This is a genomic window from Streptomyces sp. NPDC015130, assembly GCF_043080005.1.
Classification (GTDB): domain Bacteria; phylum Actinomycetota; class Actinomycetes; order Streptomycetales; family Streptomycetaceae; genus Streptomyces.
Genome location: NZ_JBIBVC010000001.1, coordinates 321,608 through 432,499 on the forward strand (window position 1 = coordinate 321,608; position 110,892 = coordinate 432,499).

Below are 110,892 nucleotides of genomic sequence, written 5' to 3' on the forward strand. Positions count from 1 at the left end.
AGCTGCTGACGCCCGAGGGAGAGCGCGTCCAGCACCCCGATTACGACATCGATCTGAGCGCCGAGGAACTGCGCGGTCTCTACCGCGACATGGTTCTCAGCCGTCGCTTCGACGCCGAGGCCACCGCGCTCCAGCGCCAGGGCGAGCTGGGCCTGTGGGCCTCGCTGCTCGGCCAGGAGGCAGCCCAGATCGGCTCCGGCCGCGCGCTGCGGGACGACGACTACGTCTTCCCCACCTACCGTGAGCACGCCGTCGCCTGGTGCCGCGGGGTCGACCCCACCAACCTGCTCGGCATGTTCCGCGGTGTGAACAACGGCGGATGGGACCCCAGCACCAACAATTTCCACCTGTACACGATCGTTCTCGGCTCGCAGACCCTGCACGCCACCGGCTACGCCATGGGCGTTTCCAAGGACGGCGCGGATTCCGCCGTGATCGCGTACTTCGGTGACGGTGCCTCCAGCCAGGGCGACGTGAACGAGTCGTTCGTCTTCTCCGCGGTCTACAACGCCCCGGTCGTGTTCTTCTGCCAGAACAACCAGTGGGCCATTTCCGAGCCCATCGAGAAGCAGACCCGCGTCCCGCTGTACCAGCGCGCCGCCGGCTTCGGCTTCCCCGGTGTCCGCGTCGACGGCAACGACGTCCTCGCGTGCCTGGCCGTCACCCGGTCGGCGCTGGAGCGCGCCCGCCGCGGCGAGGGCCCGACGCTCATCGAGGCTTACACCTACCGCATGGCCGCCCACACCACTTCCGACGACCCGACCCGCTACCGCCGGGACGCGGAGCGCGAGGAGTGGGAGGCGAAGGACCCGATCCAGCGCCTCAAGACGTACATGGAGAACGAGGGCCACGCCGACGCGGCCTTCTTCGAGGAGCTGGAGGCGGAGAGCGAGGCGCTCGGCAAGCACGTCCGCGAGGTCGTCCGCGCCATGCCCGTCCCGGAGCACATGGCGATCTTCGACAACGTGTACGCGGACGGGCACGCGCTCGTCGACGAGGAGCGGGCTCAGTTCGCCGCCTACCAGGCGTCCTTCGAGGGCGGAGAGGCCGAGTAATCATGGCTGTTCAGAAGCTTCCCCTCGCGAAGGCGCTCAACGAGTCGCTGCGCAAGGCCCTGGAGACCGACCCCAAGGTCCTGATCATGGGCCTGGACGTCGGCAAGCTCGGCGGCGTCTTCCGGATCACCGACGGCCTGCAGAAGGACTTCGGCGAGGACCGGGTCATCGACACCCCGCTCGCCGAGTCCGGCATCGTCGGTACCGCGATCGGCCTCGCGCTGCGCGGCTACCGCCCGGTCGTGGAGATCCAGTTCGACGGCTTCGTCTTCCCGGCGTACGACCAGATCGTGTCCCAGCTGGCGAAGATGCGGGCCCGTTCGCTCGGCACCGTGAAGATGCCGATCGTCATCCGCATCCCGTACGGCGGCGGCATCGGCGCCGTCGAGCACCACTCCGAGTCCCCCGAGTCGCTCTTCGCGCACGTCGCGGGCCTCAAGGTCGTCACCCCGGCGAACTCCAACGACGCCTACTGGATGCTCCAGCAGGCGATCCAGAGCGACGACCCGGTCATCTTCTTCGAGCCCAAGCGCCGCTACTGGGACAAGGGCGAGGTCGACACCGAGGCCATCCCGGGCGAGCTGCACAAGGCCCGGGTCGCCCGCGAGGGCACGGACCTCACCCTGGTGGCCTACGGCCCGATGGTGAAGACCTGCCTGGAGGTGGCCGAGGCCGCCGCCGAGGAGGGCAAGTCGATCGAGGTCGTGGACCTGCGCTCGATCTCGCCGCTCGACTTCGACACGGTCCAGGCCTCGGTCGAGAAGACCGGCCGTCTGGTCGTCGTCCACGAGGCGCCGGTGTTCTTCGGCTCGGGCGCGGAGATCGCCGCCCGCATCACCGAGCGCTGCTTCTACCACCTGGAGGCCCCCGTCCTGCGGGTCGGCGGCTACCACGCGCCGTACCCGCCGGCGCGCCTGGAGGAGGAGTACCTGCCGGGCCTGGACCGCGTGCTCGACGCCGTCGACCGCTCGCTGGCGTACTGAGGAGAGCACCGTGACGATCCGCGAATTCAAGATGCCCGACGTGGGCGAGGGCCTCACCGAGGCCGAGATCCTCAAGTGGTACGTCCAGCCCGGTGACACCGTCACCGACGGCCAGGTCGTGATCGAGGTCGAGACGGCCAAGGCCGCCGTCGAGCTGCCGATCCCCTTCGACGGCACGGTCCACGAGCTGCGCTTCCCCGAGGGGACGACCGTCGACGTCGGCGAGGTCATCATCTCGGTGAACGTCGGCGGCGGCGCCGCTCCCGCGCCCGAGGCCCCGGTGGCCGAGGCCGCCCCGGCGGTGGCGGCCCCCGCCGCCCCGGAGGCCGAGGACGAGGAGCCCAAGGGCCGTCAGCCCGTCCTCGTCGGCTACGGCGTGGCCGCCAGCTCCACCAAGCGCCGGGCGCGCAAGGCCCCCGCGGGTGCCGCCCCGGCCGCCCCGGCCGCCCCGGCCGCCCCGGTCCAGGCGGCGCCCGTCGCCGTCTCCGTACCGGAACAGCTCAACGGGCACGCGACGGACGGTTCCCGCCCGCTCGCCAAGCCGCCGGTCCGGAAGCTCGCGAAGGACCTCGGCGTCGACCTGGCGACGGTCACCCCGACCGGCCCGGACGGCATCATCACCCGTGAGGACGTCCACGCGGCGGCCGCACCGGTGGCCGCCCCGGCGCCCGCGCCGGTCGTCGAGGCCCCGGCCCCGGTCCAGGCGCCGGCACCCGTGGCGGCCTCGGCCCCCGCGGTGTCCTCGGACGTGCGGGAGACGCGGGTTCCGATCAAGGGTGTGCGGAAGGCGACGGCGGCGGCGATGGTCGGTTCGGCCTTCACCGCTCCGCATGTCACCGAGTTCGTGACCTTCGACATCACGCGCACGATGAAGCTGGTCGAGGAGCTGAAGTCCGACAAGGACATGGCCGGGCTGCGGGTGAACCCGCTGCTCCTGATCGCCAAGGCCGTGCTGGTCGCGGTGAAGCGGAACCCGGAGATCAACGCGGCCTGGGACGAGGCGGCGCAGGAGATCGTCCTCAAGCACTACGTGAACCTGGGCATCGCCGCGGCCACGCCGCGCGGTCTGATCGTGCCGAACATCAAGGACGCGCACGCCCAGACCCTGCCCGAGCTCTCGAAGTCGCTGAGCGAGCTCGTCGCCACCGCCCGGGAGGGCAAGACCACCCCGGCGGCGATGCAGGGCGGCACCTTCACCATCACCAACGTCGGCGTCTTCGGCGTCGACACCGGTACGCCGATCCTGAACCCCGGCGAGTCCGCGATCCTCGCGGTCGGTGCGATCAAGCTCCAGCCGTGGGTCCACAAGGGCAAGGTGAAGCCGCGTCAGGTCACCACCCTCGCGCTCTCCTTCGACCACCGCCTGGTCGACGGCGAACTCGGCTCCAAGTTCCTCGCCGACATCGCCGCGGTCCTGGAACAGCCGAAGCGCCTCATCACCTGGGCGTGACCGTCGGGCGTAACACCCCGATGTGACCGTTTCACGTGAAACAGGCCCGTCCGCGATGCGGACGGGCCTGTTTGTTGTACCTGTGTTGTATCTATGCTGTGCGCATGCCATCAGCGCCAGCCGGTCCCGCCACCCAGCCCCCCAAGCAGGCCCCCGCCGCCGACCGCGTGTACATGCACGTCAAGCAGGCCGTACTCGACCGGCGCTACGAGGGAGGCACCCTCCTCACCGAGGGCGAACTCGCCCAGGCCGTCGGGGTGTCCAGGACCCCCGTCCGCGAGGCGCTGCTCAAGCTGGAGATGGAAGGGCTGCTCAAGCTCTACCCGAAGAAGGGCGCCCTCGTCCTGGCCGTCTCCGCCCAGGAGATCGCCGACGTCGTCGAGACCCGGCTGCTCGTCGAGGAGTTCGCGGTCCGCCGGGCCGTGCCCGCCTCTGCCGCGCTGATCGAACGCCTCGAAGAGCTCCTGGAGGAGCAGAAGCGCCGCGCGGAGGCCGGTGACCTCGCCGAGGTCGCGGTCACCGACCGCTGCTTCCACGCCGAGATCGTCCGCCACGCCGGCAACCAGATCCTCTCCCGCCTCTACGACCAGCTCCGCGACCGCCAGCTCCGCATGGGCGTCGCCGTGATGCAGTCGCAGCCGGACCGGATCGCCAAGAACATCACCGAGCACGCCGAGATCCTCGACCGGATCCGCGCGGGCGACGTGGAGGGCGCGGCCCACTGCGTCCGCCAGCACCTCAGCTGGGTCAAGGTCCTGGTCCGGGGTGAGGACCGGTGAGCAGGTCCTACGGCTCCGCCGTCACCCTCCCCGGCGACCCGCCCGGCGGCCGCCGGGCCGCCCTCGTCTGGGGCGTCGGCGTCGCCGTCTACTTCGTCGCCGTCATCTTCCGCACGTCCCTGGGCGTCGCCGGACTCGACGCCGCCGACCGCTTCGACGTCAACGCCTCCGCGCTCTCCACCTTCTCCATACTCCAGCTGCTCGTCTACGCGGGCATGCAGATACCCGTCGGGCTCATGGTCGACCGCCTCGGCACGAAGAAGGTCCTGGTCATCGGGGTCCTCCTCTTCACCCTCGGCCAGCTCGGCTTCGCGCTCTCGCCCACCTACGGCACGGCGCTCGCCTCCCGCGCGCTCCTCGGCTGCGGCGACGCCATGACCTTCATCAGCGTCCTCCGCCTCGGCAGCCGCTGGTTCCCCGCCCGCCGCGGCCCGCTCATCGGCCAGGTCGCCGCCCTCTTCGGCATGGCCGGCAACCTCGTCTCGACCGTCTTCATCGCCCGCGCCCTGCACGGCCTCGGCTGGACGACCACCTTCGTCGGCAGCTCGCTCGCGGGCGTCGTCGTCCTCGTCCTGCTGCTGCTCTTCCTCAAGGACCACCCCGAGGGGTACGAGCCCGAGCCTGCCCAGCACGCCGGCGCCGCCTTCGTCCGCCGCCAGATCGCCGAGTCGTGGCGGGAGCCCGGCACCCGCCTCGGCATGTGGGTCCACTTCACGACCCAGTTCCCGGCCATGGTGTTCCTGCTGCTGTGGGGACTGCCGTACCTCGTCGAGGCGCAGGGGCTGTCCCGGGGCACGGCGGGCGAGCTGCTGACCCTGGTCGTGCTCTCGAACATGGTCGTCGGCCTCGCGTACGGGCAGATCATCGCCCGCCACCACAAGGCCCGGGCCCCGCTCGCCCTCGGCACGGTCGCGGCCACCGCGCTGCTGTGGGGGACCACTCTCGCGTACCCCGGCGACCGCGCCCCGATGTGGCTGCTGATCACCCTGTGCCTGGTCCTCGGGGCCTGCGGACCGGCCTCGATGATCGGCTTCGACTTCGCGCGCCCGGCCAATCCGCCGGAGCGTCAGGGGACCGCCTCGGGCATCGTCAACATGGGTGGTTTCGTCGCCTCGATGACGACGCTGCTCGCCGTGGGCGTGCTGCTCGACGCGACCGGTGACAACTACCGGATCGCGTTCTCGTCGGTCTTCGTGCTGGAGGCGGTCGGCGTCGTGCAGATCCTCCGCCTCAAGGCCCGTACCCATCGCAGGGAGCGGGAACGGCTCGTCGCGAGCCGCGTGGAGGCCGTCCACGTACCGGCCTGACGGATCAGCGGGGCGTCACCGGCTCAGCGGGGCGTCACCGGCTCAGCGGGGCGTCACCGCGAAGTTGTCGAGGATCGCCCGGGCCAGGCCCTCGTCGCCCTCCACCTTGACGCGGTCGGCGACGTCGGCCGGCCGGACGCGGCCGCAGGCGAGCCGTACGAACGTCTCCCAGTCCGTCGCGAGCGTCACCGCCGGGCCCAGCGAGGGCGCGCCGTCGACCGTGCCCCGGCCGTCCGCGTCGACCCGCACGGTCCGCAGGAACTCCACCGGACCGGTCACGTCGAGCACCACCGCCGAGGAGGCGGGCGCCCCGGCGTCCTTGGCGACGACCTTCGGGAGCGCCTCCAGGAGCACGTCGCGGGTGACGTGCGCGCCGGCCGAGTCCAGGTTGCCCGGCACGCCCAGCGCGGTCCGCAGGTCCTGCTCGTGCACCCACACGTCGAAGGCGCGCATCCGGTAGGCCAGTTCGAGGGACTGCTCGGCGCCGAGGGGGGCGCGGATCAGGTGTTCGGGGGAGCGGTTCTCGTTGCGGAGCTGCCGGGCCCGGCGGATGAGGATGTACTCCAGCTCCGAGGTCATCTCCGGCGCGGTGTGGTGCCGCCGCACATCGACCTGAACCTCCATGTAGCGGGCGAAGTCACTGCGTACGTGGTACAGATCGCGCGGCAGGGAGTGGATCGGGCGGGGGTCGCCGAGCATCTCCGTCTCCATGCCGATGACGTGGGAGACGATGTCCCGAACCGACCAGCCGATGCACGGAGTCGGCCGGTTCCACTCGCCCTCCACAAGCGGCTGCACCAGCTCGGCTATCGCCTCGATGGAGTGGGTCCAGGCGTCGGCGTAGTTCTGGAGGCTGGGATGGACGGTCACGGGACCCCTCGGCGGTTCTTCGGTGCGCGGGCTGAAAACACGACTGGGTGGGAGGCTCGGACGCTAAGTTACGCTGCCCGAAGGCACCCCGGCAGTGCTTTCGTGTGACGATCGTAGGCCGGTGTTGACGGCTCGAATGCCAGGACGGTGGTAGTGTGCGCGCCTCGCTGATCCAGATCGCGGTAGACCCGGACGAACCGGTCGACGCCAGGCGGGCCCGCGCGGCCCGTCTCGTACGGGAGGAATCCGGCCACGCCGACCTCGTCGTCCTGCCGGAGCTGTGGACCGTCGGCGCCTTCGCGTCCGACCTGTTCGCCGCCGAGTCCGAGCCGCTGAACGGCCCGACGCACCGGGCGATGGCCGAGGCCGCGCGGGACGCCGGGGTCTGGCTGCACGCCGGCTCCTTCGTCGAGGCGGAGGGCGGCGCCCTCTACAACACCTCGCTGGTCCTCTCCCCCGACGGCGAACTCGTCGCCTCCTACCGCAAGATCCACCGCTTCGGCTTCGACAAGGGCGAGGCGGTGCTGATGGCCGCCGGCGAGGACCTGGTCACCGTCGACCTGCCGCACCTCACGCTCGGTGTCGGCACCTGCTACGACCTGCGGTTCCCCGAGCTCTTCCGCGGCCTCGTCGACGCGGGCGCCCAGGCCTTCGTCGTCCCGGCCGGCTGGCCGGCGCTCCGCCGCGCGCACTGGACGCTCCTCGCCCGCGCCCGGGCGGTCGAGAACCAGGCCTACGTCCTCGCCTGCGGCACCGCCGGCACCCACGCGGGCGTCGAGCAGGCCGGGCACTCGATCGTCGTCGACCCGTGGGGCGAGGTCCTCGCGGAGGCGGGCCCGGACGAGGAGGTCCTGCGGGTCGTCCTCGACCCGGCGAAGGTGACGGCGACCCGCGAGCAGTTCCCGGCGCTCAAGGACCGCGTCCTGGGCGTCGCGGCGCCGCGCGTCCGCCGCCCCTGAGCCCCACAGGAGAGGCCACACCTTCGTGAACGACCAGGAGAGGGCGGCTCTCGCCGCCTTCGCGGAACTCTTCGGACCGCCGCCCGAGGCACCCGCCCCGCCCGTCGACTGGGACGCGGTCGAGGAATGGCTCGGTTTGCGGCTGCCCGCCGACTACAAGGCGATAGCCACCGCCTACGGCCCGCTCGACATCGGCGAACGGCTCTGGCTGCACACGCCGTTCGCCGAGTACGGCGGCCTGTTCGACTACGGCCGGTTCGTCGAGAACGGCCGCCGCGCCCACCCCGGACTCGTCGCCTTCGGCGCGACCCGCATGTCCGACACCCTCTACTGGGACACCGCGGTCTCCGACGACTCCGACCGGTGGCCCGTCGTCGTCCACGTGCAGAACCTCGCGAACGCCGGCAAGGACCCCTGGCTCCGCCCCGGCACCACCCTCCTGCCCACCCTCACCGGCTTCGTCTCCGACGGCCTGCGCCCCGCCATCACCCGAAGCCGCCTTGCCGGCGACGAGGCCTACGCCTGGACCCCGCCGCCCCGACGCCCCGAAACGACCCCCGAGCGGCACGCCGCCTTCAGCGGGGGCAGCGGCCTGGAGACCCTCACCGCCCTGGTCCCGCCCCCGGCCGAACCGCTCCTCGGCGAGCAGAGCTGGGAGTGGCTGTACGAGCGCCTCGGCACCCGGCTCCCCACCGAGTTCGTCGCCCTGATGGAGACGTACGGGGCGGGCGACTTCTGCGAGTGGCTGCGGTTCGGCCTGCCGCTCGGCACCGGGCACTACGACCTCGCGCCCTCCGCCGAGTGGTTCGGCGCCGCCTACCGGGACCTGCGGGCCGCCCATCCCGAGTACCAGCCGCTGGCGGTCTGGCCCGAGCCGGGCGGCTTCCTCAACTTCGCCGACACCATCGACGGCGACGAACTGTGCTGGCTCACCGAGGGCGACGACCCGGACGCCTGGCCGCTGATCGTCATTCCTCGCCATGCCGACCAGGGCCCGCCGCTCACCGGCACGCTCACCGAGATCCTGCTCGCCTGGCTGCGCGGCCGACTGGCCACGGAAGGGTTCCCCCCTCTCGTACGCCAGGGCCAGGACCCGGCGGAGGCCCTGAAGTACGTCGAGTTCCACTCGTACGGGGCGAACGCGGGCCAGGCCGACCCGTAGGGGTCAGGACTGGCTCTCCGCCCAGAGCTGCGTGACGCGGGAGAGGCTCGCGCGGACCGCACCGCCGCGGGTGAGCGCCGCGCGGTCCACCCCCGCGAAGATCAGCGCCAGGGACAGGTCCGCGGCCCCCGCCCGGCCCGCGACCGTCACGTCCAGCTGCCGCCGCTTCCCGCGTACGGACACGGTGACGCCCGGGTCCTCGGCGTCCGCCTCCCGGGCGAGCACCCAGGAGCGCCGGTTCACGGCCCACAGCCGGTAACGGTCCCCGCCGTACCGCAGGTTCAGCCCGCGCTGCCGGGCGGTCGCGCCGAAACGGTTCCGCGACACGTACACATGGGCGTCGCCGACGCGGAGGGTCGCGCGGTTCAGGGTCGGCAGCCGGATCGCGTCCGTGTGGACGCCCCGCGTCTCGTACGAGGCCGGCGGGAGGAGCCCGCCCCGCAGCTCCGACATCACCACCTGCGGCACCGTCTGGCGCAGCGGCGCCTCCACGGTGATCTCGCCGAACTCGGCGGACGCGCCCCGCCAGCCGGCCTTCCGCTCGTACCCCTTGCCCTCGCGCCATGGGAGCAGCGTGAACGGTGTGACGGTCGTGTGCATGGCGCCCCCTCGGCCTCGTGTGCTCTTCAGACGACGATCGCATGGAGCGCCGCACGCTCCGGCTCCGGGCCCGGCGCGTACTCCGCCCAGGCCGCCGCCAGCCTCCGCACCGCCTCCGTCAGGACCTCGGGCGGCGCGAGGAAGTGGAGCCTGAGGTGGCGGAGGCTGCCGCCGAGGGCGTCGGCCGTGGCGCCCGGGAGGACGGCGACCCCGTGCCGGAGGGCGAGTTGGGCGAAGGACACGCCGTCGCCGTGCGGCAGCCGTACCCACAGCGTCTGGCCGCCCGTCGTCGGCGCGCAGGACCAGGAGGGCAGCCGCCGCGCGAGCTCGGCCCTGAGGTGGTCGTGGCCCGCGCGCACCGCCGCCGTACGGGCGGCGAGGACGGGTGCGAAGTCGTCGAGGAGGCGGACCGCGGCCAGTTGGGACGGGAGGTCGCTGCCCAGGTCGTGGAGGGCCTTCAGCCGGGCGAGGCGGGCGATCAGCGGCGCCGGCCCCCGGACCCAGCCGATCCGCAGCCCGCCCCACACCACCTTGCTCAGCGAGCCGACGGAGATGACCTCGCCGTAGGAGGAGAGGGACGGCTCCTCCGCCGCTCCGGTGTCGAAGGCCAGGTCGGTGAGGACCTCGTCGTCGACGAGCGGCATGCCCACTGCGTTCGCCGCCTCGACGAGCCGGCGGCAGGCGAGCGGCGGGAGGACGGTCCCGGTCGGGTTCTGGAAGCGGGGCACGACATAGGCGAGGGCCGGACGGTGACGCTCCATCACCCGCACCGCCTCCGCCACGTCCACACCGTCGGGGCCCACCGCCACCGGCAGCGGCACGGCCGCCGCCTCCCGGAAGAGGTCGAGCGCCCCCGGATACGTCGGCGCCTCCACCAGGACCCCGTCACCGGGCGCGAGCAGCAGCCGGGTCAGCAGCGAAAGCCCCTGCTGGGCGCCGGTGGTGACCAGGATCCGCTCCGGGCCGGTCGGCACGCCCCGGGCCTCGTACCGCGCGGCGACAGCCGCCCGCAGCGCCGGGAGCCCGGCCGGGTGGTAGCCGAGGTCCGCGTCCGGCAGGACGAGGGAGCGGTACGCCTCCGCCAGCTCGGGCGGCGGCTGCGAGGGGGCGGCGCAGCTCAGCAGGATCACGTCGTCGGGCGACTCCAGGAGGTGCAGGAAGAGCGGGTTCGAGGTCTCGGTCACCCGGGGCCGGTCCGGCGCGAGCGCCGCCCGGGCGACCCGGGTCCCGCTGCCCTGGCGCCGTACGAGCCGGCCTTCCTGACGGAGCGTGTCGTAGGCGGCGACGACCGTCGTGCGGCCCACGGAGAGCGCCGTGGCGAGCCGCCGGTCCGGGGGCAGCGAGGAGCCCGGCGGCAGCGTCCCCTCGTCGATCAGCCGGCGCAGCCGGGCGGCGAGCAGGAGGTAGAGCGGGCCGCGTCCGGCGGACCAGCGCCCGAGGCGGGCGACCAACGCGTCGATCGTGTGGGGGGAGAGGGGGATCGGCTCCATCGCCGAACCAATCTGCCGGGATTGGACCTGGGAAGGCAAACGCCCTGTCCGGAGACTGACGGCATGAGCCAAGCCGACTCCGCTCCCGCGTCCGCCCCGACGTCCTCACCCGCCGAGCCGACCGGCCCCGCGGCAGCCCTCCCGGAGCCGACCGGCCCCGGGCCGGTGCTCCCCGATCCGACCGGCCGCCCCGTCGCCGCGATCCGACCGGAGACCCTCGCCGACCCGACCGGCCCCGTCGCCGAGATCCGCCCCGAGACCCTCGCCGTGCACCCGCCGCACGTCGAGGTCACCGGCAGCCGGCCGCTCGGCGTCCCGCTCCACCAGGGCCACGTCTTCGCCTTCGACTCGGCCGACGCCCTCGCCGAGGCCTTCACCTCCCCCGACACCTTCCTCTACAGCCGCCTCGGCAACCCCACCGTCCGCACCCTGGAGGACGCCGTGGCCCGCCTCGAAGGCGGTGCGGCCGGCCTCTCCTTCGCCTCCGGCATGGGCGCGATCAGCGGCGTCCTCCACGCCCTGCTCGGCAGCGGAGGCCACGTCATCGCCCAGACCTGCCTGTACGGCGGTACGTACGCGGTCCTCACCGACCTCGCCGCGCGCTGGGGCGTCGACGTCACCTACGTCTCCGGCACGGACCCGGAGGAGGTGCGGGCGGCCCTGCGCCCCGAGACCCGGCTCCTCTACCTGGAGACCATCGCGAACCCGACCACCCGTGTCGCCGACCTGCCCGCGCTCGCCGCCGTCGCGGGCGGGGCGGGAGTGCCGGTGGTCGTCGACAACACCTTCGCCTCCCCGCTGCTCTGCCGGCCCCTGAGGCACGGCGCCGACATCGTCGTCCACTCCGCGACCAAGTACCTCGCGGGCCACGCGGACGTCCTCGGCGGCATCGCCGTCTTCAAGGACCCCGAGGTCCACCGCCGGGTTCGCCGCCACACGGTCGAACAGGGCGCGTCCACCGACCCGTTCGCCGCCTGGCTCACCCTGCGCGGCATGCAGACCCTGTCGCTGCGCATCGAGCGCCAGTGCGCGAACGCCGCCGAGCTCGGCGCCCGGCTCGCCGCGCACCCGGCGGTCGCGGCGGTCCGGCACCCCGCGCTCGCGAGCCACCCGGACCGGGAGATCGCCGAGCGGCTGCTGCCGGCGGGCGGCGGCGGGGTGATCTCGGCCGACCTCGCGGGCGGCCGGGAGGCGGGCCGGATCTTCGTCGAGGCGGTACGGGTGGCGTCGCTGAGCGTCTCGCTGGGCGATGTGAAGACCCTGGTCATGCACCCGGCCTCCACCTCGCACCACCAGCTCGACGCCGAGGCCCTGGCGGCGGCGGGCATCGGCCCGGGCACCGTCAGGATCTCGGTCGGCATCGAGCACGTCGAGGACCTGTGGGCGGACCTGGAGCAGGCCTTGGCCAAGGCCGGATGACCCACCCGTGGGCGGGACTCAGTCCTCCCGCTCGGCCATGCGGATCACGCACACGGCCACGCCGACGAGCAGGGCCGCGTCCGCGTCCTCACGGACCACGTTCACCGCGTACGTGTCACGGACGCGGAACCACTGCCGGGAGATGTGGGCCAGGAGCTCGCCGTCGTACTCGACGGTGAACTCCCGGTCCAGGATCCGCCCGCTGACGTCCAGCTCGGTGCCCTCGGCGAGCGTCACCCGGTAGTGGTTGCGCAGGAGCGAGAGCCGCTTGCGGCGGATGGTCGCGAGGGGTTCCCCGCCCCGCTCGATCGTCATCGAGTCCCGCAGGCTGAACATCTTCTGGCGCAGGGTGACGAGGACCTGCCCGTCGGGCCCCTTCAGCTCCAGGGTGTCGCGCAGCCGCATGGCCTTGCCGTCGACGAGGAAGGCGTGACGGCCCTGCTCGTCCTCGATCCAGTAGTCGTCGCCGATCGAGAAGATCTTGTCCCGTACGAGGTATTTCATGCCGGTATGCGTGCCCCGAAGTCTCGCCCCTCACGCGGGGGATCCCCGACGGATGGCAAGCTTGAAGCATGAACGATGCCGCCCCGGCGCCCACCCCCGCGCCCGCGCCCCGCCGTGCCCGTGTCCGTGCCCCCGAGCTGATCGGCAAGGGCGGCTGGCTGAACACCGGCGGGGAGGAACTGACCCTCGCCGACCTGCGCGGAAAGATCGTTCTTCTCGATTTCTGGACCTTCTGCTGTGTGAACTGCCTGCACGTGCTCGACGAGCTGCGTGATCTGGAGGAGAAGCACCGCGACACGCTCGTGATCGTCGGTGTGCACTCGCCGAAGTTCGTGCACGAGGCCGAGCACCAGGCCGTCGTCGACGCGGTCGAGCGGTACGAGGTGCATCACCCCGTCCTCGACGACCCGGAGCTCGCGACCTGGAAGCAGTACGCCGTACGGGCCTGGCCGACGCTCGTCGTGATCGACCCCGAGGGGTACGTCGTCGCGCAGCACGCCGGTGAGGGGCACGCCAACGCGATCCGGACGCTCGTCGAGGAGCTGGAGGCCGAGCACGAGGCCAAGGGGACGCTGCGGCGCGGGGACGGGCCCTACGTGGCGCCCGAGCCCGTCGCCACCGATCTGCGGTTCCCCGGCAAGGTCGTCACGCTCGGCGGCGGGAACTTCCTCGTCTCCGACACCACCCGCCACCAGCTCGTCGAGCTGACCGCGGACGGCGAGACCGTCGTGCGGCGCATCGGCGATGGGGTGTTCCGGGAGCCCCAGGGCCTCGCGCTGCTGCCCGACGGCAAGGTCGTCGTCGCCGACACCGTGAACCACGCCCTGCGCACGTACGACCCGGAGACCGGCGCGATCGAGCGCGTCGCCGGCACCGGGAAGCAGTGGTGGCAGGGGTCCCCGACCTCCGGCCCGGCCCTCGACGTCGACCTGTCCTCGCCGTGGGACGTCGCCTGGTGGCAGGGCAAGGTGTGGATCGCCATGGCCGGCGTCCACCAGATCTGGACCTACGACCCCGCGAGCGGGACCGTCGAGGTCGCCGCCGGTACGACGAACGAGGGGCTCGTCGACGGCCCGGCCGCCGAGGCCTGGTTCGCGCAGCCCTCCGGGCTCGCCGCCACCGAGGACCGGCTGTGGATCGCCGACTCCGAGACCAGCGCCGTCCGCTGGATCGACACCGACGGGCTCGTCCACACCGCCGTCGGCACCGGCCTCTTCGACTTCGGCCACCGCGACGGCGAGGCCGGCCAGGCCCTGCTCCAGCACCCGCTCGGCGTGACCGCCCTCCCCGACGGCTCGGTCGCGATCAGCGACACGTACAACCACGCCCTGCGCCGCTACGATCCCGCCACCGGCGAGGTCAGCACCCTCGCCACCGACCTCCGCGAGCCCAGCGGCGCGGTCCTCGTCGACGGCGACATCGTCGTCGTCGAGTCCGCCCGCCACCGTCTCACCCGCCTCCGCCTCCCCGAGGAGGCCGTCCAGGTCGAGGCCGTCGCCCACCGCACCCGCCGCGAGGCCACCGAGGTCGCTCCGGGCCGGCTCCGCCTCGACGTCGTCTTCCAGGCCCCGACCGGGCAGAAGCTGGACGAGCGGTACGGCCCCTCGACCCGCCTCCTGGTCTCCTCGACCCCGCCGGAGCTGCTCCTCGCCGGCGAGGGCACGGGGACGGATCTCTTCCGTGAGCTGGAGATCGACCCGGCGATCACCGAGGGCGTGCTGCACGTCTCCGCGATGGCCGCGTCCTGCGACGATCCCGCTGGGGGCGCCCCCTCTGGGGGAGAGTACCCGGCCTGCCACGTCCACCAGCAGGACTGGGGCGTCCCGGTGAAGGTCACGGAGGCGGGCGTCAGCCGTCTCCCGCTGATCCTCGCCGGCCTCGACGCCTGACGCCGACCGCCGACCGCCGACCGCCGACCGCCTGACGCCGACCGCCGACCGCCGACCACCGACCGCCGACCGGCGGACGGTGGACGGCGGCCGGCTGACCAGGGCCTGTCCGGCGCGCTCAGTCCAGCAGGCCCTGGTTTCCGGACGGGCGGCCCGCCGCCCCGTCCAGGCATCCGGCGACCCAGGCCGCCGGGTCGTGGGCGGCCCGGTCGCCGCCCATCCCCTGCCGCTCCATGAGCGCGCACTCCCCGGCGAGCAGCGCCTTGGTGCGCGAGCCGTCGACGTCGTACCCGCGGATGCGGGACCCCAGGATGTAGCCGCCCTCGTACGCGATGTCCGTGGCCCACGGCGGCCGGTCGTCGAACGTACTGATCAGAAAGCCCGCCGCCGTCACGGCGAGCGTGACGGCGGCGGTGACTCCCGCGATGAACTTCCCTGGTGACGGGCCCTCGTGACGGTGCATGAGGAGGACGCTGTCAGGCGGGGGCTTTCGCGGATGTTTCGCGGACCCCGGAGTCCGTGTCCGGCGTGTCCGTCAGCCTTCCAGGAAGGCGACCAGCGCGTTCGCCAGGAGGTACGGGTCGTCCGCGCCGCACAGTTCGCGGGCGCTGTGCATCGAGAGGATCGCGACGCCGATGTCGACCGTCTTGATGCCGTGGCGGGCGGCCGTGATCGGGCCGATCGTCGTGCCGCACGGCATGTCGTTGTTGGAGACGAACGACTGCCACGGCACGCCCGCCTTCTCGCAGGCGGCGGCGAAGACGGCCCGGCCGCTGCCGTCGGTGGCGTACCGCTGGTTGACGTTCACCTTGAGGATCGGGCCGCCGTTGACGCGGGGGTGGTGCGTCGGGTCGTGGCGCTCCGCGTAGTTGGGGTGGACGGCGTGGCCGGTGTCGGAGGAGAGGCAGACCGTGCCGGCGAAGGCGCGGGCCCGGTCCTCGTAGGAGCCTCCGCGGGCGTAGACCGAGCGCTCCAGGACGTTGCCGAGGAGGGGGCCCTGGGCGCCGGTGTCGGCCTCGGAGCCGTTCTCCTCGTGGTCGAAGGCGGCGAGGACCGGGATGTACGGGAGGTCGTCGCGGCCCGCGAGGGAGGCGAGCGCGGCGACGGAGGCGTGGACGGAGAGGAGGTTGTCCATGCGCGGGCCGGCGAGGAGCTCGTGGTCGCGGCCGAGGTAGGCGGGCGCCTCGACGGGGTGGACCATGAGGTCCCAGCCGGTGACGTCCTCGGCGTCGACGCCGGCCTCGGCGGCGACGAACTCGATCAGGTCGCCCTCGTGGACCTTGCCCAGGCCCCACACGGGCTGCATGTGGCGCTGGCGCTCCAGCTTGAGGCCGTCGTTGGCCTGGCGGTCGAGGTGGATGGCGAGCTGCGGGACGCGCAGCAGCGGCCGGTCGACGTTGACGAGGTGGTGGCTGCCGTCGCGGAGGGTGAGGCGGCCCGCGAGGCCGAGGTCGCGGTCGAGCCAGGTGTTGAGGAGGGTCCCGCCGTAGATCTCGACGGCGACCTGGCGCCAGCCCTGGGCGCCCATGTCGGGGCGGGGCTTGACGCGCAGGTTCGGGGAGTCGGTGTGGGCGCCGACGATGCGGTACGGGGTGTGGGCGGCGGCGCCCTCGGGGACGTACCAGGCGATGATCGCGCCGCCGCGCGTCACGTACTTCCCGCCGCTCGTCCCGTCCCAGGCGGCCGTCTCCTCGACGTGGCGGAAACCGGCCTTCTCCAGGCGGTCGGCGGCGCTCGCCACCGCGTGGTACGCCGACGGCGAGGCCGTCAGGAACGAGATGAGGTCATCGGTGTGACCGCGGTCGAAGGGGCCGGCCGTGGGGCGGGAAGCTGCGCTGCTCATGGGCTCCACCTTAGCCAGGGGCCGGAATTCGAGGTCGGGACCCCGCTGTTCGACCGTCGGTATGCGGTGTCACGCGCCCGGTATCCGGTGTCCGGCGGAAGGCGGAAGGCGGAAGGCGGAAGGCGGAAAAGGCGGAAGACGGTCGGCGTCGGCTGACTGGCGGCCGGCGTCGGCTGCCTGGCGGCCTGCGGCGGAAAACAGCACGGGCCCGCCCCCCTCCCCGGGGACGGGCCGTGCCGGCAGGACGAGAGGGCGTTCCTTAGAACGCGGCCTCGTCCAGGTCCATCACCGAGTTGTCGACGGCCTCGGCGAGCGCGCGTTCGGCGGAGACGCCCGGCAGGATGTTGGCGGCGAAGAACTTCGCGGCCGCGATCTTGCCCTGGTAGAAGGCCGCTTCCTTGGCGGACTTGTCCGCCGCGCCGGCGGCGAGCTTCTCGGCGGCGACGGCGGCACCGCGCAGGAGCAGGTAGCCGACGACGACGTCGCCGGAGGCGAGCAGCAGGCGGGTGGTGTTCAGGCCGACCTTGTAGATGTTCCGGACGTCCTCGCCGGTGGCGGTGAGGTCCGTGATCATCGTGCCGACGATGGCCTCCAGGTCGACGGCGGCCTTGGCGAGCGCGTCACGGGCGCCGGCCAGGTCGTCGCCGCCGGTGCCGACCGCGAGGAACTTCTTGATCTCCTCGGAGAGGGCGTTCAGGGACGCGCCCTGGTCGCGGACGATCTTCCGGAAGAAGAAGTCCTGGCCCTGGATGGCCGTGGTGCCCTCGTAGAGGGTGTCGATCTTGGCGTCCCGGATGTACTGCTCGATCGGGTACTCCTGCAGGAAGCCGGAGCCGCCGAAGGTCTGGAGCGACTGCGCGAGCTGCTCGTAGCCCTTCTCGGAGCCGTAGCCCTTCACGATCGGGAGCAGCAGGTCGTTCAGGCCGTGGAGCGCCTTGGCGTCCTCGCCGGCCGCTTCCTTGATCGCGATCTCGTCCTGCACGGAGGCCGTGTAGAGGACGAGGGAGCGCATGCCCTCGGCATACGCCTTCTGCGTCATCAGCGAGCGGCGGACGTCGGGGTGGTGCGTGATGGTGACCTTGGGCGCGGCCTTGTCCATGAAGTTGGCCAGGTCGGTGCCCTGGACGCGCTCCTTGGCGTACTCCAGGGCGTTGAGGTAGCCCGTGGAGAGGGTGGAGATCGCCTTCGTGCCGACCATCATGCGGGCGAACTCGATGATGAGGAACATCTGGCGGATGCCGTCGTGCTTGTCGCCGATCAGCCAGCCCTTGGCGGGGTGCCGGTCGCCGAAGGTCATCTCGCAGGTGTTGGAGGCCTTGAGGCCCATCTTGTGCTCGACGTTGGTGGCGTACACGCCGTTGCGCTCGCCCAGCTCGCCGGTCTCCCAGTCGAACTCGTACTTCGGGACGAGGAAGAGGGAGAGGCCCTTGGTGCCGGGGCCGGCACCCTCGGGGCGGGCGAGGACGTAGTGGAGGATGTTCTCCTCCATGTCGTGCTCACCGGACGTGATGAAGCGCTTCACGCCCTCGATGTGCCAGGAGCCGTCCTCCTGCTGCACGGCCTTGGTGCGGCCGGCGCCGACGTCCGAGCCGGCGTCGGGCTCGGTGAGGACCATGGTGGAGCCCCAGCGCTTCTCGACGGCGATCTGGGCGACCTTCTTCTGCGCCTCGTTGCCCTCGTTGTAGAGGACGCCGGCGAACGCCGGGCCGGAGGAGTACATCCAGACGGCCGGGTTCGAGCCGAGCAGGAGCTCCGCGTAGGCCCAGACGAGGGAGCGGGGGGAGACGGTGCCGCCGATGCCCTCGGGGATGCCGAGGCGCCAGTACTCGGAGTCCATGAAGGCCTTGTAGGACTTCTTGAAGGAGGCCGGTACGGGAGCGGTGTTGGTCTCCGGGTCGAAGACGGGCGGGTTGCGGTCGGCGTCGGCGAAGGAGTCCGCGAGCTCGTTCTCGGCGAGGCGGCGGATCTCGTCGAGGATGCTCTTGGCGGTCTCGACGTCCATCTCCTCGAACGGACCGGTGCCGTACACCTTGTCGCGGCCGAGCACCTCGAAGAGGTTGAACTCGATGTCGCGGAGATTCGACTTGTAGTGCCCCATGGCGACGGCTCCGTTAAGGCTCGGGGAGGCGGGATCTTCGTACACGTACCAGCGAGTAGCAACACGCTCTCTCCGATGATGCTACCCACCGGTAATAAGAAGCAACCCCTATCCGGCGATCTGTGACGCAGTAGGCTCAGTGGCCATGTACGGCTACGACCAGAATCCGGGTGCCCAGCAGCAGTACGCGCCGCCCCCGCAGGGGCAGTACGCCCAGCAGGCGCCCCCGCAGGCCGGCGGGTACGCGCAGCAGCAGGCCCCGCTCTACCCGGAGCCCTCGCCCCCGTCCCTGGCCGACGCCGTACGCGCCTTCACGACCGGCACGCTCGCCCCCGAGGACTTCCAGCAGATCTTCGCGACGTCGAAGGTCTACTGCCCGCGCGGCGACAACCCCGGCTTCCTGGCCCTGCACAACACCCAGCAGCCGGTGATCCCGATGTTCACCACGCTCAAGGAGCTGCGGCGGTACGCGGGCAAGGAGTCGAAGTACTTCGTCATCACCGGCGCCGAGGTGATCGACCTGCTGCCGACGGGGTACGGCTTCGTCCTCGACATGGAGGGCGACCACCGCATGGTCTTCGACGCCAAGGCCGTGGAGCAGATGGTCGACTACGCGATGCGCCGGATGTACGGCTGACCGAGGTTGGGTACGTGTGGGAGCGCCCGGGAGGAATTCCTCCCGGGCGTTCCGCGTTCCAGGTGGCAGGAAGTTCATCGTTCAACTAAAGTGGACGTACAAGGTCGCACCCAAGGAGGTCCGGTCATGCCCGCTGTGACTGTCGAGAACCCGCTCACCCTGCCGCGCGTCGCCGCTCCGGCCGACGCCGTCTCCCGCCCCGTGCTCGCCGTCACCACGGCCCCGCAGGGCTTCGAGGGCGAGGGCTTCCCGGTCCGCCGGGCCTTCGCCGGAATCAACTACCAGTACCTCGACCCGTTCATCATGATGGACCAGATGGGCGAGGTGGAGTACGCCCCCGGCGAGCCCAAGGGCACGCCCTGGCACCCCCACCGCGGCTTCGAGACCGTCACCTACATCATCGACGGGATCTTCGACCACCAGGACTCCAACGGTGGCGGCGGCACCATCACCAACGGCGACACCCAGTGGATGACGGCAGGCAGCGGTCTGCTGCACATCGAGGCCCCGCCGGAGTCCCTCGTCGTCAGCGGCGGCCTCTTCCACGGCCTCCAGCTGTGGGTGAACCTGCCCGCCGCCGACAAGATGATGGCCCCGCGCTACCAGGACATCCGCGGCGGCCAGGTCCAGCTGCTCACCTCCCCCGACGGCGGCGCGCTGCTCCGCGTGATCGCGGGCGAGCTCGGCGGCCACGAGGGCCCCGGCATCACCCACACCCCGATCACGATGATCCACGCCACCCTGCGGCCCGGCGCCGAGATCAGCCTGCCGTGGCGCGAGGACTTCAACGGCCTCGCGTACGTCATGGCCGGCCGCGGCACCGTCGGCGCCGAGCGCCGGCCCGTCCACACGGGCCAGACGGCCGTCTTCGGCAAGGGCGGCGCGCTCACGATCCGCGCGGACGAGAAGCAGGACGGGAACACCCCGGACCTGGAGGTCGTGGTCCTCGGCGGGCAGCCGATCCGCGAGCCGATGGCGCACTACGGCCCGTTCGTCATGAACACCCAGGCCGAACTCCGCCAGGCCTTCGAGGACTTCCAGGCGGGCCGCCTCGGCACGATCCCGGCGGTTCACGGGATGGGCGAGTAGCCGGGAGCCGGGAGTCAGGGGCAGGGGCCAGGTGTACGGGTGTACGGGTGGTGTCCCGCGTGCGCCCGTACGCCTGTACGCCTGTACGCCGGGGCGTGGCGCCCTGACAGGTTCTCCTGACGGACCGTCGCCCGTACGGCCGTCAGCGCGCGACGACACGCCGACGGGCGTGGTCCGGTGGACAGGTGCAGACGACCGGAGCGCCGCTCCTCCCCGAACCCGCCCGTCGCTTCGCGGCCTGGTGCGTCGTCCTGCTGCTCGCCGCGGGGCTCGCCGCCGTCGGCATCTGGCTGTGCATCGTCTTCCAGACCGCCGTCACCCCCGTCCTCCTCGCGATCCTCGGCACCGCGCTCCTCCGGCCGCTCTACCGCCGCCTGCTCCGGCTGAGGGTGCGCAAGTCGCTCGCCGCCGCGCTCACCGTCGCCGCCGTCGTCGCGGTCGTCGGCGGTGCCACGTACATCGTCGTCCTCGCGCTCATCGAGACCGGCGACCAGATCGTCGCCTCGCTGCGGCAGGCCGCCGCCGACATCGCCCAGCACCTCGGCGCGGCCGGGACCTCCCTCGACGACATCGCCAAGAACGCCGAGAGCCTCCTCAAGCGCTTCGGCGGCACCGCCGCCTCGGGGGTGATCAGCGGGCTCAGCGTCGTCGCCGAGACGATGGCCACAGCCGTCCTCGCCCTGCTCCTGATCTTCTTCTTCCTGAAGGACTCCGACCGGGCCATGGGCGCCCTGCGCTCCCTCGCCCCGCGCGCCACCGGCGACACCGCGGAGGCCATGGCCCGCCGGGCCTTCGGGGCCGTCGAGGGGTACATGCGCGGCACGACCTTCGTCGCCCTCGTCGACGCGGTCATCATCGGCATCGGACTGCTCGTCCTGCGCGTGCCCGGCGCGGTGGGGCTCGCCGCGCTCGTCTTCGTCACCGCCTACATCCCCTACCTCGGCGCCTTCCTCTCCGGTGCCGTCGCCGTCCTCGTCGCCCTCGCCGACCGGGGCTTCGTCATCGCGCTGTGGGTGCTCGGGGTGGTCCTCGCCGTCCAGGTCCTGGAGGGCAACGTCCTCCAGCCCTTCGTCCAGAGCAAGACCGTCCAGATGCACCCGGCCGCGGTCCTCCTCGCGATCACGGCCGGCGCGTCCGTCGCGGGCATCCTGGGCATGCTGCTCGCCGTACCGCTGACGGCCGCCGCGACCGGCGTCCTCGGCGAACTGCGCGCGCGGTACGGGACACCCCGCGGCGACCGGGCCCCCCGCCCGGACTCCTAGGCGGTCGCCATCCCGCCCGGCTCGAAGGAGGCGAGCAGCTGTTCCAGGGCCGCCTGGTCGGGTCCGACGAACGGGTCGGAGTCCGGGGCCATCGCGATCGTCTCCAGCATCCGGTCGGTCATCCGCACGGCCGGCGGCAGATGCGTGCACAGCACGATCTCCGGGTTCATCTCCCGCAGCGGAGCGATCGTCGCCCGGAACTTCTCCGCGTCCACGACGTGCACCCACGGGCTGTCGAGCGTGGCCCACAGCAGCTGCGCCCCCTGGAGCTCCTCCGGCTTGAGGTCGCTCGCGTGCCCGCTCTCCGCGATCTCCTGGCTCGGCATGGGGCCGCCGAAGCAGTCGGAGCTGAAGCAGATCCGGGTCCTGTCGTCGTAGAAGCCGACGGTGGCGGGGTTGTCGAAGAGCGGCGGCCGGAAGGCGTGCAGGCTGCGGTCGCCGACGTCGAGGGACTGCCCCGGGTTGAGGAAGTACAGGCGGTCCATGGGCAGGGCCCGCTCGGTCGTCATGATGCCCGCGCCGACGAAGGTCGTGATCACGCGTGCGTCCGGGGCCGCGTCGAGGAGGTCGAAGATCCCGCCCGTGTGGTCGCGGTCGGGGTGGGTGAGCCAGATCCAGCGCACGTCGGCCGGGTCCATGACCTCGCCGAGCGCCGCGACGAAGTCCCGGTCCTCGACGGACAGCCCGGTGTCGACGACGACCGGCTCGGCGGCGGTCAGGACGTAGGCGTTGACGGGGATGTGGCCGATCCCCGGGATTTCGAGGCTGTCGGCCAGCACGGTGGTGTCGCTGCCGACCTTGTGGGTGTCCATGGCACGCTCCGTGGTCCCCCCGGCGGCCGTACGACACCAGTCTGCGCCGTACGGCGCAGCCGCGCGCGACGGAGAATCCGCCGGCCCGGTCGCTCGGCATCCGCCGGCCCGAAGGCGCAGGAGCCGCCCGGCCCGGTCGCTCGGCATCCGCCGACCCGGTCGCTCGGCATCCGCCGACCCGGTCGCTCAGAAGGTGGCGGCCCGGTCGCTCAGAAGGTGGCGGGCGGCAGCGGGAGGGGCAGTCCCGGCAGGCCGTCGATGCTCTGCGCGATGTGCTCCTTCTTCGCGAAGTACGCGCTCAGCGAGGCGTCGTCCTCGCGCGCGAAGCGCCTGCCGTGCAGGTCGCGGTCGGCGTCGTACGACATGAAGGGCACCCCGTACCCGCAGGAGTCGCGGACGAGCTCGGCCGTCACCACGATGATCGCGCGCAGCCCGTGGAGGCTCGGGTCGATGTCGGGGAAGTGGGCGAGCAGCTCCGTGAAGCGCGGGTCGTCGCGGAAGACGGGCTCGCCGCGGCCGTGCACCCGGACGATGTTGGGCGGTCCCTGGAAGGCGCACCACATCACCGTGATGCGGCCGTTCTCCCGGAGGTGCGCGACGGTCTCGGCGGTGCTGCCGGCGAAGTCGAGGTAGGCGATCCGCTGCTCGTCGAGCACCGCGAAGGAGCCCTTGAGGCCCTTGGGGGAGAGGTTGACCGTGCCGTCGCCGTCCAGCGGGGCGGTCGCGGTGAAGAAGACCGGCTGCTGCTCGATGAAGGTGCGCAGGCGGCCGTCGATGCGTTCGTAAGTCTTTCCCATGTCTAAGGATTATGTTACTTAACTCTTCGGTTGTCTAACGATCGGTCGTCGGCTCGTTCAGCTCGAACCAGATCGACTTGCCCTCGCCCCGCGGGTCAAAGCCCCACGCGTCCGCCAGCATCTCCATCAGCAGCAGCCCGCGGCCGCTCGACGCCATCTCGCCCGGGTGCCGCTTGTGCGGCAGCTCGTCGCTCTGGTCGGAGACCTCGACCCGCAGCCGCCGCGACTTCTCCCCGCACGCGACCTCGGCGACCAGCAGCGCGTCGCCGTCCGTGTGGACGAGGACGTTCGTCACCATCTCGGAGACCATCAGGACCGCCGAGTCGAGCTGCTCCTCGTCCGCCCAGTCGTGCAGCAGCTGCCGCACCTGCTCGCGGGCCTCGGCGATCCGCTCCGGCTCCGCCTGGGCGATCGTCATCAGGGTCCGGCGCGGGGCCTCCGCCAGCGGGCCGGCGGGCCGGCGGGAGAGCAGCAGGACCGCGATGTCGTCCTCGCGGCGGTCGGCGAGCGGCCCCGTGGTGTGGTGCGAGCCGGGACCGTGGACGGCCTCGACGAGCGTGTCGGCGAGCTGCTCCAGGTCCTCGCCGTCATGGGACTCCAGGAGCCCCTTGACCCGCTCCCAGCCGCTGTCCAGGTCGTGCCCGCCGGTCTCCAGGAGGCCGTCCGTGCAGATCATCAGGGTCTCGCCGGGGTCCAGGGTGAGCCGGGTCGTGGGGTAGTCGGTGTCGGGGTCGATGCCGAGGGGCAGGCCGCCGGCCGTGGGCCTCAGGAGAACCGTTCCGTCGTTCATCCGTACCGCCGGGTCCGGATGCCCCGCCCGCGCGATGTCGACCGTGCCCGTCTCCAGGTCGACCTCCAGGTAGAGGCAGGTCGCGAAGCGCGGGCCGCCGTTCCCCTCGGCGTCGTCCCCGTCGGTGATCCCGTACAGGAAGCGCGAGGCCCGCGAGAGCACCGCGTCCGGCCGGTGGCCCTCGGAGGCGTACGCGCGCAGGGCGATCCGCAGCTGCCCCATGAGGCCGGCCGCCCGCACGTCGTGGCCCTGGACGTCGCCGATGACCAGGGCGATGCGCCCGGCGCCGCGCCCGCCGGTCCGGGTGGTGCCGCCGGGCAGCCGGATCATGTCGTACCAGTCGCCGCCGACCTGGAGCCCGCCGCCGGTCGGCACGTACCGGGCGGCGACCTGGATGCCGGGGATGCCGGGGCCGAGGACCGGCATCATCGTCCGCTGGAGCCCGAGCGACAGCTCGCGCTCCGACTCGGCCACGCCCGCGCGCGCGAGGGCCTGCGCGAGCATCCGCGCGACCGTCGTGAGCACGGAGCGCTCGTCGGGCGTGAAGGCCACCGGGTGCTGGAAGGCGGCCATCCAGGCGCCCATCGTGCGCCCGGCGACGACCAGCGGCACGAACGCCCAGGAGCGACGGCCGAAGCGCTGGGCGAGCGGCCAGGTCATGGGGTAGCGGCGCAGGTACTCGTCGGGCGTCGGCAGATAGATCGCGCGCCCGGTCCGTACGACCTCGGCCGCCGGGTAGTCGGTCTCCAGACCCATCGACGAGAACGGCCCCTCGTCGCCCTGGCTGTGCCCGTGGTGACCGATGACGGTCAGCCGGTCGCCCGCCACGCCGAAGACGGCGAGCCCGTCCGGCGAGAAACCGGGCATCGACAGCGAGGCCGCCACCCGCAGCACCTCGGCCGTCGAACGGGCCTCGGCGAGGGCCCGCCCCGCGTCGAGGAGGAAGGCCTCGCGGGAGCGGCGCCAGTCGCCGGTGATCGGGGTGTGCGCGGCGGTCCCGGGCTGCTGCTCCGCGACCTCCTGGAGGGTGCCGACCAGCTGGTAGTCGTCGCCCTCGATGAGCGGCTTGGACCTGCTCCGCACGGTACGGATCACCCGGCCGCGCTCGTCCATGATCCGCAGCCGGGCCTCGGCGAGGGTGCCCTCGGCGACGGCCAGGTTGACGACGCCGTCGATCTCGTTCCAGTCGACCGGGTGAAAACGGGACCGCACGGCCGCCTCACTGAGCCGCACCGGCTCGGCGGGCAGCCCGAGCAGCCGGGCCGCCTCGGCGTCGAGCGAGACGATCCCGGACGCGTTGTCCCAGCGCCACAGGCCGGTCGCGATCGCGGCCAGGACGTCCTCGGTGCGCATTGCCCCACTTTATGAATGTCGGACAGCAGGTCGCCACTGAGCGTATTCGAAAAGGGATCATGAGGCGGCCGGTACTCTGGGTGGGTCTGCCCGCGTGTCCTGTGACATCTGTGACAGGGGCCACAGGGTGGCGAACCATCACCCACGATCCTGAAGACTGGATGAACGACGATGCATCGGTACAGGTCCCACACCTGCGGCGAGCTCCGCGCCTCTGACGTCGGCACCGACGTCCGGCTGAGCGGCTGGCTGCACAATCGGCGCGACCTGGGCGGCATCCTCTTCATCGATCTGCGCGACCACTACGGCATCACGCAGCTCGTCGCCCGTCCCGGCACCGCCGCGGCCGAGGTCCTCGACAAGCTGACGAAGGAGACCGTCGTCCGCGTCGACGGCAAGGTCGTCTCGCGTGGCGCGGAGAACGTCAACCCCGAGCTCCCCACCGGCGAGATCGAGATCGAGGCCGCCACGGTCGAGGTCCTGGGCGCGGCCAAGCAGATCCCCTTCACCGTCAACACCGACGACGGCGTGAACGAGGAGCGGCGCCTGGAGTACCGCTTCCTCGACCTGCGCCGCGAGCGCATGCACCGCAACATCATGCTGCGCTCCGCCGTCATCGCCTCCATCCGCTCGAAGATGGTGGCCCTCGGCTTCAACGAGATGGCGACCCCGATCCTCGCCGCGACCTCCCCCGAGGGCGCCCGCGACTTCGTCGTCCCGTCCCGACTGAACCCGGGCAAGTTCTACGCGCTGCCGCAGGCGCCGCAGCAGTTCAAGCAGCTGCTGATGATCTCCGGCTTCGACCGCTACTTCCAGATCGCGCCCTGCTTCCGCGACGAGGACGCCCGCGCGGACCGCTCGCCGGGCGAGTTCTACCAGCTCGACGTCGAGATGAGCTTCGTCGAGCAGGAGGACGTCTTCCAGCCGATCGAGAAGCTGATGACGGAGATCTTCGAGGAGTTCGGCGGCGGGCGTCACGTCACGTCCCCCTTCCCGCGCATCCCGTTCCGCGAGTCGATGCTGAAGTACGGCAACGACAAGCCCGACCTGCGCACCGCCCTCGAACTCGTCGACATCTCCGACGTCTTCGAGGCCTCGGAGTTCAAGGCCTTCGCCGGCAAGCACGTCCGCGCGCTCGCGGTCCCGAACACGGGCGACCAGCCGCGCAAGTTCTTCGACCAGCTCGGCGACTTCGCGGTCTCCCTCGGCGCGAAGGGCCTGGCCTGGGTCCGCGTCGGCGACGGCAACGCCCTCACCGGCCCCATCGCCAAGTTCCTCACCGAGGAGAACGTCAAGGTCCTCACCGAGCGCCTCGGCCTGGAGCCGGGCCACGCGATCTTCTTCGGCGCGGGCGAGTTCGACGAGGTCTCCAAGATCATGGGCCCGGTCCGGGTCGAGGCCGCCAAGCGCGCCGGCCAGTTCGAGGAGAACGTCTTCCGCTTCGCGTGGATCGTGGACTTCCCGATGTACGAGCGGGACGAGGAGACCGGCAAGATCGACTTCTCGCACAACCCGTTCTCCATGCCGCAGGGCGGCATCGAGGCCCTGGAGACCCAGGACCCGCTGGACGTCCTCGGCTGGCAGTACGACATCGTCTGCAACGGCATCGAGCTGTCCTCGGGCGCGATCCGTAACCACGAGCCCGAGATCATGTTCAAGGCCTTCGAGATCGCGGGCTACTCGCGCGAGACGGTCGAGCACGAGTTCGCGGGCATGCTCCGCGCCTTCGAGTACGGCGCCCCGCCGCACGGCGGCATCGCCCCGGGCGTCGACCGCATCGTGATGCTCCTCGCGGACGAGCCCAACATCCGCGAGACGATCGCCTTCCCGCTGAACGGCAACGCCCAGGACCTCCTGATGGGCGCCCCGACGGAACTCGACGAGTCCCGCCTGCGCGAACTGAACATCCAGCTCCGCAAGCCGGTCGAGAAGGCCGCCCCGAAGCCGGCCGAGGACCGCCCGGTCACGGACGCGGTCCACCCGGACGCGGCGCGGTAAGCAGCACGCTTGACCGAAGGGCCCGGGATCCTCGGATCCCGGGCCCTTCGGTGTTCCAGTCAAGCAGATCGGTCTACTTCGCCGCGTCTGTGCTCATCGCGGGGCGAATTCATCCATGTAATCGCGGTGCTCGACGTGGATCGCGGATTCCGGGATCTCTCTCAGGGGCGATAGATCTACCTTTTCGGGCTTCCCGCACCCGTCGAGATCGCTCAGGGCGTGCAGGAGCGCCTCCAGCGCCACCCGGGACTCCGCACGCGGGGCTAGCATGGCGATCAAGTCCCCTACCACTCTGGCCTGGGTACCGGAGAGCAGGTTCACGAAGTCCTGAACCCGGTCGCTTGCCTCAGTACGCACCGATTCGTCGAGGCTCAGAAGATCCCGAAGGAATTCGACGTAATACTTGGTTTCCATACGTCCCATCCTTCGGATCAGTGAGCGTTTTCAGCGTGGCCACTGATCGGGTGACGCCGGTCAGGTCAAGGTGAGGGCCAACGGGGCACTCGCCCAGACCCGCGCTCCTGTCGAACGAGGCGTCGCCCGACTGAAGTCCTGGCGGATCTTCCGCCGGAGCCGCTGCAGTCCGAACCGCATGACGGACATCGCCGCCGCGGTACTCACCCTGGAGAGGCAACGCTGAAAACGCTCAGTTACCTCTCGCCTGCGCCCCGCTCCAGGTCGGCCGCTCGCTTCTCCAACTCTGCTGCGACGTCATCCCAGTCCGGGCCGAACGCCTCCAGATCGATGGCTGCGGCCTTGAGGAGTTCTGGATTCTCCGGCCGCTCGGCTCTCGCCGCTGTCATGAAATCCGACACGATTGTCCTCACTTGAGGTTGGGCCATTATGTGGCGACCCTACGAGCTCTATCCGATCACACGGACTCGCCCCCGGCTCAAGGGAGTCAGTGAGCGTTTTCAGCGTTGACGTTCCAGGGTGAGGATGGCTGCGGCGATGGTGGTCATGCGGTTGGGGCTGCAGCGGGCTTTGCGGAAGATGCGCCAGGTCTTCAGCCTTGCGATGCTGCGTTCGACCGGTGCCCGCGCCGTTGACGGGGCTCGGTTGATCGTCTTCTGGGTCGTGGTGAGCTCCCGGTTCGGGAGCCGTCTGATGGGCGTGGTCACCCAGGGGCCGGCGCGGCCACTCTGAAAGAGCTCGGTGAACCCAGTTCGCTGAGCGTCTTTCCGGCCAGTTCAAAGAGCTCCGACACGCGTCGGAGCCTCCCCATCCTCATCGTCGACGTCGGGTCGGCACACCAGCACATCGTCGCACCCGAGCCCGGTGAGGGAGCCGCCGGTCAGGTGGACCACCACGGAGTGCGGAGGGTCCATGAAGTCCATCGGGCGACCGTATTTCTCGAGCCGGGCGATGGCGAACCTACGCGGATCGTTGTCCGCCTCCAGGGCGCATGACTGCCCGGTCCGGACGATGCCCCCGATGACCCGAGCGAGACAGATCCCTCCGTCAGGGCCCTCCTGCTCCACGGAATGGATCTGGAGCTCGCCGAATTCCATTTCGTCCATCTGAGGGGTGTACTCCTGTCGAGGCCTACTGGATCAGGTCGGTATGCGTGGAGCACGTCCGGCAGACGTAGAGCTGCAGGTGATTCGCGTCGGAGACCTGAATGCCGGGCGGGTTCGACACGATGTCGTCGTCGAGCACAGCGATGGATTGCTCCTCGTGCGGAACCCAACTCCTCCTGTAGTCACGGCATTCGGACGAGGCGATGGTCAGCAGCGGACTCATCGCCGTGCCGCAGTTGATGCAGAACCGGGGGTAGGGATCGGTGAGGCCCCACGGGGGCCAGCCACCGACCTTCCATCCGGGGGCGACGGACAGCTCGTTGTCGTAGAACTCCTCCGGCGCCTCCTCAAAGGACTCATCCAGCTCGACGCCGGCCGCCTGCCATGCGCTCCAGTCGCTGAGCTGCTCCTGCAACTCCTTGCTCAGTTCCAAGAAGTCGGGGTACTCGGTGACCTGCTCCGGTGCGAGCACACACGGCTCCGGCGCATAGCCGTACTGCACGTCGGACGGCTTGGGCGGCGAGGCGAGGACATGGCCGACGTCGGAGGCGGTCCGCCAGAACAGTTGCGTCGGAGGCTTGTACTCCGGCGGGTGCTCCGAGGGACACCACAGCACCTGCAGCAGGTCTGTCCGTCCGGGCGGCCGTAGCTGCGGCACGTCGCGTGCGTACAGCTGGGCCACGGGCAGGAGGGGGGAGACCGGACCCTCGTGCCACTTGTCGCAGTACAGCCATGGTTGCCCGGAAGGCCACAGCAGCGGTCCACCGATCGAGCTCTCGTACGGTGACGGCGAGCCGGGGCGGGGATGCAGCCGGGTCGTCGTGCGTGCCAGCGGGGCCAGTTGGGGGAAGACCGCCGCCACGTCGAACGGCCGCGACGGGGTGGTGCGTATGGCGTTCACAGAGGCGATCCTGCCAGTGTCCTCTGACACCAGGGCGTCTCCACGGGTGTCACGGGCTGCGCGTGCAGCCGGTGCAGGTTCCCGGTTCCGGACCTCGGTAGGCGCGGTCGCACGTGTCGCAGTTCTGGAGGGGGTGCCGGGAGGCCGGGTCCTCGCGTGGGGTGCGGAAGGGGGGCAGGGGTGGGAGCTGGGCCGTGATGCGGTGGGCCAGGAGCGCGGCCGGGCGGTGCAGGGGTTCCGGCGGTAGGCCGTGGGTCAGGGCGCGGTGGACCGCCTCGGGCGTGAGGTCGCGTTCCAGCCAGGCGGCCACGCCCGGGACGAGGTGCTCCGCGTCCGTCGCGGAGACCAGGAGTCGCGGGTCCGTGCGACGGAGGCCGGAGAGGACACCCAGGGCCGTCTCTAGGAGATCCGGGGTGGGGTACACGGGCGCCGGTACGGCCGGCAGGGCGCGGCGGCGTGGTGGTTTCTCCGTGGTGCGCCGGGGCGGGGGTTGCGGCGGCGGCTCGTTTCCGCCTCCCGTCCGGCCCGGGCGGTTGCAGGAGACCGTACGGGTGACCATGCGGCCCTGTTCCGTGCGGATGCGCGTCCGCCGCAGGTAGCCGTGGGCCTCCAGCTCGCGCAGGGCGTTGGCGATCCTGGTCTTTCCCTCGGGGAAGCGGGCCGCGAGGGTGTCGATGTCGACCCGTGCGCCGCCGGGGAGGGATTGGATGTGGACTGCCAGGCCGATCGCCGTCAGCGACAGCTCGATGTGTTGGGCCAGATGGTTGCCGACCACCGTGAAGCGGGTGGTGTGGCGGGTGTTGTCGTGGATGACGCCGCCCGTGCGTCCGGCCGTACCCCGGGAGGGGTGGTTTTTCCCGTCGTTACGGGACTCGGCGTACGGGCGCGCGCTAGTGTTTTGGGTATCCATCGGGAAGTCGTTCTCTTCCTCGGTGGTCAGGCCCTCGCATTGGGATTGCCGTCCCGGCGGGGGCCGACGCATGTCAGCAGTTGTGTGGTGTGTCGCGCTGAGCGTAGATCAAGCAACCTGCCCTATAGCCAGCCGATTTGGGGTTTTTCACTCAAGCGAGTGAGTCCTGCCCCAGCGGGGCGGAGGGGTGGGGTTTGGTTCGGGTTCTTTCTCTCTGTGGTCGTCCTTGAGGAGACCGTCCGCCCCGCCGAACTCCGCGTTCCCAGAGTTCGGTGACCACCTCTTCTTCGCAGGTCAGGAGCGTGGTGGCAGGGTGAGCTCCGCCCAGACCGTCTTCCTGGGTACGGGGCCGAGCTCGATGCCCCATCGGTCGGCCAGTGCCTCGACGAGGAGCAGTCCGCGTCCGGAGTCGCCTTCGGAGCAGGTCTGTTGGGTGCGGGGAACGCTCTCCCTCCGGGTGTCCGTGACCTCGATCCGCAGGACTTCCTCGCGGGCGATGAGCGCCAGCCGGAAGCTCCGGCCGGGTACCCGTCCGTGCGTTGCTGCGTTCGTGGCCAGCTCCGCGACGACCTGCGCTGCCGCCTCCGTCACTCCGTACGGCACCACCTCGTGATCCCGCATCCACTCGACGGCCAGTAGCCGGGCCAGTCGTGCCCCGCGTGGCGTGGGGGACAGGAGCACGCTGAAGTGGGCGTGAGGGAGGGGACTTGGGTGGTGGTGTGCTGGCTCATGGGTCCGAGCGTGGCCGTCCCCGGTTACCGTGAACAGTGACGTCGCCGATGCGTAGAGTCACTGTCCGGAGCTTGTCCACTGCTGTCCGGGCTGTCCGGACCCGCCGCAGGGGTAGGGGCATCGCGCCACGAAGGGGCGAGGGAAGGGTGCGGTATGTCGGTGGACGGTGGGGCGCAGCGACTCAAGACCGAGGCGGACGAGCCGGGGTGGGAGGTCGACCCGGACGATGACTGGGGTGTGGCCGTCGTCGCCACCGTGGGACGGCAGTTGAGGCTGCGGAGGGAAGCGGTGGGGATGCGGGCCGCCGAGCTCGGGACGGCCACCGGGTACGGCGAGGACCTCATCTACAAGATCGAGAGCGGGAAGCGGATCCCGCGCCCCGAGTTCCTGGACAGGGCGGACGAGGTCTTGGGGGCTGGGGGGCTGCTCTCGGCGATGAAGGAGGACGTGGCGAAGGTCCGGTACCCGAAGAAGGTGCGGGCGTTGGCGAAGATGGAGGCGAAGGCGGTCGAGATCCAGCTCTACGACCCGCTCAACATCCACGGCCTTTTGCAGACGCCGGAGTACGCCCGTGGGCTGCTGTTGATGCGACGGCCGGCGTATACGCAGGACGAGGTGGAGCGGATGGCAGCCGGGCGGGTGGCCCGGCAGAGCATCTTCCAGCGCGATCCCGCCCCCGAACTCAGCTTCGTCCTGGAGGAGTGGACGCTTCGTCGTCCGCTGGGCGGACGGGGTCTGCTGCGGGCCCAGCTGGAGCGTCTGTTGGAGGTTGGGCAGCTGCGGAATGTCGAGCTTCAGGTGATGCCGATGGACCGGGAGGAGCACGCCGGACTGGCGGGCGGCATCGAGGTGCTGAAGTTCGGTGACGGCTCGGCGGTGGGACGCTCTGCGGCAGTGGCCAACGGACGGCCCGTGACCGAGCCGAAACAGCTCCATATCCTGGAGTTGCGGTATGGCATCATCCGGGCTCAGGCCCTCACTCCGCGTGAGTCGATTGCCTTCATTGAGCAACTGCTGGGAGAGACATGATCCGCAACACCTCGGCCGGGGACGCCTCCGAACTGGCGTGGTTCAAGAGCAGCTACAGCAGCAGCAGCGAGGGCGACTCCTGCATCGAGATCGCCACCACCCCCGCCACCGTCCACGTCCGCGACTCCAAGAACCTCTCCGGTCCCCAGCTCGCGCTGTCGCCGGCCGCCTGGGCGGGTTTCGTCTCGTACGCGTCGGGCCACTGATCGCACCGACCGACCGACCGATCGACCGACCGACCGACCGGCCGACCGCCCCCGCCCCGCACCCCGGTCCGCACCGGAGACGGGGCGCGGGCGGCCCGGCTCAGAATCGCCGGATCATGCGCAGGGACTTGGTGTACAGGTCGGTCGCCGCGCCGTTCAGGATCGACTTGGCGCCGAGGTCGGCCATGGTCGGCCCGTTCGGGGTCCTGCGACTGGACACGAAACGCAGACCGCCGTGCTGGTCCTGCCCGACGTAGATGCCGGTGTGGTCGACCACACCGGCGGTGGCCTCCGGGTCGTCGGGGTCGGTGGTGGCGTCGAAGAACACCACGTCACCGATGCGCAGTGCGGTGAGTGAGGGCGGCGCGTCGGTGCCCGAGGCCACGACCGTGCCGGGGCCGTTCGTGGCCTGCCTCTTCGAGGTGCGGGGCAGGTTGCGGCCGTCGTAGTCCTTGTAGAGGACCATCGGGATGCCCATGTGGTGGCCGTAGACCATGCGGACGAAGCCCGAGCAGTCGAGATTGCCCTTCCACCGCGCCTCCGGGGTCCCGGTGCTCTCGCCACTGGCCGGGAAGGTCCAGGCGAGTCCCATGTACTCGTGGAAGTCGGCGCCGACGTAGCGCAGGCCGGCTTCGTCCGTCTCGCTGTACCCGGACGTGCCCAGCACCTGGGCGCCCTGGAGCGCGGGGTCGGTGACGGCGGGCGCGTGGGGACGGAACATGGAGGCGTACGCGAGTGCGTCGGGCGAGGTGTCTGCGGCCCAGGCGCGGACGCGCTGCTCCAGCGCCGGGGTCCAGGTGCCGTCGAAGGGTTCGGGAAGGACCCGTACCCAGGTGTCGTGGCAGACCACCGGCGGGTCCGCCCAGTCGGCGGAGGTGACCACGAAGTCGTAGATCCGGGCCTCCAGCGGCACCGTGGCGCCCTGGGAGGCGAGGGCGCGGACTCCGAGGGAGCCCGAGGCGAAGACCTTGTCCGGCTGCTGCTCGGGGTCGCGCACGCTGTGGTGCCAGGTGTCCGGCGTGGTCATGCCGTCGCGCCAGGCGCGGGCCCGGATCACGGGACCGCTCTTCTCCACCTGGACCCACCAGTGGTCGAAGGCCGCGAATCCGGTGCCGACCGTGACGGCCGCGCTCAAGGTGCCGGAGACGTCGGCGAGTTCCTTCTCCAGGACCAGTCGGACGTCCTTGGCCGGGGTCACCTCAAGGCGGGCCCGGTAGTGGTTGTCGACGTCCTGGACCCCGAACGAGAGCGCCAGTGAGACGGGTGCGCCGGTGGGGACCTTGTCGAAGGAGAAACGGGCGGCGGCGTCGAAGTCCCCGACCCGCTGGTCGGAGAGGAAGACGTGCCGGCTCGCGTTGCTCGCGGTGAGGTTGACGACGGCCCGGCCGGACTCCAGGAAGTAGTCCCCGGCCACGCCGTTGTGACGGGTCCAGGTGCCGCCGCCGGGGGAGGTGCCCCAGCCGGTGGTGGTCGTACGGGCGAAGCCGTCGGCGAAGGGCTTCTTCTGTTCGGTGAACCAGCGCTTCGGGCCGCGCACCGTCACCGTCTTGGCACCGGTGGTCAGGGTGGCGAGCACCCCGGTGCCGTCGGACACCTCCAGGCACGCGGGGGTGCCGGAGAGGACGCGGGTGGTCAGCGCCCCGGACGGATGGGCGGTGAAGTGCCACGGGTCGCCGGGATCGGCCACCATCGGCAGCTTTCCGCCGGGCGCCATGGGGACCGTCGTGCCGGCCGACGTGGCGGCGGGGGCGTTGGTGCCGGTCGGTGCGGCGGCGTTGGCCGAGGGGGCGACGGCGAAGGGCAACGAACCGCCCGCCGCCACTCCGGCGAGGACGGCGAGAGCCGATCTGCGACTCGGCGAGGGCTTCGATGTGGACATGGCTGGTAGACCCCCCCGGGGTGAAGGAATCGATCAGACGATCGAACGAATGGGGACCTTACCCGCGCGGAGACCGGAACCCTCGGTGCGGGTGCGAGGTGTGCGATCGGGGGCGCACCGTGGGGCGGGTCGATGAACTCGACGCACGGCGTCACCCACAGGGGTGAAGGCCGGGGATTCCCGGATCCCGGGGTGCCGGCATATGCCAACGTGCCTGTCATGGCGACAGCGACGAACCCGGCCACGCGGGCCGGGGAGCCCGTACCGTGGAAGGCACCACCGATCCAGGAGGAGTCTGCCGTGAGCGTCCTGACGCAGGAGGGGTTCGAGGAACTCGCCCGTCTCGGCGAGCGCGTGGACGAATCCCTGCGCCTTGAATTCATCCACGGGAAGATCGAGGAGAAGGCGTTGCCGGACGGCGACCACGGGCGGATCATCGAGTGGCTCACGCGCCTGTGCATTCAGGTCGACGCCGGCTGGTGGCTCTATCCCGATCAAGGGCTGAGGATCGAGAAGTACCGCAAGGGCAATGCCCGTCCCGACGGCTGCCTCGCGCCGAGCGACACATTCGTCGGGCAGGGCGAGTGGGCCAGTCCCGACGGGGTTCTCATGACCGTCGAGGTCACGTCCGGCGACTCGGACACCGGGCGGCGTGACCGGGTGGAGAAGCCGCATGCCTATGCCGAGACGGGGATTCCCGTCTACCTCCTGATCGACAGGACCGCAGGTGAGGTGAAGGTCCACTCCCAGCCGGACGGCGAGCGGTACGAGATGGTCGTGACGGTGCCCTTCGGCAAGACGGTCACCCTGCCGGAGCCGGTCGGGATGGAGCTGGACACGGAACCGTTGAAGAACTGGGTCCACTGAACTCCACTGAAGTTTTTCGCTCGGGCCGTCACACATCCCGCTCGGGTTCCGTCAGTGCTGTGTCCGGCTCGGTCGAGGCGGACACCGGAGAGGCTGAAGGAGCCGTCGCGATGTTCACCGAGATGTCCACCACCGCTGTCGTCGCCACCGCCGTCGCCGCGTTCATGGCCGGGTTCTCCGGGGCGTCGGTCTTCTTCCGCGCCAGGTTCGTCGTCGAGCCCCTCGCCGCGTACGGCGTGCCGGAGTCGTGGTGGAACCTGCTCGGGGCCGCCAAGGCCGCCGGGGCCGTCGGGCTCGTCGTCGGGTTCTGGGTCCCGGTGATCGGGACCCTCGCCGCGATCGGGCTGATCCTGTACTTCGCCGGGGCCGTGATCACCGTGATCCGCGCCCGCGCCTACGGGCACGTGCCCTTCCCGCTCGTCTACATGGCCCCCGCCGTCGCCGCCCTCGCCCTCGCCTGACATGCGAAAGGCCGCCTGCCCCGGAAACAGGGGCGGCGGCCTTCGCACGTACGGACGTCAGTCCTTCTTCTCCTCCAGACGCGGGAACAGCACCGCGCCCTTCGTCACCGTCGCGCCCGCCGGGAGCTGGCCCCACGTGCCGGAGGACTGCACCGGCTGCGCGGCCAGGGCGCCCAGGGACGCCTCGGCGCCCAGGGAGTCCCAGAGGGCCTGCGAGGTCTCCGGCATGATCGGGTTGAGCAGGACCGCGACGGCGCGGAGGGACTCGGCGGCCGTGTAGAGGATGGTCGCCAGGCGGGCCTTGCCCTCCTCCGACTCGTCCTTCGCGACCTTCCACGGCTCCTGCTCCGTGATGTAGCCGTTGACCTGCTTCACGAAGTCGAAGATCGCCAGGATGCCGCCCTGGAAGTCCAGCTCCTCGCCGATCTTCGCGTCGGCCGTCGCGACGGCCTTGGCCAGGCCCTCGTGGATCGCCTTCTCCGCGTCGCCGTCGGCCGCCGAGGCCGGCAGCTCGCCGCCGAAGTACTTGCCGACCATCGCCGCCACGCGCGAGGCGAGGTTGCCGTAGTCGTTCGCCAGCTCCGACGTGTACCGGGCGGTGAAGTCCTCCCACGAGAACGAACCGTCCTGGCCGAACGCGATCGCCCGCAGGAAGTACCAGCGGTACGCGTCCACGCCGAAGTGCGAGGTCAGGTCCTGCGGCTTGATGCCGGTCAGGTTCGACTTCGACATCTTCTCGCCGCCGACCATCAGCCAGCCGTTGGCCGCGACCCGGCCCGGGACCGGCAGACCCTGCGCCATCAGCATCGCGGGCCAGATCACCGCGTGGAAGCGGAGGATGTCCTTGCCGATGAGGTGCACGTTCGCCGGGAACGTCTCGTCGAACTTCGCCGGGTTCTCGTTGTAGCCGACGGCCGTCGCGTAGTTCAGGAGCGCGTCGATCCACACGTAGATCACGTGCTTGTCGTCCCACGGGACCGGGACGCCCCAGTCGAACGTCGAGCGCGAGATCGAGAGGTCGTCCAGACCCTGCTTGACGAAGTTCACGACCTCGTTGCGGGCCGACTCCGGCTGGATGAAGCCCGGGTTCGCCTCGTAGAACTCCAGCAGCTTCGGGCCGTACTCGCTCAGCTTGAAGAAGTAGTTCTCCTCCTTGAGGATCTCCACCGGCTTCTTGTGGACGGGGCACAGCTTGGTGCCGTCCTCCGCCTCGATGAGGTCGCCGGGGAGCTTGAACTCCTCACAGCCCACGCAGTACGGGCCCTCGTAGCCGCCCTTGTAGACCTCGCCCTTGTCGTACAGGTCCTGCACGAACTCCTGCACGCGGTCCGTGTGACGCTTCTGCGTGGTGCGGATGAAGTCGTCGTTCGCGATGTTCAGGTGCTCCCAGAGGGGCTTCCACGCCTCCTCGACGAGCTTGTCGCACCAGGCCTGGGGCGTGACGTTGTTCGCCTCGGCCGTGCGCATGATCTTCTGACCGTGCTCGTCCGTGCCGGTGAGGTACCACACCTTCTCGCCGCGCTGACGGTGCCAGCGCGTGAGCACGTCGCCTGCGACGGTCGTATAGGCGTGGCCCAGGTGAGGAGCGTCGTTGACGTAGTAAATGGGGGTCGTGACGTAGAACGCCTTCGCCCCCTGCTTCTCGGATCCAGTGGCCGCCATGGTCGAAATCCTAACGGTCGTACGAAGATCCACTCACATCGATAAACCTCGGGCGCCGGTCAGAGGGACGGGCGGTGTCCGGCGGCGGGGTGCGGGGGCGGGGAGAAGCGGTCCGCCCGCGGTGGGGAGGATGGGGCCATGCGTGTACTCGTCGCCGAGGACGAGCGGGACCTCGCCCGGCTCGTCGCCATCGGCCTCCGCCGGGCCGGATTCGCCGTCGACACCGTCCACGGCGGCGACGAGGCCTTGGAGCGGATGGACCTGTACGCGTACGACGTCCTCGTCCTCGATCGCGACCTGCCCCGCGTCCACGGCGACGAGGTCGCCCGCCGCCTCGTCGCCGCCGGCTCCCCGGTCCGGATCCTCATGCTGACCGCCGCCACCGCAGTCGAGGACCGCGTCGAGGGCCTCGACCTCGGCGCCGACGACTACCTCGGCAAGCCCTTCGAGTTCCCCGAGCTGGTCTCCCGCGTCCGGGCCCTGCGGCGGCGCTCCGCCCGCCCCGCCCTCCCGCCGCTCCTCGAACGGGGCGGGCTGCTCGTCGACACCGTCCGGCGGACCGCCACCCGCGACGGGAGGGACCTCGACCTGTCCCCCAAGGAGTTCTCCGTCCTCCAGATCCTCCTGGAGGCCGAGGGCGCCGTCGTCTCCGCCGAGGAGCTCCTCGAACGCGCCTGGGACGCCCACGCCGACCCCTTCACCGGGGCCGTACGCGTCTGCATGAGCAAGCTGCGGGCCAAGCTCGGGGAGCCGGTGCTCATCCGGACCCTGCAAGGTGTGGGGTACGTGCTGTGAACCGGCCTCCCTCGTCCCCTCCGCCTCTGCTCGGGGCCGGGTCCACCATCCGGACCCGCATCGCGCTCGTCTACGGCGGCGTCTTCCTGGTCCTCGGCGCCGTCCTGCTCCTCCTGGTGAACCTGCTGGTCAGAGCCGGTACGGACGGGGAGACCGACGCGATCGTCGCGCGCGCGGACGACATCGCCGTCGTGGAGGCGTACCGCCTCGGCGCCGACATCAGCGACGCCGCCGGCGACCAGATGCTCATGTGGTCCTGCCTCGGCCTCCTCGTCATGGCCTGCGGCGCGGTCGTCGTCGGGTGGTGGACCGCCGGGCGCGTCCTGCGGCCCGTCCACGACATGACCGCCCGGGCGCGGCGGCTCTCCGAGCGGAACCTGCACGAACGCATCGCCGCGAGCGGCCCCGACGACGAGCTGAAGGAGCTCGGCGACACCATCGACGCGCTCCTCGGGCGCCTTCAGACGGCCTTCGACAGCCAGCGCCGGTTCATCGCCAACGCCTCCCACGAGCTGCGGACCCCGCTCGCCACGCAGCGCGCCGCCATCCAGGTCGGCCTCGACGACGACTGCGAGGTCCGGCAGGTGCTCCTCGACTCCAACCGGCGCAGCGAACGGCTCATCGACGGGCTGCTCCTCCTCGCGCGGAGCGAGCGCGGGCTCGCGGAGCGGGAGGCGGTGGTGCTGGGTGAGGTCGTCGCGGAGGAGTACGAGGACGCCGACGTGGTCCTCGACGGGGGCGTCGTCCTGGGGAGCCGGGTGCTGCTCGGGCAGCTCGTCCGGAACCTCGTCGCCAACGCGGTCGCGTACAACCTGCCGGAGGGCGGGACCGTCTCCGTCCGGGTGGAGGGCGGGGTGCTGACCGTCGTCAACACCGGGCCGGTCGTCCCGCCGGACCAGGTCGACGGGCTCTTCGAGCCCTTCCGGCGCGGCGAGGGGCGGGACCGCATGGGGCCGGGCGCCGGGCTCGGGCTCTCCATCGTGCGGTCGATCGCCGTCGCCCACGGCGGGAGCGTGGCGGCCGTCGCGCGGGGCGCGGACGCGGGGGGCGGGCTGGTGGTGGCGGTGACCTTGCCGGTCACCGCCACCGTTGATGCCGCTGGTGTTGCTGCTACCTCTGATGCCGCTTAGAGAGACAGGTCGGACTCAGAGCTCCAGGCCGTCGAGCAGGCCTCGGTAGAACGCCGGGTGCGCCGTCTCCACCGGGGCAGGGCCCGCGAAGTACGTGGCGGTACGGGGCGTCCCGTCGAGCTTCCGGAGGTAGTCGAAGGCCTTGTTGTCCTCCTCGCCCCAGGCCACGAACCGCCAGTGCAGCGGGCGGTCCGCCGCCTCGGCCAGGGCCTGCGTGGCGGCCGTCTTCGACTCCGGAGCACCGTCCGTCTGGAACACGACCAGGGCCGGGCGCGTCGGGTCGGCCTTCTCGTGGTGCGCGAGGACCTCCTCCACCGCGCGGTGGTAGTTCGTCCGGCCCAGGCGGCCGAGCGTGCCGTTGACCTCCTCGACGCGGGTGGGCGTCAGGTCGGCGGGGGCGAGCTCGACGGTGCCGTCGATGTCCGTGGAGAAGAACACCGTCGTGACGGTGGCCGCCTCGTCCAGGTGCGCGGCGAGGGCGACGGTCTGCTCGGCGAGGCGCTGCACGGAGCCGTCCTTGAAGTACCCGCGCATCGAACCGGAACGGTCCACGACGAGGTACACGGCGGCCCGCGCCCCGGTGAGCCCCTGCTTCTTCAGCACGGCCCCGGCCGCCTTGTAGGCGTCGGCGAGGTGCGGGGCGGCGGCCTTGAGGCGGGCGAGGGCGAGCGCGGGCGCGGCGTCGGCGTCCGCGTCCGTGTCGCTGCCCGGCGCGGCTTCGCCGCCGGCCGCCTGCTCCTCCGGAGCCTCGACCGCGGTGTCGGCTTCGCCGACCTGCGTCTCGGTGGTGGCGTCGGCAACCTCGGCTTCGGCCTCGGCCGGGTTCGTGTCGGCATCGGCCGCGACGACGGCCTCTGCGGCATTCGCCGCCTCGGGCTCTGCCGTGCCCGTCTGCTCCTCCGGAGCCTCGACCGCGGTGTCGGCTTCGCCGACCTGCGTCTCGGTGATGGCGGTCTCGACCTCGGCCTGGGCCTCGGCCTGGGCCTGGGCCTGGGCCTCGGCCTGGGCCTGGGCCTCGACCTCGGCCTTGACCTCGGTCGGGTTCGTGTCGGCGTCGACGACGGCGGCCTCGGCCGGGTTCGTGTCGGCGTCGACGACGGCGGCCTCGGTCGGGTTCGTGTCGGCGTCGACGACGGCGGCCTCGGCCGGGTTCGTGTCGGCGTCGACGACGGCGGCCTCGGCCGGGTTCGTGTCGGCGTCGACGACGGCAGCCTCGGCCGGGTTCGTGTCGGTGTCGGACGCGACGACCGACTCCGCGGCAGCTGCCGCCTCGGCCTCGGCCGCGTCCACCTCGTTCGCCGCGACGAGTGCCTCGGGCTCCTCGCCCTCGGCGACCGGGGTCGTCGTGTCATCGGCGTCCGCCGCAGCGGTGGCCGCCTCCGGCTCCGCCGCGTCCTGAGCGGCCGGGGTCGTCTCCGCCTCCCGCTCCACCACAGTGGCGACCGGGGTCTCGTCGTCGGCGTCCGCCGCGACTGCCTCGTTCTCGGCCTCGGCGGCAGTCGCCGCCTCCGGCTCCGCCTGCTCCTCCGGAGCCTCGACTGCGACCGTCGCCTCGGGTTCGGCCTCCGGCTCCACGTCCCGCTCCTGCGGGGCGGTCGCGGTCGCGTCCTCCGTGGCAGCGGTCGGCTCCGGCTCCGCCGGAGTGGTCGGGGCCGCGTAGGCTGCCGTCTCGGTGGCGGCCTGGGGCTCCGCCGGGTCGGCCTCGGCCTCAAGCGGCGCAGCCGGTTCGGCGGCTTCGGTCTCGACCGCCTCGGTGGTCGCTTCCGCTTCCGCTTCCGCCTCCGCCTCCGGTGCCTCGACCGGCTTCGCCTCGGTGGCGGTCTCCGGCTCCGTCTCCACGGCGGCCTCGGGCGCATCCGCCGCCGTCGCCTCGGCGGTCGCCGTCTCCGCCGTCTCCGCCGTCTCAGCGGTCTCCGCCGTGACCGACGTGTCCGCTGCCGGCGCAGCCGACTCCGTCGCCGTCTCCGACGCGTCCGCCGGCTCAGCCGTCGCCACCGGCTCAGCCGACTCTGCCGCCACCGGCTCCGCCACCGGCTCCGCCACCGGCTCCGCCACCGGCTCCGTCGGCTCAGCCGTGTCCGACTCCGCCACCGGCCCCGTCGGCTCAGCCGTCTCCGCCGTGTCCGACTCCGCTACCGGCTCCGCCGTCGCCGTCGGCTCGACCGTCTCCGACGTTCCGCCGCTGCGGGCCTTCGGGACCTGCGGGTTGTCGAAGGACGCCGCCACCAGGTCGTCCGCCGCGCGGCGGGCCTCGGCTTCCTTCGTGTCCGGGGGCGTCGAGGTGTCCGTGGACGAGGAGGCCTCACGCGTCTGGGCCGGGACGGAGGTTGCCGGGGTGTCCTCGCGGTCCCGGCCGAATACCTTGCGCAGCATGCTCCGAATACCCATGGGCGAACCCTTTCGCATGAGTGGGTGCAGTGTGAATGTCCGTACTGGGCGTTTCGGGACGTTCATCCCTGGCCAGGGCGGACACGTAAGGTTAGCGGCCACCCCCTGCCTCCTCCGTGACCCGGTCGCCTCCGGTTGCCGCGCATTCATTCGGCGTTCACTCCGGCGCCGCCCCTGTGCAGATGTGCGCACATAGCGTCGCCGCCGATGGATTCCCGACACCATGTCGGCGCAGTGTGCGCCGGAGGAGGACGAAGTGCGCAAACTGCTGCCGCTCCTGAGCACGAACCCCCACGGAGGCGGCCGTTCCGCTCTCACCTGCCGATTCCGGTGCGGTGATGCCTGCTTCCACGAGGTGCCCAACACCAGCGACAACGAGTACGTCGGTGACGTCATAGCCGGTGTCCTCTCCCGCCGTTCGGCCCTCCGCGCCGCCGCCGTCGTGACCGTCGCCTCCGCCGCCGGCGGTGCCGTCGTCCTCGGTGGCGCCCCCGAGGCCGTCGCGCGTCCCGGCAAGCCGGGCACGCCCGGCAAGGTCGACGGTGCCCGTGGCCTCCGCTTCGCCGCCGTCGCGCCCAACACCGCCGACCAGGTCACCGTCCCTGCCGGCTACGCCCAGAACGTGGTCATCCGCTGGGGGGAGCCCATCCTCCGCGGCACGCCCGCCTTCGACTCCGAGAAGCAGACGGCGAAGGCGCAGGCCGGCCAGTTCGGCTACAACAACGACTTCCTCTCCCTGCTGCCGCTGCGCGGGGAGCACCACCGCCAGGTCCTCGTCGCCAACCACGAGTACACCGACGAGGTGCTCATGTTCCGGGGTTACGACTCCGAGAACCCGACCCGCGAGCAGGTCGAGATCGCCTGGGCCGCGCACGGCCTCTCGGTCGTCGTCGTCCAGGAGGAGCACCGCTCCGGCAAGCTGACGCCCGTCACCCGCCACCACCTCAACCGGCGGCTCCACACGACGAGCGAGTTCGAGCTGACCGGGCCCGCCGCCGGCAGCGACCTCGTCAAGACCTCCGCCGACCCCGAGGGACGTACCGTCCTCGGCACGCTCAACAACTGCGCCGGCGGCACCACCCCGTGGGGCACCACCCTCCACGGCGAGGAGAACTTCAACCAGTACTTCGCCTTCGGCAGCTCCGCGACCGACAAGCGCTACGGCGTCGGGACCGGTGCCTCCGAGCGCAAGTGGGAGCGGTTCGACAAGCGCTTCGACCTCCGCCAGGAGCCCAACGAGGTGCACCGTCAGGGCTGGGTCGTCGAGCTCGACCCGTACGACCCCGACTCCACGCCCCGCAAGCGCACCGCGCTCGGCCGCTTCAAGCACGAGGCCGCGCAGCCCCGTCTCACCGAGGACGGCCGTCCCGTCGTCTACATGGGCGACGACGAGCGCTTCGACTACTTCTACAAGTTCGTCTCCAGCAAGCGGATGAAGAAGGGCGGGTCCCGGTCCGCGCGTGAGCACAACCTCACGCTCCTCGACGAGGGCACCCTCTACGTCGCCAAGCTCACCGGCGACTCCCCGGCCGCCCAGATCGACGGCACCGGCAAGCTCCCGAACGACGGCGAGTTCGACGGCTCCGGCCAGTGGATCCCGCTCGCCACGGCCGGCGCCGACGGCGCCGTCTCGCACGTGCCCGGCATGACCGCCGAGGAGGTCTTCGTCTTCACCCGCCTCGCCGGTGACAAGGTCGGCGCGACGAAGATGGACCGCCCCGAGGACGTCGAGCCGTCGCCGCGCAGCGGCCGTGTCTACGTGGCCCTCACCAACAACTCCAACCGAGGCAAGGCCGGTTACGCGCCCGCCGACGAGGCCAACCCGCGCAACTCCAACAAGCACGGCCAGATCCTGGAGCTCGCCGAGCACTGGGACGACCCGGCCTCGGACGGCTTCGCCTGGCGGCTCTTCCTCGTCGCCGGTGACCCGAACGACCCGGCCACCTACTTCGCCGGCTTCCCGAAGGAGAAGGTCTCCCCGATCTCCTGCCCGGACAACGTGGCCTTCGACCCGCACGGCAACCTGTGGATCTCCACCGACGGCAACCAGCTCGGCTCCCACGACGGCCTCTTCGGCGTCGCCACACACGGCGAGCGGCGCGGTGAGCTGAAGCAGTTCCTGACCGTGCCCCGGGGCGCCGAGACCTGCGGCCCGATCATCCAGGACCGCCGCGTCCTGGTCGCGGTCCAGCACCCGGGCGAGCTCGACGGCGCCTCCGTCGAGAACCCGAAGTCGGAGTGGCCCGACGGACCCGGCAAGATCGTCCGCCCGGCCGTCGTCTCCGTCTGGCGCACGGACGGCCGCGACATCGGCGTCTGAGCGATGACGCCGGGCTGAAGGGGTGGGGTGGGGTCGGGTGCTGGGCCGGTGGGGTGGGGTTCGGCCTCAGCCCGTCCCCGGCGCCGGCCCCACCCCCAAGCCCTCCCTGAATCTGGTGAACTGCTCCTCCGGGTCCCCCGTGTACGCCCACGGCACCCACGCCGCCCGTGCACCCAGCATCCCCAGCAGTTCCCTCGCGATCTCCACCTGGCCCGCGTAACACGCCGCATGCGTAAGGAAGTTGAGGTCTCCCACCTCCTCCGGCGCCACCGGGCGCTCCGGGTCCCTGCCGCCGATCCAGCGCGCGTACGTGCGGCGCAGCTCCGTCACCGCGAGTTCGTGCTTCCAGTGCTGGTCGAAGCCGCGCACCGGGCCCCGCCCCAGCGCCCCGTCCGCGATGTAGCGGTACTCCTCCACCCGCGCCACCTGCACCAGTACGGGCAGCGGCGACCCCGGCGGCGCCACGCCCGCCGCGTCGCGCGCGAAGTCGTACATGCTGCCGTGCGTGCCGTGCCACCTGGCCGACCAGTAGCGCAGCACCTGGATGTGCCCCTCGGTGTTGTACGGGTCGCGGCGCCGCAACTCGTCGAACCAGTGCCGTAGTTCGCGGCGCGTCACCCCACCCTCGTACAGCCTCGCCACCGACAGCAGCGACACCCACGGCATCGGGTCCGCCGGCGCCGCCTCCGCCGCGCCCCGGCAGGCGTCGACCGCGGCGTCGATCCGGCCCCGCTCCACGGCCGCGCCCCGGCCGGCCGCGATGGCCGCGTCGAAGACGCGGACCACCTCGGTCGCCGCCCGCAGCACGGCCCCGTCCGGGTTGCCGGGCTCCGCCGCCCGCCAGGTCTCCACCGTGGAGCTGCCCGCGGCGGCGTGCGAGAGGAGCCGCAGCCGGTGCGTGCGGCGTGCCCAGTCGTCACCCGTCGCGGCGAGCAGGTCGCGTACCCCCTGCCAGCGGCCGATGACGATGTCGTGCCGCGCCTCCGTGAGCGCGCGGTCGCCGAAGTCCGGGTCGAAGTCGGGCGCGAAGCGCTCCCGCGCCTGGCGCGCCGAGCGCGCGGAGCGGCGGCGTACGACGGCCATGGGGCCTCCTTCGGTTCGGCTGCCGATGGGTGGTGCCGGTGGTGCCCTGCATCTACATCTCGTGCGTTTTCATCTCGTCGTGCTTCGTGCTTCGTGCTTCGTGCTTCGTGCTTCGTGCTTCGTGCTTCGTGCTTCGTGCTTCGTGCTTCGTGCTTCGTGCTTCGTCTTCGTGCGTTGTGCGTTGTGCGGTTGTGCGGTTGTGCGGTTGTGCGCTGTGCGTTGTAGTTCGTGTTGCGTGTTGCGTCAGAAGTCCGTGGCGTAGCTCTTGTCCCGCGCGCCCTTGCGGGAGCGCGCTGTCGCCGGGCCCGCGTCCTCCGCGGCCGCCAGCGCGCGGACGGCGTCCAGGCGGGCCGGGCGGTAGTAGTCGCTGCCCTTGCGCCAGTAAACGAGCAGCGGGACGACGCCGATGAGCAGTCCGCCGAGGCCGATGGTGAGCGCCGTGCCCGAGAGCTCGCCGAGGGACTCGACGAAGCACCAGAGCATGAAGCCCGAGCCGAGCAGCGGCCACAGGCCGCCGAGGACCAGGTTCCGTACGGAGCGCAGCAGGAGCGACTTGTACGCGACGACCGCGGCGATGCCCGCGAGGCCGTAGTAGAAGGCGATCTGGAGGCCGATCGCCGCAACCGCGTCGCTGAGGATCCGCTGGACGGACTCCGCCGCCGCGGCGGCCACGAACATGAGGAGCGCCGCGCCGCCGACCGCGGCGATCGCGACCCACGGGGTGTTCCAGCGGCGGTGCACCGTGCCGAGCGCCGCGGGCAGGGTCCGGTCGCGGCCCATCGCGAAGAGGGAGCGGGTGACCTGGAGGAGGGTGGTCTCCAGGGTGGCGACCGTCGACAGCACGACGGCCACGACGAGGAGCTTCCCGCCGACGCCCGGCCAGATCTCCTGGCCGAGGACGGCGAGGACGTTCGGTCCCGCCGTGCGGATCTCCTCGGCGGTCAGCAGGACGTTCACGGCGACGGTGAAGGCCTCGAAGAGGACGAAGACGAAGCCGACGCCGACGAGCGCGGCAAGCCCCGCCGTCCGGCGGCTGTTGCGGGTCTCCTCGCTGAGGTTGCTGGTGACGTCCCAGCCCCAGTAGTAGAACGCGGCGATGAGCGCGCCGGCGGCGAAGCCGTGGGTGCCGTCGAACTGGTCGAGGCCGAACCAGGACCAGTCGAAGGCCGTCGCGTGGCCCCGGTGCAGGACGGCGGCGAGGACGAAGCCGACGAGGATCAGCATCTCGACGCCCGACATGACGAGTTGGGCCCGCACGGTCAGCCGGGCCCCGCCGAGGACGACGAGCAGCATCATCAGGAACCAGCCGGCTCCGACGGCCGCCGCGAGCGGGGTGTCGTCGGCGAGGTCCGGGTCGATCAGGGAGAGCGTGAGGGATCCGGCGGGCAGGGAGCCCGCCACCATGAAGACGGTGGCGGCGAAGACCAGCGCCCAGCCGGACAGGAAGCCGAGGAAGGGGTGGAGGGTGCGGCCCACCCAGGAGTAGCCGGCGCCGGCGTTGACGTCGATGCGGCCGAGGCGGGCGTACGCGAGGACGATGCCGAGCATCGGTATCGCGCAGTAGAGCAGGGCGGCCGGTCCGGCGAAGCCGACCGCGCCGAAGAGGACGGCGGTGGTCGCGGCGAGCGAGTAGGCGGGCGCGCTGCCCGCCACGGCCATCACGATCGTGTCGAACGTGCCGAGGACATTGGGCTGGAGCCCTCTGCTGTGGGTGGTGCGCATGGCGGGGTCCTCGGGGCGCGGGGGGTGAGGATGGGGGAAGTGGTCCGCCCGCCGGGCCGGTTGTGGGGCGCGGTGAGGTGCGGGGTGTGCGGTGGGGCGGGGTGCGGGAGGTGTTGTGGGGGTGTGCGGTGGGGTGTGGGAGGTGTGGTGGGGGCGCGATGTGCGCAGGGCTGTGCCGCTCCCCGGATCTCGGGGAATCGAGCGCATCGTAGTCGCCCGGATGGCCTTCGGTAACGGCAGTGGGGAGGGTTCCGCTCCGTGACCGCCGGTAAGTCCTTCCGTACGCCCCTCGGGGGAGGTTTACCGCAGGTCGGGACCGGCGATGGCGCGGGCCGCGCGGACCTCCTGGCGGAGCGGTGCGAGGACTCCGTTCTCGTCGCCGGGGAGTTCGGTGCGGACTTCCACGAGCGTCTCCGAGGACCGCAGTCCTTCGGACAGTTCGCGCAACTCCCGCTCCACGGCGGCGACCTCGGACGGGTCCGGGGCCGGGGCGCCGTGGGCGACGCGGACCCGGGCCGCGGTGGTCGCGTCGACGATCCGCTCGACGGCGACGACGAGCGGCCACCAGGCGGCGGCCAGCGGGCCGGTGGGCGGGGGTTCGGTCAGTGCGCGCTGGAACTCGGAGCGGACGGTCGACAGGTCCCGGTAGAGCTTCCGCCGGGCCCGGTGCCGCTCGGTCGCCCGATGCCGGGGGTGGCCGGGGGCGAAGGCCGTCCGCACGTACGAGGCGGTGTCGGCGACCGCGTCGGCGAGGCGGTCCCCGATGCGGGTGTGCCAGGACTCGGGCCAGAGGAGGTAGCCGGCGACCAGGGCGATCGCGCAGCCGATGAGCGAGTCGTAGAGGCGGGGCAGGACGAGGTCGAAGCCCTGCTGGTTGAGGGTGTCGGAGAGCAGCAGGATGACGGGGGTGATGGCCGCGGTCTGGAAGGCGTAACCCTTCGCCGAGAAGGCCGGGATGAGGGCGGCGAGCACCATCATCACGGGTACGTCCCACCAGCCCCTCGGAACCTCGGCGAGGACGAGGGCGGCGAGGACGAGGCCGGCGGCGGTGCCGAAGGCGCGGAGCACGGCCCGGGAGAAGACCGAGCCGAAGTCGGGCTTCATGACGAAGGTGACGGTGAGCGCGACCCAGTACGAGCGGGGTACGGCGATGAGCGAGACGAGGGCCTGGGCGAGGCCGATGCAGAGCGCGAGGCGCAGCCCGTACCGCCAGGACGCCTCGGACAGCATGACGTCGCGGGCGGCCCGGCGGACCCGGACGCGGAGCGCGGCGGGGCGGCCGAGGCGGTCGTCGACGTGGGGGTCCCCCCTGGTCGCAGACCGGGGGGGAAGATCGGGATCGGCCTGGTGGACGACGGCCGCCGCGTGGCGCAGGGCGTGGTCGACGGCCTTCTCCGCGGGCCGTTCGGGCGTCGGCAGGTCGAGTACGGGTGTCCCGGTGCGGCCTTCCTCGACGGCGTCGGCGAGGTCGCGGACGGCGGCGGGGATCGCGGGTGACAGCGGGCCGACCAGCCGGGCGCGGAGGTGGGCGGCGGGGGCGGCTTCGAGGAGGGGGACGAGGACGTTGAGCTGGGACAGCAGCCGGACGAGGTGGGGCGCGCGGCCGTGCTGGCGGGTGCGGCGGGCTAGGACCAGGTCGTAGGACTGGTTGAGGGAGGCGGTGACGGCCTGGCGTCGCTCGTCGTAGGTGGTGGTGCCGGTGGCCTCGTACAGCTCGGCGAGGGCCCGGTAGGTGGCGGCGACGGCGGCGCGTTCGGGGGCGGCGCGGCGCACGGGCCAGCCGAGGAGGGTGAGGAGGAGGACGAACAGGCCGCCGACGCCCAGGAGGAGCGGTGCCATCCACCAGGGGTCCGGCATGGGGAGGCCCGCGCCGACCACGCAGTTGAGGAGCAGCAGCAGGCCCGATACGGAGGCGACGGCGCCGATCGACGAGATCATCCCGGAGACGAGCGCGACGAGGGTGAGGACGGCGACGGCGAGCCAGCCGTCGCCGTACACGAGGGTGCCGAGGGTGACGCCGAGCGCGCCGAAGAGCTGTGGCACGGCGATGTTGAAGATCCGCATCCGGTAGGCGTCGGCGGTGTCGCCGATGACGCCGGAGAGGGCGCCCATCGAGACGAGGGCCCCGTAGGCGGGCTGCCCGGCGGCGAGTCCCACGGCGAGCGGTGCGGAGAGCGCGACGGAGGCGCGGACGACGGCGGCCCAGGGGATGGGGGTGGGGGCGGGGCGGAGCCCGGCCGTGAGCCAGGCGGGCGGGGAAAGCCGTACGGGCCGAGCGGGGCGTGCCATGCCCTCCAACCTACGTCCCGTCGTGTGCGGGACGGGGGTGGTCGGGAGTGCGGTCGGGGGTGTGTGGCGGGGCGCTTGGGTGTGGCCCGGGTTCGCCGCGGGGTGCTCGGGCGTGGCCCGGGTTCGCCGCGGGTGTGGTCAGGCCGCGCGGCAGAGGGTGGTGCGGTCGGCCGGGGGCGTGGGGCGGGGGACGCGGGGGGTGGTCGGGTGTGTGGGGTGGGGGAGGTGCGCGGCGGTTGCGGTCGTGGTCGTGGTCGTGGTCGTGTTCCTGGTCCGTGTGCGGGTCCTTGCGAAGACCACGACGCGCAGCACCACGAACCGGGCGGCGCCGGCCAGTGCCGAGGCGGTCAGGTAGACGGCCTGTTCGAGCGTCGTGCTCGGTGCCGTCACCAGCTGTTGGAGGAGCAGCATCGCGCCGCAGGTCACCACGTACGCGGCGGCCGCGGAACCGGCCGACTGCGTGTGCTGGCGCCAGGTGGCGCGGCCGCCCGCGCCGAAGGTGAAGCGGGCGTGCAGCTCGGTGGAGAGGAGCGTGGAGGCCACGGCCGTCAGGGCGTTGGCCAGGAACCAGGGGATCCAGGAGGCGAGGCCCGTCACGGCGAAGCTGGAGGCGATCCCCACTCCGCCGCCGCAGAGCACGAAGCGGGCGAACGCGGTGAAGGCGCCGGGGGTCGCGTGCCGCCGGCTCTGTGCTGTCTCCATGATCCGACCCCGACCCCTCTGCTGGCTCGCTCCGCGGTACGCGCACCCGCCCGCCTGTGGGCAGCAGGTGCGCGTCACCAATGGCGCCATCATGGCACATGGGTGGTGCCATTGCCAGGCATATTTGGCACCAGTGGCGCCATGGGTGGCGTCATTGGTGTCAGGGTGCGACGGAGTGCCTCATCCTCGGGTCGGCGGCTGGAGAGACGCACGATTCGCGCTCGAGCGCGGCGTGGGTGAGGGCAGCGAGCAGCCTGGGGAGCGCGGCGTGGGTGACGGCGGCGCTGGTGGGAGCGGCGCCGGTGGGAGCGGCGGTGGGTGACGGCGGTGCCGTCAGTTGCGGTAGGACTCGACCTCCGAGGCCGGGCGGAGGGCCGCCGTGTCCGGGTCCTCGCCGAACTCGCTCTTCGCGCGGCGCTGGCGCAGCAGGTCCCAGCACTGGTCGAGCCTGACCTCCAGGTCGGCGAGGCGGGCGCGCTCCTCCGGGAGGAGGCCGCCCGTGCGCTGCCGCAGCACGCGTTCCTCTTCGACGAGGGCGCCGATGTCGTCCAGGATCTCGTCGTTGTCCATGCCTTCAGCGTGGCCGATCAGCGCTCTCCGCGCAGGTCGAGATCGGTGAGGACGGCCCGGTGGTCGGAGCCGTCCACGTCGAGGAACCGGATGCTCCGGACGCTGAAGTCCTCGCTGACCAGGACGTGGTCGATCTGTACGAAAAGCGGCAGGGGGCCCTCCGACGGCCAGGTGGGGGTGCGGCTCGTGCGCGCGAGCCGGGCGGCGTCCTGGAGGCGGCCGGCGTCGAGGATCGACCGGAAGGCGGCGTGGTCCTGGGAGGCGTTGAAGTCGCCGGCCATGATCAGGGGGCCCTTCGAGCGCCGGGCGGCGGCCTCGTCCTCGATCCGCCCGAGCTCCCGCTTCCACACGTCGATCTGGCCCGGCATCGGCGGCATCGGGTGGGCGAGCTGGAGGCGTACGGACTTCCCGGCGATCCGCGTCGTCGCGCCCGGCATGCCCATCGCCGCCGGGAGGACCCCCTCGTCGGTGAGCGGGTAGGCGCTGAGGAGGACGGAGCCGACGGAGCCGTCGGCGTCGACCGAGGCGTGGTGGGGGAGCTCGGTGGCGAACGCCGCGGTCAGGGCGCGTCCGCACGCGCGGTCGCATTCGGAGACGAACACGAGCTGGGGGCGCTCGCGCCGGACCGTGTCGAGGAGCGCCTCGGTGCCCTGGCCGAACTCGACGTTCGCCGCGAGCACCCGGACCCGGGCCAGCGGCAGCCCGTACGAGGTGACGAGCTGCGGCATGTACGGCAGGGAGCTCCAGCCGACCGCGCCGAGGACGAGGACGGCGAGGAAGGTGAGCGCCCGGCGCCGCGCGACGGCGGCCAAGAGCACCCCGAGCCCGGCGGGCACGGCCAGCCAGGGCAGCATCGAGAGCAGCTGCGGTACGGGGGTGATCCCGTCCGTGTCGAGGAAGCGGCACGCGCTGATCAGCGCGGGCACGACGAGCAGCAGCCCCGCGGCCCAGGCGGTGAGGCGGTGCCTGGGCCGCAGGGGCGGCGATTCGGGGTCTGCCGCGGCGGCGGCCTTCATCACGGGTGCGGCTATGACGGCAGGGGCTCGGTCCACGCCCTTCAGTGTCGCAAAGCCTGTGCGATCTCCGCCGTCGTCGCGCCCGAGAGCGTCCGATTGCTGCGCGCCGTACCGGACTTGGAGGCTCCTGGTGCGACGCCGTTGATGTTCAGGACGACCGCGTCGAGGAGGTTCCCGCTGTCGTCACGGAAGTTGACCATGATCGTGTAGTCGGCGTTCTGGTCCTTGGGGTTGGTCGCGGTGATCTCGGCGACCGTCCGGTCCCCGTCGGTGCTCGTCCCGCCGGCCTTCACGTCGGCGGTGGCGTTCACCCCGTCCTTGACCTCGTTCATCTTGTCCTGGGCCGCCGACGCGACGGCGGCCGTGGCGGAGGAGACGATCTCGCCGGCCTTGTCCGTGACGGTGTCGCAGCCGGTGGCGCTGAGGGCGAGGGCGGTCATGGCGGCCAGGGAGAGCGCGAGGCCGAGGGTGCGCGGGGCCGGCCTCGCGCGGGGCGCGGGTGCCGTGGGCTGCTCGGGTCCGGTGCGTGTCATCGGGCGGCCGCCTCAGAACTTCTCGTCCGAGCCGTAGGTGTCGTCCGTGGCCAGTGCCCAGATCACGAAGATCGAGATGGCCATGTTGAAGAGCGCCCACCACGGCTGGTACGGCAGGAAGAGGAACTGGAAGAGGACGTTGAGGGAGGCCAGCGCGATACCGGCGACCCGCCCCCACTCGGCGCCCTTGAGGATGCCGTAGCCGGCGATCGCGAGGATGACGCCGAGGATCAGATGGATCCAGCCCCAGGTGGTGAGGTTGAACTTGAAGACGTAGTCGCCGACCCGGGTGTAGACGTCGTCCTCGGCGATGCCGGCGATGCCCTGGAAGACGTCCATGAATCCGGTGACCAGCATGAGGACACCGGCGAACAGGGTGCCGCCGGAGGCCCAGGCGCCGGCGGCGCTCTGCTTGCGGGGTGCGGTGTTCTGGCTCATGCCCCCATCGTCGGAGCGTTCGTACGATTCCGAACTTTCAACTGAGCCGAACGAGTGAGCGGAGATAGGAGTCCAGTACGGAGTCGAACTCCTCGGGCCGCTCCAGGTTCGGCAGGTGCGCGGCCCGCTCGATCACGGCGAGCGTGGAGTGCGGCAGCAGCGCGTGCATCTCCTCCGCGTCCTCGACCGGTGTGTACGTGTCGTCCCGGCCGACCACGACGAGCGCGGGGACGGCGACGGTCGTGAGCGACTCGCGGTAGTCGGGCCGTTCGGCCCGGCCGCGCAGCGCGGCGGCGGCGCCGGCGGGGTCGGTCGCGCACATCATGCGGTGGACGTGCGGCGCGGCATGGGTGTTGTACGGGGCGACCATGCGGTCCAGCACCTCGTCCGCGTACTCCCGCATCGCGTCCGCGCCGCCGGCGAGCAGCCGGTCCGCCATGGCGTTCCGCGCGGCCTTGCCCTCCTCGGTCTCGGCGGCCGGGAAGGTGTCGGCGAGGACGAGGCCCCGGACGCGCTCCGGGTGGCGGCGGTGGAGCTCCATGACGATCTGGCCGCCCATGGAGAGACCCGCGACGACGGCCTGCCCGATCCCCAGGTCGTCGAGGAGGGCGACGAGGTCCTCGGCGAAGTCGCCGAGGTCGGTGACGCCGGTGAGCCCGGTCGCGCCGAGCGGGGTGATGCCGTAGCCGCGCAGGTCGGGGGCGATCACCCGGTGCGTGAGCGAGAAGCGGTCGATCTGGGGCTGCCACATGGTGTGGTCGAAGGGGTGGCCGTGGACGAGGAGGAGCGCGGGGCCACTGCCCCGGTCCTCGAAGTAGAGGCGGGTGGCGAGGTTGTCCGTGAAGCGCATGTCGGCAGGCTAGGCAGCGGGGAGATCTCGGTGCAATGAGATCTTTGCTCTCGGTGCAATGGTGAGAAGGCGCGGTTGTGGGCGGGGTTGTGGGTGCGGCTGTGGGTGCGGCTGTGGTCGACAGCCGACAGCCGACAGCCGACAGCCGACAGCCGCCGGTCGTGGCCGTGGTCGACAGCCGACAGCCGACAGCCGCCGGTCGTGGTCGTGGCCGTGGCTGTCGGCGGTCGGGCGTCGGTGTTCTGGGAGGGGTGTCGTGGAGGAGTACCGGAGGATCGCGGACCGGGTCGAGGCCGCCGTGCGGGACGGGCGGCTGACGCCCGGTGACCGGCTGCCGCCGCAGCGGGTGTTCGCCCGCCGCCACCGGATCGCGAACTCGACGGCCATCCGGGTCTACGGCGAGCTGGCCCGCCGGGGACTGGTCGTCGGGGAGGTCGGGCGCGGCACCTTCGTACGGGCCGCGCCGCCGCTGCCGGGGCCCGCGCTCGCCGAGGCGACCGGGGCGGCCCCCGTGGACCTCCAGCTCAACTACCCCGTCGCGGAAGGGCAGGCGGAGCTGATGGCCCGCGCGCTCGCGGCGCTCGCCCGGCCCGACGTCCTCGCCGAGGCCGTCTCGGGTCCGGCCGCCGCGACCGGGACCCCGGAGGCCCGGGAGGCGGCGGTGTCCGTCCTCGCCCGGCCGGGCTGGGCGCCGGACCCCGAGAGCGTCCTCTTCGCCGGGAACGGCCGCCAGGCCATCGCCGCCGCGCTCTCCGCGCTCGTCCCGCCCGGTGGCCGACTGGGCGTCGAGGCGCTCACGTATCCGCTGGTCAAAGCGGTGGCCGAACGCCTCGGCATCCGGCTGGTGCCGCTCGCCCTCGACCAGGACGGGGACGGGGCCGGGGCCGGGAGTGGGGGTGAGGGCGGCGGCAGCGGTGGCGGCGGGGGCATACGGCCCGAGGCGCTCGTCGCGGCCCACCGGGCGGCGCCGCTGTCCGCGGTCTACCTCCAGCCGACCCTGCACAACCCCCTCGCCACGACCATGAGCGCGCCTCGGCGGGCCGAACTCGCCGAGCTGCTGCGCCGCCTGGACCTGACGGCGGTCGAGGACACGACCTGGGCGTTCCTCGCGCCGGGCGCCGGACCCGGCGCCGCGCCCCCGCCGCTCGCCGCCCACGCCCCCGAGCGGGTCCTGCTCGTGGACAGCCTCTCCAAGCGGCTCGCCCCCGGCCTGACCGTCGGCTACCTCGTCGTCCCCGGGCGCCTGCGCGCGGCCGTCGCGGAGGCGCTGCGGTCCGGTGCCTGGACGGCCGGCGGGCTCGCGCTCGCGGCGGCCACCCGCTGGGCCGGGGACGGCACGGTCGCCGAGGCCGTCGCCGCCAAGCGCGCGGACACAGCGGCCCGGCACGCCCTCGTCCGGCGGCGGCTCGGCGGGTTCGCGGTCCGGACCTCCCCGCACGCCTACTACTGCTGGTGGGAACTGCCCGCGCCCTGGCGGGCGGAGACCTTCACGGCCGCCGCGGCCGGGCGCGCGGGGGTGGCGGTCACCCCCGGGAGCGCCTTTGCGGTCGGTCCGGGCACGGCGCCGGACGCGATACGGGTGGGCCTCGCGGCACCGCCGCGCGAGGTCCTGGACGGGGCGCTGGCCCGTCTCGCGGCGCTGGCGGCCGAGGGGGTGGGAGGGGCGGGACGGTGACGCCGGGCGTGGTCGTCGGATCTTCCTTGCATCCCCTATTCAGGACATGTAGAGTCCTGAATCATGAGGATGAGCGAAGGCGTGGAATGGGCACTGCACAGCTGCCTGAACCTGGCCTGGATCGGGCCGGAGCGGGCGGTCACCGCCGCGCGCCTCGCGGCCTATCACGAGCTGCCGGCCCCGTACCTCACCAAGCAGCTCCAGGCGCTCGCCCGGGCCGGGATCGTCACCTCGGTCTCCGGGCCGAAGGGCGGCTTCCGGCTGGCGCGCGGCCTGGACCGGATCACGCTGATGGACGTCGTCGCCGCCGTCGAAGGACCTGAAGAGGCCTTCCGCTGCGCCGAGATCCGGCAGCAGGGGCCCGGGGCGGGGCCGGCGGGGTCGTACGCCGCCGAGTGCGCCATCGCCGGTGCCATGGGGCGGGCCGAACTGGCCTGGCGGCGCGCGCTCATGGACCAGACCCTGGACGACGTCCGGGAGCGGGCGGAGCTCCAGGCGCCGGCCGCGCCCGACCGTATCCGCCACTGGTTCGCCAACGTCTGACGCGGACCGGCGCGGCCGATCGGCAGTGGCCGACCGGCCCGACCGGCCCGACCGGTCCGACCGGTCCGACCGGTCCGACCGGTCCGACCGGCCCGACCGGTCCGACCGGTCCGACCGGCCCGACCGGCCCGACCGATCCGCAGCGACCGCCCTCCCTCCCCGGGGAGGGCTCCTGAAGGGGGTGATTCTGGATGCTAGATATCCAGGTTGAAGAGCGTGGCCGCGGCGGTTCAGGAGTCCCGCGCCGGCCGTCCGGGCGGGTCGCCGTCGCCGCCGTCACGCTCGGCATCTTCACCGTCATGACCGCCGAGCTCCTGCCGGTCGGACTGCTCACCCCGGCCGCCGCCGACCTGTCCGTCAGCGAGGGCACCGCCGCCCTCATGGTGACCGTGCCCGGCCTCGTCGCCGCCGTCGCCGCGCCTCTCGTCACGGTCCGTGCGGCCGGCGCCGACCGCCGGACGCTCCTCGTCGCGCTCATGCTCCTCGCCGCCACCGCCAACCTCGCGTCGGCGCTCGCGGGACACCTCGCGGTCGTCCTCGCCGCCCGCGTCCTCCTCGGCCTCGCCATCGGCGGCTTCTGGGCGCTCGCCGGCGGCCTCGCGCCCCGGCTCGTGGCCCCGGACGCCGTGGGGCGGGCCACCGCCGTGGTCTTCGGCGGCGTCTCGGCCGCCTCGGTCCTCGGCGTCCCCGCCGCCACCGTCGTCACCGAAAGCATCGGCTGGCGCTGGGCGTTCGCCGCCACCGGCCTCCTCTCCCTGCTCGCCGCCGCGGCCCTCCTGGCCCTGCTGCCCCGCCTCCCCGGCCGGGGCGCGGAAACCCCCGGCCCGCGCGGCACGGGCCTGCGCGCGCTCGCCGCGCTGCCCCGCCGCAACCGCCGCGTCCGCGCAGGGCTGCTGCTCACCCTCGCGCTCGTGACCGGCCACTTCGTCGCCTACTCCTTCGTCCGCCCGCTGCTCACCGACCACGCCCGCGTCCCCGAGACGCTCCTCGGCGCACTGCTCCTCGGCTACGGCGTCGCGGGCGTCGCCGGGAACTTCCTCGCCGGCTCCCGGGCCGCCCGCGCCCCCCGCCGTACGCTCGCGGTCATCGCCGCCGCGCTCGGCGCCGTCCTCCTCGCCACCCTCGCCGCCGGGGGCACGACCCCCGCGGCCGGCGCCGGCCTGCTGCTCCTCTGGGGGCTCGCCTACGGCGGGGTCTCGGTCGCGCTCCAGTCCTGGTTCATGGCCGCCGCCCCCGAGGACGTCGAGGCCGCGACCGGCCTCAACGTCAGCGTCTTCTGCCTCGCCATCGCCCTCGGCGCCCTCCTCGGCGGGCTGCTGACCGACGCGTACGACCTCACCGCGGTGCTCCTCGCGGGCGCCGCGCTCATCCTGACCGCCGTCCCGGTGGCCGCCCTCTCCGGAAGGAACGATCACTCATGAGCCAGACCCACCACACCGACCGCACCGCCCACGCCGACCAGCGGGTCATCACCAACCCCGGCACGCTCCACGACCCCACCCCCTTCGGCTACAGCCACGCCGTCTCCGCGCCGGGCGAGCTCGTCTTCATCGGCGGCCAGTACGCCTCCGACGCCACGGGCGCCCCCGTCCCCGGGGACTTCGCCGCGCAGGTCGAGCTCTCCCTCACCAACCTGCGGCTCGCCCTGGAGGGCGTCGGCCTCGGTCTCGCCCACGTCGTGCGCCTCGGCTCGTACATCGTCGAGCACGACCTCGCCAAGCTGGAGGTCCTCGGCAAGGCCCTGCACGCGCACTTCGGCGAGCGGCTGCCCGCGCAGACCCTCAGCGGGGTCGCGGCGCTCGCTCTGCCGGGCATGCTCTTCGAGATCGACGCGGTCGCCGTGCGGCCCGCGGCGCCCGAGGGCACCGACACCCCCTGATCCACTTGCGGGGCGCCGGGCGCGGGTGTGCCCTGGAGGGTGCGGGACCCGGGGGGCAGAGCCAGGGGGCGAGACGAAGGAGCTCCAGCCATGGCCGCACACGCAGCGGTACCGGCCCGGCGCCGGGCGAGCAGTGCCAGTCGCGGGATGCCCGCCTGGGCACTGCCCGTCGCGCTCGGCGTGATCTACGGTTTCTACGCGGCCTTCATCCAGAAGTCCGGCGCCCCCGTCACCTGGGGACTGTTCTGGCTCGGGCTGATCTCCGCGGTCGTGCTCGGCGGGGCGGTGTACGCGATCCACCGCTACGGACGCTCCCTGCCGCGCGAGCTCCACGCGGCGGCCTGGGGCGGTCTCGCGGGCATCGCGGTCGGCTTCCTGTACAGCCTGTCCGACGTGAGCATCCTGTCGGCGACCGTCCTCGGCCTGATCGTCGGGGCGGGCGTCACCGCCGGCGCCTTCTACCTCTACTACACCCACGAGGACGCCGAGGGCCGCCCGGCGCCGTACTGACTCCCCGAGCCCGAGCCCTCCGGACCCGAGCCCGATGCCGGACCCAGGCCCTCGGCCCGGGTCCGGCGCCGGTAGTACGCGACCGCCACGGCGGCGACGAGGACCGGCCAGGCCAGGAGGGGCGCGTAGCAGGCGGCCAGCAGGGCATCCTGCGCCGGGGAGGCGGGGATGCCGGGTCCGAGGTCCGCGATCGAGGCGTACACACCCCACCCGGCGATCGCGCACAGTCCCGCCACCCCGGTGAAGGCGGCGGCCGTCGCGGCGGCCGGGTTCACCCGGCGCCCGCCGAGGAAGGGCATCCAGCGGGGGAAGACCTCGCCCCAGGAGCGGACGAGCCCCAGGGTGAGGAAGGCGGCCAGCTCGGAGACGACGCTGAGGGACACCACGTACGCGGACCCCCAGAAGCCCATCGCGCCGAGCTCGGCGTCCTGTGTGACCGGGAGGCCCGCGACGAGCGCGAGGCGCCACAGCCCGGACGGGAGGGTGACGAGCGGGACGGCGTGGGCGGCGAGGACGGCCCAACGGGGCACGTCGGGCAGGGCCTTGATCTTCGTCATGCGTCCAGCGTCCCGCCGTTCCCGCGGCGCGGCGTCGCCCCGCGGGCCGGTCCGCCTCCGCCGCGCGGCGGAGGGGAGGTCCTCCGCGCGAACCCCTCCGGCGTGGCGGTCCGCGCCGGGCCGACGGAGACTGGGAGGAGCGCCCACTTTCCGACGGGCCCACTTTCCGACGGGCCCACTTTCCGACGGGCCCACTCTCCGACCGGGCCCACATTCCGACGACCCGGACGCACCGGACGGCCTGGAGGCCCCTCGCGGTCCCGGCGGCCCGGTGGTCCCGGAGGAACGGCATGACCGACCTCGCCATCGAGACCGAGGGCCTGGTCAAGGTCTTCGGTGCGAACCGCGCCGTCGACGGCATCGACCTGCGCGTCCCCGCGGGCACCGTCTACGGCGTCCTCGGCCCCAACGGCGCCGGCAAGACCACCGCCGTCAAGATGCTCGCCACCCTCCTCCGGCCCGACGGCGGCCGGGCCAGCGTCTTCGGCAAGGACGTCGTCAGGGAGGCCGACACGGTGCGTGGCCGGGTCAGCCTCACCGGCCAGTACGCCTCCGTCGACGAGGACCTGACCGGCACCGAGAACCTGGTCCTGCTCGGCCGGCTCCTCGGCCACGGCCGCCCCGACGCCCGTGAGCGCTCCGGGCAGCTGCTCGACGCGTTCGGGCTCGCGGAGGCGGCGGACAAGCAGGTCAAGAACTACTCGGGCGGCATGCGGCGCCGTATCGACATCGCCGCGTCCATCCTCAACACCCCCGACCTGCTGTTCCTCGACGAACCGACGACCGGGCTCGACCCGCGCAGCCGGAACCAGGTCTGGGACATCGTGCGCGCGGTCGTCGCCCAGGGCACCACGGTCCTCCTCACCACCCAGTACCTGGACGAGGCGGACCAGCTGGCGTCCCGCATCGCCGTCATCGACCACGGCAAGGTGATCGCCGAGGGCACGAAGGGCGAGCTGAAGGCCTCCGTCGGCTCGGGTTCCGTGCACGTACGGCTCCGGGAGCCCGCGCAGCGGCCGGAGGCCGAGCGGGTGCTGCGGGGCGCCCTGAACGCCACCGTCCAGCTCGACCCGGACCCGGTCGCGCTCACCGCCACCGTCGACGGCCACGGGACGGACCTGGGCGCCGCCGAACAGGCGGCCCGCGCCCTGACCGAGCTGTCGCGGGCCGGGATCACGGTCGACAACTTCGCCCTGGGGCAGCCCAGCCTCGACGAGGTCTTCCTCGCCCTCACCGACCGGAAGGGAACGCCGGCATGACCTCCGTCGCCACCGGCAAGGATCCGCAGACGACCGACACCCTCGACTTCGTCGCCCCGAAGGCGGACGAACTCGCGGCGCTGTTCACCGGCCGGTCCCGCCCGCCGCGGCCCAGCGCGCTCTCCGCGTCTCTGACCTTCGGCTGGCGGGCCATGCTCAAGATCAAGCACGTGCCGGAGCAGCTGTTCGACGTGACGGCGTTCCCGATCATGATGGTGCTGATGTACACGTACCTCTTCGGGGGCGCGCTGGCCGGCTCGGTCGACGAGTACATCCAGTTCCTGCTGCCGGGCATCCTCGTGATGAGCGTCGTGATGATCACGATGTACACGGGGGTCTCGGTCAACACCGACATCGAGAAGGGGGTCTTCGACCGCTTCAGGACCCTGCCGATCTGGCGGCCCGCGCCGATGGTCGGCTATCTCCTCGGTGACGTCGTCCGCTATCTGATCGCCTCGGCGGTCATGCTCACGGTCGGCGTGATCATCGGCTACCGGCCGGACGGCGGAATCGCCGGTGTGCTGCTCGGCGTCGCCCTGCTGCTGGTGTTCTCGTTCGCGTTCTCGTGGATCTGGACGATGTTCGGCCTGCTGCTGCGGAGCGAGAAGTCCGTCATGGGCGTCTCGATGATGGTGATCTTCCCGATCACCTTCCTCTCCAACGTCTTCGTCGACCCGAGGACCATGCCGGGCTGGCTCCAGGCCTTCGTGAACAACAACCCGGTGACCCATCTCGCCACCTCGGTACGCGAGTTGATGGCGGGCCGCTGGCCGGGCACGGACATCGCCTGGACCCTGGGCTGGTCGGCGCTGTTCGTCCTGGTCTTCGGCTGGTTCACGATGAGGCTGTACAACCGGAAGTAGGCGGGCGGTTGACCTTCCCCGCGGGGGAAGGCCCAGCATCGGCGGTGCCGGGGGCCGACGGGGCGTCCGGTACGGGGAGGTGGCATGCCGGTGGAACGGCCGGGCCGGGCGGAACGGTTCATGACGATCGGGGAGTTCGCCCGGGCGTCCCGGCTCTCGGCCAAGGCACTGCGCCGCTACGACGAGCTCGGCCTGCTGACACCCGCCCGCGTCGACGCCCACAGCGGCTACCGCTACTACGCCGGTACGCAGGTGGAGCCGGCGCGCCTGGTGGCCTGGCTGCGGCGGATCGGGATGCCGCTCGCCGAGGTCCGGGACGTGTGCGCGCTGCACGGCACGGACCCCGGGGCCGCGGCCCGCGCGGTCCGCGCCTACTGGGCGCGGGTCGAGGCGGAGACGGCGGAGCGGCGTGACCTGGCGGCCTCCCTGGCGGACCGGTTGAGGGGAAGTACCGGAATGACGAGGACAGTACGGCCGTACGGGCTGGTCTCCGCCGCGCTCTCGGAGCGCGGACGCGTGCGGGAGGGCAACCAGGACCGGGCGCGCGCCGGAGGGTGTCTGCTCGGCGTCGCGGACGGCTACGGGCAGGCGGGGGAGCGGGCGGCGACGGCCGCGCTCGCGGAGGTGGAGGCGCTGCTCCCGGAGCCGGGCGGCCCGGCGTCCGGCCGTGCAGGGGACCTGCTCAACGCCCTGGAGGACGCCGTCCGCCGCGCGGACTCGGCGGTCGGGGCGGCGGCGCCCGGTTCGGGGACGACCCTGACGGCGGGGGTGTGGACGGGCGACCGGCTCGCGCTCGCCCATGTCGGGGACGGGCGGGCGTACCTGCTGCGGGACGGGGTGCTCGTACGCCTCACCCGGGACCACACCGTCGTGCAGGCGCGGGTGGACGCGGGTGAGCTCGATGCGGCGGAGGCGGCGGCGCACCCGGACCGGGCGCTGCTCCTGAGGGCCCTGGACGGGGCGGGCGACGGTCCCGTGCCGGATCTGGGGCTGTACGAGGGGAGGCCCGGCGACCGCTGGCTGCTGTGCACGGACGGGCTTTCGGCGGTGGTGCCGGAAGCGGAGATCCGGGAGGTCCTCGTGGCGGGTGCCGGGCCCGACGACACGGTCCGGGCGCTCGCCGGTCTGGCGCTGGCGGACGGCGCGGGGCGCGGCGGCCCGGACAACGTGTCGTGCGTGGTCGCGGACGTGGTGGCCGCGGGGGCGTGACGGTCGACAGGCCTAGGGCGTGTTGCGAAAGTAGCGTCGGGCAGGCGGGACTTTCGCGACACGCCCTAGGAGGCGGCCGTGCGGGGGGTGGTCTGCTGGACCGCCCAGCGGTTGCCGTCGGGGTCGGCGAAGTAGACGAAGGAGCCCCAGGGCTGGTCGTCGATCGGGCTGACCTCGATGCCGCGGGCGGTGAGGTCGGCGTGGGCCTCCTCGATGTCGGTGACGACGACCTGCATGTTGTCGAGGGAGCCCGGGGCCATCTCCGTGATGCCCTGGCCGAAGGCGATCGAGCAGGCCGAGCCGGGCGGGGTCATCTGGACGAAGCGGATGGCGTCGCTGACGGGGACGTCGTGGTCGGCGTGGAAGCCGACCTTCTCGTAGAAGGCCTTGGCCCGGTCGACGTCGCTGACGGGGACGCCGATCAGTTCCAGCTTGATGTCCATGGCGGTCACTCTCCTCGGACGACGACGACGGGGCAGGGGGAGTGGTGGGTGACGTGGGACGAGACCGAGCCCAGGACGGCGGCCTTGAAGCCGCTGTAGCCGCGGTCTCCGACGACGAGGAGCGTCGCGCCCTTCGCCGCGTCGAGGAGGGCCTGTGGGGCGTTGCCGCTGACCACCGTGCGGGTGGTCGTGCTCGCCGTGCCGGCGTCGAGGGCCTTGTCGAGGGACTCGTCCAGGATCTGCTTGGCGAGCCGCTCGGGGTCGAACTCCAGCGGTACGCCCGGCATCACGGTCGCCCATGACGCCGGGTACTCCCAGCTGATCAGCGCCTGGAGGGAGTCCCCGGTGAGGGCGGCCTGCGCGGCCGCCCACTTCAGCGCCTTCAGGGAAGGCGCCGATCCGTCCACGCCCACCACGATCCTGCCGCCGGCCATCGCCGACCTCCGTTCGTTGTCGGGAGCCTGGGGACCCTCGGGACCCCGGGAGACCGGGGATCCTCGGGACCAGGACAAAGCTCCCTCACAACGTAACAAAGAGGTCAATCCAGCCGCAGGTCGGCCAACTGCTTCTCGAAGGGGACGATCTCGTCCTCGTCGGCCTGCCGGGACGGCCGGGCCGCGACCGTGTCGGCGAACTCGTTCCCGGCCCGGGTGATCCGCGCCGGCAGCCCCTCCCCCCTGTACCCCGTCGGGGCGGCCTCGTCGCCGCCGGTGCCCCAGTCCTCCGAGGCCGCGTAGACGGCGGTCGGGACGGTGAGGGCCCGCAGGTAGGCGAAGAGCGGCCGCAGGGCGTGGTCGAGGACGAGTGAGTGGCGGGCGGTGCCGCCGGTCGCCCCGATGAGGACGGGGGTTCCGGTCAGCGCCGAGGGGTCGACCAGGTCGAAGAACGACTTGAACAGGCCGCTGTACGAGGCGGTGAAGACGGGGGTCACGGCGATGACGCCGTCCGCGCCCGTGACCTTGTCGATCGCCTCCTGGAGCGCGGCCGAGGGGAAGCCCGTCACGAAGTTCTTCGCGATGTCGACGGCCAGGTCGCGCAGTTCGACGACCTCGACGTCGACCGCGTACTCCTGCTCGGCGAGCCGGTAGCGGGCGGCCTGGAGCAGCCGGTCGGCGAGCAGCCGGGTGGAGGAGGGCGCGCTGAGTCCGGCGGACACGGCGACCAGCTTCAACGTCTGCATGGCGTCAGACCTCCAGCTTCTGCTGTACGGACGGGTGGAGCGGGGCGGTCTCCGGTACGCCGGCCGGGCGCAGGCTCGCGAACTCCTTGCGCAGCACCGGGACGACCTCCTCGCCGAGGATGTCGAGCTGCTCCAGGACCGTCTTGAGGGGCAGTCCGGCGTGGTCGACGAGGAACAGCTGGCGCTGGTAGTCGCCGACGTAGTCGCGGAAGGACAGGGTGCGCTCGATGATCTCCTGCGGCGAGCCGACGGTCAGCGGGGTCTCGCGGGAGAACTCCTCCAGGGACGGGCCGTGGCCGTAGACCGGTGCGTTGTCGAAGTACGGGCGGAACTCCCTTACCGCGTCCTGCGAGTTCTTGCGCACGAAGACCTGGCCGCCGAGGCCGACGACGGCCTGCTCGGCGGTGCCGTGGCCGTAGTGCGCGTACCGCTGCCGGTAGAGGCGGACCATCTTCTCGGTGTGCTGCTTGGGCCAGAAGATGTGGTTCGCGAAGAAGCCGTCGCCGTAGTAGGCGGCCTGTTCGGCGATCTCGGGGGAGCGGATGGAGCCGTGCCAGACGAACGGCGGGACGCCGTCGAGCGGGCGCGGGGTGGAGGTGAAGCCCTGGAGGGCCGTGCGGAACTTGCCCTCCCAGTCGACGACGTCCTCCCTCCACAGCCTGTGGAGGAGCGCGTAGTTCTCTATGGCGAGCGGGATGCCCTGGCGGATGTCCTGCCCGAACCACGGGTAGACCGGGCCGGTGTTGCCGCGGCCCATCATCAGGTCGACCCGGCCGTCGGCGAGGTGCTGGAGGGTCGCGTAGTCCTCGGCGATCTTCACCGGGTCGTTGGTGGTGATGAGGGTCGTGGACGTGGAGAGGATCAGGTTCTCGGTCCGGGCGGCGATGTGCCCGAGGAGGGTGGTGGGGGAGGAGGGCACGAAGGGCGGGTTGTGGTGCTCGCCGGTCGCGAAGACGTCGAGGCCGACCTCCTCGGCCTTGAGCGCGATGGCGACGGTGTTCTTGATCCGCTCGTGCTCGGTGGGGGTACGGCCGGTGGTGGGGTCGGTCGTCACGTCGCCGACGGTGAAGATCCCGAACTGCATCGTGCTCACCTCTCGCGTTCCTGCTGTCTCGCGTTCCTGATTTATTAGTTGAAGCTTAAATCACCTGCTCCAACGGTGCCACCCGCCGGCATATTCCGGCCCGTACCCTGGAGCGCATGGCCGAGGAGAAGACGTACGACAACGAGCGCTGGAAGGAGCGCGGCGTCATGCTCCGCGTCTTCGTCTACGTCTTCGCCACCCACGCCTTCGCGGGCTTCGTCTGGCTCCTCTTCTACGTCGGCCAGAACGCCCAGAAGTGACCCCGCGGTAGCCCTCCCCGGGGCTCACGTAGAGTCCCCGACGTGAACGCTGCGATATCGGTCGTCGGAATCGGCGCGGACGGCTGGGACGGGCTCCCCGAGAGCTCCCGCCGCGTCCTGCGCGCCGCCGAGGTGCTGATCGGCGCCCCGCGCCAGCTCGGCCTCCTCCCCGCCGCGGAGTGCCCCGGCGAGCAGGTCGCCTGGCCCTCCCCCCTCCGCCCCGCCGTACCCGGACTGCTCGCCGCCCACGAGGGACGCGCGCTCGCCGTCCTCGCCAGCGGCGACCCCTCCTTCTACGGCATCGCCCGCACGCTCGCGGAGACCACCGGCGCCGAGCACCTCCGGGTCCACCCGCACCCCTCCTCCGTCTCGTACGCCTGCGCCCGCCTCGGCTGGCCCCTGGAGGCCGTCGAGACCGTCTCCCTCGTCGCCAGGCCCCTCGCCGCGCTCTCCGCCGCCCTCCACCCCGGCCGCCGGCTCCTCGTCCTCGGCGAAGGCCCCGGCACCCCCGCCGAGGTCGCCACACTGCTGCGCCGCACCGGCTGGGGCGGCACCCGCGTCCGCGTCCTCGAACAGCTCGGCGGACCCGCCGAGCGGCTCCTCGACGCCACCGCCGCCGACTGGCCGCACGAGCGCACCGACGCCCTCCACGTCCTCGCCCTCGACTGCGTACGCGACCCGGGCACGCTCCGGCTCGGCGCCGCCCCCGGCCTCCCGGACGAGGCGTACGAGCACGACGGACAGCTCACCAAGCGGTACGTCCGCGCCGCCACCCTCGCCGCGCTCGCGCCCGCCCCGGGCGAGCTCCTCTGGGACATCGGCGGCGGCTCCGGCTCCATCGGCATCGAGTGGATGCGGACCCACCGCGACTGCCGGGCGATCTCCGTGGAGAAGTCCCCGGAGCGGGCCGCCCGCATCACCCGCAACGCCGACACCCTCGGCGTCCCCGCCCTCCGCGTCGTCACGGGCCCCGCCCCCGCCTCCCTCGCCGGGCTCCCCACCCCCGACGCGGTCTTCATCGGCGGCGGCCTCACCGCCCCGGGCCTCCTCGACGCCTGCTGGGACGCGCTCCCCGTCGGCGGACGGCTCGTCGCCAACACCGTCACCCTCGAATCCGAGGCGCTGCTCGCCGACCGCCACCGCCGCCACGGCGGCGAACTGATCCGGCTCGCGGTCTCCGCCGCCGTCCCCGTCGGCGGCTTCACCGGCTGGCGCCAGGCGATGCCCGTCACCCAGTGGTCCGTGACCAAGGGGTCCGTGACCGAGAGGTCCGTGACCGAGAGGTCCGTGACTCAGGGGTCCGTGACTCAGGGGTCCGTGACTCAGGAGTCCGTAGCCCAGGGGTCCGTAACCCAGGAAGAGGAAGCATGACCGTCTACTTCATCGGCGCGGGCCCCGGCGCGGCCGACCTGATCACCGTGCGCGGCGCGCGGACCCTCGCGAAGTGCGGGGTCTGCCTCTACGCAGGCTCCCTCGTCCCCACGGAGCTGCTCGCCGAGTGCCCGCCGGACGCGCGGCTCGTCGACACGGCCCAGCTCGACCTGGACCGGATCGTCGCCGAGATCGCGGCCGCCCACGAGGCCGGCCAGGACGTGGCCCGCCTCCACTCCGGCGACCCGTCCGTCTTCAGCGCGGTGGCGGAGCAGATGCGGCGGCTCGACGCGCTGGACATCCCGTACGAGGTCGTGCCGGGCGTCCCGGCGTTCGCCGCGGCGGCGGCCGCGCTCAAGCGGGAGCTGACCGTGCCGACCGTCGGCCAGACGGTCATCCTCACCCGGATCGCCCAGCAGGCCACCCCGATGCCCGAGGGCGAGGACCTCGCGACGCTCGGCCGCAGCGGCGCCCTGCTCGTCCTCCACCTGGGCGCCCGCTACGTCGACCGGATCGTCTCCGAGCTGGTCCCCCACTACGGCGCGGACTGCCCGGCCGCCGTCGTCGCGATGGCCAGCCGACCGGACGAGCTCGTCCTGCGCGGCACCCTCGACGACATCGCGGAGCAGGTGAAGTCGGCCGGGATCACCAAGACGGCCGTCATCATCGTGGGCCGTACGCTCGCGGCCTCGGAGTTCCGCGACAGCCACCTCTACGACCCGGCCCGCGACCGCCACGTCTGCTGAGCCGTCCGCGGCACGGACACGCGGCGGGGCCCCGGGGGAGTCCGATCCCCGGGGCCCCGCCGCGTGTCGGCCGTGCGATCGCACGCACCAGACGCCGTCGGGCCCGCCCTTCGGGCGGCCGGCGCTACTTTCGCAACACGCCCTAGGCGTTCGGCCGCTTGCCGTGGTTCGCCTTCTTCTTCTTGCGGGCCCGCTTCTTGTTGCCGCGCTTCGCCATGGGGATGCCTCCCTTTTCGGTGGGGGTTCCTGCGCTGTCGAGCCTAGGTTCGGGGCCGGGGGCCCGCACGTCGGTGCCACGGTCTTGAATGGACCCGTGACCGTCTACGACACCGCCCGGGCGCTGCCGGGCATCGAGGAACTGCGCGACCACTCCCGGGGGCTCGCGATGCTGGACGCCGTCCTGAGCCCGGAGTGGGAGAGCCGGTACTACTCCTTCGACGCGCACTGGTCGGAGACCGAGCAGCTGGCGTCGATGAAGGACGGCTCCGGCGGCGAGTACACGATCGTCCTCTCCGCGTCCGGGGCGTTCGCGCGCGTCTTCGACCACGAGTCGCCGCTGAGCCCGTTCGGGGAGCTCGCGGACGGGCAGACCTGGCCCGGGGTCCTCGACGGGGTCCCCGAGGCCTTCCGGGAGTACCTGACGGAGCCCGCGTTCACGGACGAGGACGGCGTGCACGTGACGACCGCGTGCCTGTGGCGCGAGACCACGGACACCGACTGGCACACGGGCCCGGTCGAGTACCCCGACCTGGACGGCCGCGAGGACCCGGACGGCTCCGGCCACTATCTCCGCCTGCTGACGGACCGCTCGCCGGAGGCGTACGCGGAGTGGGCCTCGGACTACTACGAGACCCCGGTCCCCCTGGACGCCGTACGCCACGTCCTGGCCCTGCGCCCGCTGACGCCCGAGGTGGTCGCGGCCCTCAACCCGGAGGTGACGCCCGCGGACCTGGCGGAGGACGTCGCGGAGATCGGCTACCCGACCGCCTGAGCCGCCGCCCACTCCGGAGCCAGCACCGACATCACGGTCGCGTCGACCCGCTCGCCCTCCCAGAGCAGGGCGCCGCGCAGGACGCCCTCCGCGCGGAAGCCGGCCTTCTCGTAGGCGCGGCGCGCGCGGGGGTTGAAGGCGTACACCTCCAGGTGGACGCGGTACAGCCCGAGCGCCTCGAAGCCGTACCCGACGATCAGCCGGGTCGCCTCCGTGCCGAGGCCCCGGCCGACCGCGTCCGGCACGAAGACGGTGCGGAAGGAGCAGGACCCGTTCGGCTCGTCCCACTCGTTGAGGACGACCTCGCCGACCACCCGCCCCGTCGCCCGCTCCACGACGGCGAGGTCGAGCCGGTCGTCCTGGTCGCCCCGGGAGCCGTACCACTTCCGTAGCGCCGGCTCGTCGAACCGCGTGGTGTTCCCGGTCAGTCGGGACACCTCCGCGTCCTCGAAGAGCGGCAGCAGCGCGGGCACGTCGTCCTCGGTGAGGGGACGGAGGATCACCAGGTCACCGGTGAGGGTGGGCTTGTGCGAGAAGACGGTCATCCCCGGATTCTCGGGGGCGGGGGGAGGCGGTGTCGCGGCGATTTCCGGGGCGGGGGCCGAGGACGGTGACCGCACCGAGCCCTGCGCCCCGGCGCTGACCGCCCCGACCGAGCACCTGCGCCCCGCGGTGACCGTGCCGCCCCGGCCCTACGCCCCGCCCGCCCCCGGGCCCTTCGGCGTCGAACGCCCCACCACCGTGCCCGCGCGGTCGATGCAGATCACGTCGACCGCGACCGGCGCTCCGCGCAGGACCGCGAGGGACTCGTCGCGGGCGCGGGCGGCGACGAGGTCGCCCAGGGGGACGCCCGCGGCCTCGCAGAGGCGGAGGGCCGCCAGGCCCGTGTTCGCCGCCGCGATCTCCGCCGCGAGGGACTCGGACGCGCCGCCCGTCCGGGCCAGGTCCGCGAGGAAGCCCTTGTCGACCTGGGAGCGGGCCGAGTGCAGGTCCAGATGGCCCGCGGCCAGCTTGGAGAGCTTGGCGAAGCCGCCGCAGACGGTGAGCCGGTCCACGGGGTGGCGGCGGATGTACTTGAGGACCGCGCCGGCGAAGTCGCCCATGTCGAGGAGGGCGATCTCCGGGAGGTCGTAGATCTCCCCGACCGTCCGCTCGGAGGTGGAGCCCGTACACCCGGCGACGTGCGTGAGGCCGCCCGCGCGGGCCACGTCCACGCCCCGGCGGATGGAGTCGATCCAGGCCGAGCAGGAGTACGGGACGACGACGCCGGTCGTGCCGAGGATCGACAGGCCGCCGAGGATGCCGATCCGCGGGTTCCAGGTGGAGCGGGCGATCTCCGCGCCGTTGTCGACGGAGATCGTGATCTCCACGTCGCCGGGGGCGCCGTGCAGGGCGGCGACCTTCGCCACGTGCTCGCGCATGAGCTGCCGCGGCACGGGGTTGATCGCGGGCTCGCCCACGTCGAGCGGGAGACCGGGGAGGGTGACCGTGCCGACGCCGGGGCCCGCGCGGAAGACGACGCCGGAGCCCGGCGGCAGGAGCCGTACCGTCGAGCGGATCACGGCGCCGTGGGTGACGTCGGGGTCGTCGCCCGCGTCCTTGACCACGGCGGCCATGGCGGTGGCGCCCGCCAGCGACTCGGCCGTCAGCGCGAACGCCGGGGTCTGGCCCTTCGGCAGCGTGACCGTCACCGGGTCCGGGAAGTCGCCGGTGAGGAGCGCGGTGTACGCGGCGGTCGTCGCCGCCGTCGCGCAGGCACCGGTCGTCCACCCGGGGCGCAGACCGGTGTGCTTGAGTTGGGCCTCGCGCCCGCCGCCCGACGTCACGAAGAGGCTCCTGTGCACATACTCATTCTCGGCGGGACCACCGAGGCCCGCGCGCTCGCGGACCTGCTCCACGGGACGGTCCGCGTGACCAGCTCCCTCGCGGGGCGGGTGGCGAGCCCGCGGCTGCCGGCCGGCGAGGTGCGGATCGGTGGTTTCGGCGGGGTGGACGGACTGGTGGCGTGGGTGCGCGAGCACGCCGTGGACGCGGTCATCGACGCCACCCATCCCTTCGCCGAGCGGATCAGCTTCAACGCGGCCGGGGCGGCCGCCACCGCCCATGTTCCCCTGTTGGCGCTGCGGCGCCCCGGCTGGGTCCCGGTGGACGGCGACCGGTGGGTGTCCGTGCCGTCCCTCGACGCGGCGGCCGGGGCCCTGGACGGCCTCGGCGACCGGGTGTTCCTGACGACGGGCCGCATGGGCCTCGCGGCCTTCGCGGACCGTCCGGAGTGGTTCCTGGTCCGCTCGGTCGACGCCCCGGACGCCCCGATGCCGGCCCGCACCGAAGTCCTCCTCGGCCGGGGCCCGTTCACGCTGGACGGCGAGCGGGAGGTCCTGGCCCGGCACCGGATCGACGTCGTGGTGACGAAGGACAGCGGCGGCGCGGCGACCGCCCCGAAACTGACCGCGGCCCGCGAGGCGGGCATCCCGGTCGTGGTCGTCCACCGCCCCCCGGTCCCGGCCGGCGTCCCGGTGGCGGCGACCCCCGAGGAGGCCGCCGCCTGGGCGCTGGCGTTCACCCCGTAGGGACTACGGGGCCTCGGGGGTGCCGAGTTCGGTGACCTCGACCCAGTTCATGGCCGGGTCCATCGCGTCCATCTCGTTGTTCCACTCGTCCACCGCGACCACGCCGTAGAGCACGTTCTCGCCGTCGGGCGTGCTCTCGTGGAGGAAGGACGAGTCGTCGGGGCCGAGGTAGTACCCGAGCTTGTAGGCGATCCAGCCGGACTCGCCCTCGCCGTTGTCGTACCACTCGGCCTTGTAGATCCTGTAGTACTTCACGTCCGGCTCGGTGTTCCGCGTCCACTCCAGGAACACGCCGTCCTCGCGCGGGGTCGCCTTCAGGCCGGTGACCGGCGCCGGGGCGACGCGGTCGCCGGCCGTCGTGAACGAGGTCGCGGCGGCGGCGGAGGCGTTGCCCGCGCGGTCCACGGCCCTGACCGTGAAGTGGTACGTCGTGCCGTAGTCGCCCCAGGGGTGGACGTACCGCGTGTCGGTGACCGTGTCGGTGAGGACGCCGCCGACGTAGACGCGGTACGCGGCCACGTCCGTCGCGGAGGGCGCGGTCCAGGTGAGGACGGCGCCCCCGGTCGAGTCCCGGTCGGCCTTCAGGCCGGTCGGCGCGCCCGGAGCCGTCCGGTCGACGGACGTGATCGGCAGGTCGACGGTGCCGACGGACTCGTTGCCCGCCTTGTCCACGGCGCGGATCTCGTACGCGTACGCCTGGCCGGTCGGCGGGGGGCTGTCGGTGAAGGTGGTCGTGGTGAGCGGGGTCGTCGTGCCGCCGACGCGGGACCAGGCGGTGGTGCCGGTGAGGCGCCGGTAGACGCGGTAGCCGGCGAGGTCCATCTCCTTGTTGGCCGTCCAGCGCGTGGTGGCCTTGTTGAGGGTCTTGTCGTACGCGACGGTGAACCCGGCCGGCACCAGCGGGCGGGTCTTGTCGACTGTCGCCGAAGTGCGGGGCGTGTAGGCGAACTTGACGTTCGCCGCGCCCGTCCACGTCGCGTAGTGCACGACGATCGTGTGGCGGCCGGACGGGACGGTCAGGTCGATCGTCTTCTTCTGGGTGAGGGAGTTGTTCTTCCAGAGGTCGATCTTGCGGACGCCGTCGAGGCTGACGCGGACGCCGTCCTGCGCCTCCGCGGTGAAGGTGAAGGGGCCGCCCGAGCCGAAGTCACGGGTGAGGGTCCAGCGGACGCCGAAGTTGTCCGTGGGCAGCGTGGTGACGGCCGGGTCGCCGAGGCCGTAGTTCTCGGAGATGACGCTGTCGCAGGTGGTCAGCCTGGGCGTGCCCGTGAGGGTGGTGTTGGCGTAGTAGTCCGCCTTCCACAGGGGGGACGCGCAGGTGACGGCCGCTGCGGCCGGGGTGGCGGTCAGGAGACCGCCGGATGCGACGAGGGCGGCCGTGGTGGCCAGCGCGCTCAGCCGGGTACGAGTGATCACGAAGTGTGGGGCCCTTTCCGGACCTGCGGGGATACGACGAGACGTGGGGGAAGGGCGGTGCGGGTGGGGCCGGTGTTCCGCCGGAGGCGCACTCTACCGGCGGGTTCCTTCCGCGCGACAGGGGATTCGGCCCGGCGTTCAATGGAGGGGTGAGTGCGGTCCGCTGGCTGGTCACAGCGGGGCTCGTGGCGCTGCTGGGCGCCGCGCCGAGCCCCTCCCCCACCCCTGATCCGCCGCCGCCGCAACCGCCTCCCCAGCTCGACCGGGCGGACGTGGACCGTGCGGTCGGCAGGCTCGACGCCACCGTCGCCGAGCTGATGAAGCGGACCGGAGTGCCGGGGGTGTCCGTCGCCGTCGTGTACGAGGACGAGGTCGTCCACCTCAAGGGATACGGGGTGCGCGAGGTCGGCAAGGACGCCCGGATCGACGCCGACACCGTCTTCCAGCTGGCCTCCGTGTCCAAGCCGATCGCCTCGACCGTCGTCGCCGGCGCCGTCGGCGTCGAGGGGTGGCAGCGGCCCGTCTCCCCCGAACTGCCCGAGTTCCGGCTGAAGGACCCGTGGGTGAGCTCCCATGTGACGGTCGCCGACCTGTTCTCGCACCGCAGCGGCCTGCCCGACCATGCGGGCGACCTCCTGGAGGACCTCGGCTACGACCAGGAGTACATCCTGTCCCGTCTGCGGTACGAGCCGCTCGCCCCGTTCCGCGCGAGCTACGCGTACACCAACTTCGGTCTGACGGCGGCCGCCGAGGCCGTCGCCGCCGAGAAGAAGGTGACCTGGGAGAAGCTCGCCGAGGACACCCTCTACAAGCCCGCCGGGATGAACGACACCAGCTCCCGCTTCGAGGACTTCGCCGCGAACCCCGACCGGGCCCTCGGGCACGTCAAGACGCCCGACGGGACCTGGAAGCCGCGGTACGTCCGCGACCCGGACGCCCAGTCGCCGGCCGGCGGCGTCAGCTCCTCCGCCCGGGACATGGCGGTCTGGCTGCGGCTCCAGCTCGGCAACGGCGAGCTCGACGGCCGCCGGATCGTCGCCGAGGACGCCCTGACCCTCACCCACCACCCCGAGGCCGTCTCCTCGCCGCCCCGCGCACCGGCCGGCCGGACCGGCTTCTACGGCCTCGGCTGGAACGTGTCGTACGACGACGAGGGCCGGCTGCGCCTCTCGCACACCGGCGCGTTCGCGCTCGGCGCGCACACCAACGTCACGATGCTGCCGGGCGAGGAGCTCGGGATCGTCGTCCTCACCAACGGGGCGCCGGCCGGGGTCGCGGACGCCGTCGCCCTCGACTTCTTCGACGTCGCGCAGACCGGCGAGCCGAGCCGGGACTGGCTGCCGCTCGTCAACGCGGTCTACGAGCAGGAGGCGGACGCCGGCCGGTCCGCCACGGACTTCGCGAAGCCGCCCGCCGACCCCGCCCCGGCGAAGGCCGCCGCCGCCTACACGGGCACGTACGCCAACGACTACTACGGCCGGCTGACGGTCGCCGAGGAGGGCGGCGGCCTGGTCCTCCGGCTGGGGCCGGAGCCCCAGACGTACCGGCTCACGCACTACGACGGGAACACGTTCAGCTTCCCGACGCGCGGGGAGAACGCCGTCGGCCCGACCGGCGTCACGTTCTCCCCGGACGGGAAGACCGTCCGCGTCGAGTACCTGGACCAGGAGGGTCTCGGTACCTTCACCCGTGCTTCGTAGGGGCGCCTGCTCAGCCGTACCGGCGCGGCGTCCAGGCGATCGTCCTGCCGTCGGCCCGTTCGACCGCCCGCGTCTGCGAGGAGCCGACCAGGAGCAGGGTCCGCATGTCGACCTCGGACGGCTCCAGGGTCTTCAGGGTCAGGACGCGGACCGACTGCTCGGGGCCGCCCACGTCACGGGCGACGACCACCGGGGTCTCCGGGTCGCGGAGTCCGAGGAGGAGGTCGCGGGCCGCGGCGACCTGGTGCGTACGGGACTTGGAGCCCGGGTTGTAGAGGGCGATGACCAGGTCGGCGCCGGCGGCGGCGCGCAGCCGGGCCTCGATGACGTCCCAGGGCTTGAGGCGGTCCGACAGGGAGATCGTGGCGTAGTCGTGGCCGAGGGGGGCGCCCGCTGCGGCGGCGGCCGCGTTGGCGGCGGTCACCCCGGGGAGGACCCGTACGGGCACGTCCGCGTACTCCGGCTCGCAGGCGACCTCCAGGACGGCGGTGGCCATCGCGAAGACGCCCGGGTCGCCGCCGGAGACGACCGCGACCTTCCGGCCGCGCCGGGCCAGGTCGAGCGCGAACTCGGCGCGCTCCGACTCGACCTTGTTGTCGGAGCCGTGCCGGATCTGGCCGGGGCGGAGCACCGGCACCCGGTCCAGGTAGGTGGTGTAGCCGACGAGGACGTCGGCGTTGACGAGCGCACCGCGCGACTCGGGTGTCAGCCAGGGCGCGCCGGCCGGGCCGGTGCCGACGACGACGACCTCGCCCGCCGCGCGGACGGGGGGCTCCTGGTCGACGCGGGAGGGCAGGACGGCGACGGAGAAGTACGGGACCGACTCGGGGTCGATCTCGGACAGGGTGCCCGTCCGCTCGCCCGCCATGAACGCCCGCTCCACGTACCGGGCGTCGTCGAGGCGGCCCGCCCGCTCCAGGGCGCGCTTCACGGTGGGGAAGGTGCGGCCGAGCTTCATGACGACCGCCGAGTCGGTGCCCGCGAGGCGGGCCGTCAGCTCGTCCTCCGGCAGGGTGCCGGGGATGATCGTGAGGACCTCCTCCGCCTCGCACAGCGGCTCGCCGAGCCGGGCGGCGGCGGCGCTCACCGAGGTGACGCCGGGGATGACGGTCGTGTCGTAGCGGTCCGCGAGCCGCTTGTGCATGTGCTGGTACGAGCCGTAGAAGAGCGGGTCGCCCTCGGCGAGGACGGCGACCGTGCGGCCGGCGTCGAGGTGCGCGGCGAGGCGGGCCGCGGCCTCCTCGTAGAAGTCGTTCAACGCGCCCCGGTAGCCGCCGGGGTGGTCGGTGGTCTCGACGGTGAGCGGGTACATCAGCCGCTCCTCGACGTGGTCCTCGCGGATGTGCTCGGCGGCGATGGAGCGCGCGATCGAGCGGCCGTGGCGGGCCGAGTGGTAGGCGACGACGTCGGCGGCGGCGATGGCCTTGACCGCCGCGACCGTCATGAGGTTCGGGTCGCCGGGGCCGAGCCCGACGCCGTACAGCTTGCCGGGCGCGGCGGCGGCCCGGTCGCCGGTCGTGGCGTCCGGCCGGTCGGCCGTCGGGTCGCCGGTCGTGTGCGCGCTGCTCATGCCTGGATCTCCGCTTCGTGAGCGATCGCGTTGATCGCGGCGGCCGTCATGGCGCTGCCGCCGCGCCGGCCCCGTACGACCAGGTAGTCGAGGCCGAGCCCGTTCTCGGCGAGCGCGTCCTTGGACTCGGCGGCGCCGATGAAGCCGACCGGTATGCCGAGGACGGCGGCGGGCTTCCCCGCGCCCTTCGCGATCATCTCCAGGAGGTGGAAGAGGGCGGTGGGGGCGTTGCCGATGGCGACGACGGAGCCTTCGAGGCGGTCCCGCCACAGTTCGAGCGCGGCGGCGGAGCGGGTGGTGCCGAGTTCGGCGGCGAGGCCCGGCACGGTCGGGTCGGAGAGCGCGCAGAGCACCTCGTTGTCGGCGGGCAGCCGCTTGCGGGTGACGCCGCTGGCGACCATCTGCGCGTCGCAGAGGATCGGGGCGCCGGAGCGGAGGGCCTCGCGGGCGTTCGCGACGACCCGCGGGGAGTACGCGATGTCCTGGACGAGGTCGGTCATGCCGCAGGCGTGGATCATCCGGACCGCCACCTGGGCGACGTCGGCGGGCAGGCCCGCGAGGTCCGCCTCGGCGCGGATCGTGGCAAAGGACCGGCGGTAGATCTCCGCCCCGTCCTTCTCGTAGTCGAACATCCTGTTGCTCTCGCTCATCTCGTCGTGCGGGCCGTGGTCACTGCGTCGGGCAGGGCGGTACGGGGGGTGGGGGCGCCGTCCACCAGGTAGGCGCCGTCGGCGGTGGCGACGACGTCGACCCAGGTGCCGTGCGGGTGCCCGCAGCGGCGCTCGCACCCGGAGTAGTGGACGGGGAGGCCCCGTGCCGACCCCGGGACCGCGTCCGCGCGGACGTCCGCGAGGGACTTGGCGCAGCCCGGCCGCCCGGTGCAGGCGCTGACGCCGGCCCAGGGGGAGTCGGGGCGGGTGATCAGCCCGTGGGCTTCGAGGGCGGCGAGCCGGTCCTCGTACGGCCCCGCTCCGGCTCCTGCGACGACCGCGCCGCGCCACGGCGTCAGCCGGACCTCCTCGGCGGGCAGCAGCGCGCGCAGCTGGGCGGCGGTGAGGCGGCCGAGGGGCGCGAGGACGTACAGGGAGCCGGCGCCGAGGGGCCCGGGGGTGAGCGGTGGGCCGTGGACCAGCAGGGAGTCGGCCGCCGTCACGGGCTCCGCCGCGATGCCCGCGCGGTCGAGCGCGCCCGCCACGTCAGGGGCGCAGCCCTCGGGCAGCTCCCGCACCCGCCAGGCGCCGGTCCCGGCGGCGCGGGCGGCGTCGAGGAAGGCCCCGGCGGCGGCGAGCGCGGCGCGGGGCGCGTCGGCTCCGGCGACCCGCCAGGCCCGCCCGCCGACGTACAGGCGCGCGGCGCCCGGCTCCGGCGTGGTGCTCGGCCCCGGCGTGACGCCCGGCTCCGGCGTGACGCCCGGCTCTGGCGTGACGCCCGGCTCCGGCGTGACGCCCGGCTCCGGCGTGGTGCTCGGCCCCGGCCCCGCACCCGGCTCCACTGCGACCAAGGTCACATCGCCGCCGAGGCCCGCCACGTCGGCGCGGCCGTCGTCGAGGACGAAGAGGAAACGGCCGGAAAGCGCCGCTGCCCAGGGCTCGGCGCAGAGCAGGGCGTCCAGCTCGCGGGCCCACAACTGGACCTCGGGGCCGCCGAGTCCGTCGAGGCCCGCGGCGGGGGAGGCCACGATGTTGCGCACGCGCTCGTGCGTGGGGGAGGGCAGCAGGCCCGCCTCCGCGAGCAGCGCGGCGAGCTCCGCCCCGCACTCCTCCGCGAGGCCGCGCAGCTCCGCGTTCCCCCGGGAGGTGAGGCTGATCCGCCCGTCGCCGAGGGTCTCCGCGGCGGCCGCCAGCGTCTCGACCTGATGCGCCGTCAGGCGTCCTGCGGGCAGCCGCAGTCGGGCCAGCCGGCCGTCGTCGGCGGCGTGCAGGCGCAGCGCCCCGGGGCAGGCGTCGCCACGGTCCCGCTTGCGCGCTTCGTCCCGTTCGGGAGTCGAGGGTGGGGTGGGCGGCATGGCGGCGAGCATACCCACGGGGAACCGGGCCGCCACCGAGTGTGATCCGGCCGACTCCACGGCCCGCCCCGCCCCGCCGACGCCACGATCTAGGATGCAGATCGGCATGGGGTCCCAGGACCCCGGGGAGGAAGCCCGGTGAGAATCCGGCGCGGTCCCGCCACTGTGAGCCCGTACCGGCGACGGTACGGGTGAGTCAGGAACTCCCGCCGTCCACACGACCACCCGGGGCGCGGACAACCCCGAGGAAGGGCCTGCGCTCGCCATGCTTCTGCTGCTGTCGCACTCCGACACCGACCTGCTCAGCGCCCGCGCGGCGAACGCCGCCTCCGCCGGAACCGGCGGCCCGGTGGAGTACCGCTTCGCCAACCCCTCCCGGCTGCCCCTCGCCGACCTCCCCGGCCTCCTCGACGGCGTCGACCTCGTCGTCGTCCGCCTCCTGGGCGGCATCCGCTCCTGGGAGGAGGGGATCGACGCGATCCGCGCCACCGGGAAGCCGGTCGTCGTGCTCAGCGGCGAACAGGCCCCCGACGCGCAGCTGATGGAGACGTCGACCGTCCCCGTCGGCGTCGCCACCGAGGCGCACGCCTACCTCGCGCACGGCGGCCCCGCCAACCTGGAGCAGCTGGCCCGCTTCCTCTCCGACACCGTCCTCCTCACCGGCCACGGCTTCGAGGCCCCGGCCGCCGCCCCCACCTGGGGACCGCTGGAGCGCACGGCCCGACGCACGGACGGCCCGACGATCGCGGTGCTCTACTACCGCGCCCACCACATGAGCGGGAACACCGCCTTCGTCGACACCCTCTGCGCGGCCGTCGAGGACGCGGGCGCGCAGGCGCTCCCGCTGTACGTGGCGTCGCTGCGGGCCCCCGAGCCCGAGCTGCTCGACCGGCTCCGCACCGCCGACGCCATCGTCACCACCGTCCTCGCGGCGGGCGGCACCAAGCCCGCCGAGGCGCAGGCCGCCGATATGGGGATGGCGCAAGGCGCCTCGTTTGAGGGCGGTGGTGGGCGACGGGCGGGCGAGGAGGCCTGGGACGCGGGCGCGCTCGCCGCGCTCGACGTGCCGATCCTCCAGGCGCTGTGCCTGACCGGTTCGCGGGAGAACTGGGAGGAGAACGACGAGGGCCTGTCGCCGCTGGACGCGGCCAGCCAGGTCGCCGTGCCCGAGTTCGACGGCCGGCTCATCACCGTCCCGTTCTCCTTCAAGGAGATCGACGCGGACGGCCTGCCCGCGTACGTCGCGGACGCCGAGCGCGCCGCCCGCGTCGCCGGGATCGCGGTCCGTCACGCGCGCCTGCGGCACATCCCGAACGCGGAGAAGAAGCTGGCGCTGGTCCTCTCCGCGTACCCGACGAAGCACTCCCGCATCGGCAACGCGGTGGGCCTGGACACCCCGGCCTCCGCCGTGGCCCTCCTGCGCCGGCTGATCGCCGAGGGGTACGACTTCGGTCCGGCCGAGGACCTCCCGGGCCTGGTCTCCGGCGACGGCGACGAGCTGATCTACGCCCTGATCGAGGCCGGCGGCCACGACCAGGACTGGCTCACCGAGGAGCAGCTCGCCCGGAACCCCGTCCGCATCCCGGCCGCCGACTACAAGCGCTGGTACGCCGAACTCCCCGCCGAGCTGCGGTCGGACGTCGAGGAGCACTGGGGCCCGGCGCCGGGCGAGATGTTCCTGGACCGCTCCCGCAACCCGGAGGGCGACATCGTCCTCGCCGCCCTGCGGCGCGGGAACCTGCTGATCCTCATCCAGCCGCCGCGCGGCTTCGGCGAGAACCCGATCGCGATCTACCACGACCCCGATCTGCCGCCGTCCCACCACTACCTGGCCGCCTACCGCTGGATCGCCGCCCGTGCCGAGGACGGCGGCTTCGGCGCCGACGCCATGGTCCACCTGGGCAAGCACGGCAACCTGGAGTGGCTGCCCGGCAAGAACGCCGGCCTGTCCGCCGCCTGCGGTCCGGACGCGGCCCTCGGCGACATCCCGCTGGTCTACCCCTTCCTCGTCAACGACCCGGGCGAGGGCACGCAGGCCAAGCGGCGCGTGCACGCGACCCTCGTCGACCACCTGGTGCCGCCGATGGCGCGCGCCGAGTCCTACGGCGACATCGCGCGTCTGGAGCAGCTCCTCGACGAGTACGCGCAGATCTCGTCCATGGACCCGTCCAAGCTGCCCGCGATCCGCGCGCAGATCTGGACGCTGATCCAGGCGGCCAAGCTCGACCACGACCTGGGTCTGGAGCAGCGTCCGGAGGACGACGGCTTCGACGACTTCCTGCTGCACGTCGACGGCTGGCTGTGCGAGGTCAAGGACGCCCAGATCCGCGACGGTCTGCACGTCCTCGGCGGCGCGCCGGAGGGCGAGGCCCGGGTCAACCTGGTCCTCTCGATCCTCCGTGCCCGCCAGATCTGGGGCGGTACGCAGGCCCTCCTCGGCCTGCGCGAGGCCCTGGGTCTCGACGAGTCGGCCGCGACCCGGACGACCGCCGACGAGGCGGAGGCGAAGGCGCGCGAGCTGGTCGAGGCGATGGAGGCCGCGGGCTGGTCGGTGGACGCGGTCCCGACGGTGGCGGACGGCCACGGCCCCGAGGTGGCGGCCGTCCTCCGCTTCGCCTGCGAGCAGGTCGTGCCGCGCCTGGCCGCGACGACCGACGAGCTGAGCCACGCCGTGCACGCCCTGAACGGCGGCTTCGTCCCGGCGGGCCCGTCCGGCTCGCCGCTGCGCGGTCTGGTCAACGTCCTGCCGACGGGCCGCAACTTCTACTCGGTCGACCCGAAGGCCGTGCCGTCCCGCCTCGCGTGGGAGACGGGCCAGGCCCTCGCCGACTCGCTCCTGGAGCGCTACCGCACGGACAACGGCGAGTGGCCGACCTCCGTCGGGCTTTCCCTCTGGGGCACGAGCGCGATGCGGACCGCCGGCGACGACGTGGCCGAGGCGCTGGCCCTGCTCGGTGTCCGCCCGCTGTGGGACGACGCCTCGCGCCGCGTGAACGGCCTGGAGCCGATCCCGCTCGCCGAGCTCGGCCGCCCCCGTGTGGACGTCACGCTCCGCATCTCCGGCTTCTTCCGCGACGCGTTCCCGCACGTCATCGGGCTCCTCGACGATGCCGTACGGCTGGTCGCGGGCCTGGACGAGCCGGCCGAGGACAACTACGTCCGGGCGCACGCGCAGGCCGACCTGGCCGAGCACGGCGACGAGCGCCGCGCCACGACCCGTATCTTCGGCTCCCGCCCCGGCACGTACGGCGCGGGCATCCTCCAGCTGATCGACAGCCGAGACTGGCGCACGGACGCCGACCTCGCGGAGGTCTACACGGTCTGGGGCGGCTACGCCTACGGCCGTGGCCTCGAAGGCCGTCCGGCCCGCGCCGAGATGGAGACCGCGTACAAGCGGATCGCGGTCGCGGCGAAGAACACGGACACCCGCGAGCACGACATCGCGGACTCCGACGACTACTTCCAGTACCACGGCGGCATGGTGGCGACCGTCCGCGCGCTGAAGGGCACGGCCCCCGAGGCGTACATCGGCGACTCCACCCGCCCGGAGACGGTCCGCACCCGCACGCTGGTCGAGGAGACCTCCCGGGTCTTCCGGGCCCGTGTGGTCAATCCGCGCTGGATCGAGGCGATGCGCCGCCACGGCTACAAGGGCGCGTTCGAGCTGGCGGCGACGGTCGACTACCTCTTCGGCTACGACGCCACGACGGGCGTGGTCGCCGACTGGATGTACGACAAGCTCACCCAGGAGTACGTCCTGGACGCGGAGAACCAGGCCTTCCTGAAGGAGGCCAACCCCTGGGCCCTGCACGGCATCGCGGAGCGCCTCCTCGAAGCCGAGTCCCGCGGCATGTGGGAGAAGCCGGACCCGGAGACCCTGGCCGCCCTGCGCCAGGTCTTCCTGGAGACGGAGGGCGACCTCGAGGGCGAGGGCACCGACGAGGAGGCGTAGGCCTCCTCAGGAGGGGAGCAACCCTTCTCTCGGAGGGGGGAGCAACCCTTGTCTCCGAGGGGGAGCGACCTTTTCTCCGGAAGGGAGCAACCGTTCGCCGGAACGGAGCGTCCCTTCCCAAGTCCGCGTGGTCTCCGAAGGCCTCGCTCACCGCACGGGGGTCGGTGGGCGGGGCCTTCGGCGTGCCCGGACACATTCGGGCCGTCCGCGTCAGGCGGAGGCGAGGCGCAGGGAAAGGGCCGCCGCCGATATCAGGGTGAGGACGACCGCCGGGGCCATCTCGTAGTCCTTCGCGCGGACGTGGGTGATCACGGCGCCCGCGAAGTAGAGCGTGACGCCGACCGCCGCCGCCACGCCGAGCGGCGCCACGGCGAGGCCCGCGAGGAGGCCGAGCGCGCCCGCCGCCTTCGCCGCGCCGAGCCACGGCAGCCAGGACTCGGGCACGCCGACCTTGGTCATGTTGCCCGTGACCTGCGGGTTCCGGGTGAAGGTCAGGAAGGCCGAGGCGGAGAGGGCCAAGGCGAGCAGCACGGCGACCACGGCGTAGCCGATGAACATGGGGGAGCTCCAATGATGAGAGGCAAGCAATCGTTGAACGGTATCAACGATTTATCTGGCTCCACAATAGGGCCGCTGTTACCGTGGACGGCATGGCAGCTCACCCGACCGATCGCCTCGGCTTCCTCCTCTCCTTCCGGGGGGAGCTCACCGGTGCGCGCATCCGCGCCGCCCTGGGTGTCGTGGGGCTGCACCCGCGCAACGCGATGACGTTGATGCAGCTCGCCCCCGGGGCCATGAGTCAGCGGGAACTGGCCGCCGTGATGGAGGTCGACCCGAGTCAACTCGTGGCGATCCTCAATGAGTTGGAGTCCGAAGGACTGGCCGAGCGGCGCCGCGACCCCGCCGACCGGCGGCGGCACATCGTGGAGATCACGCCCGCCGGCGCCGAGGCCCTGGAGCGGGTCGACTCGGCGGTGAGCGCGGCGGAGCGCGAGCTGTTCGGGGATCTCAGCGCCGCCGAACAGGCCGTCCTGCGCGGCCTGTTGGACCGGGTCGTCGTGGACCCGGCCGACCACGACTGCGGCGCCGGCTGAGGCACGCCGGACGAGCGGTCAGGGCGAGCCCAGGACCCTGACCGCCTCCACGACCAGGTCCCAGAAGCCGTCGGCGTCGACCTCCATCCCCACCTCCGCGTTCGGCGGCAGGCCCGTCACCCCGTCCAGGTCGACGACCGTCGCGCCGCGCGTCCACGTCCCCGTCAGCTCCACCCGCACCGCCGCCCGCACCAGGCTGACCAGCGACGGGTCGATGAGGTGCGCCACGGTCAGCGGGTCGTGCAGCGGCGGTGCGTCGAAGCCGTACACCTCGCGGTAGGTCGACGCGAAGAAGGTGAGCAGCTCCACGCAGAGCCGGCTCAGCGGGGTGCCGAGCGCCGTGAGCCGTCCGAGGACCTCGGGGGTCGCCCGTACCTGATGGGTGGCGTTGAGCCCGAACATCGTCACCGGCACTCCGCAGCCGAACACGATGTCCGCCGCCTCCGGGTCGCAGAGGACGTTGAACTCGGCCGCGGGCGTGGTGTTCCCGCGCTCCGCCGAGCCGCCCATCAGCACGATCCGCTCGATGCGGTCCGTCAGTCGCGGGTACGCGAGGAGCAGCGTCGCGATGTTCGTCAGCGGGCCCGTCGGGACGAGGGTGACGGGCGCGGGGTGGCCGGTCAGCGTCTCCCGGAGGAGCGTCAGCGCGTCCCGCGGGTCCTGCGGGACGGCCGGCTCACCGTGGCCGAAGCCCGCTCCCCGGCCGGTGTCCCAGGTGTCCCAGCTCGGGCCGTCCAGCCCCGAGCGGCCGTGGATGTGCTCGGCGACGAGCGCGCCCTGCGGCCGGGCGTGCAGCGGTCCCGCCGCGCCCGCCGCGATCGGCACGCCCCGGATCCCGGCGGCCTCGCACACCCGGCGGGCGTTGAGGGTGGTCTTCTCCAGCGTCTGGTTGCCCGCGACGGTGGTGATCGCGAGCAGGTCGACGGAGGGGTGGGCGGCGGCCAGCAGGATGTTGAAGGCGTCGTCGTGACCGGGATCGCAGTCGAGGATCACGGGTACGGGCATGTTTCCACCGTCCCACAGGGAGCGGGCCGTGCCTACTTGTTCCGCGCCGCCCGTGTCGCCCGCGCCGGGGCACCGCCGCCGCGTCGACGTGCCCGGGGCCGGGCTCGGCGAGCGGCCGCCGGTTCGCCGAGATCCCTCCCGTAGTTCCTGTTGTTCTACTAGAGTGCAAACAATGGAGGTTTTCATGAACCGTGCCGTGACCCGTCTCCGCGCGCTCGCCGCGCTCCCCTTCGTCCTCGCCCTCGCCGTCCACCTGCTGCTCTTCGCCCGCTGGCGCGACGAGCTGCCCGCCGAACTCGCCACCCACTTCTCCGTCTCGGGAGAGGCCGACGACTGGACCGGCCGGACCGGCTACGTCCTCGTCAGCACGGCCCTGTTCCTCGTCCTGGCGGCCGGCTGGACCGCGTTCGTACGGCGCCGGTACCTGTGGGCGGCCTGGGCCACCGCGGGCTTCGCCGGCGGCCTGCTCGCCCAGCTCCTCCGCGCCAACCGCGTCGACGAGTTCGAGGTGGTGCTCTTCTCCCCCGGCATGGACCTCGGGGTGGCCCTGGCGGTCGCCGTCGTGGCCGGCGCCGTCGGCTGGGCCCTCGCTTCGCTCGTCCCCGAGGAGCCGCCGGCCCCCGGCCCGGCGGACGGCCAGGCGGCGGACGGCTCGGCGGCGGACGGCGCGGCATCCGACCGCCCCCGGCTCCCCCTCGCCTCCGGCGAGGCCGCCCGCTGGTCCAAGGACACCGGCTCCCGGACGCTGACCGTCCTCTCGGTGCTCGCCCTCGCCGCCGCACCCGTCACCCTCACCGTCGCCACCTGGCCCGACGCCCTGATCGGCCTGCTCGGCCTCGCCGTCGGCGTGCCGGGGCTCGCTCTCGCCCGGGTCCGGGTCACCGTCGACCGGCACGGCCTCACCGTCCGGTCCGCCCTCGTCGCCCGCCCCCGCGTCCGGGTCCCGCTCGACGGCGTCGAGGGCGCGGACGTCCGCGAGATCGACGCCGTCGCGGACTTCGGCGGCTGGGGCTACCGGGTCCGGGCCCACCGCACCGGCGTGGTGCTGAACTCCGGCGAGGCCCTCGTCGTGCGGCGGGACGGCGGCCGCGAGTTCGCGGTGACCGTGCCCGACGCGCGCACCGCCGCCGCCCTCCTGAACACGCTGGCCGAACGGCATGGGAAGGTCTGACCGTGCTCTTCCGCGTCGACCCGGCCTCCTCCGTCCCCCTCGGCGACCAGATCGCCGCCTGCGTCCGCGGGGCGCTCGCCGACGGCTCCGCCGAGCCGGGCGAACGCCTCCCGGCCGCCCGGGAGCTCGCCGACTCCCTGGGCGTCAACGTCCACACCGTCCTCCGCGGCTACCAGCGGCTCCGCGAGGAGGGCCTCATCGAACTCCGCCGGGGCCGCGGCGCCGTCATCGTCCCCGGCGTCGCCGCCCCCGACCGCGCCCGGCTGGTCTCCCGGCTGCGCGAGGCGGCGGCGGAGGCCCGCGAACTGGGTCTGACAGAGGCGGAGTTCCTGGAACTCGCCCGCACCAGCCTCGGCTGACCGGCACTTCGGCCCCGTACGGAGCCGAGCCGGGCCCGGCCGACCGCCGCCTCCGCTCCGCACCGAACCGACGCCGGCAAGCGCTGACCGGCCGCCTTCCGCCCCGTACGGCCTCGGCTGAGCGCCGCCTCCGGCTCCGTACCGAGCCGACACCAGCAGCGCCGACCGCCGCCTCAGCTCCGTACGGCGCCGATGCCGACGTTCCAGCGGCTCGCGCGGCCCGTGAGCTCGACCGACGACAGGGGGCGCACGTCCAGGCGCCAGAAGGCGGCCTCCGGCGCGCCGAGGGCGTGTGCGACCGCCGCGCGGATCACGTCGGGCTCGGCGACGGCCCACACCGTGCCCGGCTCCAGCGTCCCCAGCCAGTCGGCGACCCGGGCGCGCAGCGCCCGGAGGGACTCGCCGCCGTGCGGGGCCGCGTCCGGGTCCGAGAGCCAGGCCGCCACCGACTCCGGCTCCCCGGCCGCGAGTTCGTCCAGGCTCCGGCCCCGCCACCGGCCCATCGCGCACCCGGCGAGCGCCGCCACCTCCTCGGCCCCCGTCAGGCCGAGGAGTTCGGCCGTGGCCCGGCAGCGCGGGGACGGCGAGGCGAGCACCCGGACCGAGCGCCCGAGGCACACCCGCTCGGCACGCGCCGGCTCCAGGGCGGAGCCGTCGTCGAAGCGGGCCTCCCGCTGGGCCGCGCTCATCGCCGGGGCGACGAGGACGAGCCGTACGGTCCGCTCGGGCGGGGAGGCGGGCGGGGAGGCGGGCGGGGAGGCGGGCGGGGAGGCGGGCGGATGCGCGGGCGGAGGCGAAGATGCGGACGGGGGCGTGTTCACGGGTGATACATCCCTCAGTGGTCGGTCGTCCGCCCGTACGCCCTTGGCGCGGTCCGGCGGGCGCGGTACGGTCACGGCGACAATTCCAGAGACCGACGACGGCGACACGGAAGTCCGGTGCAAATCCGGCACGGTCGCGCCACTGTGAGCCGGCCCGGCACCCCCGGGACACGGCGAGTCAGACCCGACGACCGTCGTCGCGCACCACCGTACTGGGACGCGAGTTCCCGAGGAGGTACCGCCATGGCCGAGGCCGTCGCCCCGTCCGTCACCCCCGCCATCCCTGTCGTGCCGCCGGTTTCCCTGCCGGTCCGCACCGTGCTGCCCTGGGCCCTGTTCGCCGGGCTCCTGGCGCTGGTCGCGCTCTACTTCGTCGGCGCCGAGCAGGGCGCCCTCTCCGTCTTCGCGGGGAGCGACGTCCACGAGTGGGTCCACGACGGCCGTCATCTGCTCGGCTTCCCCTGCCACTGATCGCGGCGGAGGAGCTCACGCACATGGACAGCAACAGCAACAGCAGCAGTAACAACACCAGCAGTAACGCCAGTACCTCTTCCTCCACCGTGAGGGGACTGCTGGTCCGCGGCATGCTCGCGGGACTGATCGCCGGACTGTTCGCCTTCGCCGTCGCGTACGTCGTCGGTGAGCCGTCCGTCGACGCCTCGATCGCCGTCGAGGAGGCCGCGGCGGCCGCCGAGCACGCGGGTCACGGGGTGGCCGCGGGTGCGGAGCCGGAGGAGGAGGAACTCGTCAGCCGGGGCGTGCAGTCCACGGTCGGCCTGGCCACCGGCGTCCTCGTCTACGGCGTCGCGCTCGGCGGCATCGCCTCCCTCGCGTTCGCGTTCGTCCTCGGGCGGGTCGGCCGGTTCACGCCGAGGGCGACCGCCGCGCTCGTCGCGGCCGCCGCCTTCACGACCGTCTACCTGGTGCCGTTCCTGAAGTACCCGGCGACCCCGCCGGCCGTCGGCAACCCGGACACCATCGGGAAGCGCACCACGCTGTTCTTCCTGATGATCCTGCTGAGCGTGCTGCTCGGCGTCGCCGCGGTCGTCGTCGGCCGCCGGCTCGCCCCGCGCCTCGGGAACTGGAACGCGACCCTCGTCGCCGGGGCCGGCTTCGCCGTCGCCGTCGCGGTGGCCTGCGCGTTCCTGCCGGGCAACGGCGACGCGGTGCAGGCCGGCTTCCCGGCGGCCGTGCTGTGGGAGTTCCGGCTGGCCACCCTCGGGATCCAGGCGGTCCTGTGGGCGGTCTTCGCGGTCGCCTTCGGCTCCCTGGCGCAGCGGCTCCTCACCCCGGAGCCCGTCCGCGACCCGGCCGCGACGAGGACCCCGCTCCCGGTGTCCTGAGCATCCGGCACCGGGGGCTTCGCCTTCCCCGGTGCCCGGGGCTTCGCCCTCCCCGGCACCGGGGAGGGGGCTTCGCCCGGCCCGGATCCGGCCTCCGCTCAGGCCAGTTCGCGCACCGGGGCGCCCGCCAGGTACGCCTCGATGTCCTCGACCGCCTGCCCGAAGTAGCGCGCGTAATTGCCCTCCGTCACGTATCCCAGGTGGGGGAGGGCCAGGACGTTCGGCAGGGTCCGCAGGGGGTCGTCGGACGGCAGCGGCTCGGTCTCGAAGACGTCGAGCCCGGCCCCCGCGATCCACCCCTCGCGGAGCGCGCGCAGCAGCGCCCCGCCGTCGACCAGCCCCGCACGCGAGGTGTTGACGAGGTACGCGGTCGGGCGCATCGCCCGCAGTTCGGTCTCCCCGATCAGGCCCCGGGTGCGGTCGGAGAGCACCAGGTGCAGGGAGACGAAGTCGCTGCTCCCGAGCAGCTCCCGCCGGTCCTTCGCGCGCCGTACGCCGTGCTCGGCGGCCCGCTCCTCGGTCAGGTTCGGGCTCCAGGCGAGGACGTCCATGCCGAAGGCGAGGCCGATCCGGGCGACGCGGCCGCCGATCTTGCCGAGGCCGACGAGGCCCAGGGTCCGGCCGGCCAGGTCGGCGCCGACGGTGGACTGCCACGGCCCGCCCTCGCGCAGCGCCTGCGCCTCGGTCCGCACGTGCCGGGCGAGGCCCAGGAGGAGGGCCCAGGTCAGTTCGGTGGGCGGCTCGGAGCTGCTGGCGGTGCCGCAGACGGTGATTCCCCGGGCGCGGGCGGCGGCGACGTCGACGGAGGCGTTCCGCAGGCCGGAGGTGACGATCAGCCGGAGCCGGGGGAGCCGGTCGAGGAGCGCGGCGTCGACGGGGGTCCGCTCGCGCATGACGACGAGGATCTCGCAGTCCTCGACGGCCGCGACGAGCGCGTCCCGGTCGGTGAGGTGCTCGCGCAGCGCGCGGACCTCGACCCGCCCCGCGAGGGGGCTCCAGTCGGCGGAGGAGAGGGCGACACCCTGGTAGTCGTCGAGTACGGCGCAGCGCGGCAGAGTCATGACCTCATGATCGCGGATCCGGTCGTACCCCGGGCCGGTACGAGCGCCGCACCGGCGAGCAGACCGGCCCGAGCGGCCGGGCACGGGCCCGGGCTCGTGGTCCGGACGCCCGGGCACGCTGTCCGGCTCTGGCCCGGGCTCGTGGTCCGGACGGTCGGGCACGCGGCTCGGCCCGGGCTTGGGCACGCGGTCCGGCTCTGGCCCGGGCTCGTGGTCCGGACGGTCGGGCACGCGGCTCGGCCCGGGCTCGGGCACGCGGTCCGGCTCTGGCCCGGGCTCGTGGACCGGGTGGTCCGGCACACGGCCCGGGGTGTCGGGGCCGTGTGCCCGGTCGTGGTCGGGGGCGGGGTCGTCGCCGGGGGGCCGGGGAGTCACGCCCCGCCCCTCAGCGGCGGACCGTGTCGTCGGTGTCGAGGTCGTCCAGGGAGTCCTCGAAGTCGTCGATCTCGTCGGGGCAGTAGACCTGGAGGACGATCCGCTCGACCTCGACGGCCTTGGTGTCGGTGATGACGGGCCGCATCCCGGGGCCGGCGGCCCCGTTGGCCTGCTGGATCTTCCACAGCGCCGTCTTCAGGGCGCTGCCCGGGTCCTCGCAGACCGCGCCGCCGTCGGTGCCGAGGAGCCGCTCGATGGTGTCGGTGTCGGGGGAGGGGTAGCCCGCCTTCGTCAGCTCCTGCTGGAGCTGGTTCGCCTTGGAAAGCGTCTCGTTGTTCCGCTTCACGGCCGTGTACTTGACGAGGCCGGTGATGAGGAGGCCGACGAGGATGACGATCGCGCCCCAGTAGATCCACTTGTGCTCGGAGGCGAAGCGGGTGGGGCTCATGACCGGTCTCCCTCGCTCGGAGCGGCGTCGGCGGTGCGCCAGCTCGGCTTACGGAACTTCAGGAAGGCCCACGGGATGATGAAGCCCAGGATGACCAGGCCGCCGCCGACGATGGCGACGTACGACCAGACGCTGCCGCTGCCGAACTGGGAGCTGGGGACGAAGCCGATGCACAGCGCGGCGAGCGAGGCGAGCAGGCCGACGACGCACAGGACGCCCAGCGCGGGTGCCCGGTAGCCGCGGGGGTGGTCGGGCTGGGTCTTCCGCAGCCGGATCGCCGCGGCGAACATCAGCAGGTAGACGATCAGGTACACCTGTGTGGTGATGACCGAGAAGATCCAGTAGACGCTGGAGACGTTCGGGATCAGCGCGTACCCCAGGGCGATGATCGTGGTCACGACGCCCTGGGTGACCAGGATGTTCTGCTGGATGCCGAACTTGTTCAGCTTCTGCAGGAACGGCGGCAGGTAGCCCTCCTGGCGGGAGATCTCAAGGAGGCCCTTGGACGGTCCGGCCAGCCAGGTCAGCATGCCGCCGAGGGAGGCCGAGATCAGTGCGACGGCGGCGATCGGGGTGAGCCAGCCGATGCCGAAGTAGGAGAAGAAGGCGTCGAACGCCTGCATCACGCCGGCCGTGAGACTGAGCTGGTCGGCGGGGACGACCCAGCTGATGGCCAGCGCGGGCAGGATGAAGATCAGCAGCACCAGGCCCATCGCCAGGAACATCGACTTCGGGTACTCCTTCGCCGGGTCCTTCAGCGAGGAGACGTGCACCGCGTTCATCTCCATGCCGGAGTACGACAGGAAGTTGTTGACGATCAGCACGAGGCTCGCCAGCCCGGTCCACTGGGGGAGCAGGTGCGAGGCGGTCATCGGGGCGGCCGAGGGGTTGCCCTGGCCGAGGAAGACCATGCCGAGGACGACGAGCAGGGTGCCGGGGATGAGGGTGCCGATGATCAGGCCCCAGCTGGCCAGGCCGGCCAGTGCCTTCGTACCGCGCGAGGAGACCCACACGCCGGTCCAGTAGAGGACCACGATGACGATCGCGGTGTACGGGCCGCTGGAGGCGAGGGCCGGATCGATGATGTACGCGATGGTGGAGGCGACGAACCCGAGCAGGCTCGGATAGTAGAAGATCGTCATCGCGAACTGGCACCACACGGCGAGGAATCCGAGCGGCTTCGACAGCCCTTCCGAGACCCAGCGGTACACGCCGCCGTTCCAGCCGGAGGCGAGCTCCGCCGAGACCAGGGCGGTCGGCAGCAGGAACACGATCGCCGGGACGAGATAGAGGAAGACGCAGGCCAGCCCGTACACGGCCATGGTCGGCGCGGCCCGCAGACTCGCCACCGACGCGGTGGTCATCAGGGCGAGGGTGACCCACGTGAGGGTGGTGGGCGCGGGCCGTGTCGCCGCCCGCGGCCTGGGGACGTCGGCTGGGGTGTCGATACTGCTCAAGGGGCCCTCCCGGCGTGTGGAACGATCAGTTCAGGCTCGAACGGCCTCTGATCGTCGGCAACCGGGCGCGTCCGTTCGGGGGACGGACGCCTTCGTTCCCCCGCGGCGCGGTGCGTCGGCTACCCCTGCGGACCCAGGTGGCGCTCCAGCCCGTCGAGCAGCGCGGCGAGGCCGAACGCGAAGGTGTCGTCGGGGGCTTCGGCGTAGTCGGCGGAGTCCAGGGCGTCGATACGGCTCCGCAGCCGGGGGAACCGGCCGGCGATCTCGGCGGCCTCCTTCATGGTGGCGGCGAACACCTCCTCGGGGTCGCCGCCCTCGCGCTCGATGCGGCGGGTCAGCGAGGCCGTGGCGGCGGCGGGGGCGGCGTTGCCGAGGACGTACGTGAAGACGGCGGCGGCCGCCCGGTCGGCGGCGGGTCCGACGAAGCCGGCGGCCTCGTAGACCGCGAGGTTGTGGTCGTCGTGGCGGGCCTTGCCCTCCCCGTGGAAGAGGTGGGTCGCGAAGGCCTGCACGAGCCAGGGGTGGCGGGCGAACATCGCGTACAGGTCCTCGGCCATGGCGACGGCGGCCGTGCGCCAGTCGACGGTGTCGAGGTCGGGCAGCCGGACCTCGTCCCAGACCTGGTCGCCGGCGAGCGTGAGGAGGACGTCCTTGTTCTTGACGTGCCAGTAGACGGCGGTGGCGGCGGAGTTCAGGCGCTGGCCGAGGCTGCGCATGTTGAGACCTTCGAGGCCGTCCGTGTCGAGGAGCTCGACGGCGGTCCTGACGATCTGTTCGCGGGTGAGCGTGGAGCGGGGCATGGCCTCACGATAGGTCACGGCCCTCGGGATTGCACAAAGTTCAAGAGCCCACTTGCACATAGTTCAAGTGGGCTCTACAGTTCTCGACATCGCCACTTGAACTAAGTGCAAGTCACCAGGGAGACCTTCCGTGAACACCCTCACCGTCCTCGCCGCCGCCGCCCAGATCCTCGTCGCCGCCGCCTTCGTCAGCATCCCGGTCCTCCGCCACCGCTTCGGCGCCGTCGCCAAGGCCGCCGCCGTCGCCGAGCTGCGCCGCCAGGACGTCCGCCCGGAGGTCCTGGAGGAGAACCGGCTCCGCTTCGACGCGAGCGGCCACGAGTGGTGGGCGCCCGGCGCCTTCGCCGCCGGCTCGCTCGCCGCCGCCGTCCTCAACCTCGCAGGCAGCCCCTGGGGCACCACCCTGACCTGGGTCTTCTCCTCGATCGCCTTCCTCGCCAACATCGCGATCCTGCAGAGCCAGCTCGGCGCGGTGTCCTCCGTCCGGGCCGCGTTCAGGCGCAAGGGCGACCCGGAGCTCCTGCGGGTCGACGTCCCCGCCTTCCTCACGGCCGCCGAGGGCGCCTTCCCCGCCTGGACCCGCGTCCTCCAGAACGTCCGCCACACCGTGGTCTTCGCCGGCTCCGCCCTGGCCCTGACCTTCGCGGCCCTGGTCTGACGGCCCGCGAACGAACCGCCCCTCGCGCCCCGCCAGCCCCGCGCGTCCGCCCTGCCTGTCTGCCCGCCCCGCCCGCCCCGCCGCCTCCGCAAGGACACCGAAGTGACCCTCGTCGCCATCCTCCAGCTCCTGCTCGCCGCCCCCTTCTTCGCCATCCCCGTCACCGTCTGGTTCCGCGGCGGCGCGGCCCAGGAGGCCGCCGAGGCGGAAGCGCGCCGCCAGGGCCACGCCCCGGAGGTCCTCGCCCGGCACGGCATCGCCTTCCGCGAGAAGCGCTGGGAGTTCGCCTTCGCGCTCTCGATCGCCGTGACCCTCACCGCGCTCGGCCTTCTGAACCTCGCCGGGAGCCCCACGGGCCGACTGCTCTCCTGGATCGTCGAGCCGCTCGTCCTGCTCGTCGTCGGCTTCATCACCGCCGGCCAGGTCTTCGCCACCGCCTACACCCGCGCCGCCTTCGCCCGCTCTGCCGACCCCGCCGTCCGTACGATCGACGCACCGGCCCTGATCGGCGCGGCGAACTCCGCCTTCCCCGGCTGGCTCCGCGCCCTGGTCCACGTCCGGTTCGTCCTCGCCACCCTCGGCTCGGCGCTGGCGCTGGTACTCCTCGCGCTGTGAGCCCGTCAGGACGTACGGAACGCCCGGCCCGTACGAAACGCCCCGCCCGAACCAACCACCCGGCCCGAACCAACCACCCGGCCCGCACGTAACGCCCCGCCCGTGCCCCGCCTCCTCCGCCCGCCCGTCAGACGACGGTGCGGGCGAAGGCGCGTCGGTAGGAGCGGGGCGGGACGCCGCGGCGGCGGACGAACTGGGCGCGGAGCACCGCCGCGCTGCCGAAGCCGACCGCGCGGGCGATCTCCTCGACCGGCAGGTCCGTGGTCTCCAGGAGCTCCTCGGCGCGGCTCAGACGCAGCCCGAGCAGCCAGGCGTGCGGGGTGGTGCCCGTGGAGGCGGCGAAGCGGCGGGCGAAGGAGCGCCGGCTCATCAGGGCCCGGCGGGCCAGCTCGGCCACGGGCAGCGGCTCGTGGAGGTGCTCGCGGGCCCAGTCGAGGACCCCGGAGAGCCGCTCGTCCTGGCTGTCCTCGGGTACGGGGGTGGCCAGGTACTGGGCCTGCCCGCCGTCCCGGTGGGACGGGAGCACCAGGTCCCGGGCGATGGCGTTGGCCGTGGCGGCGCCGTACTCGCGGCGCAGGAGGTGCAGGCACAGGTCGAAGCCGGCGGCGGCGCCCGCGCCCGTGGCGACGCTGCCCTCGTCGACGTACAGGGCGGCGGGGTCGACGGTGACGGCCGGGTGGCGCTCGGCCAGGAGCCCGGCGAACCGCCAGTGCGTGGTGGCCCGCCGCCCGTCGAGGAGCCCGGCCGCGGCGAGCGCGAAAGCGCCGACGCAGTGGGCCGCGACGAGCGCTCCGCGCGCGTGGGCTGCGGTCAGCGCGTCGAGCACCGCGGGGGCCGGGGGCGTACGGAAGTCGGCCCAGGGCAGGGCGATGACGAGGTCGGCCGAGGCCAGCCGGTCCAGGCCGTGCTCGACGACGAGCGGCAGGCCGACATCGGTGCGGACCCGGCCCGGCCGGTCGGTGCAGAGGGCGAAGTCGAAGAGCGGCAGGCCCTGTCCGCGGGCGTCGAAGACCTCGGAGACGATGCCGGCGCCGAGCATGCCGACGCCGGACGGGGCGTAGGCGGCGACGGTGACGAAGGGCGGCACGGAAGGAGTCTGCCACGCGGCCCCGGACACACCTGGCACGATTCACGCGATCGCTGGCAGCACGGCCACTCGTGAAGGGCCCGCCGGACGCGAAGACTTGGGGCCATGAACACCAACGACGACGCGCCCCTCGGCCGCACCGCCCGCTACACCGTCCTGACCACCGGCTACACCCTCTCCACCGGCCCCGGGGTCGCCGCCACCGTCTCGTACGTCCACGACGGCGACCGGCACGTGATCGTCGACCCCGGCATGGTCGCCGGCCGCGACCGGATCCTCGGCCCGCTGGCCGAACTGGGCCTCGGACCCGACGACGTCACCGACGTCGTCCTCAGCCACCACCACCCCGACAACACCATGAACGTCGGCCTCTTCGGCCGGGCGCGCGTCCACGACCACAAGGCGATCTACGAGAACGACCAGTGGACCGACCGGGACGCCGAGGGGTACGAACTCACCCCGTCGCTCCGCCTGATCCGCACCCCCGGCCACAGCCGCGAGGACATCACGCTCCTCGCGGGCACCGAGACCGAGGTCGTCGCCTTCGTGGGCGACCTCTGGTGGCGGCCGAACGGCCCGGTGGACGACCCGGTCGCCCCGGACCACACGGTCCTGCGGGACTCCCGGCTCCGTGTCCTCGGCGCAGCCGACGTGATCGTCCCGGGCCACGGCCCGGCCTTTCCGGCGGACGACACGGCGCCGCGCTGACCGATCCGATCCACCGGCCGACCCGCTCACCCACCGACCGAGAAACGCTTCTTCCGCAACACGACGAGCCCCGGGGTTCCCACCCCGAGGCTCGTCGGATTTCCGCCGTTCCGGCGTATGGCAAGAGGGCTACTCCCTGGTGGGCGGCGGCTGCTGTGGCGGCTGCTGCTCCTGCGTGCCCAGCTGCTCGTGGATCTTCTGCTGGGCCGTGTCCACCTGGCTCCTGTACTTGCCGCCCGTCTTGGCGTCGACGGCGTCGCCCGCCTTCTCGACGCCCTGACGTGCGACGTCCTCATGGCCCTTGATCATGCCCTTGAGCTTGTCGAGCATGGACATGGAGTGTCCTCCTCACGAAAAGCCGACGCACTCAGCATCCCGGTGAACTGGCACTTCCGCATCCTGGCCGCGCCTCGGCGTCTCCGCCCCGGTCCGTCACGCGGCGGGCGCCGCGACCCGGGTGAAGAGGCGGCCCGCGAGGTCGGCCCCGGTGATCGTCCCGCTGTCGTCGCGGGTGAAGAAGCCGCGCTGGCCCTGGAGGCCGCCGCCGGTGACGATGTACTCGTCGCCGTCGCCGGGCAGCAGGCCGAGACCGGCCGCCGGGAGGTCGGCGGGCATCTCCTCGTCGGAGGCCGCGCGGAGTGCGGGCTTGATCGCGCAGGCGATGGTCAGCCCGGAGGCCTCGGCGGCGATGCTGACCGTCATCACCTCGTTCGCGTACTCCCCGACGAGCTCGTCGGCGCGCGCCGGGTCGTGGGGCAGCGGCTCCGGGTCGCGCTCGATGACGCCGAGGTAGTGCTCCAGCGCCCAGCGCACGACGGCCCGGTTGAGCGCGAGGCCGCTGTCCGGGCCTTCGTTGGAGGCCACGACGACGGCGAAGTCGCGCTCGGGGACGAGGACCAGCTCGGCGAACTGGCCGCTGGCCGAGCCGCCGTGCTCGACGACGCGGACGCCGTCGGTGTCCCGCAGGAACCAGCCGATGCCCATGGCGTCGCCGAGCGAGGTGCCCCGCAGCCGGACCGTCGGCTGCTGCATCCGGTGCACGGCCTGCGGGGGCATGACGCGGGCGCCGGAGTCGGAGCGGCCGAGCCAGAGGTGGAAGCGGGCCCAGCGCAGCAGGTCGTCCATCGAGGACAGGGCCCCGCCGCCGGGGTTGTTGGCGCGGCTCTCCTTCCACGGCGCGAGCGCCGCCAGGGTGCCGTCCTCCTCGCGGTGGTGGGAGGCGGAGGAGCCGAGGGCGAGGGCCTCGTCGAGCGAGTACGTGGTGCGCCGCATGCCCAGCGGCTCGAACAGGAGCCGGGAGACGGCCTGTTCGAAGGGCAGGCGGGTGACGTTCTCGATGATCCGGCCGACCAGGTTGTACCCGGTCTGGCTGTACGAGGACCGGGCGCCGGGCGGGCCGATCAGCTCCGACTCCGCGAGCCGCGCCACATAGGCGGCCAGGGCGTCGTCGCCCTCACCGGTCTCGGCGCCGAACCGCCAGTCGAGTCCGGCGGTGTGGTTGAGCAGCTGGAGCACGGTGATCTCCGCGGCGGTCCGCTCGTCGGCGAGCACGAGCTCGGGGACGTACCGCCGTACGGGGGCGTCCAGTTCGACGTGTCCGTCGGCGACGAGCCGCATCAGGGCGGTCGCGGTGAACGACTTGGAGACGGAGCCCACCAGGAAGGGGGTGTCCTCCCGGACGGGCACCGGGGCGTCGACGCTCGTGACGCCGTGGGAGGCGAAGATCTCCCGCGTGCCGTTCCAGATCCCGACGGACACCCCCGGGACGCCCAGCTCGGCGGCCTTCGTCTCGATGAACAGGGCCAGCTTGTCCTGCGCCATGACGTTGCTCTCCTTCGGCCGCTCCGCGGCGTCGACGGGGTGCACCGCGCATCACTTGCACGGTGTTCAAGTGGGAGCCTACGCCCACACTTGAACACCGTGCAAGTAGTTTCCTGAACTAAGTGCAAGTCCTTGTCGGGGACGGCCGCGAGAGGGGCTCAGGCCGCCGCCTCCGCGGGGGTGAGGCTCGCGGCGGCCTGCGGGGCGACGCGGCGGCGGCGGGTCGGCATGCCCAGGGTCGGGTTGGCGGCGCCCCACGCGGCGCCCTTGCAGATCAGCTCCTTGACGCGGGCGGCCATGCGGCCCGTCAGCGCCTTCTCGACCGCCTGGTCGTCGGAGGTGACGAACTGGATCAGGGCCTCGCTGCGGCCGAGCGACATGCACTGCGCGGTGTAACCGATGTCCGTGTGCGGGACCTTGGTGCCGGTCAGCCGGGCGGCGATGGCGTCCGCGGCCTGCCAGGCCATGGGGACGCCCGAGGCGCAGGACATGCGCAGCGGCTTGTCGCCGGCCCCGAGCGCCATCGCCGCGTCGCCGATGGCATACACGTCCGGGTGGGAGACCGAGCGCATCGTGCCGTCGACCACGATCCGGCCGCCGTCGGTGAGCTCCAGGCCGGTGGCCCCGGCGATCGGGTGCACGGCGAAACCGGTGGTCCAGACGGTGACGTCGGCGGGTACGGTCCGGCCGTCGGCGGTCGTCACGCGGTCCGCCTCCACGGCATCGACCGCGGCGTGTTCGTGGACCGTGATGCCGAGCTTGTCCACCACCTTCCGCAGGTGGGCGCGGCCCTTCTCCGAGAGCCAGTCGCCGAGCGCGCCGCGGGTTACCAGGGAGACGTCGAGGTCCGGGCGGGCCTCGGCGATCTCCGTCGCGCCCTCCAGGCCGGTCAGTCCGCCGCCGACCACGACGACCGGCCGGCCGGCGTCCAGGGCGGCCAGGCGGTCGCGGAGGCGGAGGGCGCCGGGGCGGCTGGAGATCTCGTGGGCGTGCTCGGCGGTGCCGGGGACGCCGCCGTCGTTCCAGCCGCTGCCCAGGGCGTAGACGAGGGTGTCGTACGCGAGTTCCTCCTGCCCGGGACCGTCCGTGGCGGAGACCGCCACCGTCTTGCGGTCCACGTCCACGGCGGTGACCTTCGCGAGCTTCAGCTCCACGCCCGTGCCGGCGAACATCTCGTCGAGCGGCCGGGGCTTCAGCTCCTGGCCGGCCGCGATCTGGTGCAGCCGGACGCGCTCGACGAAGTCGGGGTCGGCGTTCACGAGGGTGAGGGTGACGTCCTCGCGGTGCAGCCGCTTGGCGATGCGGCCGGCGGCGGCGGCACCGGTGTAGCCGGCTCCGAGGACGACGATGCGGTGCTCCATGTCCGTGCTCCTGTCTGGGCGGTCCGCCGGTGGCCGGCGTGGTGTCGCCGTTGTCCGGCGGGGTTTCGCACCTTGAACCGGACAGCCCCGCGATTCCTGACAGGATCGGGGTGTGACCTGGGTCACATCCCGATCGGAGGGTGTCAGAGGGTGTGGATCGGGCCCCCCGGGTGCTCCGTGGCGGCCCACAGCTCGGTCGCGCGGACGAGCTTGTCGGGGTTCACCTGGTTGCGGAGCGCCACGATGCCCTCCGGGCCGACCTCCAGGCAGGTGATGCCGACGACCCGGCCGTCGACGACCGCGACGATCGCCGGCCCGCCGTTGGCGGTCGTCGCGTAGATCTCGGCGGTGCCGCCGAGGAGGTTCTGCTTGGCCTTGCTGGGCTTGAACAGCCCGCGCATGAACGTGGCGACCGCCAGTGCCCCCTCGAAGGCCTTCGCCCGGGCCGGGACCTTGCCGCCACCGTCGCCGACCGAGACGGCGTCCTGGGTGAGGAGCCGTACGAGGGGTTCCGTACGGCCGCTGGTCGCCGCGGCCAGGAACTCCTCGACGATGCGCTGCGCCGAGGCCTCGTCGATCTCGGTGCGGGCCTTGCCGTCCGCGACGTGCTTCTTGGCGCGGTGGTAGATCTGCTGGCTGGCGGCCTCGCTGATGTCCAGGATCTCGGCGATCTCCCGGTGCGGGTAGTCGAAGGCCTCCCGCAGCACGTACACCGCCCGCTCGTTGGACGACAGCCGCTCCAGGAGGACGAGGACGGCGTACGACACCGACTCGCGCTGCTCCGCGGTGTCGGCCGGGCCGAGCATCGGGTCCCCGGCGAGCAGCGGCTCGGGAAGCCACCGCCCCACGTACGTCTCGCGCCGGGCGCGCGCCGAAGTCAGCTGGTTGAGGCAGTAGTTGGTGAGGACCTTCGTGAGCCAGGCCTCGGGCACCTCGATCCGCTCGACGTCGGCCGCCTGCCAGCGCAGGAACGTCTCCTGCGCGGCGTCCTCCGCCTCGCTCGCCGAACCGAGCAGCCGGTAGGCGATGGCCTCCAGCCGGGGCCTCGCGGCCTCGAACCGGTCCACGTCACTCATGATCAGCGCCATGCCCGCGATCCTAGGCGCCCCTGCCGCGGAACGGCAGGCCCGGGGAGGAGGGCCGGGACCCGGACGGCCGGACCCGGTGGGTCCACGTGGAGCAGCCGGGACGCGGTCCGTCCCGCCCGGGGGCGCGGGCCGTGATCGTCTGAAGAGGGCGGGACACCCGGCAGACGACCGCCCGACCGACCCCTGGGGCTCGACCATCGTGAGCCCCGGCTGGCGGAGGCCTCCCCGGCCATCCCGCGCATCGTGCACTGGCTCATGGTCGCCGCCCTGGCCGCGACCATCGGCGCCTTCGCCTTCGCCTTCGCCTTCGGCCTGCCGGCCCGGCGACCCGGCGCATCGGGGTCAGCCCCGGCCGAGGCTCTTCCAGAACGCGTAGTCGTGGTCTCCGGCGAACTCCGTGCGCCTCCACGGCCCCGAGGCCAGCGACTGGACGTGGCCACCGCTGCGGAAGCCGGGCCAGTCCGTCCTGCCGGTCCTGGCGAAGGCGACCCAGGTGTCCGTCATCCGTTCGGCGAGCGCGCGCTGCTTCTCCGTCGGCTTCTCGAACAGGGGGGTCCTGAAGTCGAAGAGGTAGGGCAACTCCGCCATGTGCTGGGCCCGCGGCGCGAAGCTGGGGGCCTTCAGCCCCGCCCACCACGGCGTGTCCCGTTCGCTGAACTCGAACATCCGGGTCGGCGTCCACCGCGACAGAAGCCTGGCGGTGTCCAACGTCGGGACCGACCAGGCGTGGTCGGTCCGCACGGTGGCCAGGGCCTCGCCGGCCGAGCCGAAGCGGCTCAGGGGGTAGCGGGCCAGTACCGCGTCGGCCCGGACGCCGAACTCCGCCCGGATCGTGGGTTCGTACTCCTCGGCGGGCATGGGGCCGGACACCAGCTCCTGACCGAGGACCATGCCGCGCTCCTCGTCGTGGTTGACGCCGACGAGGACGGGGACACGGTTGAACCGCCCGCTCCGCAGGGCCTCGGCGGGGGTCAGCGGCAGCAGGTCCGTTCCGGCGATCGGGCGCGGCTCCTTCCAGGTCCCGTACGCCTCCATGAGGGTGGCCGCGTCCGTACGGCGCAGGCAGGCCTCCGCGTGCTCCTCCTCCGTGCACGCGTGGGTGGTCCGCAGGTACGTCAGGACGGCCTCGGCCTCGTCCTCTGCCGCCTTCCTGGTGCGGGAGCCGCCCGTGGCGCAGGGCGCGCTCTGCACGATCGCGCGGTGGAACAGGCCGGCGGACTTCGGTGAGGCGAGGTGGCCGCAGACGCTGTAGCCGCCGCCGGACTCGCCCATGACCGTCACGTTCGCGGGGTCGCCGCCGAATGCGTCCGCGTTGGCGCGGACCCAGCGCAGCGCGGCCTGCTGGTCCTCCAGGCCGAGGCCGCCGGAGGTCCTGAGCGAGGGATCCGCCAGAAAACCCATGACGCCCAGCCGGTAGTTCACCGTCACGACGACCGCGCCCTCGGAGGCCAGCCGCTCGGCGCCGTAGAGGTCGCCGTGGCCGAACATCAGGCTGCCGCCGTGGATCCACACGATCACCGGCCGCTTCCCGTTCCCGGTCCGCTGCGTGGGGGTCGTGACGTTCAGGTAGAGGCAGTCCTCGGACGTGCTCGGGGTTCCGATGGGCAGCCCCCGCGGCTGGGCGCAGGGGGACCCGGGCGCGGTCGCCTCGCGTACGCCGCTCCAGGACGCGGCGGGCCGCGGCGAGGCCCAGCGCAGACCGCCCACCGGCGGTGCGGCGTAGGGGATTCCCTGGAAGCTGCGCACTCCGTCGCTGTCGGCGCTGCCGCGGACGGAGCCGCCGGTGGTGACGACGACCGGACCACCGGTGCCCGCCGCCTGCGCGGGGGTGGCCGAACCGGCGCCCAGACCCACGCCCGTGCCCAGTGCGGCCAGCGTCAGAGCAGCTGCGACGAACCTCTTGGAAACGTTCCTGGTGTGTCTCATGGCGGGAACGCTACGCATTTTCACTCGATCGTGCAATACGTTTGTATAACTCGATCGTATGAGGCGTTCGTGTGATGTCCCCGCTAGGCTCCGGGCATGGGAAACCGTGAAGCGCTGCTCATCGGAGCCAAGGCCTGCCTGCGGGAAAAGGGGTACGACCGCACCTCCGTGCGGGACATCGCCGCGGTCGCCGGCGTGAGCACGGCCGCCGTCGGCTACCACTACGGCTCCCGGGAAACGCTGCTCAACCAGGCCCTGTTCGAGATCCTCGACGAATGGGGCGACGCGATGGGCCGGGCGCTGGTCCCCGACGCCGACGGCTCGTCCCGGGCGCACTTCGAGCGTGTCTGGGAGAGCCTGATCGAGGACTTCGGGGCACACCCCGACCTCTGGCTCGCCTCGGTGGAGCTGTTCATGCAGGCCCAGCGACAGCCGGAGCTGCGGGTGGCGCTGGCGGACGGCACCGCTCAGGGCAGGCGCGGCATGGCGGCGATTCTGGACGGCGTCCCGGAGGCGGAGGTGCGGGAGACCTCCGTCCGCACCCTCGGCACGGTCCAGCTCGCGCTGGTGTCGGGGGTGATGCTGCAGTGCCTCGGCGACCCGGCGACCGCTCCCACGGCCGCGGAGGTCCTGGAGGGAATCAGGGCGCTGGCGGCCGTGGCGCGCTGACGGACCCGGTCGTCGGCCCGGGTAGAGGAACCCAGTGGTCGGCTCGCGTAGAGGACCTGATCGGTCCCGTGTGCCCGACCCGTGCAATCCGCCTGTGTGGGGGCCGAGTTGAGCACTACCGTAGGCGCAATGACGACAAGATCCACTTCTGCCGAACCGTCCCTCTCCGTGACCTTGGCCGAGGCGCCCGCGCGTCAGGCCCGTAACTCCGCCGCCTTCTGGACCGCGACCGGCATCGGCCGGGGGCACGAGGTCGTCCGGCGCCGCGGGTTCGTCGCGGTCGAGGGCGACGAGCGCGCCGGTACCCGGATCCTGGTCCAGGAGCCGGACCTCGACCCGGACGAGGTGGCCGAGCTGGGCGAGGTGGTGCACCGGGCGGCGGGCGCGGTGAACGTCGAGGACCCGTTCAGCTCGACCGACCTGGGCCACCTGGCCCTGCGCAACTGGCAGATGCCGGTCATGCTGCGGCAGCCCGGTCCCGTCGGCGAACCGGCGCTTGAGGTGATCAGGGCGCGGCGGCCCGAGGACCTCCAGGCGGCCGAGCGGATCGTGATCGAGGGCTTCGAGCTGGACGGGTTCACGCCGCACCGCCCCGGCGAGCTGTTCCCGGCGGAGCTGATCGAGCAGCCGGGCGTGGACGTGTTCGTCGCCCTGTGCGACGGCGTCCCCGCGGGGGCCTGCGTCAGCGTCGTGGACGACGGCATCGGCAGCCACTACTGGGTCGGTACGGCGACGGAGTTCCGCTCGCGCGGCGTGGGCCGGGCCGTCATGCTCGGCTCCCTCGCCCACCTGGCGGACCTGCCGCTCACCCTCACCTCGTCGAAGCTGGGCAGGCCGCTGTACGAGTCGCTGGGCTACGTCGCCGCGGCGCCCTCGACCTGGTGGGCCTCGCTGCCCACGACTCCGTCGCCCTCGACGTGACGTGACATGACGCCGGACGACACCCCGGGAGCCCGCGCGCGCCGACCGGCGGGTCGTGGCGCGCCCGGGCCCGGGGGTGTCCAGCCGGTCAGGCGAACAGCTCGGCGAGCATCTCGGGGCTGATGGGGATGGGGGCGGGACGGTAGGCCGGGGGCCGGGTGTCCGTCAGCTCGCGGACGAGGAAGTCCCAGCAGCGCTTGCGGACGTGCGCCAGGTGGTCGATGAACGTGTGCTCGGCCCCGGGGACGACGAACAGCTCGACGTCCTTGTCCGCGGCGATGAGCCGGTCCGCGAGCCGCAGCGAGTGGTCCGGGTGGACCTGGTCGTCCATCTCGCCGTGCACGAGCAGCAGTTTGCCCGCCAGCCGGTCCGCGAGGTGCAGGTTCGAGGTGCGGGCCCACGCCTCGGGGGCGTCGGCGCCGTCGTACGTCTCCACGAAGCCCAGGTTGAAGTGGGGGGCGTCGTGCGAGCCCGAGAGGGCGACTCCCGCCTTGAACAGCTCGGGGAAGTCCAGCATCGCGCGGGCCGCGGCGAAGCCGCCGCCGGAGTGGCCGTACACCCCCAGCCGGTCAAGGTCCATCCACGGCCGGGTCTCCGCCAGCTGCCACAGCGCCGCGACGTGGTCCTCCAGCCCGCCCGCGTCGCCGAGCCGCCCGTAGGAGGCGTCGTGGAAGGCCTTGCTCCGCCCCGGGGTGCCCCGCCCGTCCAGGGCCACCACCACGAAGCCGAGCGCCGCGAGGGGTTCGGCGTCGAGGCCCATGCCGCCGGGGTCGAAGCAGGGGGTGACCCTGTTCACCTGGGGGCCGGGGTAGACGTTGTCCACGACGGGGTAGCTGTGGGCGGGGTCGAAGGCACGCGGCCGGTACAGCACGCCGTACAGATCCGTCACCCCGTCGGCCGCCTTGACGCGGAACCGCTCCGGCGGCGTCCAGCCGGTCGCGGTGAGCCTGTCGATGTCGGCGCGCTCCAGCTCGACCAGGACGCGCCCGGTCCAGTCGCGGACGCGGGTCACCGGCGGGGTGTCGACGGTGGACGCGGAGTCGAGGAAGTACGCGTCGCCGGGGGCCGGGACGACCTCGTGGTCGAGCGCGTCGTCGGTCAGCACGGCGAAGCCCGAGCCGTCGAGGCCGACCCGGCACACCGTGCGCCGGTACGGGTCCTCGGCGACGAGCCCGGAGGCGGTGAAGTACACGACCCGCGCGGCCTCGTCGACCCGCAGGATCCGCCGTACCGCCCACTCTCCGGAGGTGACCTGCCCGAGCAGCGCGCCGGTGGCCAGGTCGTAGCGGTACAGGTGGCCCCAGCCGTCCCGCTGGGAGTACCAGAGGACCTCGTCGGCCAGGATCCTGACGATCGGCGGCTCGTACAGCCACTGGTTGGGCTCGACACGGGTGCGGCCGGTCTCGTCGAGGACCGTGGTGACCTCGCCGGTGGCCGCGTCCAGCCGGTACAGGGTGAGCGTGCGCAGGTCGCGGGGCCGGCCGAGGTAGTACACCGCGGAGCTGTCCTCCGCCCACCACGCCCACTTGATCGTGATCGGCGACAGCTGCGGCATGAGCAGCGGTTCGGCCTGCGCGCGGACGACCGTCCCCGCGGCGACGTCCAGCACGACGAGCTCGGCCAGGGGGACGTGCTCGTCCCCGGGGTGGGCGTACCGCTGGGTGTGCAGGACCGGGGCCCCGCCGCCGGCGGGAGCGGCCTCCACCAGGTGGGTCCGTCGGACCTCGCGCTCGTCGGTGCGGTGGGCCAGCACCTTCGTCGAGTCGGGCGACCACGACACGGCGGGCGGCAGGTACGGCAGGCCGATCTTGCGCAGCAGGGTGCCGTTCGCCGTGCACTCCGGGCCGGTGCCGTACTGGTGGCCGGGCGCGCCGTCGGTGGTCAGCGCCCACTCGCGGCCGTCGGACAGCGAGCGCGCCCACAGGTCGTGCCCCCGTCGGGACACCGCGGTCTTCCCGTCGGGCGACGGTACGTCGAGGGGGCTGCCCGGCGGCGTGAACTCGGCCCGTTCGCAGGTGTAGTCGTCGAGGCGGCAGCTCCAGTACTCGCCGAACGCGTCGAACGCGACGGTGTCCCCGGCCGGGGCTATCGCCGTGACCGGCAGGAACTCGGGGTCGACCTGCTGCCCGGTGGCGGCGCCGAGCGCGGCGGCGAGCCGCGCGTGGTCGAAGGCCGGTTCGCGGGTGCCCGTCGCCGGGTCGACCAGCACGAACCGCTTGCCGGCGCCGTTGCCCACCGCGTACCAGAAGCGGGCGCCTCCGTCGATCCACTGCGGCCGGACCTTGTCGCCGACGACGAGCTCGCCGGGACGGGCGGGCCGGCGCAGGAGCTGCTCGGCGGCCTGGTAGTCCTGGGTGGTGATGGTGCGGGTCGTGCGCGTCACGCTGGTACTCCTTCAGAGGCTGCGGTGCTGCGGTAGCTGCGGAGGCTGCGGAGGGGGGCGGTCAGTTGCTGCGGGCGGTGATGTCGCCGTAGGAGGTGGTCGCCTGGATGTGCAGGGCCGCGGCGTCGCCCTCGGTGTTGCGGAGGGAGTTGTGGATCCGGCCGTAGGAGGTGCCGGCGTCGAGGGAGGCGGAGACCCCGGGGGCGGCGCCGACCGTGATCGGGCCGTGCTCGGTGCTCAGGGTGACGGTGCCCGTCACGGCCTCGGCGATGTGGAGGGCACCCTTCTGCGTGGTGATGTGGGCGGGGCCGCCCAGGCGGCCGACCGTGACGTCGCCGGCGAGGAGGGTGAGGCGGGCGCTCGCGGTCTCGTCGAGCGTGACCGTGGCCCGCGCGCTGTCGAAGGTGACGTCGCCGAGCCGGCCGGCGCCCTGGAGCTCGGCGTCGGCGGTCTTCGCCTCGACGCGGGAGCCGGAGGGCAGTTCGACGGTCACGGCGACGGCGCCGGTCTCGCCGAGGAGCTGGTTCTTCGCGGCGGGGGCGGAGACGCGCAGGACGCCGTCGCCGTACTCGACGAGGGTCTCCTGCACGGCCCGCACGTCACGGCCCTTCGCGGCGTCCGCGGGCAGGACCTCGACGGCGGTGTCGGCGCGGTCGGTGGCGACGATCCGGATGCGTCCGGCGGGGATGTCGAGGACGGCGGTGATCGGGGCGGGGGTGTCGAACTTCGGCATGGTGTCCTCCTGTGACTCGTTCTTTCCGATGAGGGAAAAGCTACGTTGCGTTTGCTGTATCGTCAACGAAGGGGGTGCGTGAACTCGGTATATGTGCAGGTAGATGCGGCAAAATCATTGCGTTGATTGACAGGCTCAATGCAACGGCTAGGCCTCGATCGTTGCGTTGATCTCGCTGTGTCCGTACGCCTCCGGGGCGCCGGCCGGCGGTGTCCATGCGGCGATCCGGACCACGACGCCGTTGGGATCGACGAGCCGGAACGACCGCTCGCCCCACGGCTCCCGGCGGATCCCGGCGGCGGGGGCGACCCCCTCGCGACGCAGACGCGCGTACTCGGCGGTGACGTCCGTGACGGTCAGGGTCACGGCGACATCGGCCGGCCCCTGGCCCCGCCGGTCCTGCGGAGGCAGCTCGGGGTCGCGGGCCGACAGGGCGATCTCGACCGAGGTGTCGTCCCGGCGGAGACAGACGTACCCCTCCGCCGACTCGACCTCGCGGAAGCCCAGGTGGGTGGCGAAGAATCGACTGGACGCACTGACGTCCTGCACCGTCAACGACAGCTGCGTGGCGACGACATTCATGAAGCGATCTTCAGCGTGGACAAGAAGATGATCAACGGTCGATCATGCAACGGTGGTTAATGCGGGGGTTAACGAACAAACGGGGCGTGGGGGCGCGTGGAACTACGCGACATCGAGATCTTTCTGACGCTGTCCGAGGAGCTGCACTTCGGCCGCACGGCCGAGCGGCTGCACGTGTCGGCGGCGCGAATCAGCCAGGCGATCAAGAAGCAGGAACGGTCGATCGGGGCGGAGCTCTTCGAGCGGACGAGCCGTCAGGTGCGGCTCACACCGGTGGGCGAGCAGCTGCTGGGCGATCTGCGGCCGGTGTTCCAGGGCCTGAAGGCGAGCGTGGACCGGGCGCGGCTCACCGCCCAGGGCAAGACGGACGTCCTGCGGATCGGCCTCATGGTCACCAACGGCCACGAACTGCGGCCCTTCTGGGACGCCTTCCGCTCCCGGCACCCCCAGTGGGGCCTCCGGCTGAGCCACAACGGCTACATGGACCCGTTCGCCCCGCTGCGCAACGGCGACATCGACCTGCTGCTGTCCTGGCTCCCGGTGGAGGAGCCCGACCTGACCGTGGGGCCGGTGCTCTTCACGGAGCCCAGGGTCGCCCTCGTCGCCGCCGACCACCGTTTGGCCGGCCGCTCCTCGGTCACCCTGGAGGCCTTCGCGGACCACGGCGTCCTGGGGCCCGAGGGCTTCCAGCCCGACTACTTCCAGGAAGCCTTCCTGCCGCACTCCGCGCCCAGCGGCCGTGCCATCGAGCGGAAGTTCCTCGTCACGACGCTGGACCAGCTGTACACGTACGTCGCCGACGGGGACGTCGTCCACCTCCTCGGCAACCAGGTCACCCGCTTCTACGCCCGCCCCGACGTCGCGTACGTCCCGGTGCGCGACGTCCCGCTCCTGCGGTGGGGGCTGGTCCACCGGGCGGACAACGACAGCCCGATGGTGGCGGCGTTCACGCGCATCGCCCGCGAGCTGGGGGCGATGGCGCTGTGAGGTGACGGCGCCCGTGGGGACGATGGCGCCGTGAGGTGACGGCGCCCGTGGGGACGATGGCGCCGTGAGGTGACGACGCCCGTGGGGAAGTGACGATGGCAGTGTGAGGTGACGACGAAGGCCGGTAGGTCATGGCGTGAGGCTTCGTCAGCCGGTGCCGCCGCCCACCCGGGCCAGTCCCAGCTCGTAGGCCGCGATCACGGCCTGTGCCCGGTCGCGCAGCTCCAGCTTGGTGAAGAGCCGGTTGATGTGGGTCTTCACCGTGTGGTCCGTGATCGTGAGGCGGTGCGCGATCTCCGCGTTGGACAGCCCCCGGGCGATCAGCGCGAGCACCTCCGCCTCGCGTGCGGTGAGTTCGCCCACGGAGCGGACCGGCGGTCGCGGGGTCCGCGCGTGCACGAACTCGCCGATCACCCGCTTGGTGATCTCGGGCGAGAGCAGGGCGTTCCCGGCCGCCACCACCCGTACCGCGTGCAGCAGTTCGGGGAAGGTGGCGTCCTTGAGGAGGAAGCCGCTCGCGCCGGCCGCGAGGGCGTCGTACACGTACTCGTCGAGGCCGAAGGTCGTCAGGATCAGGACCTTGGTCGTGTTCCCGGCCCCGGCCAGGATCTCGCGGGCCGCCTCGATGCCGTTCATGCGCGGCATCCGGATGTCGAGGAGCACGAGGTCCGGCCGGGTCTCGGCGGCGACGCGCACCGCCTGCACGCCGTCCTCGGCCTCGCCCACGACCTCGATGTCCTCCTGGGTGCCGAGGAGGTTGACGAAGCCCGTGCGGACGACCGCCTGGTCGTCGGCCACCACCGCCCTGATCACACCCGTCTCCTTCTCCGTGCCGGTCACGCGGTCCCCCAGGGAAGCTCCGCCTCCACCAGGAAGCCTCCGTCCGGGCCCGCGCCCGCGCTGAGCCGGCCGCCGACCAGGGCCGCCCGCTCCCGCATCCCGGTCAGCCCGTGGCCCGCACCGGAACCCGGACCGGAACCCGGACCGGAACCCGGACCGGAACCCGGACCGGAACCCGCACCGGAACCCGCACCGGAACCTGCACCGGGACCGGGACCGGCGACCGGACCCGGGCCGTCGTCGTGGACGCGCAGGGTGAGCAGCCGGTCCGCGCCGTAGTCGATCTCCACCACGGTACGGGCGCCGGGCGCGTGCCTGCGGACGTTGGTCAGCGCCTCCTGGGCGATGCGGTACGCGGACAGCTCCCACGCCGCGGGCAGCGGAACCCGCTCCCCGGTGATCCTCAGCTCCGCCTCGCCGCCCACCGCCCGGTGCTGGTCGACCAGTTCGGCGAGACGGTCGAGCGTCGGCTGCGGGGCGGTGAGGGCCGTGTCCCCCTGCCCCTGGGGGGTGCGCAGGACGCCGAGGAGACGGCGCAGTTCGGCCATCGAGGAGCGGGCGGTGCCGGCGATCTGCTGGAAGCCGTCGCGGGCCTCGGGGGTGAGCCCCGGGGTGGTGTACGTGGCGCTCTCGGCCTGCACGGCGATCATCGACACCGAGTGCGAGACGATGTCGTGCAGTTCACGGGCGATGGCCGCCCGCTCGGCCTCGGCGGCCTGCTGCCGCTCCATGGCGATCAACTGGGCCTGAGCCAGGTCCCTTTCGTTGCGGGACTCCTCCCGGGAACGTACCGCGTCACCCATCATGACGGCCCCGAAGACGACCACGCTCAGCAGGAACGACTCGGCGAACAGGCTGAGCGACCCCTTCTCCCAGAGCGCGGGCACCGGCAGGTCCATCCGCGACCAGGTGTTGATGTGCACCAGGTTCACGCACAGCGCCCCGAGCGCGGCTCCCGTCACGGTCAGCGCGGGGTGCAGCACCCGGGTGCGGCCCAGGGTGTAGCAGCCGACCAGCCCGCTCGCCATGATCGAGACGTACAGGCTGACGTCGCCGGCGAAACCGAGCAGACCCGCGGCGACCGTGAGGACCGCGACGGGCGGGAAGGACCGCCGCCACATCAGCGAGGCGGAGGAGACGAGGACCCCGATCGTGGTGGTCACGGATCCGGGAAAGGCGATCAGCTCCGCCACGGCACCGACGGTCAGGGCCCCGCCGGTGACCCAGGGGTAGGCGGGTGCGGCGACCCAGATACGGAACCGCTGCTGGAGGGGCGTATTCATACGTCCATGGTCCGCGCCGGCCCGGGCGCGCGCGTCGCCGCACGGGTTGACTCCGCGGACGGATGTCATGCCACGGGTCGAGTCCCGGGTCCGGAGCCTCGGTTGACGCCCTCCGCCCCCGGAATTCCTACCGTCGGTGGGCATGACGAGGAACCTCGAACGGTACGTGGGGCACATCCGGTCCATACGGCTCCAGGCGCGCCACGAGCGGTACGCGTGGGCCGGCTGCGCTGTCGTCGCGCTCGGGCTGGCCCTGGTCTCGGAGCTGGGGCCGCACCGGGCGTGGGGAGCGGTGGCGGGGACGGGCTACGCGGTCGCCGCGCTCCTGGCCTGCGGTGAACGCTCCCGCCCGGCCGCCCGGGTGGTCGCGTCGGCCGGGGCCGTCGTGGTGCCGCTCGTCTCGTCGGTGGCGGCCGGAACCGGACAGCTGGAGGTCGCGGTCGTCGAACGCTCGGGACGGCTGCTGCTCACGACCGGCAGCCCGTACGTCTCCGATCCGACGGCCGTCGGCGACTTCAACCCCTACCTGCCCGGGACGGCGCTCTTCGGCGCGCTGCCCGGGGATCCGCGCTGGTGGCTGGGCGGCGTCTTCGTGGCGGCGCTCGCAGCGGCCGGCCTGCACCGCGTGGGGCTCCTCGCCTGCCCCCTGATCGCGCTGCCCTTCGCGGTGGGCGGGACGGACCTCCCGGTCGCCGGCCTGATGTGCCTCGGCATCGTCCTCGCCGGGCGGGGGCGGCCCGGCCGCGCGGGGCTGGTGCTCGGCGCGGCCGCCGCGCTCAAGTGGACGGCGTGGCCCGCGCTGCCCGTGGCACTGGCGCTGCTCGCGGCGGGCCGGGGCGGCGGCCGGTCCGTGCCGCGGTACGCCGCGGCGGCCCTGTCCACCGCGGCGGTGGCGGTGCTGCCCATCGCCCTCTCCGACCCCTCAGGCCTCTACCGGAACGCCGTGGCCTTCCCGCTCGGCCTCACCGGCACCGCCTCACCGGCCGCGAGCCCGCTGCCCGGCCGTCTGCTCGCGGAGCACGTCCCCGGCGGCACGTCGATCGCGCTGGCGCTCCTCGTGGTGAGCGCCCTGTTCATGGCGGTGTCCCTGGTCGTGCGGCCGCCGGCGACGACACGGTCGGCGGCGGCCCGGCTCGCGCTCGGGCTGGGCCTGGCGATGTCCCTGATGCCCTCGACCCGCTTCGGCTACCTGGTCTACCCGCTGACGCTCGGGGCGCTGGCGTACGCGACGCGGGGGCGCCGAAGCACCACGAAGGACGCCCCTGCCACACCCATCACCCCCATCACCCCCATCACCGCTTCCCAGGAGGTAACTGCCGTATGAAGCCCGACTCCCGCCCCCGCACGCTGATCGTCACCAACGACTTCCCGCCCCGGCAGGGCGGCATCGAGACGTTCGTCCGCGAACTGGCCGACCGCTTCCCACCCGACGAGGTGGTCGTCTTCACGTCGTCACCGCCCTCGACAACACCGACCCCGCCCACCCCGGCCCCACCCACCGCAGGGGCATCCACCCCGACCGCACCCACCCCACCCCCCTCCCCACCGTCCCCGGAATCCGCCGAATCCGCCGAATCCGCCGAACCCGCCGAACCCTTCCCGTACCCGGTGATCCGCCACCCGGCACGCACCCTCCTGCCCACTCCCCGGGCCACCGCGCACGCCGCGTCCGTGGCGCGCCGATACGGCTGCGACCGGGTCTGGTTCGGCGCGGCGGCGCCGCTCGGTCTGATGGCGGGCACACTGCGCCGGACGACGGACATCCGCACCGCCGTCGCCACCACGCACGGGCACGAGGTGTGGTGGGCCCGCACCCCCGGGACCAGGTCGCTGCTGCGCCGGATCGGCACGGAGGTCGACGTCCTCACGTGGCTGGGCGAGAGCACCCGCAGGCCGATAGAGGCGGCCCTCGCCCCGGGGACCCGCACCGCGCGCCTGGTCCCCGGGGTGGACACCACGGCCTTCCGCCCCGCCCTGGACGGCGGCCCGGTGCGGGCCCGTTACGGTCTGGGCCGCCGCCCGGTGATCCTGTGCGCGGCCCGACTGGTCCCGCGGAAGGGGCAGGACACCCTGATCAGGGCGCTGCCCTGGATCCGGAGGGTGCTCCCGGACGCCATGCTGCTCCTGGTCGGCGAGGGCCCCCACGCGCCCGAACTGCGCCGGCTCGCCGTGGCCGAAGGCGTCGTGGACGCGGTCGTCTTCGCGGGCGGCCACCCCCACCACACCCTTCCCTCCTTCTACGCCGCCGCGGACGCCTTCGCCATGCCCTGCCGCACGCGCAGGGGCGGTCTGGAGGTGGAAGGTCTGGGCATCGTCTACCTGGAGGCCGCAGCGTCCGGACTCCCCGTCGTGGCGGGCGACTCG

The 110,892-nt window shown here is 72.8% G+C and carries 106 protein-coding genes, 2 pseudogenes and 2 riboswitches (2 of these 110 only partly in view); of the genes and pseudogenes, 49 read left to right on the top strand and 59 right to left on the bottom strand.

All coding sequences use genetic code 11. The features are described 5' to 3' along the window. The 5 genes from pdhA to ACF08F_RS01540 all read left to right on the top strand — a co-directional run. On the top strand, positions 1–1,055 hold the 3' portion of the coding sequence (gene pdhA, locus ACF08F_RS01520) for a pyruvate dehydrogenase (acetyl-transferring) E1 component subunit alpha (protein WP_392296466.1). The gene continues 139 nt to the left of window position 1, outside the view; 1,055 of the gene's 1,194 nt are visible here — the last part of the coding sequence; its start codon lies beyond the left edge, outside the window; its stop codon occupies positions 1,053–1,055. Positions 1,056–1,057: 2 nt separating this feature from the next. Continuing rightward, positions 1,058–2,038 carry an alpha-ketoacid dehydrogenase subunit beta gene (locus ACF08F_RS01525; protein ID WP_189508810.1) on the top strand — a complete coding sequence of 327 codons (981 nt, stop codon included), beginning with the start codon at positions 1,058–1,060 and terminating at the stop codon, positions 2,036–2,038. A 31-nt stretch (positions 2,039–2,069) separates the two neighbouring features. Continuing rightward, positions 2,070–3,488: a dihydrolipoamide acetyltransferase family protein gene (locus ACF08F_RS01530; RefSeq protein WP_392296798.1), complete on the top strand. Its 1,419-nt coding sequence runs from the start codon at positions 2,070–2,072 to the stop codon at positions 3,486–3,488. 104 nt (positions 3,489–3,592) lie between these two features. Then, positions 3,593–4,267: a GntR family transcriptional regulator gene (locus tag ACF08F_RS01535; protein WP_392296467.1), complete on the top strand. Its 675-nt coding sequence runs from the start codon at positions 3,593–3,595 to the stop codon at positions 4,265–4,267. After that, positions 4,264–5,574 (top strand): nitrate/nitrite transporter, encoded by a 1,311-nt coding sequence (locus tag ACF08F_RS01540; protein WP_392296468.1) that lies wholly within the window; start codon positions 4,264–4,266, stop codon positions 5,572–5,574. Before ACF08F_RS01535 ends, ACF08F_RS01540 begins: the two co-directional genes overlap by 4 nt. Positions 5,575–5,616: 42 nt before the next feature. Here ACF08F_RS01540 and ACF08F_RS01545 read toward each other — a convergent pair whose 3' ends face one another. Beyond that, positions 5,617–6,444 carry a maleylpyruvate isomerase family mycothiol-dependent enzyme gene (locus ACF08F_RS01545; protein WP_392296469.1) on the bottom strand — a complete coding sequence of 276 codons (828 nt, stop codon included), beginning with the start codon at positions 6,442–6,444 and terminating at the stop codon, positions 5,617–5,619. A 155-nt stretch (positions 6,445–6,599) separates the two neighbouring features. On the opposite strand from ACF08F_RS01545, the gene ACF08F_RS01550 reads away from it, so the two are divergent. Together ACF08F_RS01550 and ACF08F_RS01555 are read left to right on the top strand one after the other, a co-directional pair. After that, positions 6,600–7,403, top strand: coding sequence for a carbon-nitrogen family hydrolase (locus ACF08F_RS01550; protein WP_392296470.1), 804 nt, complete (start codon positions 6,600–6,602; stop codon positions 7,401–7,403). A gap of 25 nt (positions 7,404–7,428) precedes the next feature. Then, positions 7,429–8,565: an SMI1/KNR4 family protein gene (locus ACF08F_RS01555; RefSeq protein ID WP_392296471.1), complete on the top strand. Its 1,137-nt coding sequence runs from the start codon at positions 7,429–7,431 to the stop codon at positions 8,563–8,565. A gap of 3 nt (positions 8,566–8,568) precedes the next feature. On the opposite strand, the gene ACF08F_RS01560 is transcribed toward ACF08F_RS01555, so the two are convergent. Then, positions 8,569–9,165: a hypothetical protein gene (locus tag ACF08F_RS01560; protein WP_392296472.1), complete on the bottom strand. Its 597-nt coding sequence runs from the start codon at positions 9,163–9,165 to the stop codon at positions 8,569–8,571. Positions 9,166–9,191: 26 nt separating this feature from the next. After that, complete coding sequence (locus ACF08F_RS01565; RefSeq protein ID WP_392296473.1) at positions 9,192–10,655, bottom strand: PLP-dependent aminotransferase family protein; 1,464 nt, start codon at positions 10,653–10,655, stop codon at positions 9,192–9,194. Positions 10,656–10,718: 63 nt separating this feature from the next. Between ACF08F_RS01565 and ACF08F_RS01570 the strand changes: the two genes are divergently transcribed. Continuing rightward, positions 10,719–12,074 (top strand): aminotransferase class I/II-fold pyridoxal phosphate-dependent enzyme, encoded by a 1,356-nt coding sequence (locus ACF08F_RS01570; protein ID WP_392296474.1) that lies wholly within the window; start codon positions 10,719–10,721, stop codon positions 12,072–12,074. 18 nt (positions 12,075–12,092) lie between these two features. Here ACF08F_RS01570 and ACF08F_RS01575 read toward each other — a convergent pair whose 3' ends face one another. Then, a complete protein-coding gene (locus ACF08F_RS01575; protein WP_392296475.1) occupies positions 12,093–12,578 on the bottom strand; it encodes an LURP-one-related/scramblase family protein in 486 nt (161 codons plus the stop codon). A 68-nt stretch (positions 12,579–12,646) separates the two neighbouring features. Here ACF08F_RS01575 and ACF08F_RS01580 point away from each other — a divergent pair, with 68 nt between their 5' ends. Then, on the top strand, positions 12,647–14,467 hold the full coding sequence (locus ACF08F_RS01580; RefSeq protein WP_392296476.1) for an NHL domain-containing thioredoxin family protein: 1,821 nt from the start codon (positions 12,647–12,649) through the stop codon (positions 14,465–14,467). 118 nt (positions 14,468–14,585) lie between these two features. On the opposite strand, the gene ACF08F_RS01585 is transcribed toward ACF08F_RS01580, so the two are convergent. The 3 genes from ACF08F_RS01585 to ACF08F_RS01595 form a co-directional block, all read right to left on the bottom strand. Next, the gene (locus ACF08F_RS01585; RefSeq protein WP_392296477.1) at positions 14,586–14,930 is read right to left on the bottom strand and encodes a hypothetical protein; all 345 of its coding nucleotides are present in this window, start codon (positions 14,928–14,930) and stop codon (positions 14,586–14,588) included. Between the two features lie 72 nt (positions 14,931–15,002). Further along, positions 15,003–16,310: a M18 family aminopeptidase gene (locus tag ACF08F_RS01590; RefSeq protein WP_392296478.1), complete on the bottom strand. Its 1,308-nt coding sequence runs from the start codon at positions 16,308–16,310 to the stop codon at positions 15,003–15,005. 259 nt (positions 16,311–16,569) lie between these two features. Further along, a complete protein-coding gene (locus tag ACF08F_RS01595) occupies positions 16,570–18,408 on the bottom strand; it encodes an acyl-CoA dehydrogenase (protein WP_392296479.1) in 1,839 nt (612 codons plus the stop codon). 145 nt (positions 18,409–18,553) lie between these two features. Between ACF08F_RS01595 and ACF08F_RS01600 the strand changes: the two genes are divergently transcribed. The 3 genes from ACF08F_RS01600 (at position 18,554) to ACF08F_RS01610 (ending at position 21,396) form a co-directional block, all read left to right on the top strand. Further along, a complete protein-coding gene (locus ACF08F_RS01600) occupies positions 18,554–19,045 on the top strand; it encodes an SseB family protein (RefSeq protein ID WP_392296480.1) in 492 nt (163 codons plus the stop codon). Positions 19,046–19,171: 126 nt separating this feature from the next. Then, positions 19,172–20,134 carry a pirin family protein gene (locus ACF08F_RS01605; RefSeq protein WP_392296481.1) on the top strand — a complete coding sequence of 321 codons (963 nt, stop codon included), beginning with the start codon at positions 19,172–19,174 and terminating at the stop codon, positions 20,132–20,134. A gap of 185 nt (positions 20,135–20,319) precedes the next feature. After that, positions 20,320–21,396, top strand: coding sequence for an AI-2E family transporter (locus ACF08F_RS01610; protein ID WP_392296482.1), 1,077 nt, complete (start codon positions 20,320–20,322; stop codon positions 21,394–21,396). Here ACF08F_RS01610 and ACF08F_RS01615 read toward each other — a convergent pair. From ACF08F_RS01615 to ACF08F_RS01625, 3 genes are all read right to left on the bottom strand, one after another. Then, a complete protein-coding gene (locus tag ACF08F_RS01615) occupies positions 21,393–22,208 on the bottom strand; it encodes an MBL fold metallo-hydrolase (protein WP_392296483.1) in 816 nt (271 codons plus the stop codon). The two genes, ACF08F_RS01610 and ACF08F_RS01615, sit on opposite strands and share 4 nt — an antisense overlap. A gap of 209 nt (positions 22,209–22,417) precedes the next feature. Further along, a complete protein-coding gene (locus ACF08F_RS01620) occupies positions 22,418–23,005 on the bottom strand; it encodes a pyridoxamine 5'-phosphate oxidase family protein (RefSeq protein ID WP_392296484.1) in 588 nt (195 codons plus the stop codon). Between the two features lie 34 nt (positions 23,006–23,039). Further along, a complete protein-coding gene (locus tag ACF08F_RS01625) occupies positions 23,040–25,148 on the bottom strand; it encodes a SpoIIE family protein phosphatase (protein WP_392296485.1) in 2,109 nt (702 codons plus the stop codon). A 171-nt stretch (positions 25,149–25,319) separates the two neighbouring features. On the opposite strand from ACF08F_RS01625, the gene aspS reads away from it, so the two are divergent. Beyond that, positions 25,320–27,146: an aspartate--tRNA ligase gene (gene aspS / locus ACF08F_RS01630; RefSeq protein WP_392296486.1), complete on the top strand. Its 1,827-nt coding sequence runs from the start codon at positions 25,320–25,322 to the stop codon at positions 27,144–27,146. Between the two features lie 93 nt (positions 27,147–27,239). Here aspS and ACF08F_RS01635 read toward each other — a convergent pair whose 3' ends face one another. Then, positions 27,240–27,560, bottom strand: coding sequence for a hypothetical protein (locus ACF08F_RS01635; protein WP_392296487.1), 321 nt, complete (start codon positions 27,558–27,560; stop codon positions 27,240–27,242). 79 nt (positions 27,561–27,639) lie between these two features. Here ACF08F_RS01635 and ACF08F_RS01640 point away from each other — a divergent pair. Further along, positions 27,640–27,786, top strand: a pseudogene (locus ACF08F_RS01640) (IS5/IS1182 family transposase); the annotation flags it as partial. A 10-nt stretch (positions 27,787–27,796) separates the two neighbouring features. Here ACF08F_RS01640 and ACF08F_RS01645 read toward each other — a convergent pair. From ACF08F_RS01645 to ACF08F_RS01670, 6 genes and pseudogenes are all read right to left on the bottom strand, one after another. Continuing rightward, the gene (locus ACF08F_RS01645; RefSeq protein ID WP_392296488.1) at positions 27,797–27,949 is read right to left on the bottom strand and encodes a hypothetical protein; all 153 of its coding nucleotides are present in this window, start codon (positions 27,947–27,949) and stop codon (positions 27,797–27,799) included. Positions 27,950–28,060: 111 nt separating this feature from the next. Next, positions 28,061–28,279, bottom strand: a pseudogene (locus ACF08F_RS01650) (transposase family protein); the annotation flags it as partial. A gap of 57 nt (positions 28,280–28,336) precedes the next feature. Continuing rightward, a complete protein-coding gene (locus ACF08F_RS01655; protein ID WP_392296489.1) occupies positions 28,337–28,666 on the bottom strand; it encodes a hypothetical protein in 330 nt (109 codons plus the stop codon). Between the two features lie 25 nt (positions 28,667–28,691). Next, on the bottom strand, positions 28,692–29,567 hold the full coding sequence (locus ACF08F_RS01660) for a hypothetical protein (protein ID WP_392296490.1): 876 nt from the start codon (positions 29,565–29,567) through the stop codon (positions 28,692–28,694). A gap of 49 nt (positions 29,568–29,616) precedes the next feature. Beyond that, complete coding sequence (locus ACF08F_RS01665) at positions 29,617–30,477, bottom strand: helix-turn-helix domain-containing protein (protein ID WP_392296491.1); 861 nt, start codon at positions 30,475–30,477, stop codon at positions 29,617–29,619. 294 nt (positions 30,478–30,771) lie between these two features. Continuing rightward, entirely contained in the window at positions 30,772–31,098 is a 327-nt protein-coding gene (locus ACF08F_RS01670; RefSeq protein ID WP_392296492.1) for an ATP-binding protein, read from the bottom strand. A gap of 264 nt (positions 31,099–31,362) precedes the next feature. Here ACF08F_RS01670 and ACF08F_RS01675 point away from each other — a divergent pair, with 264 nt between their 5' ends. Together ACF08F_RS01675 and ACF08F_RS01680 are read left to right on the top strand one after the other, a co-directional pair. After that, complete coding sequence (locus ACF08F_RS01675) at positions 31,363–32,238, top strand: helix-turn-helix domain-containing protein (RefSeq protein ID WP_392296493.1); 876 nt, start codon at positions 31,363–31,365, stop codon at positions 32,236–32,238. Next, positions 32,235–32,444 (top strand): DUF397 domain-containing protein, encoded by a 210-nt coding sequence (locus tag ACF08F_RS01680; RefSeq protein WP_392296494.1) that lies wholly within the window; start codon positions 32,235–32,237, stop codon positions 32,442–32,444. The genes ACF08F_RS01675 and ACF08F_RS01680 overlap by 4 nt, the downstream gene beginning before the upstream one ends. Positions 32,445–32,544: 100 nt before the next feature. On the opposite strand, the gene ACF08F_RS01685 is transcribed toward ACF08F_RS01680, so the two are convergent. Further along, positions 32,545–34,323 carry a C40 family peptidase gene (locus ACF08F_RS01685; RefSeq protein ID WP_392296495.1) on the bottom strand — a complete coding sequence of 593 codons (1,779 nt, stop codon included), beginning with the start codon at positions 34,321–34,323 and terminating at the stop codon, positions 32,545–32,547. 300 nt (positions 34,324–34,623) lie between these two features. Here ACF08F_RS01685 and ACF08F_RS01690 point away from each other — a divergent pair, with 300 nt between their 5' ends. Both ACF08F_RS01690 and ACF08F_RS01695 read left to right on the top strand, forming a co-directional pair. Next, on the top strand, positions 34,624–35,190 hold the full coding sequence (locus ACF08F_RS01690) for a Uma2 family endonuclease (protein WP_392296496.1): 567 nt from the start codon (positions 34,624–34,626) through the stop codon (positions 35,188–35,190). 110 nt (positions 35,191–35,300) lie between these two features. Further along, the gene (locus tag ACF08F_RS01695; RefSeq protein ID WP_392296497.1) at positions 35,301–35,651 is read left to right on the top strand and encodes a DoxX family protein; all 351 of its coding nucleotides are present in this window, start codon (positions 35,301–35,303) and stop codon (positions 35,649–35,651) included. Between the two features lie 57 nt (positions 35,652–35,708). Here the strand turns inward: ACF08F_RS01695 and metG are convergent, their stop codons facing one another. Beyond that, positions 35,709–37,313 (bottom strand): methionine--tRNA ligase, encoded by a 1,605-nt coding sequence (gene metG / locus ACF08F_RS01700; RefSeq protein ID WP_392296498.1) that lies wholly within the window; start codon positions 37,311–37,313, stop codon positions 35,709–35,711. A 138-nt stretch (positions 37,314–37,451) separates the two neighbouring features. On the opposite strand from metG, the gene ACF08F_RS01705 reads away from it, so the two are divergent. Next, positions 37,452–38,108, top strand: coding sequence for a response regulator transcription factor (locus ACF08F_RS01705; RefSeq protein WP_392296499.1), 657 nt, complete (start codon positions 37,452–37,454; stop codon positions 38,106–38,108). Continuing rightward, the gene (locus tag ACF08F_RS01710; protein ID WP_392296500.1) at positions 38,105–39,238 is read left to right on the top strand and encodes a sensor histidine kinase; all 1,134 of its coding nucleotides are present in this window, start codon (positions 38,105–38,107) and stop codon (positions 39,236–39,238) included. Before ACF08F_RS01705 ends, ACF08F_RS01710 begins: the two co-directional genes overlap by 4 nt. Before the next feature lie 15 nt (positions 39,239–39,253). On the opposite strand, the gene ACF08F_RS01715 is transcribed toward ACF08F_RS01710, so the two are convergent. After that, entirely contained in the window at positions 39,254–41,611 is a 2,358-nt protein-coding gene (locus ACF08F_RS01715) for a VWA domain-containing protein (protein WP_392296501.1), read from the bottom strand. Positions 41,612–41,882: 271 nt separating this feature from the next. On the opposite strand from ACF08F_RS01715, the gene ACF08F_RS01720 reads away from it, so the two are divergent. Next, positions 41,883–43,946, top strand: a complete 2,064-nt coding sequence (locus tag ACF08F_RS01720) for a PhoX family protein (RefSeq protein ID WP_392296502.1) — start codon at positions 41,883–41,885, stop codon at positions 43,944–43,946. Positions 43,947–44,012: 66 nt separating this feature from the next. Here ACF08F_RS01720 and ACF08F_RS01725 read toward each other — a convergent pair whose 3' ends face one another. The 9 genes from ACF08F_RS01725 to ACF08F_RS01765 all read right to left on the bottom strand — a co-directional run bounded on the left by ACF08F_RS01725 (position 44,013) and on the right by ACF08F_RS01765 (position 53,149). Then, entirely contained in the window at positions 44,013–45,029 is a 1,017-nt protein-coding gene (locus ACF08F_RS01725) for a hypothetical protein (protein WP_392296503.1), read from the bottom strand. Between the two features lie 243 nt (positions 45,030–45,272). After that, on the bottom strand, positions 45,273–46,751 hold the full coding sequence (locus ACF08F_RS01730; RefSeq protein WP_392296504.1) for an APC family permease: 1,479 nt from the start codon (positions 46,749–46,751) through the stop codon (positions 45,273–45,275). A gap of 300 nt (positions 46,752–47,051) precedes the next feature. Beyond that, the gene (locus ACF08F_RS01735; protein WP_392296505.1) at positions 47,052–49,040 is read right to left on the bottom strand and encodes an FUSC family protein; all 1,989 of its coding nucleotides are present in this window, start codon (positions 49,038–49,040) and stop codon (positions 47,052–47,054) included. Between the two features lie 138 nt (positions 49,041–49,178). Further along, on the bottom strand, positions 49,179–49,742 hold the full coding sequence (locus tag ACF08F_RS01740; RefSeq protein WP_392296506.1) for a GtrA family protein: 564 nt from the start codon (positions 49,740–49,742) through the stop codon (positions 49,179–49,181). A gap of 333 nt (positions 49,743–50,075) precedes the next feature. Beyond that, positions 50,076–50,312 carry a DUF2630 family protein gene (locus ACF08F_RS01745; protein ID WP_392296507.1) on the bottom strand — a complete coding sequence of 79 codons (237 nt, stop codon included), beginning with the start codon at positions 50,310–50,312 and terminating at the stop codon, positions 50,076–50,078. A 17-nt stretch (positions 50,313–50,329) separates the two neighbouring features. Further along, positions 50,330–51,364, bottom strand: a complete 1,035-nt coding sequence (locus tag ACF08F_RS01750) for an endonuclease/exonuclease/phosphatase family protein (RefSeq protein ID WP_392296508.1) — start codon at positions 51,362–51,364, stop codon at positions 50,330–50,332. 5 nt (positions 51,365–51,369) lie between these two features. Continuing rightward, complete coding sequence (locus ACF08F_RS01755; RefSeq protein ID WP_392296509.1) at positions 51,370–51,861, bottom strand: hypothetical protein; 492 nt, start codon at positions 51,859–51,861, stop codon at positions 51,370–51,372. 12 nt (positions 51,862–51,873) lie between these two features. Beyond that, a complete protein-coding gene (locus ACF08F_RS01760) occupies positions 51,874–52,299 on the bottom strand; it encodes a hypothetical protein (protein WP_392296510.1) in 426 nt (141 codons plus the stop codon). Positions 52,300–52,336: 37 nt separating this feature from the next. Further along, positions 52,337–53,149 (bottom strand): alpha/beta fold hydrolase, encoded by an 813-nt coding sequence (locus tag ACF08F_RS01765; protein ID WP_392296511.1) that lies wholly within the window; start codon positions 53,147–53,149, stop codon positions 52,337–52,339. Between the two features lie 256 nt (positions 53,150–53,405). On the opposite strand from ACF08F_RS01765, the gene ACF08F_RS01770 reads away from it, so the two are divergent. The 5 genes from ACF08F_RS01770 (at position 53,406) to ACF08F_RS01790 (ending at position 57,756) form a co-directional block, all read left to right on the top strand. After that, on the top strand, positions 53,406–54,824 hold the full coding sequence (locus ACF08F_RS01770; RefSeq protein ID WP_392296512.1) for a PLP-dependent aminotransferase family protein: 1,419 nt from the start codon (positions 53,406–53,408) through the stop codon (positions 54,822–54,824). Between the two features lie 69 nt (positions 54,825–54,893). Further along, positions 54,894–55,367 carry an RrF2 family transcriptional regulator gene (locus ACF08F_RS01775; protein ID WP_392296799.1) on the top strand — a complete coding sequence of 158 codons (474 nt, stop codon included), beginning with the start codon at positions 54,894–54,896 and terminating at the stop codon, positions 55,365–55,367. Between the two features lie 191 nt (positions 55,368–55,558). Next, positions 55,559–56,788 (top strand): MFS transporter, encoded by a 1,230-nt coding sequence (locus ACF08F_RS01780; protein WP_392296513.1) that lies wholly within the window; start codon positions 55,559–55,561, stop codon positions 56,786–56,788. After that, a complete protein-coding gene (locus ACF08F_RS01785; protein WP_392296514.1) occupies positions 56,785–57,246 on the top strand; it encodes a RidA family protein in 462 nt (153 codons plus the stop codon). Before ACF08F_RS01780 ends, ACF08F_RS01785 begins: the two co-directional genes overlap by 4 nt. Positions 57,247–57,336: 90 nt before the next feature. Continuing rightward, positions 57,337–57,756 carry a hypothetical protein gene (locus ACF08F_RS01790; RefSeq protein WP_392296515.1) on the top strand — a complete coding sequence of 140 codons (420 nt, stop codon included), beginning with the start codon at positions 57,337–57,339 and terminating at the stop codon, positions 57,754–57,756. Here the strand turns inward: ACF08F_RS01790 and ACF08F_RS01795 are convergent. Continuing rightward, complete coding sequence (locus ACF08F_RS01795; protein WP_392296516.1) at positions 57,714–58,313, bottom strand: hypothetical protein; 600 nt, start codon at positions 58,311–58,313, stop codon at positions 57,714–57,716. The genes ACF08F_RS01790 and ACF08F_RS01795 overlap by 43 nt on opposite strands. Before the next feature lie 290 nt (positions 58,314–58,603). Between ACF08F_RS01795 and ACF08F_RS01800 the strand changes: the two genes are divergently transcribed. The 3 genes from ACF08F_RS01800 to ACF08F_RS01810 all read left to right on the top strand — a co-directional run bounded on the left by ACF08F_RS01800 (position 58,604) and on the right by ACF08F_RS01810 (position 61,644). Beyond that, positions 58,604–59,572 (top strand): ATP-binding cassette domain-containing protein, encoded by a 969-nt coding sequence (locus ACF08F_RS01800; RefSeq protein ID WP_392296517.1) that lies wholly within the window; start codon positions 58,604–58,606, stop codon positions 59,570–59,572. Beyond that, complete coding sequence (locus ACF08F_RS01805; protein ID WP_392296518.1) at positions 59,569–60,435, top strand: ABC transporter permease; 867 nt, start codon at positions 59,569–59,571, stop codon at positions 60,433–60,435. Before ACF08F_RS01800 ends, ACF08F_RS01805 begins: the two co-directional genes overlap by 4 nt. 120 nt (positions 60,436–60,555) lie before the next feature. Beyond that, positions 60,556–61,644, top strand: coding sequence for a MerR family transcriptional regulator (locus tag ACF08F_RS01810; protein WP_392296519.1), 1,089 nt, complete (start codon positions 60,556–60,558; stop codon positions 61,642–61,644). Positions 61,645–61,709: 65 nt separating this feature from the next. On the opposite strand, the gene ACF08F_RS01815 is transcribed toward ACF08F_RS01810, so the two are convergent. The 4 genes from ACF08F_RS01815 to ACF08F_RS01830 form a co-directional block, all read right to left on the bottom strand. Then, on the bottom strand, positions 61,710–62,087 hold the full coding sequence (locus ACF08F_RS01815; RefSeq protein WP_392296520.1) for a VOC family protein: 378 nt from the start codon (positions 62,085–62,087) through the stop codon (positions 61,710–61,712). Positions 62,088–62,092: 5 nt separating this feature from the next. Next, on the bottom strand, positions 62,093–62,521 hold the full coding sequence (locus ACF08F_RS01820; protein WP_392296521.1) for a universal stress protein: 429 nt from the start codon (positions 62,519–62,521) through the stop codon (positions 62,093–62,095). 104 nt (positions 62,522–62,625) lie between these two features. After that, the gene (locus ACF08F_RS01825) at positions 62,626–63,267 is read right to left on the bottom strand and encodes an FMN reductase (protein WP_392296522.1); all 642 of its coding nucleotides are present in this window, start codon (positions 63,265–63,267) and stop codon (positions 62,626–62,628) included. Positions 63,268–63,271: 4 nt separating this feature from the next. Then, entirely contained in the window at positions 63,272–64,351 is a 1,080-nt protein-coding gene (locus ACF08F_RS01830) for an LLM class flavin-dependent oxidoreductase (protein WP_392296800.1), read from the bottom strand. Positions 64,352–64,467: 116 nt separating this feature from the next. On the opposite strand from ACF08F_RS01830, the gene ACF08F_RS01835 reads away from it, so the two are divergent. Genes ACF08F_RS01835 through cobM form a run of 3 tightly spaced genes read left to right on the top strand, consistent with a single transcriptional unit; the run spans position 64,468 to position 66,728 of the window. Then, on the top strand, positions 64,468–64,611 hold the full coding sequence (locus tag ACF08F_RS01835; protein ID WP_189508452.1) for a DUF6126 family protein: 144 nt from the start codon (positions 64,468–64,470) through the stop codon (positions 64,609–64,611). Positions 64,612–64,653: 42 nt separating this feature from the next. Continuing rightward, positions 64,654–65,982, top strand: a complete 1,329-nt coding sequence (gene cbiE / locus ACF08F_RS01840; RefSeq protein ID WP_392296523.1) for a precorrin-6y C5,15-methyltransferase (decarboxylating) subunit CbiE — start codon at positions 64,654–64,656, stop codon at positions 65,980–65,982. Further along, positions 65,979–66,728, top strand: coding sequence for a precorrin-4 C(11)-methyltransferase (gene cobM / locus ACF08F_RS01845; RefSeq protein ID WP_392296524.1), 750 nt, complete (start codon positions 65,979–65,981; stop codon positions 66,726–66,728). The genes cbiE and cobM overlap by 4 nt, the downstream gene beginning before the upstream one ends. A gap of 142 nt (positions 66,729–66,870) precedes the next feature. On the opposite strand, the gene ACF08F_RS01850 is transcribed toward cobM, so the two are convergent. Continuing rightward, positions 66,871–66,945 (bottom strand): 50S ribosomal protein bL37, encoded by a 75-nt coding sequence (locus ACF08F_RS01850; protein ID WP_099895366.1) that lies wholly within the window; start codon positions 66,943–66,945, stop codon positions 66,871–66,873. A gap of 96 nt (positions 66,946–67,041) precedes the next feature. Between ACF08F_RS01850 and ACF08F_RS01855 the strand changes: the two genes are divergently transcribed. After that, complete coding sequence (locus tag ACF08F_RS01855) at positions 67,042–67,719, top strand: hypothetical protein (protein ID WP_392296525.1); 678 nt, start codon at positions 67,042–67,044, stop codon at positions 67,717–67,719. On the opposite strand, the gene ACF08F_RS01860 is transcribed toward ACF08F_RS01855, so the two are convergent. After that, positions 67,704–68,264 (bottom strand): GNAT family N-acetyltransferase, encoded by a 561-nt coding sequence (locus ACF08F_RS01860; protein ID WP_392296526.1) that lies wholly within the window; start codon positions 68,262–68,264, stop codon positions 67,704–67,706. The two genes, ACF08F_RS01855 and ACF08F_RS01860, sit on opposite strands and share 16 nt — an antisense overlap. A 147-nt stretch (positions 68,265–68,411) precedes the next feature. Next, a complete protein-coding gene (locus ACF08F_RS01865) occupies positions 68,412–69,545 on the bottom strand; it encodes a cobalt-precorrin-5B (C(1))-methyltransferase (protein WP_392296801.1) in 1,134 nt (377 codons plus the stop codon). Positions 69,546–69,557: 12 nt separating this feature from the next. On the opposite strand from ACF08F_RS01865, the gene ACF08F_RS01870 reads away from it, so the two are divergent. After that, positions 69,558–70,289, top strand: a complete 732-nt coding sequence (locus ACF08F_RS01870; RefSeq protein ID WP_392296527.1) for a cobalt-precorrin-6A reductase — start codon at positions 69,558–69,560, stop codon at positions 70,287–70,289. A gap of 3 nt (positions 70,290–70,292) precedes the next feature. On the opposite strand, the gene ACF08F_RS01875 is transcribed toward ACF08F_RS01870, so the two are convergent. After that, positions 70,293–71,705, bottom strand: a complete 1,413-nt coding sequence (locus tag ACF08F_RS01875; RefSeq protein ID WP_392296528.1) for a PA14 domain-containing protein — start codon at positions 71,703–71,705, stop codon at positions 70,293–70,295. Between the two features lie 149 nt (positions 71,706–71,854). Here ACF08F_RS01875 and ACF08F_RS01880 point away from each other — a divergent pair, with 149 nt between their 5' ends. Continuing rightward, entirely contained in the window at positions 71,855–73,405 is a 1,551-nt protein-coding gene (locus tag ACF08F_RS01880; protein WP_392296529.1) for a serine hydrolase, read from the top strand. Between the two features lie 10 nt (positions 73,406–73,415). On the opposite strand, the gene cobJ is transcribed toward ACF08F_RS01880, so the two are convergent. The 3 genes from cobJ to ACF08F_RS01895 all read right to left on the bottom strand — a co-directional run bounded on the left by cobJ (position 73,416) and on the right by ACF08F_RS01895 (position 76,992). Further along, positions 73,416–74,849 carry a precorrin-3B C(17)-methyltransferase gene (cobJ, locus tag ACF08F_RS01885; RefSeq protein ID WP_392296802.1) on the bottom strand — a complete coding sequence of 478 codons (1,434 nt, stop codon included), beginning with the start codon at positions 74,847–74,849 and terminating at the stop codon, positions 73,416–73,418. 122 nt (positions 74,850–74,971) lie between these two features. Next, complete coding sequence (locus ACF08F_RS01890; RefSeq protein ID WP_392296803.1) at positions 74,972–75,607, bottom strand: precorrin-8X methylmutase; 636 nt, start codon at positions 75,605–75,607, stop codon at positions 74,972–74,974. Between the two features lie 14 nt (positions 75,608–75,621). Continuing rightward, positions 75,622–76,992 carry a cobalamin biosynthesis protein CobG gene (locus ACF08F_RS01895; RefSeq protein ID WP_392296804.1) on the bottom strand — a complete coding sequence of 457 codons (1,371 nt, stop codon included), beginning with the start codon at positions 76,990–76,992 and terminating at the stop codon, positions 75,622–75,624. Positions 76,993–77,071: 79 nt separating this feature from the next. Then, a riboswitch (cobalamin riboswitch) is annotated at positions 77,072–77,205 on the top strand. Positions 77,206–77,245: 40 nt separating this feature from the next. Between ACF08F_RS01895 and cobN the strand changes: the two genes are divergently transcribed. Beyond that, entirely contained in the window at positions 77,246–80,932 is a 3,687-nt protein-coding gene (gene cobN / locus ACF08F_RS01900) for a cobaltochelatase subunit CobN (protein ID WP_392296530.1), read from the top strand. A gap of 210 nt (positions 80,933–81,142) precedes the next feature. On the opposite strand, the gene ACF08F_RS01905 is transcribed toward cobN, so the two are convergent. Then, a complete protein-coding gene (locus tag ACF08F_RS01905; protein ID WP_392296531.1) occupies positions 81,143–81,490 on the bottom strand; it encodes a DoxX family protein in 348 nt (115 codons plus the stop codon). Between the two features lie 92 nt (positions 81,491–81,582). Between ACF08F_RS01905 and ACF08F_RS01910 the strand changes: the two genes are divergently transcribed. Then, a complete protein-coding gene (locus tag ACF08F_RS01910; RefSeq protein ID WP_392296532.1) occupies positions 81,583–82,026 on the top strand; it encodes a MarR family winged helix-turn-helix transcriptional regulator in 444 nt (147 codons plus the stop codon). A gap of 18 nt (positions 82,027–82,044) precedes the next feature. On the opposite strand, the gene ACF08F_RS01915 is transcribed toward ACF08F_RS01910, so the two are convergent. After that, on the bottom strand, positions 82,045–83,031 hold the full coding sequence (locus ACF08F_RS01915) for a nucleoside hydrolase (protein ID WP_392296533.1): 987 nt from the start codon (positions 83,029–83,031) through the stop codon (positions 82,045–82,047). Positions 83,032–83,215: 184 nt separating this feature from the next. Here ACF08F_RS01915 and ACF08F_RS01920 point away from each other — a divergent pair, with 184 nt between their 5' ends. Both ACF08F_RS01920 and ACF08F_RS01925 read left to right on the top strand, forming a co-directional pair. Continuing rightward, on the top strand, positions 83,216–84,202 hold the full coding sequence (locus tag ACF08F_RS01920) for a DUF1648 domain-containing protein (RefSeq protein WP_392296534.1): 987 nt from the start codon (positions 83,216–83,218) through the stop codon (positions 84,200–84,202). 2 nt (positions 84,203–84,204) lie between these two features. After that, the gene (locus ACF08F_RS01925; protein ID WP_056653345.1) at positions 84,205–84,561 is read left to right on the top strand and encodes a GntR family transcriptional regulator; all 357 of its coding nucleotides are present in this window, start codon (positions 84,205–84,207) and stop codon (positions 84,559–84,561) included. A 173-nt stretch (positions 84,562–84,734) separates the two neighbouring features. Here ACF08F_RS01925 and ACF08F_RS01930 read toward each other — a convergent pair whose 3' ends face one another. After that, on the bottom strand, positions 84,735–85,382 hold the full coding sequence (locus ACF08F_RS01930; protein ID WP_392296535.1) for a histidine phosphatase family protein: 648 nt from the start codon (positions 85,380–85,382) through the stop codon (positions 84,735–84,737). Between the two features lie 108 nt (positions 85,383–85,490). Beyond that, positions 85,491–85,566, top strand: a riboswitch (cobalamin riboswitch). A 59-nt stretch (positions 85,567–85,625) separates the two neighbouring features. On the opposite strand from ACF08F_RS01930, the gene ACF08F_RS01935 reads away from it, so the two are divergent. Both ACF08F_RS01935 and ACF08F_RS01940 read left to right on the top strand, forming a co-directional pair. Then, complete coding sequence (locus ACF08F_RS01935; RefSeq protein ID WP_392296536.1) at positions 85,626–85,853, top strand: CbtB-domain containing protein; 228 nt, start codon at positions 85,626–85,628, stop codon at positions 85,851–85,853. 23 nt (positions 85,854–85,876) lie between these two features. Next, on the top strand, positions 85,877–86,725 hold the full coding sequence (locus ACF08F_RS01940) for a CbtA family protein (RefSeq protein ID WP_392296537.1): 849 nt from the start codon (positions 85,877–85,879) through the stop codon (positions 86,723–86,725). Positions 86,726–86,823: 98 nt separating this feature from the next. Here ACF08F_RS01940 and ACF08F_RS01945 read toward each other — a convergent pair whose 3' ends face one another. From ACF08F_RS01945 to ACF08F_RS01960, 4 genes are all read right to left on the bottom strand, one after another. After that, positions 86,824–87,786 (bottom strand): D-2-hydroxyacid dehydrogenase family protein, encoded by a 963-nt coding sequence (locus ACF08F_RS01945; RefSeq protein WP_392296538.1) that lies wholly within the window; start codon positions 87,784–87,786, stop codon positions 86,824–86,826. Positions 87,787–88,171: 385 nt separating this feature from the next. Beyond that, complete coding sequence (locus ACF08F_RS01950) at positions 88,172–88,609, bottom strand: hypothetical protein (protein WP_392296539.1); 438 nt, start codon at positions 88,607–88,609, stop codon at positions 88,172–88,174. Continuing rightward, positions 88,606–90,066 carry an APC family permease gene (locus ACF08F_RS01955; protein WP_392296540.1) on the bottom strand — a complete coding sequence of 487 codons (1,461 nt, stop codon included), beginning with the start codon at positions 90,064–90,066 and terminating at the stop codon, positions 88,606–88,608. The genes ACF08F_RS01950 and ACF08F_RS01955 overlap by 4 nt, the downstream gene beginning before the upstream one ends. A 119-nt stretch (positions 90,067–90,185) precedes the next feature. After that, on the bottom strand, positions 90,186–90,866 hold the full coding sequence (locus tag ACF08F_RS01960) for a TetR/AcrR family transcriptional regulator (RefSeq protein ID WP_392296541.1): 681 nt from the start codon (positions 90,864–90,866) through the stop codon (positions 90,186–90,188). A 130-nt stretch (positions 90,867–90,996) separates the two neighbouring features. Here ACF08F_RS01960 and ACF08F_RS01965 point away from each other — a divergent pair, with 130 nt between their 5' ends. Continuing rightward, positions 90,997–91,524, top strand: a complete 528-nt coding sequence (locus ACF08F_RS01965; protein ID WP_392296542.1) for a hypothetical protein — start codon at positions 90,997–90,999, stop codon at positions 91,522–91,524. Between the two features lie 102 nt (positions 91,525–91,626). Continuing rightward, entirely contained in the window at positions 91,627–92,139 is a 513-nt protein-coding gene (locus ACF08F_RS01970; RefSeq protein WP_392296543.1) for a hypothetical protein, read from the top strand. A gap of 127 nt (positions 92,140–92,266) precedes the next feature. Here the strand turns inward: ACF08F_RS01970 and ACF08F_RS01975 are convergent, their stop codons facing one another. Further along, positions 92,267–93,178 (bottom strand): helix-turn-helix domain-containing protein, encoded by a 912-nt coding sequence (locus ACF08F_RS01975; protein ID WP_392296805.1) that lies wholly within the window; start codon positions 93,176–93,178, stop codon positions 92,267–92,269. Positions 93,179–93,331: 153 nt separating this feature from the next. Here ACF08F_RS01975 and ACF08F_RS01980 point away from each other — a divergent pair, with 153 nt between their 5' ends. Next, positions 93,332–93,934 carry an MBL fold metallo-hydrolase gene (locus ACF08F_RS01980; protein WP_392296544.1) on the top strand — a complete coding sequence of 201 codons (603 nt, stop codon included), beginning with the start codon at positions 93,332–93,334 and terminating at the stop codon, positions 93,932–93,934. Positions 93,935–94,063: 129 nt separating this feature from the next. Here the strand turns inward: ACF08F_RS01980 and ACF08F_RS01985 are convergent, their stop codons facing one another. The 5 genes from ACF08F_RS01985 to ACF08F_RS02005 all read right to left on the bottom strand — a co-directional run bounded on the left by ACF08F_RS01985 (position 94,064) and on the right by ACF08F_RS02005 (position 100,130). Further along, positions 94,064–94,270: an antitoxin gene (locus tag ACF08F_RS01985; RefSeq protein ID WP_392296545.1), complete on the bottom strand. Its 207-nt coding sequence runs from the start codon at positions 94,268–94,270 to the stop codon at positions 94,064–94,066. Positions 94,271–94,366: 96 nt separating this feature from the next. Further along, positions 94,367–95,755 carry a serine hydrolase domain-containing protein gene (locus ACF08F_RS01990; protein WP_392296546.1) on the bottom strand — a complete coding sequence of 463 codons (1,389 nt, stop codon included), beginning with the start codon at positions 95,753–95,755 and terminating at the stop codon, positions 94,367–94,369. A 158-nt stretch (positions 95,756–95,913) separates the two neighbouring features. Further along, positions 95,914–97,116 (bottom strand): NAD(P)/FAD-dependent oxidoreductase, encoded by a 1,203-nt coding sequence (locus tag ACF08F_RS01995; protein WP_392296547.1) that lies wholly within the window; start codon positions 97,114–97,116, stop codon positions 95,914–95,916. Between the two features lie 143 nt (positions 97,117–97,259). After that, positions 97,260–98,204: an RNA polymerase sigma factor SigJ gene (sigJ, locus tag ACF08F_RS02000; protein ID WP_392296548.1), complete on the bottom strand. Its 945-nt coding sequence runs from the start codon at positions 98,202–98,204 to the stop codon at positions 97,260–97,262. A gap of 342 nt (positions 98,205–98,546) precedes the next feature. Continuing rightward, entirely contained in the window at positions 98,547–100,130 is a 1,584-nt protein-coding gene (locus tag ACF08F_RS02005; protein WP_392296549.1) for a carboxylesterase/lipase family protein, read from the bottom strand. A 96-nt stretch (positions 100,131–100,226) separates the two neighbouring features. Here ACF08F_RS02005 and ACF08F_RS02010 point away from each other — a divergent pair, with 96 nt between their 5' ends. Together ACF08F_RS02010 and ACF08F_RS02015 are read left to right on the top strand one after the other, a co-directional pair. Further along, the gene (locus ACF08F_RS02010) at positions 100,227–100,799 is read left to right on the top strand and encodes a TetR/AcrR family transcriptional regulator (RefSeq protein WP_392296550.1); all 573 of its coding nucleotides are present in this window, start codon (positions 100,227–100,229) and stop codon (positions 100,797–100,799) included. Between the two features lie 129 nt (positions 100,800–100,928). Continuing rightward, positions 100,929–101,720, top strand: coding sequence for a GNAT family N-acetyltransferase (locus ACF08F_RS02015; RefSeq protein ID WP_392296551.1), 792 nt, complete (start codon positions 100,929–100,931; stop codon positions 101,718–101,720). 88 nt (positions 101,721–101,808) lie between these two features. Here the strand turns inward: ACF08F_RS02015 and ACF08F_RS02020 are convergent, their stop codons facing one another. From ACF08F_RS02020 to ACF08F_RS02030, 3 genes are all read right to left on the bottom strand, one after another. Next, the gene (locus ACF08F_RS02020) at positions 101,809–104,103 is read right to left on the bottom strand and encodes a DPP IV N-terminal domain-containing protein (protein ID WP_392296552.1); all 2,295 of its coding nucleotides are present in this window, start codon (positions 104,101–104,103) and stop codon (positions 101,809–101,811) included. A 61-nt stretch (positions 104,104–104,164) separates the two neighbouring features. After that, positions 104,165–104,836 (bottom strand): DUF4097 family beta strand repeat-containing protein, encoded by a 672-nt coding sequence (locus ACF08F_RS02025; protein ID WP_392296553.1) that lies wholly within the window; start codon positions 104,834–104,836, stop codon positions 104,165–104,167. Between the two features lie 147 nt (positions 104,837–104,983). Further along, positions 104,984–105,418 (bottom strand): VOC family protein, encoded by a 435-nt coding sequence (locus ACF08F_RS02030; RefSeq protein WP_392296554.1) that lies wholly within the window; start codon positions 105,416–105,418, stop codon positions 104,984–104,986. A gap of 96 nt (positions 105,419–105,514) precedes the next feature. Between ACF08F_RS02030 and ACF08F_RS02035 the strand changes: the two genes are divergently transcribed. Beyond that, on the top strand, positions 105,515–106,405 hold the full coding sequence (locus ACF08F_RS02035; protein ID WP_392296555.1) for a LysR family transcriptional regulator: 891 nt from the start codon (positions 105,515–105,517) through the stop codon (positions 106,403–106,405). Between the two features lie 147 nt (positions 106,406–106,552). Here the strand turns inward: ACF08F_RS02035 and ACF08F_RS02040 are convergent, their stop codons facing one another. Together ACF08F_RS02040 and ACF08F_RS02045 are read right to left on the bottom strand one after the other, a co-directional pair. Continuing rightward, the gene (locus ACF08F_RS02040) at positions 106,553–107,245 is read right to left on the bottom strand and encodes a response regulator (RefSeq protein WP_392296556.1); all 693 of its coding nucleotides are present in this window, start codon (positions 107,243–107,245) and stop codon (positions 106,553–106,555) included. Further along, positions 107,242–108,528, bottom strand: a complete 1,287-nt coding sequence (locus ACF08F_RS02045; protein ID WP_392296557.1) for a sensor histidine kinase — start codon at positions 108,526–108,528, stop codon at positions 107,242–107,244. Before ACF08F_RS02045 ends, ACF08F_RS02040 begins: the two co-directional genes overlap by 4 nt. Positions 108,529–108,670: 142 nt before the next feature. On the opposite strand from ACF08F_RS02045, the gene ACF08F_RS02050 reads away from it, so the two are divergent. Both ACF08F_RS02050 and ACF08F_RS02055 read left to right on the top strand, forming a co-directional pair. Then, complete coding sequence (locus ACF08F_RS02050) at positions 108,671–109,852, top strand: glycosyltransferase 87 family protein (protein WP_392296558.1); 1,182 nt, start codon at positions 108,671–108,673, stop codon at positions 109,850–109,852. Then, positions 109,849–110,892, top strand: the 5' portion of a protein-coding gene (locus ACF08F_RS02055) for a glycosyltransferase family 4 protein (protein WP_392296559.1). Its footprint extends 222 nt past the window's final position; the window shows 1,044 of its 1,266 coding nt (coding positions 1–1,044); it begins with the start codon at positions 109,849–109,851; the stop codon falls past the right edge of the window. The genes ACF08F_RS02050 and ACF08F_RS02055 overlap by 4 nt, the downstream gene beginning before the upstream one ends.

Coding starts and splice junctions, on each gene's coding strand:
- cobM (WP_392296524.1), top strand. CDS start 65,979: ATGACCGTCTACTTCATCGGCGCGGGCCCCGGCGCGGCCGACCTGATC.
- ACF08F_RS01795 (WP_392296516.1), bottom strand. CDS start 58,313: ATGACGAAGATCAAGGCCCTGCCCGACGTGCCCCGTTGGGCCGTCCTC.
- ACF08F_RS01890 (WP_392296803.1), bottom strand. CDS start 75,607: ATGTTCGACTACGAGAAGGACGGGGCGGAGATCTACCGCCGGTCCTTT.
- ACF08F_RS02045 (WP_392296557.1), bottom strand. CDS start 108,528: ATGAATACGCCCCTCCAGCAGCGGTTCCGTATCTGGGTCGCCGCACCC.
- ACF08F_RS01800 (WP_392296517.1), top strand. CDS start 58,604: ATGACCGACCTCGCCATCGAGACCGAGGGCCTGGTCAAGGTCTTCGGT.
- ACF08F_RS01935 (WP_392296536.1), top strand. CDS start 85,626: ATGGCCGAGGCCGTCGCCCCGTCCGTCACCCCCGCCATCCCTGTCGTG.
- ACF08F_RS01600 (WP_392296480.1), top strand. CDS start 18,554: ATGTACGGCTACGACCAGAATCCGGGTGCCCAGCAGCAGTACGCGCCG.
- ACF08F_RS01615 (WP_392296483.1), bottom strand. CDS start 22,208: ATGGACACCCACAAGGTCGGCAGCGACACCACCGTGCTGGCCGACAGC.
- ACF08F_RS01590 (WP_392296478.1), bottom strand. CDS start 16,310: ATGAGCAGCGCAGCTTCCCGCCCCACGGCCGGCCCCTTCGACCGCGGT.
- ACF08F_RS01535 (WP_392296467.1), top strand. CDS start 3,593: ATGCCATCAGCGCCAGCCGGTCCCGCCACCCAGCCCCCCAAGCAGGCC.
- ACF08F_RS02050 (WP_392296558.1), top strand. CDS start 108,671: ATGACGAGGAACCTCGAACGGTACGTGGGGCACATCCGGTCCATACGG.
- ACF08F_RS01730 (WP_392296504.1), bottom strand. CDS start 46,751: ATGCGCACCACCCACAGCAGAGGGCTCCAGCCCAATGTCCTCGGCACG.
- ACF08F_RS01825 (WP_392296522.1), bottom strand. CDS start 63,267: ATGCAGACGTTGAAGCTGGTCGCCGTGTCCGCCGGACTCAGCGCGCCC.
- ACF08F_RS01635 (WP_392296487.1), bottom strand. CDS start 27,560: ATGGAAACCAAGTATTACGTCGAATTCCTTCGGGATCTTCTGAGCCTC.
- ACF08F_RS01675 (WP_392296493.1), top strand. CDS start 31,363: ATGTCGGTGGACGGTGGGGCGCAGCGACTCAAGACCGAGGCGGACGAG.
- ACF08F_RS01830 (WP_392296800.1), bottom strand. CDS start 64,351: ATGCAGTTCGGGATCTTCACCGTCGGCGACGTGACGACCGACCCCACC.
- cobJ (WP_392296802.1), bottom strand. CDS start 74,849: ATGACGGTCGCGGCGGTCAAGGCCATCGCCGCCGCCGACGTCGTCGCC.
- ACF08F_RS01860 (WP_392296526.1), bottom strand. CDS start 68,264: ATGACCGTCTTCTCGCACAAGCCCACCCTCACCGGTGACCTGGTGATC.
- aspS (WP_392296486.1), top strand. CDS start 25,320: ATGCATCGGTACAGGTCCCACACCTGCGGCGAGCTCCGCGCCTCTGAC.
- ACF08F_RS01585 (WP_392296477.1), bottom strand. CDS start 14,930: ATGCACCGTCACGAGGGCCCGTCACCAGGGAAGTTCATCGCGGGAGTC.
- ACF08F_RS01910 (WP_392296532.1), top strand. CDS start 81,583: ATGGCAGCTCACCCGACCGATCGCCTCGGCTTCCTCCTCTCCTTCCGG.
- ACF08F_RS01915 (WP_392296533.1), bottom strand. CDS start 83,031: ATGCCCGTACCCGTGATCCTCGACTGCGATCCCGGTCACGACGACGCC.
- ACF08F_RS01975 (WP_392296805.1), bottom strand. CDS start 93,178: ATGCTCGGCGCCGGCATCGTCTCCGAGGTCTTCGACGCCCGCGGACAG.
- ACF08F_RS01580 (WP_392296476.1), top strand. CDS start 12,647: ATGAACGATGCCGCCCCGGCGCCCACCCCCGCGCCCGCGCCCCGCCGT.
- ACF08F_RS01525 (WP_189508810.1), top strand. CDS start 1,058: ATGGCTGTTCAGAAGCTTCCCCTCGCGAAGGCGCTCAACGAGTCGCTG.
- ACF08F_RS01670 (WP_392296492.1), bottom strand. CDS start 31,098: ATGCGGGATCACGAGGTGGTGCCGTACGGAGTGACGGAGGCGGCAGCG.
- ACF08F_RS01760 (WP_392296510.1), bottom strand. CDS start 52,299: ATGAGCCAGAACACCGCACCCCGCAAGCAGAGCGCCGCCGGCGCCTGG.
- ACF08F_RS01895 (WP_392296804.1), bottom strand. CDS start 76,992: ATGCTCGCCGCCATGCCGCCCACCCCACCCTCGACTCCCGAACGGGAC.
- ACF08F_RS01950 (WP_392296539.1), bottom strand. CDS start 88,609: ATGAGCCCCACCCGCTTCGCCTCCGAGCACAAGTGGATCTACTGGGGC.
- ACF08F_RS01560 (WP_392296472.1), bottom strand. CDS start 9,165: ATGCACACGACCGTCACACCGTTCACGCTGCTCCCATGGCGCGAGGGC.
- ACF08F_RS01530 (WP_392296798.1), top strand. CDS start 2,070: ATGCCCGACGTGGGCGAGGGCCTCACCGAGGCCGAGATCCTCAAGTGG.
- sigJ (WP_392296548.1), bottom strand. CDS start 98,204: ATGGCGCTGATCATGAGTGACGTGGACCGGTTCGAGGCCGCGAGGCCC.
- ACF08F_RS01940 (WP_392296537.1), top strand. CDS start 85,877: ATGGACAGCAACAGCAACAGCAGCAGTAACAACACCAGCAGTAACGCC.
- ACF08F_RS01785 (WP_392296514.1), top strand. CDS start 56,785: ATGAGCCAGACCCACCACACCGACCGCACCGCCCACGCCGACCAGCGG.
- ACF08F_RS01905 (WP_392296531.1), bottom strand. CDS start 81,490: ATGTTCATCGGCTACGCCGTGGTCGCCGTGCTGCTCGCCTTGGCCCTC.
- ACF08F_RS01715 (WP_392296501.1), bottom strand. CDS start 41,611: ATGCTGCGCAAGGTATTCGGCCGGGACCGCGAGGACACCCCGGCAACC.
- ACF08F_RS01990 (WP_392296546.1), bottom strand. CDS start 95,755: ATGGCGCAGGACAAGCTGGCCCTGTTCATCGAGACGAAGGCCGCCGAG.
- ACF08F_RS01805 (WP_392296518.1), top strand. CDS start 59,569: ATGACCTCCGTCGCCACCGGCAAGGATCCGCAGACGACCGACACCCTC.
- ACF08F_RS01745 (WP_392296507.1), bottom strand. CDS start 50,312: ATGGACAACGACGAGATCCTGGACGACATCGGCGCCCTCGTCGAAGAG.
- ACF08F_RS01655 (WP_392296489.1), bottom strand. CDS start 28,666: ATGGACGAAATGGAATTCGGCGAGCTCCAGATCCATTCCGTGGAGCAG.
- ACF08F_RS01980 (WP_392296544.1), top strand. CDS start 93,332: ATGAACACCAACGACGACGCGCCCCTCGGCCGCACCGCCCGCTACACC.
- ACF08F_RS01960 (WP_392296541.1), bottom strand. CDS start 90,866: ATGCCCCGCTCCACGCTCACCCGCGAACAGATCGTCAGGACCGCCGTC.
- ACF08F_RS01810 (WP_392296519.1), top strand. CDS start 60,556: ATGACGATCGGGGAGTTCGCCCGGGCGTCCCGGCTCTCGGCCAAGGCA.
- ACF08F_RS01815 (WP_392296520.1), bottom strand. CDS start 62,087: ATGGACATCAAGCTGGAACTGATCGGCGTCCCCGTCAGCGACGTCGAC.
- ACF08F_RS01645 (WP_392296488.1), bottom strand. CDS start 27,949: ATGACAGCGGCGAGAGCCGAGCGGCCGGAGAATCCAGAACTCCTCAAG.
- ACF08F_RS01835 (WP_189508452.1), top strand. CDS start 64,468: ATGGCCGAGGAGAAGACGTACGACAACGAGCGCTGGAAGGAGCGCGGC.
- ACF08F_RS01605 (WP_392296481.1), top strand. CDS start 19,172: ATGCCCGCTGTGACTGTCGAGAACCCGCTCACCCTGCCGCGCGTCGCC.
- ACF08F_RS02025 (WP_392296553.1), bottom strand. CDS start 104,836: ATGCCGAAGTTCGACACCCCCGCCCCGATCACCGCCGTCCTCGACATC.
- ACF08F_RS01920 (WP_392296534.1), top strand. CDS start 83,216: ATGAACCGTGCCGTGACCCGTCTCCGCGCGCTCGCCGCGCTCCCCTTC.
- ACF08F_RS01570 (WP_392296474.1), top strand. CDS start 10,719: ATGAGCCAAGCCGACTCCGCTCCCGCGTCCGCCCCGACGTCCTCACCC.
- ACF08F_RS02010 (WP_392296550.1), top strand. CDS start 100,227: ATGGGAAACCGTGAAGCGCTGCTCATCGGAGCCAAGGCCTGCCTGCGG.
- ACF08F_RS01680 (WP_392296494.1), top strand. CDS start 32,235: ATGATCCGCAACACCTCGGCCGGGGACGCCTCCGAACTGGCGTGGTTC.
- ACF08F_RS01735 (WP_392296505.1), bottom strand. CDS start 49,040: ATGGCACGCCCCGCTCGGCCCGTACGGCTTTCCCCGCCCGCCTGGCTC.
- ACF08F_RS01775 (WP_392296799.1), top strand. CDS start 54,894: ATGAGCGAAGGCGTGGAATGGGCACTGCACAGCTGCCTGAACCTGGCC.
- ACF08F_RS01780 (WP_392296513.1), top strand. CDS start 55,559: ATGCTAGATATCCAGGTTGAAGAGCGTGGCCGCGGCGGTTCAGGAGTC.
- ACF08F_RS01820 (WP_392296521.1), bottom strand. CDS start 62,521: ATGGCCGGCGGCAGGATCGTGGTGGGCGTGGACGGATCGGCGCCTTCC.
- cobN (WP_392296530.1), top strand. CDS start 77,246: ATGCTTCTGCTGCTGTCGCACTCCGACACCGACCTGCTCAGCGCCCGC.
- ACF08F_RS01985 (WP_392296545.1), bottom strand. CDS start 94,270: ATGTCCATGCTCGACAAGCTCAAGGGCATGATCAAGGGCCATGAGGAC.
- ACF08F_RS01995 (WP_392296547.1), bottom strand. CDS start 97,116: ATGGAGCACCGCATCGTCGTCCTCGGAGCCGGCTACACCGGTGCCGCC.
- ACF08F_RS01575 (WP_392296475.1), bottom strand. CDS start 12,578: ATGAAATACCTCGTACGGGACAAGATCTTCTCGATCGGCGACGACTAC.
- ACF08F_RS01625 (WP_392296485.1), bottom strand. CDS start 25,148: ATGCGCACCGAGGACGTCCTGGCCGCGATCGCGACCGGCCTGTGGCGC.
- ACF08F_RS01620 (WP_392296484.1), bottom strand. CDS start 23,005: ATGGGAAAGACTTACGAACGCATCGACGGCCGCCTGCGCACCTTCATC.
- ACF08F_RS02005 (WP_392296549.1), bottom strand. CDS start 100,130: ATGAGACACACCAGGAACGTTTCCAAGAGGTTCGTCGCAGCTGCTCTG.
- ACF08F_RS01565 (WP_392296473.1), bottom strand. CDS start 10,655: ATGGAGCCGATCCCCCTCTCCCCCCACACGATCGACGCGTTGGTCGCC.
- ACF08F_RS01790 (WP_392296515.1), top strand. CDS start 57,337: ATGGCCGCACACGCAGCGGTACCGGCCCGGCGCCGGGCGAGCAGTGCC.
- ACF08F_RS01725 (WP_392296503.1), bottom strand. CDS start 45,029: ATGGCCGTCGTACGCCGCCGCTCCGCGCGCTCGGCGCGCCAGGCGCGG.
- ACF08F_RS01665 (WP_392296491.1), bottom strand. CDS start 30,477: ATGGATACCCAAAACACTAGCGCGCGCCCGTACGCCGAGTCCCGTAAC.
- ACF08F_RS02030 (WP_392296554.1), bottom strand. CDS start 105,418: ATGAATGTCGTCGCCACGCAGCTGTCGTTGACGGTGCAGGACGTCAGT.
- metG (WP_392296498.1), bottom strand. CDS start 37,313: ATGGCGGCCACTGGATCCGAGAAGCAGGGGGCGAAGGCGTTCTACGTC.
- ACF08F_RS01765 (WP_392296511.1), bottom strand. CDS start 53,149: ATGCGCTTCACGGACAACCTCGCCACCCGCCTCTACTTCGAGGACCGG.
- ACF08F_RS01945 (WP_392296538.1), bottom strand. CDS start 87,786: ATGACTCTGCCGCGCTGCGCCGTACTCGACGACTACCAGGGTGTCGCC.
- ACF08F_RS01705 (WP_392296499.1), top strand. CDS start 37,452: ATGCGTGTACTCGTCGCCGAGGACGAGCGGGACCTCGCCCGGCTCGTC.
- ACF08F_RS01595 (WP_392296479.1), bottom strand. CDS start 18,408: ATGGGGCACTACAAGTCGAATCTCCGCGACATCGAGTTCAACCTCTTC.
- ACF08F_RS01695 (WP_392296497.1), top strand. CDS start 35,301: ATGTTCACCGAGATGTCCACCACCGCTGTCGTCGCCACCGCCGTCGCC.
- ACF08F_RS01740 (WP_392296506.1), bottom strand. CDS start 49,742: ATGGAGACAGCACAGAGCCGGCGGCACGCGACCCCCGGCGCCTTCACC.
- ACF08F_RS01685 (WP_392296495.1), bottom strand. CDS start 34,323: ATGTCCACATCGAAGCCCTCGCCGAGTCGCAGATCGGCTCTCGCCGTC.
- ACF08F_RS01755 (WP_392296509.1), bottom strand. CDS start 51,861: ATGACACGCACCGGACCCGAGCAGCCCACGGCACCCGCGCCCCGCGCG.
- ACF08F_RS02015 (WP_392296551.1), top strand. CDS start 100,929: ATGACGACAAGATCCACTTCTGCCGAACCGTCCCTCTCCGTGACCTTG.